This is a genomic window from Sphingomonas sorbitolis (genome assembly GCF_036663875.1).
In the GTDB taxonomy this organism is placed as follows: Bacteria; Pseudomonadota; Alphaproteobacteria; order Sphingomonadales; family Sphingomonadaceae; genus Sphingomonas.
On the sequence record NZ_JAXOJS010000005.1, the window covers coordinates 109,803 to 225,145 of the forward strand.

The following is a 115,343-nucleotide window of genomic DNA, read 5'->3' on the forward strand; positions in this document are numbered from 1 at the left end:
GTAACCCAGTCCAGACCTAGTTCCGCCCCGCCGCAAACAGGATCACCACCACGATCAGGATCGCCAGCGCCTGGAAGAAGATCCGCTGCTGCATCATCCGATTCGATTTCAGCGACGCGGCACTCGGCCCGCTGCCGTCGCGGACCTGCGCCGTGCCCTCCTGCAGGAACGACACGACGCCCCGCACCAGAGCCACGACGGTCGCGATCATCGCCGCGATCAGGAGGATGACGAGGAATGTGTTCATGGCCCGAGTGTAAGCGCGCACCGGCGGGGTAGCAATGGCGTACCCGATGCCGGGAAATGACCCATGTTGCCGGGAAGCGAGTTGCGGAACGCCGCGCAGCGGGCGCACATGGCGCATGCTCTATCTCGCGCTCAAAGCCCTGATTTCCGGTATCCTGATCGCCGCCGCATCGGAACTTGCCAAGCGCTATCCCGGCTTCGGTGCGCTCGTCGCATCGCTGCCGCTCGTGTCGGTGCTCGGCATGATCTGGCTCTGGCACGACAAACCCGATCCCCGAACAATGGCCGCGCACGCCGGCGCAACCTTCTGGTACGTGCTGCCCTCGCTACCGATGTTCCTGCTGATCCCCGCGCTGTTGCGACATGGTGTACCCTTCTGGATGTCGCTGGCGGCGGGCTGCGTACTGACGATCGCGCTGTACGCGGCAATGACGTGGGCAGCGCCGAGACTGGGGATCGAGCTGTAAAAAGCACCACCCCGGCGGAGGCCGGGGCCCAATTGGGAAAGCAGAGGTAACGGAGCGATGCGTTACGCCAGCACCGTCCCCCAATTGGGCCCCGGCCACCGCCGGGGTGGTACAACATTGGGGCCGCCGCACCTCCCCCTGTTTCCCCGCGAAGGCGGGGACCCAGTCTGGGCTCCCGCCTTCGCGGGAGAACAAGGAAATGCAGAGTGCGAGCCTTTATAAGGCGACCGTAGCCGAAGGATATTCGCACACCTAGCTCAGGTGTTCACCTGACAGTCGCGAGCCGATGCTCACCCCGCACCCGAGCCGCCAACACCGCCCCATCCTCCCCCGCCGCCCGCATCTCCGCCAACGACAACGCCCCATCGCGCTTAGCCAACCGCCGCCCCGCCGCATCCACCACCAGCGGATGATGATGATAGCGCGGCACCGTCAACCCCAGCAGCGCCTGCAACACCCGGTGCACGTGCGTCGCAGCAAACAAATCCACCCCGCGCACCACGTCCGTCACCCCCTGCGCGGCATCGTCGAGCGTCACCGCCAGATGATAGCTCGCCGGCGCATCCTTTCGCGCCAGCACGACATCCCCCTGCGCCAAAGGATCAGCCACGACCCACCCAGCCGCCGCGTCATGCCACGCCAGCGCGCCGACCTCCGCCACCGCCTTCGCCATATCCAGTCGCCAGCAACACGCCCCCGTCCGCGCCGCGATCTCCGCCGCCGACAGCCCCCGACAAATCCCCGGATAGACCGGCCCGACCTCCCCCTGCGGCGCAGAGGCACTCGCCGCGATCTCCGCCCGCGTACAGAAACACGGATACACGAGCGCGCGCGCCTTCAACCCTTCCATCGCCGCGTCGTACGTCGCCAGCCGCTCCGACTGAAACACGAGCTCGTCCCACCGCAACCCAAGCCACGCCAGATCCTCGAGAATCCCATCGACGAACTCCGGCCGACTCCGCGTCCCATCGATATCCTCGATCCGCAGCACGAACCGCCCGCCCCGCTCGCGCGCAAAGTCGTGCGCGCGGATCGCCGACGCCGCGTGGCCCAGATGCAGCCGCCCGGTCGGGCTCGGCGCGAACCGCGTCACGACACTCACCGCGCTTGACCGACCGCTACGCGCCGTGCTGTCATGCAGCCGTCATCGCCATCGTCCATAGGGCGCCATGCGAAGCCTGAGTGGGAGGAGCCGTGTTTCACCCCGATCTGATGCGTCATCCGGATGGTTGTCCGGCGCTTGTGCTCAATGCCGATTACACGCCGCTTTCCTACTATCCGCTCAGCGTCTGGCCGTGGCAAACCGCGGTCAAGGCTGTCTTCCTCGACCGCGTCGACATCGTCGCCACCTATGAACGCGAAGTCCGCAGCGCCAATTTCGCGCTGAAGCTGCCCTCGGTAATCGCGCTCAAGCAGTTCGTCCGACCGTCGCAATTTCCCGCCTTCACCCGTTTCAACCTGTTCCTGCGCGACAAGTTCACCTGCCAATATTGCGGCAAGCTGCGCGATCTCACCTTCGACCATGTCGTGCCGCGCGCGCAAGGCGGTCGTACCACGTGGGAGAACGTCGTCACCGCCTGCTCGCCCTGCAACCTCAAGAAAGGCGGCCGCACGCCGAAACAGGCGGCGATGCCGCTGCACATCGAGGCGATCCGGCCGACCAACTGGCATCTGCAGGAACACGGCCGCAGCTTCCCCCCCAACTACCTGCACGACACATGGCACGACTGGCTCTATTGGGACGTTGAACTGGAAGCGTAACGGCTTTCAAGACGACGGGAGATACTATGCAGGTGAAACTGGTGGCGGCGCTTGCCGCGACGGGACTTTTTGTGTCCGCGTGCGGCAATAAGGACGAGCAGCGCGCGCAGGCCGATGCCAACGCGGTAGGCTTCGTGCCCCCCTCGGTAACGTCGCGCCTAGATTTCGGCGCCAGCATGGAACGCCGTTTCCGCACGCTAGACCGCAACGCCGACGACCGCATAACCAAAGACGAACTCCCTGCACCGAACGCGCGCATCAAGGCGTTCGACCGTAACAAGGACGGCGTCATCACCGCGATCGAGTGGAGCGAAGGCACGCTAGCCTGGTTCGACAGGATGGACCTCAACCGAGACGGCACCGTCACCTCGGAAGAACGCGCGGAGTCGCGGAAGCGCTGAACGCCGGGCGGCATCCCTTGCGCCATCCTCAAATCCGGTCCCGCCCCGCCCGACACACATCCGTCACTCCAGCCCCAAATCCGTCACCCCAGCGAAAGCTGGGGTATCCCTCGTGGTTCGCGGCACCTTGCACACGCGGAGATCCCAGCTTTCGCTGGGATGACGGATACGGAGGTGCCAGCTCAGCACGGGCGCGCCGGGATGCCTGATAACAATAATATTATTTCGCCACACGCGTGCTATGCATTCGATTTCGCGCCTTACGTCACCCATTCGCGGTTGACCTGAACCCTGCCGCAGCGCAGCAAGCAACCATGGCTAGCCTCCCCGCAATCGCGAACAATTCCGACATCCGCTTCCTCGGCAAACTGCTCGGCGACGTCATCCGCGCCTATGGCGGCGAGCGTCTGTTCGCGGCCACCGAGACGATCCGCAAGGCGTCGGTCGAGCGCCACCGCGACGCTTCCGAAGGCAAGCCGGGCGACGATCGCGCGGTCGATCTCAGCCTCGAAAAACTGAGCCTCGACGAGACGCTCGACTTCGTCCGCGGCTTCATGCTCTTCTCGATGCTCGCCAATCTCGCCGAGGACCGCCAGGGCATCGCCGCGGAAGACGGCGCCGACCTCGCCTCCGCGATCGCCCAGCTCGAATCCGAAGGCATCGACCGCGCCCAGATCCGCACGCTGCTCGACCACGCGCTGATCGCCCCCGTCCTCACCGCGCACCCGACCGAAGTCCGCCGCAAGAGCATGATCGACCACCGCAACCGCATTGCCGAACTGATGGGCCTGCGCGATCTCGGCCGCGACACCACGCCGGATGGCGACAGCGTCGACGACGCGATCCTCCGCCAGATCGCGCTGCTCTGGCAAACCCGCGTCCTGCGCCGCGACCGCCTCTACGTCACCGACGAAGTCGACACCGCGCTCAGCTACCTGCGAGACGTGTTCCTTCCCACATTGCCCGCGCTCTACCAGCGCTGGGACCGCGCCCTCGGCGAACGCACGCCCAGCTTCCTGCGCCCCGGCAGCTGGATCGGCGGCGACCGCGACGGCAACCCCTATGTCACCGCCGACTCGCTCAAGACCGCGCTGGCGAAGGCGAGTGAGGCCGTGCTCGGCTACTACTGCGACGCGGTCCACGCACTCGGCGCCGAACTCTCGATCTCGACCGAGCACGCCCCCGCCGATGCCGCGGTGCAGGCGCTCGCCGACGCCAGTGGCGACGATGCCGCCAGCCGCAGCGACGAGCCCTATCGCCGTGCGCTCTCCGGCATCTACGCCCGGCTGTCCGCGACGCACGACGCGCTCACGGGGAAGCACGCCCCCCGCCCCGGCCGTCTCGTCGGCGAGCCCTATGCCAACCCTGCCGACTTCCGCGCCGACCTCGTCACGCTCGCGCATGGCCTTGGCATCGCGCTGAAGACCGGCGGCGCGCTCGGCCGGCTGATCCGCGCGGTCGAGACATTCGGCTTCCACCTCGCCACCTTGGACCTCCGCCAGAACAGCGCGGTCCACGAACGCGTCGTCGCCGAACTGCTGAAAGTCGCCGGCGTCGAGGACAATTACCTCGCGCTCGACGAGGACGCCCGCGTCGCGCTGCTCCGCCGCGAGCTTGCCAACGCCCGCCCCCTCACCTCGCGCTTCGCCGAATATTCCGAAGAAACCGCCGGCGAACTCGCGATCGTCCAGGCCGCCGCCGACGCGCAGGCCGCCTACGGCCCTGCCTGCATAACCAACTACATCGTCTCGATGGCGCAGTCGGTCAGCGACCTGCTCGAGGTGAACCTTCTCCTCAAGGAAGTCGGCCTCTACCGCCCCGGCGACACGCCGTCCGCAGCGATCATGGCCGTCCCCTTGTTCGAGACGATCGGCGATCTCGAAGCCGCCCCCGCCGTCATGACCGCCTGGTTCGCACTCCCCGAGATCGCGACGATCTCTAAGGCGCGCGGCCATCAGGAAGTGATGATCGGCTATTCGGACAGCAACAAGGACGGCGGGTACCTCACATCCACCTGGCAGCTCTCGAAAGCGTCGACCGCATTGAAGCCGGTGTTCGCGAAGGCCGGCGTCGGCATGCAGCTGTTCCACGGGCGCGGCGGCGCAGTCGGGCGTGGCGGCGGCTCGGCCTTCCGCGCGATCCGCGCGCAACCCCCGGGCACCGTCCAGGGCCGCATCCGCATCACCGAGCAGGGCGAAGTCATCGCCGCCAAATACGGTACGAGAGATGCCGCGATGACCAACCTGGAGGCGATCGCCTCGGCCACGCTGCTCGCAAGCCTCGAACCCGAACGCCTCTCCAACGCCGACAACGCCAGCTTCTCGGCGGCAATGGACACGCTCAGCGACACCGCGTTCCACAGCTACCGCGACCTGGTCTACGGTACGGAGGGCTTCCGCACCTTCTTCCGCCAGATGACCCCGATCGCCGAGATCGCCGGCCTCAAGATCGGCAGCCGCCCCGCCAGCCGCACCAAGTCCGACCGCATCGAAGACCTCCGCGCGATCCCCTGGGTATTCAGCTGGGCGCAGGCGCGCGTCATGCTCCCCGGCTGGTACGGGGTAGGCCGCGCGATCGCCGATTTCGAGGACAAGGCGCTGTTGAAGGACATGGCGCAAGGCTGGCCGCTCTTCGCCTCCGCGCTGGCGAACCTGGAGATGGTGCTAGCCAAGTCCGACATCGGCATCGCCGAACGCTATGCCGGGCTGGTCGAGGACGACAAGCTCCGCGAAATCTTCACCACGATCCGCGACGGCTGGCACCAGACCCACGACGGACTTCTCACGGTAACGGGCCAGTCCCGCCTGCTCGAAAAGCACCCCGCGCTGGACGCCTCGATCCGCCTCCGCCTCCCCTACATCGAGCCGCTAAACCTCCTCCAGATCGAACTCATAAAACGCCGCCGAGCAGGCGAGGACGACCCCCGCATCGGCGAAGGCATCCTCCTATCCATCAACGCCATCGCCACCGCCCTGAGAAACAGCGGCTAAAAACTCCCTCGCCCCTCCGGGGAGAGGGAAGGGGCCCGCCGCGCTTGCGGTGGGAAGGGAGAGGGGCGTTGGGATGAACGTCCCGAGCCTCACACCCCTCACCCTTCCGCTCCTGCGTCGCTCCCTCCCTCTCCCCGCAGGGGAGAGGGACCATCGTAAAACGGCGCAGCAACATCCTCGCGCACCCGCATCAACCGCCCGGTCCCCCGATCCAGCAAAGCCCAGGTCGTAACCGCCTCCAGCTTCACCCGCCCATCATCCCCGACAAACCGCACATGCCGATCGAACCGAGCCCCCTTAGGCGCCCCCTCGACCCAAGTCTCCCCGACAACCGTCTCCCCCGCGACAACACTCCCGCGGTAATCGATCTCATGCCGCGTCACGACCCACACATAGGCCAGCTTATGCTCGGCCGGCGCCACCGCCTCCCAATGCGCCGTCGCGATGGCCTGGATCCACTGCACCCAGACCACATTGTTCACATGCCCAAGCTCGTCGATATCCGCGTCCTGCGCCGTGATCGAGAGCGTGAACCGGCTCACCCCGCGACGCCCAGCTGCCACAGCACGAACGCGTGTTCCTCCGCACCCTCACGCAGCGATTCGAACCGCCCCGACTTGCCGCCATGCCCCGCGCCCATGTTGGTCTTGAGCAACAGCACATTGTCGTCGGTCTTCATCAACCGCAGCTTGGCCGCCCACTTCGCCGGCTCCCAATAGGTCACCCGAGGATCGTTCAGCCCGCCGCTGATGAACATCGGCGGATAAGCCTGCGCCTTGACGTTGTCGTACGGCGAATACGACTGGATCAGCTTGAACGCAGCCTCATCCTCGATCGGATTGCCCCACTCCGGCCACTCGCCCGGCGTCAGCGGCAGGGTCTCGTCCAGCATCGTGTTCAGCACGTCAACGAACGGCACGTCGGCGATCACCGCGCCCCAAAGCTCGGGATCGGAATTGACCACCGCCCCCATCAGCTCGCCGCCAGCGGACCGCCCCGCGATCGCGATCTTCCCCGCCGACGTCCACTGCGCGTCGACCAGCGCCTTCGCCACATCGACGAAATCGTTAAACGTGTTCGCGCGCTTCTCCAGCTTGCCATCCAGATACCATTGCTGACCCAGATCGTCGCCACCCCGGATATGCGCGATCGCATAGGCGAACCCGCGATCGAGCAGGCTCATCCGCCCCGTCGAGAAGCCCGGCGGGATCGCATAGCCGTACGCGCCATACGCATAGAGGAACAAAGGCGCCGACCCATCGCGCACGAACCCCGCCGGATACACGATCGAGACCGGGATCTCCGTCCCGTCCCGCGCAACGATCTTCAGCCGCTCGGTCGCGTATTTCGCGGCGTCATAGCCGCTCGGGATCTCCTGCACCTTGAGCATCGTCCGCTCGCCGGTATCGACGTCGTAGTCGTACACCGTCCCCGGCGTGACCATCGACTCATACCCAAGCCGCAGCACCGTCATGTCGTATTCGGGATTATCCCCCAGCCCCGCGACATAGCTCGCCTCTGGGAAGTCGATCCGCTTGCCCTCGGTCGGCGTCTCGTATCGGTGGATCGCGATCTGATCGAGACCGTCCTCGCGCCCATCGACCACGAAGAAGTCCTGATAACACTCCACGCCCGTCATATAGAAATGCGGCGAGGCCGGGATCAGCTCGCTCCATGCATCCGGCTCCTCAACCAGCGCAGTGCACAGCCGAAAATTCGGATCGACGTCGTTGGTATGGATGAACAGCGTCCCGTCATGCTCGTCCACATCATATTCGCGGCCCACCTTCCGAGCCGAAACGAGGATCGGCACCGCCAGAGGCTCATGCGCGGGCAGCAGGTACAGCTCGCTCGTCACATGATCGCTCGTCGCGATCACGATCCATTTCCGCGAACTCGTCTCGCCGACCCCGACGCGAAAGCCTTCGTCCTCCTCGTGGAACAGCACGACGTCCTCGGAGATCGGCGTCCCCAACCGGTGGAACCGCGCATTGTCGGTCCGCCACTGCTCGTTCGCCAGCCCGTACAGGAAGCCCGCATCGTCCGCGGTCCAGACGATCTCGCTGAGCATCCCCGGGATCACGTCGGGCAGGTGCTCGCCGGTATCCAGGTCCTTGACCCGAACCTCGAACCGCTCGCTCCCGTTATCGTCGATCGCATAGGCGAGATAGCGCCCGTCATTGCTGATCGAGAACGCCCCGAGCCGGAAATACTCGTGCCCCTCCGCCAGCGCCGGCTCGTCGAGCAACAACTCGTCGTCACCACCCGCGACCGGCTTGCGCCACCATTTCTTGTACTGCCCGCCGGTCTCGTACGCGGTCCAGTAGAGCCAGTCGCCATCCTTCTGCGGCACCGAGGATTCATCCTCCTTGATGCGCGCCTTCATCTCTTCGTAGATCGTGTCGACCAGCGCGGTATGCGGCGCCATCTGCTCTTCGAAATACACATTCTCGGCAGCGAGATACGCCAGCACATCGGCGTCATCGACCTCCGGATAGTTCGGATCCTTCAGCCACGCATAGGGATCCTCGATCGTCACGCCATGCGTGGTGAAGCTGTGCGAGCGCTGTTCGGCGATGGGGGGCGTGGTCATCCCGGTGTGTTAGCCGTGCGGAGGGTGGAAGCCAAACGCTGCGGCGTTGCAGGCGTGACGGCCGACCCAGCCAACACCACCCCGGCGAAGGCCGGGGCCCAATTGGAAAGGTTGCACTAACTGCGCGCAATCCTCCGTTATTGCCGTCCCCCAATTGGGCCCCGGCCTTCGCCGGGGTGGTACAAAACTTCGGTGGCGCCCCTAACTCTGTTTCCCCGCGAAGGCGGGGACCCAGTCTGGGCTCCCGCCTTCGCGGGAGAACAAGGGGGCCGTAAATGTGGTTCGTCAGCCCTGCGAGAAAGCCACCCGACGAAGCTCCCCCGCCCGCACCCGCTGTCCTACACATCAGCTTTCTGTCACAACCCCCGGCATGACCATGACCGCCAATCCGCGCCCATACCCATACCGTCGCGCCCGTCCCCCACGCCCACCAGGGGCAAGTATTGAAACCTCGCCAGCGTCTGCACTTTCTATACTTCACTTTTGACGAGAGACCGAACCGATGACCCCGACCGCCCGCTTAGCCGACCGCCTCGTGGCCCTCCGCGCCCAGCTAACCACCGATAATCTCGACGGTTTCGTCATCCCGCTCACCGATGAACACATGAGCGAATATGTCGGCGGCTATGCGCAGCGCCTCGGCTGGCTAACCGGCTTCGGCGGCTCGGCCGGCACCGCGGTCGTCCTCGCCGACCGCGCGGCGATCTTCATCGACGGCCGCTACACGATCCAGGTCCGCGAACAGGTCGACGGCGCGCAGTGGGACTATGCCGACGTCCCCCAGACCAGCCCCGCCGCCTGCCTCGCCAGGCACGCCCCCGAAGGCGGCCGGATCGGCTACGACCCGTGGCTCCACACCGGAATTTGGGTCGCGGAAGCCACCACAGCCCTGGCCGAACGTGACGTGACACTGGTAGCGGTAGACACCAACCCCATCGACGCGATCTGGACCGACCGCCCCGCCCCCTCCCCCGCCAAGCTGACCGTCCAGCCCGACCAGTTCACCGGCGCCTCCTCCGCCGAAAAGCGTGCCAAGATCGCCGACTGGCTCTCCGAACAGAACGCGGACGCGGTCGTCCTCACCGCACTCGACTCCATCGCCTGGGCGCTCAACATCCGCGGCGACGACGTCGACCACACCCCCGTAGCGCTATCCTACGCGATCGTCGGCGCGGACGGCACCACCGACCTGTTCGTCGCCCCAGACAAGCTCGACGACACCGTCCGTCAACATCTCGGCAACGCGGTCCGCCTCCACGACCGCGCCGCCTTCGCCGCGACCCTCGCCACCTATGCCGGCAAGCGCGTCGCCGCCGACCCTGAGCGAGCAGTCGCGGCGATCACGCAGGCACTCCAGGCCGGCGGCGCCAAGATCCTCCCCCTGCGCGACCCAGTCGTCCTCGCAAAAGCCATCAAGAACCCGGTCGAGATAAGCGGCCACCGTGCTGCCTCCGCCCGCGACGGCGCCGCACTCGCGCGCTTCCTCCGCTGGGTCGAAACCGAATGCGTGAAGGGCGGCCAGACCGAACTCAGCGCCGCCGCCAAGCTGCTCGCCTTCCGCGAACAGACCGGCGTCCTGAAGGACACCTCGTTCGACACGATCTCCGCCACCGGCCCGCACGGTGCGATCCCGCACTACCACGTCACGGAAGAATCGAGCGCGCCGATCGAACCCGGCCAGCTCTATTTGATCGATTCCGGCGGCCAGTACTCGGACGGCACCACCGACGTCACCCGCGTCATGCCGATCGGCGAACCGACCGAAGAGATGCGCGACCGTTTCACGCGTGTCCTCAAGGGCCATATCGGCATCGCCACCGCGGTTTTCCCCGACGGCACGATGGGCGGCCAGATCGACGCCTTCGCCCGCCGTCCGCTCTGGGAAGCCGGCCTCGATTTCGGCCACGGCACCGGCCACGGCGTCGGTGCGTATCTCGCGGTCCACGAAGGCCCGCAGCGGATCGCCGCGCCAAACTACCCCGGCGGCGCGGCGATGGAGCCGCTGCGCGCCGGCATGATGCTCTCGAACGAGCCCGGCTATTACAAGGCCGGCGAATACGGCATCCGCATCGAGAACCTCATCCTGATCGAACCGCGCGAGATCCCCGGCGCCGACCGCGCAATGCTCGGTTTCGAAACGCTCACCTTCTGCCCGATCGAACGCTCGCTGATCGAGCCGACGCTGCTGACCGCGGCAGAGCGCCAATGGGTCGACGATTATCACGCGCAGGTGCTGGCGGTCCTCACCCCGGAAATGACCGACGCGGAGGATCGCGCCTGGCTCACCGCCAAATGCGCACCCCTCAGCTAGACGGCTCGTCCTTGGTCGCAGGCGCGGCGCCAACGGCCCGCGCCTGCGCCTTCCGCCGCCGCAGATTCTCGCGCAGCGCAGCCGCCATGCGCTCGGCCTTCTCCGCCGCCCTCCGATCCCGATCGTCCATAAATATGCCCTACATTGCGGCGCGGTGCCTTGACAATCATCCCGCCCTCGTCTCTTAGCCCCACTCCGCCGGCAGCGATGCCGACGAGTGCTGCCGTAGCTCAGTGGTAGAGCGCATCCTTGGTAAGGCTGAGGTCGTGAGTTCAATCCTCACCGGCAGCACCAGTTTTTTGACTTCTCTCCCGCAGCGGGCGCCCAACGAGCACCCTGCGGAGAGAATCGTCACCCTATCACTCCATGCTCGTAAGTTCGGCATTTGGAGCCCGCCACCGGCAGAAATGCCGCTCGCGCGAGCGTTTTTAGCGTTCCTGGCTAACCCCGACCTTGTCGCCACGTAAGCACGGCACGCCTCCAGGGTAGGCCGCTCCGGTTTTATGTATCGGTTCGATGGCACGTGCTAGCATCTCCCGAAAGCTCTTGTGTTGCTCAAATGCAACACCATCTTTTGGCCAGATACCGAACCATCCCACAGGAATTCGTCATGAACATCGACAAATTCACCGACCGCGCGAAGGGCTTCCTGCAATCCGCACAGACCGTCGCGATCCGCATGAACCATCAGCGCATCGCCCCCGAGCATCTGTTGAAGGCGCTGCTGGAGGACGAGCAGGGCATGGCCGCCGGGCTGATCGCAGCGGCGGGCGGCGACGCCAAGCGCGCGACGTCGGAAACCGATCTCGCGCTCGCCAAGATTCCGGTCGTGTCGGGCTCGGGCGCGCAGACCACGCCGGGGATCGACAACGACGCGGTGCGCGTCCTCGACCAAGCCGAGCAGATCGCAAGCAAGGCGGGCGACAGTTTCGTTACCGTCGAGCGCCTGCTGGTCGCGCTCGCGCTCTCGCTCAACACCGCCGCGGGCAAGGCGTTGAAGGCCGGCGGCGTGACGCCCGAGGGGCTCAACACTGCGATCAACGCCGTCCGTCAGGGCCGCACCGCCGACACCGCTGGCGCCGAGGATCGCTATGATGCGCTCAAGAAGTTCGCGCGCGACCTCACCCAGGCGGCGCGCGACGGCAAGCTCGATCCCGTCATCGGCCGCGACGAAGAGATCCGTCGCACGATCCAGATTCTCGCGCGCCGCACGAAGAACAACCCGGCGCTGATCGGCGAACCCGGCGTCGGCAAGACCGCAATCGCCGAAGGGCTCGCCCTCCGGATCGCCAATGGCGACGTCCCCGATACGCTCAAGGATCGCCGGCTGATGTCGCTCGACCTCGGCTCGCTGATCGCGGGTGCCAAATATCGCGGCGAGTTCGAGGAGCGGCTGAAGGGCGTGCTCGACGAGGTGAAGGCCGCCGAGGGCGACATCATCCTGTTCATCGACGAGATGCACCAGCTGATCGGCGCGGGTAAATCCGAGGGCGCGATGGATGCGGGCAACCTGCTCAAGCCCGCGCTGGCGCGTGGCGAGCTGCACTGCGTCGGCGCCACCACGCTCGACGAGTACCGCAAATATGTCGAGAAGGACCCGGCGTTGCAGCGGCGGTTCCAGCCGGTGATGGTCGGCGAACCGACCGTCGAAGACACCATCTCGATCCTGCGCGGGCTGAAGGAGAAGTACGAACTCCATCACGGCGTGCGGATCACCGACGGCGCGATCGTCGCCGCCTCGACACTGTCGAACCGCTACATCACCGACCGATTCCTGCCCGACAAGGCGATCGACCTGATGGACGAGGCCGCGTCGCGAATCCGCATGGAGGTCGAGTCGAAGCCCGAGGCGATCGAAAATCTCGACCGTCGGATCATCCAGCTCAAGATCGAACGCGAAGCGTTGAAGCGCGAGACCGACGACGCGTCGGTCGACCGCCTCGACACGCTGGAAGGCGAACTCGTCAATCTGGAGGAGCAATCCGCAGAACTGACGACACGCTGGAAGGGCGAGAAGGACAAGATCAACGCCGAGGCGCGGGTCAAGGAACAGCTCGATGCCGCACGGCTCGAGCTGGAGCAGGCGCAGCGCTCGGGCGATCTCGCCAAGGCGGGCGAGCTTTCCTACGGTACGATCCCGGGGTTGCAGCGCCAGCTCGACGAGGCGGCAGGGGCGACCAAGGGCGCGATGCTGCGCGAGGAGGTAACCGCGGACGATATCGCCGGCGTGGTCAGCCGCTGGACCGGCATCCCGGTCGAGCGGATGCTGCAGGGCGAGCGCGACAAGCTGCTGGCGATGGAAGCGACGATCGGCAAGCGCGTGATCGGTCAGGCGCATGCCGTTAAGGCCGTCTCTACCGCAGTCAGGCGGGCGCGTGCGGGGTTGCAGGATCCGAACCGGCCCTTGGGCTCGTTCTTGTTCCTGGGGCCAACCGGCGTCGGCAAGACCGAGCTAACCAAGGCGCTCGCCGAGTTCCTGTTCGACGATCCCAGCGCGATGGTCCGCATCGACATGAGCGAGTTCATGGAGAAGCACGCGGTCGCGCGGCTGATCGGCGCGCCTCCGGGCTATGTCGGATACGAGGAAGGCGGCGTGCTGACCGAGGCGGTGCGCAGGCGTCCGTACCAGGTGATCCTGTTCGACGAGGTCGAGAAGGCCCACGGCGACGTGTTCAACGTGCTGTTGCAGGTGCTCGACGACGGGCGGCTGACCGACGGCCAGGGGCGCACGGTGGATTTCAGCAACACGCTGATCATCCTGACGTCGAACCTCGGCAGCCAGTACCTCGCGAACATGGCGGAGGGCGACGACGTATCGTCGGTCGAGCCGCAGGTGATGGAGATCGTCCGGTCGCACTTCCGACCCGAATTCCTCAACCGGCTCGACGAGGTGATCCTGTTCCACCGCCTCGGCCAGTCGCACATGGCACCGATCGTCGACATCCAGGTATCCCGCGTCGACAAACTGCTCGCCGACCGCAAGATCGTCCTCGACCTGACGGATGCGGCGAGAGCGTGGCTCGGACGGGTCGGCTATGATCCGGTGTACGGCGCGCGGCCGTTGAAGCGTGCGGTGCAGCGCTATCTGCAAGACCCGCTCGCCGACATGATCCTGCGCGGCGAGGTCAAGGACGGCTCGACCGTCAAGGTCGACGAAGGCGACGGCAAGCTGGTGCTCCAGGTCGCCTGATACGAAGAAGGGGGCGGCGTCCTGCGACGCCGCCCCCTTTCGATTGCCGCAACGCCCGGGTTTAGAAGCCGAACTTCACGCCGGCGCGGAACTGACGGCCATAGATGCCCTCGCCCGCCTGCACTGGGTTGTAGAGATAGGCGCCATACGTCGCCGGATCGATCGGCGGCAGATCGTTCAGGATATTCAGCACGTTGACGTAGAAGCTGAACTTGTCGGTTACCTTGACCGTGCCGACCATATCGACAGTGATGTAACCGTCGACGTTTGCGGGCAGATAATCGACCGCGAGGCCGCCATCGCCACGTACGCCGCCCTGGTCTTCTGCCGACAGGTTATATCCTGCAACATAGTTCACCGTGCCGCTGAGGCTGAACTCATCGCGGATATCGATCGTGTTGGTAACGTTCGCACGCCAGCGTGGCGTCCCCGAGCCCGCCGTCAGGTTGTAGTTGCCGAGCGTACCGACATACTTTTCCTTGCGACCGCCGGGGAACGTTGTGCTGAGATCGAGCAGGATGCTGCCCTCACCCGAGATCGTGTAGCGGATGTTGTCGTTGATATCGAACCGCGCGCTGCCGCCCATGTCGATGCCCTGCGAATGGATCGTGTTGGCATTGACCAACTGCGACTGCACCAGCCCGACCCGCGGCGTAGCGCCCTCGAAACCGACGCCAACGGCATCCGGCGTCACCGTGAACCCTTCGGGGATCGGCTGACCCGAATAATAAGCGGCCAGTGCATCGCCTGCGGTCAGCGAGGTAATCGCACCCGTCTTCTTGATGTCGAAGAAGTCGACCGTGAACGACACGTTACGGATCGGCTCGAACACGACGCCAGCCGTAAAGCTCCGCGACTTCTCGGGCTTCAGGTTTTGGCTGGCCAGGGTCGTCTGACCATAGCTGCCCTGACGAATATAGGTCGGGCACGAAGCGAACGTCGCCACGGTGCAACCATATTGCGCGAGATACCCGTCGCTGAACAACGTCGCGTTGTTGGTGACATAGCCAGTCGTCGGCAATGCATTGGCCTCGCCGAAGCTCGGGATGCGGAAACCGCGCGACCATGTACCGCGGATCGCAAGCTGGCGGATCGGCGTGAACTTGGCGCCGACCTTTGGCGAGAAGTTGCTCTGGCCCGACGAATAATGATCGTAGCGGCCCGATGCGTTGACCAGGAACTGATCGACGATCGGCAGCTGCAATTCGGTGAATGCCGAGGAAACCGTACGATTGCCGCTGGTGCCGAACGCGTTGATCGAGAAATATCGCTGCGTTGGCCCATTCGTATCGGCGTTCGCGGATGGTGCGTCGATTGCCTCGTAGAAAATCGACCCGCCGACGGCGAGCTGTGCAGCACCACCCGGAAGCGTGAACAGCTCCTTGGTGACCGATGCCTGCAACTGATACAGGTCCGAGCTGGAGTCGTTGATGTTGTCTGGCGTCAGATAGCTGCGCGTTGCCTGCGAGTTGAGCGCAGGGTTGACGAAATTGTAGCTGCCGTCGTTGATCACATCGAGCAGGTGCTGGACGAAGACATAGCCCTTCTGCGTGCGACGCAGATCGCTATGCATCGCGGTCGCATCGACCCGGTAGTTCCAGTCGCCGGCAATCGTACCCTTGATGCCTGCAGCCGCACGGTACACCCGGTTACGCGTCCCGTTGAAGGTGACGGTATCGGGCAGCGCGCCGATCAGCAGCGCGTTCTGGCCCTGCGCAGCAAAGGGGTTGTTCGGGTTGAGACTCCCGTTTGCCGCCGTGCAGGTCACAGTGCCGCGTGGGCAGACATAGACCGGCAGTGACAGGGGCGCGGAACCCGCAGCATATTGCGCCGCTGCCGAGGACGTCGAATATTGCGGGAAAAGGATACCTGCCGGGGCATTGCCGCGAATGACCGACGGGTCACCGCTATAGCTCGACGAGGATTGCTGGAAATTGACTTCCATATACGCTTCGGCGGCATCGCCGACCTTGGCGGTGAACCGCGCCGAACCACCGAAGCGCTCGATGTTCGGTGCCACTACGCCATATTGGTTGACCAGGTCCTGCTGGCAAACGACGTTTGCGACGGCAGCGTTATTGGCCTGCGCGCGGTCGGCGGCAGTCGTCGAATACGGCGTACCGTTGAGGCAGCCTGGGGTCAGCAGCTGGAATTGCGAGCCGCCGACCGCGGTTGCGCCGTTGGCCGGACGGACGAAGAAGTTCGCACCGGCGACCGAGCCGTTGTTCGGAAGCAAACCATCGGCGCCGATGCCGTTGACGATGTTGTTCGGTCCACCCGTACCAACGCCGCGCTGATCCGCCGAATTAAACGGAGATGCCAGATCGCGGTTGTAGACGGCTTCGCTGCGGAAATAGAAGCCGCTGATATACGCGTTATAGCCTTTCGCATCGAGATCACCGGTGCCCGCGGTCAGCGTCAGACGCTGGTTGGCAGCGACGCCACGCTGGCTGATGCCCGCTTCGGCGCGGCCGCTGATGCCATTGAACGAGCGCTTGGTGATGACGTTGACGACGCCTGCGATGGCGTCTGCACCATAGCTGGACGATGCACCGTCACGGAGAACCTCGACCCGCTCGACGATGTCGTCGGGGATCGTGTTCAGATCGACGAAGTTGCGCGTCGCGTCATCGGCGAGCGGATAATAGGCGGCGCGCAGGCCGTCGAACAGGACGAGCGTCGAGTTGGTCGACAGGCCACGCAACGATACCGCGGACGCACCACCGGCAAATGCGCCGTTCGCGGTGAACGAGTTGGTCAGCGCCGGACCGTTGTTCGATGCGAGCGACTGAATGGCGCCCTGCACGGTGTTGATGCCACGCGCGTCGAGGTTGGCAGTCGTCAGCGTCGTGACCGGCGATGGCGTAGCATTGTCGGTTTGGCGAAACAGGGATCCGGTAACGACGATGTCCTGACCATTCGACGCTTCGTCGGCTGGCGGCGTCTGCGGTGCTGGAGCAGCCGCTTGCGCGTCTGCGGCGGTCGTCGTGTCCTGGGCAAAGCCAGTCGCAGTAGACAGGACCAGCGCTAATGGCGTCACTGCAGCAAGCAGCAGTGTCTTTGACGTAAATCGTGTCGTGGTAATCAAGACTGAACCCCTTGCATTGCGCACCGACCGCCCTGACGATCGGCTGCGAAAACACCTCAACTGCTGCTTTGCAAGCGTGCCGAGGACATGGGTTAAGAATGCAGGTGGGCGCCCAGCGTGTAAAGACAGGCATGACGCATCGTTCATTTTTGGTTGCAACCAGTGTCAAAAATGACACGAAAGCTGCCTCTTTTTTTCCGCTCGGTAATAATAGCAATTTCGCGCGGTCGGAGTTGTAATAATGTAAGCCCGTCGTCTTACCCTATTTCGCCGGCCACCAGCAGCGGATCGAGTTTCGCGTCGTTCCAGCGCAGGCTCCAGTGGAGATGCGGACCGGTGGCGCGGCCGGTCATCCCGACCGCGCCGATCGGTTGCCCTTTTGTCACGTGATTGCCGGGTTTCACGTCGATGCGTGACAGGTGCAGGAACGCGCTGTTGAGGCCCATGCCGTGGTCGATCATCAGCAGATTGCCCTCCAGCGTGAACGGGTGATCTGCGGCCAGGATCACGACGCCATTGGCTGGCGCGCGCACGACCGTGCCCGTCTCGCGCGCGATGTCGATCCCCGAATGATAGGACCCCGCCTCGCCATTGCGGTAGATGCGTTGCGACCCGAACAGCGTCGAGATCCGACCCGTCACCGGCCACGCGAACGTCTGCCGCCATCCGTCGGACACTGCGGATCCTCGTCGTGCGGCCTTGATCTCGGCAAGTTCGCCAGGGCGGATGCGCGTGAATTCCGCTTCCGGAACGGGATATTTGGGCAGGGTGGACAGCCGCGAGATGTCCCAGCTTCGGGGTGCGATCGTCAGCGGCTGCTGGATCATGCGTCCGTCGGCAAGTGTCGCGCTCAGCATGGCCTGCGGGCCGGCGTCGCGGTCGAAGCCGGCGAGAAAGCGGCCGTCGGGGGCCAGCGCGATCGGCTTGCCGTTCAGCATGACGGTGCGCGTTCCGGCGGGGGCGGTCCCGAGGATCAGCCCGCCCTGGCTGAGCGTGCCGGTCCAGCGAAAGGGGCTCGCAGTTGCGGTAGTTGGCGGCGGCGCTTGCTGGGCGGGGGCGCTGGTCGCGGCCAGCAGGACGAGCACCACCGCCCGGATCATCGTGGCGCCATCGCTTCGCTGGCGGCGGCGGCGGTGGAATAGGCTTCCTGGCGCGCGACGCTCCAGTAGCGCAGGTCTTCGAGCGCGATACGGTGGCCGGTCGCGGCGCACGGCACGTGATCACCGGGGCTGAGCACGCGGAAACCGTTGGCCATATAGTGCAGCCGCGCGGCGCGGTCAGAGTTGGACATCAGCATTGCTAAAACTCTTCTTTACAGCAGGGTGGGCTGGCGCGGCGTCGCATCGGGCGCGGCCTTCGCCTTGGGAGCAGCATAGGTTTTGGCGGCGGGGCGCTCAAGGCCGGTGTCGGTGACCGCATCCACCACGCCGTCGCGGAAATGGAGCGTCAGCGTCACAGCATCGCGCGCCGACGTGGCGGACGCTAGCGTCTCGCCGCCGGGCCGCGCGGTGACGCGGGCATAGCCGCGGTCGAGGATCGCGTCGGGGTTGAGCGACTGGACGAGGCGCCACGTCGCATCGAGCTGCGCACGTTTCGCTTCGAGTTTGCGCTCCAGCGTGGCGGGACGGAGTGCGGCGCCGGAGCGGTCGAGACTGCCGCGCGCGAGGGTCAGGCGACGCTCCAGCCCGCGATCGAGGCGCTGGCCGAAATCGTCCGCGCGCTGGCGCTGCGGGCCTAGCAACTGGTCGCGCTTCGGGAGCAGGCGGGCGAGCGCATCGAGGCGTTCGCGACCACGCTCGACATGACGGCGCGCGCAGCGTTCGGTGCGGTTGCGGTGGCTGTCGATCGTCAGCCTCAGGTCGGCGAGCACGGGCACCGCGATCTCGGCGGCGGCGGTCGGCGTCGGCGCGCGGAGGTCGGCGGCGAAATCGCACAAGGTCGTGTCGGTCTCGTGCCCGACGGCGGAGATGATCGGGATCGTGCACCCGGCGACCGCGCGGACGACGATCTCCTCGTTGAACGACCACAGATCCTCGACCGAGCCGCCGCCGCGCGCGACGATGACGAGGTCGGGGCGCGGCACCGGGCCGCCGGGGACGATCGCGTCGAACCCGCGAACGGCGGCGGCGATCTCGGCGGCGGAGCCCTCGCCCTGCACCTTGACCGGCCAGACGATGACGTGCGTCGGGCAGCGATCCTCGAGCCGGTGGAGGATGTCGCGGATCACAGCGCCCGTCCCCGAGGTGACGACGCCGATGACCTTCGGCATGAACGGCAGCCGCTTTTTCTGCGTACCGTCGAACAACCCCTCGCCCGCCAGCTTCGCCTTCAGCTTCTCGAGCAGCGCCATCAAGGCGCCCGCGCCCGCCAGCTCCATCCGCTCGATGACGATCTGGTATTTCGAGCGGCTGGGATAGGTGGTGAGCTTGCCGGTCGCGATCACCTCGATGCCGTCCTGCGGGACGAAGGCGAGGCTCGACGCGTTGCCCTTCCAGATGACGCCGTCTATGACCGCCTGGTCGTCCTTGAGCGACATATAGCAGTGCCCCGACGCGACACGCTTCCAGCCCGAGATCTCGCCGCGCAGCCGGACATGGCCGAACTCGCCCTCGACCATCCGCTTCAGCTTGAACGCGAGTTCGCCGACCGACATGGCGAGTGCGTTGTCGCCGGCGACCGGCTCGGCTACCAGCCGCCCCATGTTTGCCACCATGTCGCTGGACAATTCATCGGAAAAGGGATCGGGCATGAACGTCCTGCTGCTGGGCTCGGGGGGGCGCGAACATGCGCTCGCGTGGAAGCTGGTGCAATCTCGCGGCCTCGATACGCTGTATGCCGCGCCGGGCAACCCCGGGATCGCACGGCTTGCGACGCTCGTGCCGCTGGATGCGACGGACCACGCCGCCGTCGTCGCGTTCGTGCGCGAGCATGAGGTCGGGCTGGTCGTGATCGGGCCCGAGGCGCCGCTCGTTGACGGGCTGGCCGATAGCTTGCGCGCCGCGGATATCCCTGTGTTCGGGCCGTCGAAGGCGGCGGCGCAACTGGAAGGGTCGAAGGGCTTCACCAAGGACCTGTGCCTTCGCGCAGGCATTCCGACCGCGGGCTATGTCCGTGTGAAAACGCGCGAAGAGGCGGATGCCGCACTCGCTCGCACCTTCTCGCTGCCGGTGGTCATCAAGGCGGACGGTCTCGCCGCGGGTAAGGGCGTCGTCATCGCGTTCAGCGCCGCCGAAGCCGATGCTGCGCTCGACGCGCTGTTCGCCGACGGAGAAGCCGAGGCGGTGATCGAGGAATTCCTCGAGGGCGAGGAGGCGAGCCTGTTCGTGCTGACCGACGGCGTCTCGCTAATGCCGTTCGGCTCCGCGCAGGATCACAAGCGCGTCGGCGAAGGCGATACCGGGCCGAACACCGGCGGGATGGGCGCTTACAGCCCGGCGCTCGTGCTGACGCCAGCGTTGGAGAAGCGCGCGCTCGACGAGATCGTCGCGCCGACGGTGGCGGCGATGGCGGCGGAGGGCGCTCCGTTCTCGGGCGTGCTGTACGCCGGGCTGATGCTGACGCCACAGGGCCCCAAACTGATCGAGTACAACGCGCGGTTCGGAGATCCCGAGACGCAGGTGCTGATGATGCGCTTCCAGGGTGACCTGTTGGCGACGATGCTGGCGACCGCCGAAGGGCGGCTCGGCGAAATGGCGGCGGCGAAGTTCAGCGACGAGACCGCGCTGACCGTGGTGATGGCGGCGGACGGCTATCCGGGTACGCCCAAGGCGGGCGGGTCGATCGTCGGACTGGATTCCGCGCGGGCGGCAGGCGGCACCGTGTTCCACGCAGGCACCCGGATCGAGGACGGCGGCCTGTTCGCATCTGGCGGTCGCGTGCTCGCGGTGACCGCGACCGGCGACGATGTCGCAACGGCACAGGCGAACGCCTACCGCGCGGTCGAGGCGATCGATTTCGCGGAAGGCTTCTACCGCCGCGATATCGGCTGGCGCGAGATCGCGCGCGGCGCGTAATCCAGTCCTGATCCTCCCCCGCCAGGGGGAGGTGGCTGGCGCTTGCCAGACGGTGGGGGAGGAAAGCGAAACCCCTGTTCCGTGACCTCCCCCTCCGCCACCTTCAGCGACACCTCCCCCTTGCGGGGGAGGATCGTCAGGTACGAGCCAGCCGATTTGATCTCGCCGCCCGCAGCGCGCGGCGCTACGGTATGGGAATGAACGAAACTTCCGCGACCTCCGCCTCGGGTCTCAGCCTGCTGCCCGACGGCATCGCCACGCTGACCGCGATCCACTTCACGATCATCGCCGTGGTGGCGATCCTCGTGGTGATCGGCCTGATCTGGGGCATCCGGGCCAAGCGCAGCCGCACGAAGGCAACGCACGACGTGATCGCCAACGCCAAGGAGGCCGGCGTTCCCCCCACGCCGATCGACGCTGAACCCGAAACGCGCACGGCCTCGCAGTCCCAGGTACAGGCGCAGAAGGTCGCCTCGGTTACGCCGCCCCAGGTCCAGCCCCCGGTCCAGCCCCAACCCGAGCGCACGCCCACGGTTCGTACTGCCCCTGCGCCGATCGCCGACACGCCGGACTCTGACGTTGCGCCAACACCCGATCGTTTGGCCGACGAGCCGATCGCCGCGGCTGCGCCGCTGGAGGCCAGCCCAGCAACCGAAATAGCGCCGCCGACACCCCTCGAACCCGCCCCGATCGCACCAGCATCCGCACCCATCGAGTCGACACAGCCGGCACCATCCTATGCGGACGACCCCGTCACGCAATTGAAGGGACTCGGCCCCAAGGTCGCCGCGCAGCTCGGCGCGCTCGGCGTTGCGACGATCGGCCAGATGGCGGCGCTGTCGGAGAGCGAAGCGCAGCGCATCGACGCGCAACTCGGCAACTTCACCGGACGGATGGGCCGCGATCGCTGGATCGAACAGGCGCGGCTACTCGCGGCGGGCGACAAGGCCGGGTTCGAGGCTGTGTTCGGCAAGCTGTGAGCCACGCGCTCGGACGCATGACAGTGCATCGAAGGTGTGCCGCGGGCCTGATCAGCTAACCGCGACCCTCGGCGGAAATGACGATTGGCTCTATGCTCCACGCGCGCCGACGGGCATGTCGGGCGCGCCGCATCTCGATGTAGGAGAGCGGCGGATAACAGGGCGATGAGTGCACATGCTGGTAACGATGAGCGCAATGCTGTTGACGGCTGCCCCCGTTCACGTGACGGCCGCGCCGATATCGTTACCCGGCGATGCGGCGAGTGCGGCGCTACCCGGCGCGATGCTGTCGCCTTTCGCGAGTGACTTCCCGGCGGCCGCGTCGATAGCGGTTTCGCCGCTTGCCCTGACCGCATCGCTTCCTGCGTTCGAGATCCTCCCCCAGGGGCTGCCGACGCAGGACATTCCGCCGGTCGGCCCCGCTCCGTTGGGGACCCCTGCCCAACGGACTAGCAACGACATTCCCAAGGACATCGTCGTCACAGGCCGCAAGGAGACCGCGGGAGATCCGCTGCGCGCGGTCAACGCCGAGTCGTTCGCGGTGACGCAGAAGGTCGATGACGCCGTGATCGGGCCGGTCGCGCGGACCTACAAGAACAACGTGCCGAGCCCGATCCGGCGCGGCATCCACAATTTCCTCTACAATCTGCGCGAGCCGATCGTCTTCCTGAACTTCCTGTTGCAGTTCAAGCCGGGCAAGGCGGCGGAGACGGTCGGGCGGTTCGCGATCAACACGACCATCGGCGTGGCGGGTGTGCTCGACATGGCCAAGCGCAAGCCGTTCCACCTGCCGCGACGCTCGAACGGGTTCGCCAACACGCTCGGCTATTACGGCGTCAAGAACGGCCCGTTCCTGTTCCTCCCGATCGTCGGGCCGACCACGATCCGCGACTTGTTGGGTGGCGCGGTCGATCGCCTGATCCTGCCGGTCGGCGTCGGTCATCCGTTCACCAGCACGTCGTACACGGTGCCGGCGGGTATCCTCGGCGCGCTCGATCACCGGTCCGAGTTCGACCAGACGTTGAAGGACCTGCACGACAATTCGCCCGATCCGTACGCGGCGACGCGGTCGTTCTACCTGAACCGGCGACAGGCGGAGATCGACCACCTCCACGGGAGGGTCGAGGGCGATCCTGCGGGCATGTCCGGGCCACCGCCGAGTGTCGTGCCGTTCGTGCCGAGTGACCTGGAGCCGGGGGCTAAGCCGGTTTCGGAAGTACCGGCGGAGAGTTCCAGCGCGCCTGCCGTTGGTGAACCCGGAGTTGCGGCTCCAGCCGTCGACGCAAAGGCCGAGGCCGAGGTTCACCCGTAAACGAGAGCGGAGGCTTACCATCCCCTTTCCGTTCGTGCTGAGCTGAGATCTGCCCGCGGACCAAGACCACGATATCGACCGCCCCCTCTCCGTTCGTGCTGAGTAGAGACCGAGTAGCTCCGTCAGGAGCGTATCGAGGGTTCGTATCGAAGCATGGGTTCCGAGCGCCCACCCATCCTTCGATACGCGGCTTCGACAAGCTCAGCAGCTACTCAGGACGAACGGAAGGGGATAAGTACGGTCTGCGAACCGAGCAGGCGGCGAGAAAACCATCAATCCGCCCCTCAGGTACCGTACTCCGTCACCACAAAAGCCCGTCACCCCAGCGTACGCTGGGGTCTCCCAATTGGGATCCGTCGCGCGCAAAACGGGAAGATCCCAGCTTTCGCTGGGATGACGGTTCTTAGGAAGTCTCGCCAGCCGGAGCGGAGCGGATCAGAAGTATCTGTACGCCGGTTTTGCATCTGAACTTCGCCCAAGCACCCACGCCCGGCGGAGTCCTCAGACCTCGCTCACCAGCAGCTTGTCGATGCGCCGTCCATCCAGATCGACGATCTCGAACTTCCAGCCCTGCTCGACAAAGCTCTCGCCCTCACCCGGCAGATGGCGGAACACCGACAGCGCCAACCCCGCAACGGTGGCGTAATCACGATCTTCAGGCAGGTCGATGCCGAGGCGATCGGCGAGCGAATCCGCCGCCATTGTCCCCGCCACCAGCAACGAGCCATCGTCACGCACGACGACCGAAGGCGCATCGTCCGGATCCGAGTCCGACTTGAACTCGCCGGCGATCGCCGCGAGCAGATCGGCCGGCGTGACGATCCCTTCGAAATGGCCGTATTCGTCGTGGATCAGCGCCATCGGCACTTCGGCTTCGCGCAGCGCGAGCAACGCGTCCATCGCATCGATCTGGTCGATCACCACCGGCGCCTTGCGCATCAACGCACGCAGGTCGATCGGTTCGCCGCGGAACAGCGCGGCGGCGATGTCGCGTGCCTGGACGACGCCCTTGACCGCGTCGATCGAACCTTCGCCCACCGGCAGCCGGGTGTGCTGCGACGCGAGCAGCGTCTCGCGGATCTCGTCGGGGCCCCAGTCGCAGTCTAGCCAGTCGATCTCGGTACGCGGCGTCATCACTTCGCGGACCGGGCGATCCGCGAGGCGAACGACGCCTGAGATGATCGAGCGTTCATGCTCCTCGATGATTCCCGATTTCGACGCCTCGGCGACGATCATGTGGAGTTCTTCGGCGGTGACGTGCTCTTCCGATTCACGGTTGAGGCGGAGCGCGCGGAATATCAGCGCGCTGGTCGAATCGAGTACCAGCACGATTGGCGCGGTGCCGATCGCGAGCCAGCGCATCACCGGCGCCATGAACGACGCGATCGCCTCGGGCGCCCGCAACGCGAACTGCTTGGGGACCAGCTCGCCGATGATCAGCGACGCATAGGTCGTCAGGCCGATGACGATCGCGAACCCGACGGTCTCGGCAGTCGAGGCGGACAGGCCCCAGGCCTGCAACCGCGCGGCTGTCGGCATACCGAGGCTGGAGCCGGAATAGGCGCCCGCCAGGATGCCGATCAGCGTGATGCCGATCTGGACGGTCGAGAGAAACTTGCCCGGGTCTGCCGCGAGCACAAGCGCGGCGCGCGCGCCCTTCTTGCCTTGGCGTGCCATCGCCTCGAGCCGCGCTTTGCGTGCAGAGACGATCGCGAGTTCGCTCATCGCGAACACGCCGTTCAACGCGACGAGCGCGAGGATGATCGCGACGTCGATCCAGGGGAAGGGGGGAAGCGGTGCCATTGGCTCGCCGCCTCTTTGCAGGACAACGGCCCGTCGCACAACCGTCCTTGCACATGCTCGACATTACGCCGCCAAGATGGTCAGGCTCGGTTCAGTGCGCAGGCGGAACAATCGTCGCGACACTGGGTTATCGGCCGTAACGGGCATAACGCCGTCCTCATCATGTCCCAGGGAGATTATCTATGAAAACCAAGATGTTCGCAGGCGCCGCACTCGCCGCACTGATCGCCACCAGCGGCTGCACCACCGATCCGGAGACCGGTCGCCAGACGATCTCGAAGACCGCGCTCGGCGGTATAGGTGGCGCGCTGGGCGGCTATCTGCTCGGCGACGTGGTCGGTGGACGGCATGACCGGACCGAGAAGCTGCTCGGCGCGGGCATCGGCGGTCTCGCGGGTGCGGGCATCGGCGCGTACATGGACAAGCAGGAGCGCGATCTGCGCGCGCGCACCGCGGGCACCGACGTGCAGGTCATCCGCCAGGGTGACGATCTGGTGCTCAACATCCCGTCGGGCATCACCTTCGCGTATGACAGCGCGAACGTGCAGCCGCAGTTCCAGCGCACGCTCGACCAGGTTGCCGACACGCTCGCACAGTACAACCAGACCTATGTCGACGTGTACGGCCACACCGATTCGACGGGCAGCGATGCGTACAACCAGACGCTGTCGGAGCGTCGTGCGCGCTCGGTCGCGGATTATCTGTCGGGGCACGGCGTGCAGGCTGCACGCATCGGTACGCGCGGCTATGGCAAGACGCAGCCGATCGCGTCGAACGATACCGATGCGGGTCGGGCGGCTAACCGTCGCGTCGAGGTGAAGATCGTGCCGATCTCGCAGAACGACATGCGCCAGTAAGGGGCTTTAGGGGGCTGCGGGCGCTGTTGGTCCGTCGCCCCGCCCCAACCATCGTCATCCCCGCGTAGGCGGGGATCCATATTCTCGGCGGTCAGCGGTTCTAGCCGATAGGCTAGCCAGTATGGGTCCCCGCATCCGCGGGGATGACGGGATGGTTAGAACAGCCGCCCACCGTTCGGGACCGGTCCGGTCGACGAAATCAGCACGACCTTCCCATCCGCATCGGGGAAGCCGAGCGTCAGGACTTCGGACATCATCGGGCCGATCTGGCGCGGCGGGAAGTTGACCACCGCGGCGACCTGCCGGCCGACCAAAGCCTCAGGCGTATAATGCTCGGTGATCTGCGCGGATGAGCGTTTCACGCCGATCTCCGCACCAAAATCGATCCGCAGCTTGATCGCAGGTTTGCGCGCTTCGGGGAAGGGCTCGGCCTCGACGATCGTGCCGACGCGGATGTCGACCTTCTCGAAGTCCGCGAACGTGATCACCTCAGAAATCGACATTGTCGTAGTGCGCCGGGGGTGAGATCAGCTCCATCCGTTCGGACAGCAGCGGGCGGAAGCTCGGGCGGCTCTTGAAGCCGCGATACCAGCGTGCGGTCTGGTCGTGGCCCTTCCAGTCGATCCCGCCGAGATAATCGGTCACCGAGATCTGCGCCGCCGCCGCGAGATCGGCGAGGCTCATCGTCGCGCCGCCGAGCCAGTTCCGGTGATCGAGCAGGTAGTCCATATAATCGAGATGCCCGACCGCGGCTTTCATCGCTTCACGGAGCCCCTTGGCGTCAGGCGCGGTGCGGTGGGCGAGGCGCTTGACCATGCGTTCGTGGAGCAGCGGTCCGGTCACGTCGCGGTAGAAATGCGTGTCGAACCACGTGACCAGCCGGCGGATCTCGGCGCGGTTGGTCGCGGTGCCGTTGATCATCGCCGCCTTCTCGACGGTTTCCTCGAAGAATTCGCAGATCGCCATCGAATCGATCAGCGGGGCGACGCCGCGCGACGCGTCGACCATCACCGGGGTCTGGCCGGCGGGGTTCATGTCCATGAACTCGTCGCGGCGATCCCAGGGCGATTCGCGGACGAGTTCGTAGCCGACCCCCTTCTCGCCCAGCAGCAGGCGCACCTTTCGCGAGAAGGGACACAGGGGGAATTGATAAAGCTGCCACATGCCATCCGTTTAGGCGGTGGGGGGCGGCTGTGTCACTAGCGCGGGTTGGGTGGCGTGGCGTTTGTGGCGATAAGATTTGTTCGCGCGGAGGCGCAGAGAGCGCGGAGGTGCAGAGAGCGCGGAGGTGCTCCCCTCGTCGCGAAGCACTCATTTCTGCAACGCGCCTTTGGGTGCAAGTGGCCCGTTTCGGGCGCCCCCCTCCGCGTCTCCGCGTCTCCGCGTGAACCCCTCTAACTTGCACCCCCCCGGCGAAGGCCGGGGCCCAATTGGGAGACATCGCTAACGGAGGTCCGCGTTCCGTTACTCCAACCTTTCCAATTGGGCCCCGGCCTTCGCCGGGGTGGTAGGCCTGAAGAGGCTATTCCGCCGCTACCAACTCGGCGCTGTCGTCGAGTGGGTGGCTCAGGCGGGTCAGCATTTCCTTGGGCACGATCTGCCAGAAATGCGGCGCGATCCGGTCCCAGTCCTCGAGCAGGCCCTTCGACCATTTGCTGTCGGTATGGTCCGCGTGATCGCGGACCAGGTCGAGCAGGACGTCGGCCCAGTGGAGCGACTTCACGCGGTCCCAGGTGATGTTCTCGGGATTGGCGCGCTTCGCGAACACGCCGTCGGGATCGTAGACGAACGCCATCCCGCCGGTCATCCCCGCGCCGAAGTTCGCGCCGACCTTGCCCAGCACCACCGCGATGCCGTTGGTCATGTATTCGCACCCGTTCGCGCCGCAGCCTTCGACGACCACGCTCGCACCCGAATTGCGCACCGCGAACCGCTCGCCCGCCTGCCCCGCCGCGAACAGCCGTCCGCTGGTCGCGCCGTAGAGCACGGTGTTGCCGATGATCGTGTTGTCCTGGCTCGCTAGCGGCGAACTCACCGCCGGGCGGACGATGATCGTGCCGCCCGAGAGGCCCTTCCCGACATAGTCGTTCGAATCGCCGAACACTTCGAGCGTGATCCCCTTACACAGGAACGCGCCGAGCGACTGGCCCGCAGACCCGCGCAAACGGATCGTCACGTGGTTGTCCGCCAGCGTCGACATCCCGAACTTCCGCGTGATCTCGCTCGACAGCCGCGTGCCGACCGCGCGGTGCGTGTTGCGCACCGAATAGGTCAGCTGCATCTTCTCGCCGCGCGAGAACACCGCGGACGCGTCCTTGATGATCTGCGCGTCGAGGCTGTCGGGCACCTCGTTGCGGAAGGTCGACAGGCTGAACCGACGCTGCGAATCGTCGGCATCGACCTTCGCCAGGATCGGGTTCAGATCGAGATCGTCGAGATGCTCCGCGCCGCGGCTGACCTGCCGGAGCAGTTCGGTGCGGCCGATCACGTCGTCGAGGCTCTTCACGCCCAGTCGCGCGAGGATGTCGCGGACTTCCTCGGCGATGAAGGTCATCAGGTTGATCACCTTCTCGGGCGTGCCGACGAACTTCTGGCGGAGCGCGTCGTTCTGCGTGCAGATGCCGACCGGGCACGTGTTCGAATGGCATTGCCGGACCATGATGCAGCCCATCGCGACCAGCGACAGCGTGCCGATCCCGAACTCTTCCGCGCCGAGGATCGCAGCGATGACGATGTCGCGACCAGTCTTGAGCCCGCCATCGGTGCGCAACCGCACGCGTCCGCGCAGGCCGTTGAGCGTCAGCACCTGGTTGACCTCCGACAGGCCCATTTCCCACGGCGTGCCGGCATATTTGATCGAGGTCTGTGGTGATGCGCCGGTGCCGCCGACGTGGCCGGCGATCAGGATCACGTCGGCATGCGCCTTCGCAACACCCGCCGCGACCGTGCCGATGCCCGCCGAGCTGACGAGCTTCACGCACACCCGGGCGCGCGGGTTGATCTGCTTCAGGTCGTAGATGAGCTGGGCGAGATCCTCGATCGAGTAGATGTCGTGGTGCGGCGGCGGCGAGATCAGCGTCACGCCGGGCGTCGCATGGCGCAGCTTGGCGATGAACTCGGTGACCTTGAAGCCGGGCAGCTGGCCGCCTTCGCCGGGCTTGGCGCCCTGTGCGACCTTGACCTCGATCTCCTCGCACGCGTTCAGATATTCCGCCGTCACGCCGAACCGGCCGGACGCGACCTGCTTGATCGACGAGTTGGCGTTATCGCCGTTCGCGTACGGCACGAAGCGCGACTTGTCCTCGCCGCCCTCGCCCGACACCGCCTTCGCGCCGATCCGGTTCATCGCGATTGCCAGCGTCTCGTGCGCCTCGGGTGACAGCGCGCCGAGCGACATGCCGGGGGTCACGAACCGCTTGCGGATCTCGGTGATCGCCTCGACCTGATCGACCGGCACGCCCTCCGCGGGGAAGTTGAACTGAAGCAGATCACGCAGATACACCGGCGGCAGATCGGACACGCCGCGCGAGAATTGCAGGTAGCTCGTATAGCTATCGGTCGCGACCGCGGTCTGGAGCAGGTGCATCAGCTGCGCGGAATAGGCGTGCGTCTCGCCGGTGTGGCGCTGGCGATAGAAGCCGCCGATCGGCAGCGTCGCCACGGCCGGATTGAATGCCGCTTCGTGGCGATCGGTCGCGTTGACGTGGAGCGACGCATAACCCTCGCCGCTGATCTTGGCGGGCATGCCGGGGAACAGGTCGTTGACCAGGCTCCGCGACAGGCCGACCGCCTCGAAATTATAGCCACCGCGGTACGACGAGATGACCGCGATGCCCATCTTCGACATGATCTTGAGCAGCCCCTCCTCGACCGCGACGCGGTGGCGGCGGAGGCATTCGGCGAGGTCGAGATCACCGAACAGCCCGCGCGACTGACGATCGACGATCGCGGCTTCGGCAAGATAGGCGTTCACGGTGGTCGCGCCGACACCGATCAGCACCGCATAATAATGCGTGTCGAGGCACTCGGCCGAGCGGACGTTGATCGACGCATAGGAGCGCAGGCCGCGGCGGACGAGGTGCGTGTGCACCGCGGCGACCGCGAGCACGCCGGCGATGCCGACGCGGTCTTCGCTGATCGCCTCGTCGGTGAGGAAGATCTCGCTCTTGCCCTGGCGGACGGCTTGTTCGGCCTCGTTGCGGATCCGCTGGATCGCCGCGCGGAGCTTCTCCGGACCGCCGCCGACGTCGAACGTGCAATCGATCTCCGCGACCGCGTTACCGAAATGCGCCTTCAACCGCGACCAATGCTCGCCCGTCAGCACCGGCGAATCGAGCACGAGGACGCGCTCGCGCTGGTCGCGCACGTCGAGGATGTTGGCGAGATTGCCGAACCGCGTCTTGAGCGACATCACGTGGCGCTCGCGCAGCGGATCGATCGGCGGGTTGGTGACCTGCGAGAAGTTCTGGCGGAAGAACTGGCTGATCAGCCGCGGCTTGTCCGAGATGACCGCGAGCGGCGTATCGTCGCCCATCGATCCGATCGCTTCCTTGGCGGACTCGACCATCGGCGACAGGATCAGCTCCATGTCCTCCATCGTCTGACCCGCGGCAACCTGGCGACGTGCGAGCTCGGCACGGTCGTAGCGCACCACCGCGTCCTCGACCGAGGGCAGGTCGGCGAGCGTGTGGAATTCGCCGATCATCGCGGCGTAATCCGCCTCACCCGAGATGCGATCCTTCACTTCGCGATCCTGGAGCAGGCGCCCTTCGTCGAGGTCGACCGCGATCATCTCGCCCGGCCCGAGCCGGCCCTTGGCGACGATCGTCGATTCGGGAACGACGACCATGCCGCTCTCGGAGCCGACGATCAGCAGGCCGTCCGAGGTCAGCGTGTAGCGGAGTGGACGCAGCGCGTTGCGGTCCATGCCCGCGACCGCCCAGCGGCCATCGGTCATCGCCAGCGCGGCGGGGCCGTCCCATGGTTCCATCACCGACGCGAGATACTGGTACATCGCAGTATGCTCGGGCGGCATGTCCGGGCTCGCGGCTTCGGGGACCAGCATCAGCTTGGCGGTCGGCGCATCGCGACCCGAGCGGCAGATCGCCTCGAACACCGCGTCGAGTGCGGCGGTGTCGGACGCGCCGGCGGGGATCACCGGCTTGATGTCCTCCGAATTGTCGCCGAACGCGAGGCTCGCCATGCGGATCTCGTGGCTGAGCATCCAGTTCTTGTTGCCGCGGATCGTGTTGATCTCGCCGTTATGCGCGAGGCAGCGGAACGGTTGCGCCAGCCACCATTGCGGGAAGGTGTTGGTCGAATAGCGTTGATGGAAGATCGCGACGCGGCTCTCGAAGCGCTGGTCGCACAGGTCGGGGTAGAACACCGACAGCGATTCGGCGAGGAACAGCCCCTTGTAGATGATCGAGCGGCACGACAGCGAACAGATGTAGAAACCCTGGATCTGCGCCGCGATGACGCGCTTCTCGATCCGCCGGCGAACCAGATACAGCGTCTTCTCGAACTCGGCGGCATCCTGCTCTTCGGGCAACGGGCCCGCGATCATGATCTGCTCGATCTCGGGGCGCGTCGCCTGCGCCTTCTGGCCGATCACCGACACGTCGACGGGCACCTGGCGCCAGCCATAGATGGTGTAGCCCGCCTCGATGATCGCGCTCTCGACGATCGTCCGGCAATCCTCTTGCGCGCCGAGATCGGTACGCGGGAGGAAGATCATGCCGACGGCCAGCCGGTTCGGGCGGACCTTGTGGCCCGAGGCAGCGACCGCATCGTCGAAGAAGCGCAGCGGCAGGTCGATGTGCAGGCCTGCGCCATCGCCGGTCTTGCCGTCCGCATCGACCGCGCCACGGTGCCACACCGCCTTCAACGCATCGACCGCCGACTGCACGACGCGCCGCGACGCGCGACCATCGGTGGCGGCGACGAGCCCGACGCCGCACGCATCGCCCTCGAACTCGGGGCGGTACATGCCTTCGGCGGCGAGGCGGGCGCGTTGATCGATCATCGGGGAACCCTGTTCGTTGCTCATGCCGCCACCTTCGCGTTCGCAGCCTTGGTCTTCAGCCATTTATGCATCGTCGCGGCGACGTCGCGACCGTCGCGGATCGCCCAGACGACGAGGCTCGCACCGCGGACGATGTCGCCCGCTGCGAACACGCCGTCGAGGCTGGTCATCAGCGTCTTGCCGTCGACCAGCACGGTGCCCCAGCGGCTGACACCCAGTTCGGGTGTCGCGAAGAGCGTCGGCAGGTCCTCGGCGTCGAAGCCGAGCGCCTTGATGACCAGATCGGCGTTCACCGAATAGTCGCCGGCGGGATCGGGCTCGGGCGCGCGGCGGCCGCTCGCATCGGGCGCGCCGAGGCGCATCTTCCGCACCTTGACGCTCGACACCGTATCGCCACCGTCGAAGCTCTGCGGGCCGGAGAGCCAGACGAACTCGACGCCCTCTTCCTCGGCGTTGGCGACTTCGCGCTGCGAGCCGGGCATGTTGGCGCGGTCGCGGCGATAGAGGCACTTCACCGACTTGGCGCCCTGGCGGATCGCGGTGCGGACGCAGTCCATCGCGGTGTCGCCACCGCCGATCACGACGACGTCCTTGCCCTCCGCATTGAGGCTGCCGTCGTCGAATGCGGGGACCGCGTCGCCGAAGCCCTTGCGGTTCGAGGCGACGAGGAAGTCGAGTGCTGCGACCACGCCGTTCGATCCGCCGCCGGGCAGGTCCATCGCGCGCGCCTTGTACACGCCGGTCGCGATCAGGATCGCGTCGTGGCGCTGGCGCAGTTCGTCGAGGCTCGAATCCTCGCCGACCGCGAAGCCTTCGTGGAAGACGATACCCGACGCCTTCAGCCGCTCGACGCGGCGCATGACGATCGGCTTTTCGAGCTTGAAGCCGGGGATGCCGTAGGTGAGCAACCCGCCGGCGCGGTCGTAGCGGTCATAGACGTGCACGTCATAGCCATGCCCGCGCAGATATTCCGCCGCGGTGAGACCTGCCGGCCCCGCGCCGATTACGCCGACCGACTGGCCGCGCGACTTACCGGGCACCAGCGGCTCGACCCAGCCATTCTCCCACGCGGTGTCGGTGATGAACTTCTCGACCGATCCGATCGTGACCGCGCCGTGGCCCGTGAATTCGATGACGCAATTGCCTTCGCACAGCCGGTCCTGCGGACAGATGCGCCCGCAGATCTCGGGCATGGTCGAGGTCGCGTTGCTCAGCTCATACGCCTCGCGCAACCGCCCCTCCGCGGTCAGCCTCAGCCAATCAGGGATATGGTTGTGCAGCGGGCAATGCACCGAACAATAGGGCACGCCGCACTGCGAACAGCGTCCGGCCTGCTCCTCGGCAGGCCCGACCGCATAGCGTTGTGCGATTTCGCGGAAATCGTCGGCCCGCTCGTCAGCGGTGCGCTTGTCAGGATAGGATTGCTCCCGGCCGACAAATTTGAGCATCGAATCGTTCGCCATGATAGCCTCCGACAGCGGCGTTATTGCGCGATCGGAGGCTTGTCACGACTAAAACAGCATTTAGGTAAGCTGTACTGCCCGATAAAACCTAATGATTACCAAATATCTCTGATAGCCATTATCAACAAGGCTTATTGATACCGTAGCGGACCTACTTGCTGAGCAACCAGATCAGCGCGGCCGACCCGGCGACGACGCGGTACAAGGCGAACGGCACGAACCCGTGCTTGGTGACGATCCCAACGAACCACTTCACCACCAGCAGCGCGACGACGAACGACACTGCGGCACCGATCGCGATCGCGCCCAGCCCGACGCCACCGCCACTCGCGATCGCATCACGGTTCTTCAGCAGTTCGAGCGCGCTCGCACCCAGCATCGTCGGGATTGCGAGGAAGAAGCTGAACTCCGCCGCGGTACGTCGCTCGACGCCCAGCGCCAGCGCACCGAGGATGGTCGCGCCCGACCGGCTGACGCCCGGGATCATCGCCAGGCACTGGAGGAAGCCGATGCCGATCACCGTCTTGAGCGGAATGCCCGCGACGCCGCTGATATCGCTGCGTGGCGCGAACCGCTCGACCGCGAGGATCGCGAAGCCACCGACGATCAGCGCGATCGCCACGACCTCGGCATTGCCGAGCAGCGCCTCGATGTATTTGTGCAGCGCGAGGCCGATCACCGCCGCCGGGATGAACGCGACCACCAGGTTGCGCAGGAACAGCCAGGATTTCGGCTCGCGGCGGATCAGCCCCATGCCGACCGCCCAGAACGTCCGCCAGTACAGCACGACGATGGCGAGGATCGCGCCGAGCTGGATCACGACGTTGAACACCTCCCAGCGCCCCGCATCATAGCCGAGTAGCCGCGTCGCGAGGATCAGGTGACCGGTCGACGAGACGGGCAGGAATTCGGTGATCCCCTCGACGATGCCGAGGAGGATGACAGTGAGAAGTTCGGTCAAGCGGGAGCTCCGGCGCGGTAGGTCAGGGCAATGTCATGAATAGCGTAGCACGCGCAGGATCAGGAGACAGGGACTTCCGCCCGCGTTTCGGCGCGCCGACCGAACCGTCCAGCCTTGCGAAAGCGCACCAGCCAGCCCGGCGCGACCGTCGACAGCGGCGTCGCCTCGATCCCGAACGCGGCGAGACCATTGGTACCGGTGACGACATTGTCGCTCTGCAGCATCGTCCACTGGTCCTTGGTGATCGGCGCGCCCGGCAGGAACCCCGCCTTGGCGATCAGCGCGCCGGCAAAGTCCGGCAGTTCGACGATCGAGGGATTGCGGCCGATCGTCTTGGCGATCCAGCGGATCAAATTGCCCATCGTGATGATGTCGGGCCCGCCGAGCTCGAGCGTCTTGCCGCCGAACGTCTCGGGATCGGACGCTGCCGCGACCACCGCGTCCGCCACGTTGCCGACGAACACCGGCTGGAACTTCGCGCCCGCCCGCAGCACCGGCACCACAGGCGCCTTGGCGATCATCCCGGCAAAGCGGTTCACGAACTGGTCTTCCTGGCCGAACACGATCGACGGCCGAAGGATCGTCGCGGTCGGGAACGCCGCGAGCACCGCCGCCTCGCCCTGTCCCTTCGACTTGCCGTATGCGGATGCGGACTCCGGATTTGCGCCGATCGCCGAGACATGCACCAGCGCACCAACGCCCGCCTTGGCCGCGGCCTCCGCTACTGTCTGCGCGCCGAGCGCCTGCACGCGCTGGAAATCGCCCGCCAGCACACCGACCAAGTTCACGACCACGTCCGAGCCGTGCACCGCATGCGCAATCGTATCGGGCTTGGTGACGTCGGCGCCGACGAACTGCGTCTGGCCGAGCCCGCCGAGCAGCTTCAGGAAGAACGCCTGCCGCGGATCGCGCTGCGCGATGCGGACGCGTGCGCCCGTCGCCAGCAGCGCCTGTGCGACATAGCGGCCGACGAAACCGCCACCCCCGATCAGCGTCACCAGTTTGTCGTTCATCGCGCGTCCGTCCACTTTGTTTTGCCTGCCAATCACGAATAACCCCTTGCCCCAGCAAGAGGCGTGTTGACAAGCATCGCGACCCTCCCCTAGAGGCGCCCTCCTACCCCGTGCCCGGATGGCGGAATTGGTAGACGCACCAGCTTCAGGTGCTGGCGATCGCAAGGTCGTGGAGGTTCGAGTCCTCTTCCGGGCACCATTTTCCAAATGCGTTTGGAAAATCTAGATGTCGCGCTTAGCGCACCGTTTTTGATTGGCTTAAGTCTGCGACCAGATGGAATCCGAGCGGTTCACGTGACACTGACTGAACTCTTGGCGCTATCAGGTCGACGCGGCCGCATGAGATCGCCGCGCACCAGCCCTGATCTGTCCGATCTGCACCTCGCGAACTACTGACACGGCGCGCCGGGACCTGTTCAATACGGATATGCCTATTCGGTAACTCCCGAAAAAGGCGCCACCGTTAATCTGCAGATGCTCGATTCCGCCGGCGTCAACCACACTCTTTACGTTGCGGGTTTACGTTGCCGGCGATACCGACCACATCAGAACGGCAGCCATCGGCTCTTGTGCGTAAGATTCATATACCCGACGTTCACGCCTGCGCGCCAGCCAACGCCTAGCCGGATCGGAATCAAGACGACGTTGCCGCGGCGAAGGTAGGTCGCAGCGAATCCCCCCACGAGATAGAGGCGCCCTTCGACCGCGGGAAACCGCTTGTAGAGCTCTTCCGTGTCATAAAGATTGTAGACGAGCACGAAGACTTTGTTGGCGTCGCCACCGACATCGAAGCCCACCGAAGGCCCGGTCCAATAGACCGGCTGCTGGCCCTCGACCTTGTGGCTCATGATACCCGAGCCGTACCGCACGCCGAGAATGAACGCTCCAGAGGCCTCGCGCCCGGCGATATAAGCGTTGGGCTGACCTTGGTCCTTCAGTATCTTTTCAAGCAGCCCACCAAGTCCGGCCGCCCCTTTGCCGAACACGCCTTCACCGGCCGCCAGCAGATCATCGCGCTCGTAGGTGTCGGCGGCCTGCATCGTCGCTTCGGCGCGCGTTTCCGGGGCCTGCTGGCTAGCAGGCGGGGGAGGCGTAGGAGTAGGACCTGCCTGAACAGGGGGCTCCACATAGGTCGGGCGCGACGGCTGCGTCGCCGCCTGGCCGCGTGATGGCGTGGAATATGCCTGCGCGGAAAGGTCGCCATCGATCGCCTGGTTTGGATCGATCGTGCGGACCTGCGCCGACACGGTGCCCCCACAGAGGGCCGCCGCTAAGGCGCCAAGGCCAAGCCAGAAGCTACGCATGTCGATCGATCCCCACACTATCAAGGCACCCTGCCAACGGTAGGTTAACCGACGCGTGCCTTGCCGTGCAATGAACGAGCGCCAAGTACGTGTCGAAATCGGGCGAAGTCGGGCCAATTCGGGATGAGCGACGCGTTTGTCGGCCACACCCACCAAACCAGCGGAATTCGCGCAAACCGCCATTACAGCCGTTGCTCAGTACGCCGACCCTCGCTATAGCCCCGCATCTGCTGCAGCCGGAGACGTGGGTGAGTGGCTGAAACCAGCGGTTTGCTAAACCGCCGTACCGGGTTTACTGGTACCGAGGGTTCGAATCCCTCCGTCTCCGCCACTTCTGTAATAAATTCTGCTTTTCCTTCGATAAGTCGCGCGGCGCGCCAAGGTGCCTATTGCTCCGCGGGCAGCATCAACCGTCAGCGAGTGATCCGCGTGACGTGGCCCATCTTACGCCCTGGCCGCGCGGTGCCCTTGCCATACAGATGCAGGTGGGCGCCGGACTCAGCCAGCAACGCTGCCCAGCGGTCCGCATCGTCGCCGATCAGGTTTTCCATCGTCGCCTCACGCCCCGTCAAGGTCGTCGCACCCAGCGGCAAGCCGCAGATCGCGCGGATGTGGTTTTCGAATTGCGAGCATTCGGCGCCTTCGATCGTCCAGTGGCCGGAATTGTGTACGCGGGGCGCCATCTCGTTGAACACCGGGCCGTCCGCACCGACGAAGAACTCGCACGCCAATATGCCAACATAGTCGAGTTCGGCGGCGATCCGCTGTGCCAGCGCTGCAGCTTCGTCGGCTTGGGCCAGCACGGCGGCGGGCGCGGGGACGGACGAGTGGCGGAGTATCGCGTCGCGGTGGACGTTGAGTGGCGAATCGTAGCGCGCGATGCTGCCGTCGAGGCCGCGGGCGATCAGGATCGAGAACTCGTGTTCGAACGGCACGAAAGCTTCCAGCACTGCCGGCCCGCCGATCGCGTCCCACGCGGCTTGCGCCGCGGCGGGCGTGTCGATCTTGACCTGACCCTTGCCGTCATAGCCGAAGCGCGCGGTCTTGAGGATGGCGGGGGTACCGATCGCCTTCAGGCCTGCCTGCAGGCTTTCGAGGCTGTCGACCGCAGCCCAAGGTGCCGGGCGGCCGCCGACGCTCTCCACGAAGCGTTTTTCGCCGATCCGCTCCTGAGCGACGCGGAGCGCGCGGGGGCTCGGGTGAACGGGGACGCGGTCTGCGAGCCATTCCACGGGCTCGACTGCGATATTCTCGAACTCGTAGGTGATGACGTCGCAGGCGTCGGCGAAGTCGGCCAGCACGATGCGGTTGTGATAGTCGGCGCGCGTCATGGTCGAGGCGGACTGTGCGGCGACGCTCTCCTGGTCGGGCGCGAGGACGTGCGTGTGATAGCCGAGCCGCGCCGCGGCGGTCGCGAGCATGCGGCCGAGCTGGCCTCCGCCGAGGATGCCGATGGTCGATCCGGGGGGAAGCGGCGTCATGTCAGCGTCTTTCAGGCTATCGTGCTCAGATGGGGTCGGTCGCGACGGCGTCGGTCTGTGCGGCGCGCCAGACTTTGAGGCGCTCGGCCAGCGCATCGTCGGACGTCGCGAGGATCGCGGCGGCGAGCAGGCCTGCGTTGATGGCGCCGGGCTTGCCGATCGCGAGTGTGCCGACCGGGATGCCGCCGGGCATCTGGACGATCGAGAGCAGGCTATCCATGCCCTTCAGCGCCTTCGATTCGACGGGGACGCCGAGCACCGGGAGGTGCGTCATCGAGGCGGCCATGCCGGGAAGGTGCGCCGCGCCGCCTGCGCCGGCGATCACCACCTTAAGGCCGCGATCGGCGGCGGTGGTCGCGTAGTCGTAGAGGCGTTGGGGCGTCCGGTGCGCGGAGACGACCTTGGTCTCGTAGGCGACGTCGAGCGCGTCGAGCGTCTCGGCGGCGTGGCGCATCGTCTCCCAATCGGAGGTGCTGCCCATGATGATGCCGACTAGAGCCATTTCCGTCCCCAGATCAAAGGAGCGCCGTGCCTAGCGATGGGCGGGCGCTAGGGCAATGTTTTGGTGGGTGGATGGTATGTGCCACGCAAAACTGCACCACCCCGGCGGAGGCCGGGGCCCAATTGGGAAACGGAGCTAACCGGTGGCAGCGCTCCGTTACTGCCACCTTTCCAATTGGGCCCCGGCCTTCGCCGGGGTGGTGCTACTTAAGGACGGCGTCAGCGCTCGCTGAGGTAGTAGCGGTCCGTCGCGTTCAGGTCGGCGTCGAGTTCGTAGACGATCGGCTGGCCGGTCGGGATCTCAAGGCTGGTGATCTCGTCGTCGGGGATGTTCGACAGGTGCTTGACCAGCGCGCGGAGCGAATTGCCGTGCGCGGAGATCAGGATGCGCTGGCCGTCCTTGAGCGCGGGGGCGATCCGCTCGTCCCAATAGGGGAGGACGCGGGCGATGGTGTCCTTGAGGCTTTCCGTCTTGGGGATGGCGATGCCGGCGTAGCGGCGGTCCCTGGACAGGTCGAACTTGCTGTCGTCCTCCAAGACCGGGGGCGGGACGTCGAAGCTGCGGCGCCAGATGTGGACCTGCGCGTCGCCGTGCTTGGCCGCGGTCTCCGCCTTGTCGAGGCCGGTGAGTCCGCCGTAGTGCCGCTCGTTCAGGCGCCAGTCCTTCTCGACCGGGAGCCAGAGCCGGCCCATCGCCTCCAGCGCGATGTTGAGCGTCTTGATCGCGCGGGTCTGAAGGCTGACGAAGGTCTGGTCGAAGTCGAGGCCCTTGGCGGCCATCAGCTCGCCTGCGGCCTTGGCCTCGGCCTCACCCTTGGCGGTCATGTCGACGTCCCACCAGCCGGTGAAGCGGTTCTCGAGGTTCCAGGTGGACTGGCCGTGGCGGATCAAGACTAGGGTCGGCATTCGGGCTCCTGGGATGGCGCGGGTTGGTATCAACAACTATCCGTCATCCTGACGAAAGTCAGGACCCAGGGTAACGGGACGTCGCCCATCTTGGCTCTGGGTCCTGACTTTCGTCAGGATGACGGCAGATACGGTATGCCGTGGGCGATCAGATTTCGTCGATCATGCCGGCGAGCGTCTCGAGCATCGCATGCGCGAGCTGTTTCGAGCGCTCGGGCGACCAGCCGAATTCGGGATCGGCGTTGGCGTCGTGATCCTTGAACGGCATCTCCAGCGTCATCGACACCGCGCCGAAGCGCTCGGCGAGCTGGTTGGTCGACATCGACAGGTTCGCCGAGCCCGGTGCGGACTTGGGATAGCCCTTCTCGGTCTGGAAATCGGGCGTGTGCGCCGCGAGCCGCCGGCCGTATTCGTAGAACTTGTCGCCGTGCGCGTCGGTCCAAGAGGGGATGCCTTCGAAACCGGCGATGAAGTTCGCGGGGATCGCCTCGTCGCCGTGGATGTCCATCGCGACGTCGACGCCGGTCAGGTCCATCGCGTTGCGGACGCACAGGACCTCGGGGCTCTTCTCAGGCGTCGGCGTGTGCCATTCGCGGTTGAGGTTCACGCCCACGGCATTGGTGCGCAGATGGCCCCGGCGCGTGCCGTCCGGGTTCATGTTGGGGACGACGTTGAAGGTCGCTTTCGCCAGCAGGTCCGCAGTGATCGGATCGGCCGGATCGGTCAGCCGCTCGAGCGCGCCTTCCATCCACCATTCGGTCATCGATTCGCCGGGATGCTGGCGTCCGTAGATCCAGACCTGCTTGGGCCCCGACCCGGTCGTGAAGCAATCGATCGCCTGACCGTCGAGCGACTGGCCGAGTTCACGGTGCGTGACGCCCGGCAACAACGCGGTGCGGGCCACCAGCGCCTCGTGCATCTCCATCGTGTACGGCGCGAAATAGGCGAACCAGGCGAGATCGGTGTCTGCGGTAAAGTCGAACTCCAGTACGCCATTTTCATAGCGCGTCTCGATCATCCGCCACGCTTGGCGATCGGTGCTGGCGCGCGTCTTGTAGCCCGGCCAGCCGAACGGATAGGCCGACTTGCCCGCATTGAGAATGCGGTAGGTCAGTTTCCGCCCGGCCGTGCCCGCCACCCGGAAATAGAACCATTGGAAAAAGTCGGACTGGAAATCGGTGACGATCTCCAGGTCGATTCGATCCCCGTCGATGGCGACAACACGGATGTTGCCGCCATCGAAGGCTGCGTTGATGGTAACGGGAGTAGCGGCGGGACTCATGGGCTTGTCGTTCATTTCACCTGAATAGTGCGGCCGGACTCGCCGGGGAACCCCATGAACAAGGCCTGCGCCAGCTTGGTGGCCTGGATATCGGTCCGTGCGTCCTCCTTGCGGGCGTCGGCGAACGACTGTGCGCGACCTTCCCAGACGGGCGACTGGTCCGCGGTGCGCTTGATAGTCACCGATAGCTCTGAGACGAGGATCGCGGTGCTGCCGCCGCCGCCGATCGGGAAGCCTACGCCGCCGCCAAGACCGACGCCGCCACCGCCACGACCGCCGCTAAAGCCGCCGCCGCCGAGGCCGATGCTGATCGGCGACCGCTTTGGTGGGCCAGCCTGGGTGGTGCGCGTGAAGCCGACGGTCGCGACCAGTAGCGGCTTAGCGCCCGGCGTCGGCACGCTGTAACCCGCCTTGAGCAACTCGCCCTGCACGGCGGCGGCGTAGGTCTTGAACTCGAGGCTGGCGGGGCCGCCGCCGGTGAGCGGCTGGACCGCGATCGTCCCGCGGTCGATCGGCTCGCCGAGATGATAGCGCAGCACCTCGGTCGGGGGCAGCGACGGGCCAGTCGCGCACGCGGTGAGGGATGCGCCTGCCAGCGCCAGGACCAGGATCGAACGTACCGCCATCGGGACTTCCTTAGAATGTTGCGCTATAGTAACGCTCTGACCAGCCGAGTGGGTTCCCGGATGGTCGTAGCGTGTCCGTTGCTTGACTTGGACACACCCCGCCATTAGGCGATCCCGTCTTTCCGCACACCTAGATTTGAAAAGAAGCGAATCGATCATGAAGATCCGCAATTCCCTGAAGTCGCTCAAGGATCGTCACCGCGATAACCGCGTGATCCGTCGTCGTGGCCGTACCTACGTTATCAACAAGACCAACCGTCGCTTCAAGGCACGCCAGGGCTAACCTCCTGGTTACCGCCGTCATTTTCGACGTCGGTCGTGTCCTTTACGACTGGGATCCGCGGATCCTGTACGAGCGCCTGATCGACGACGATCGGGCGCTCGACGCGTTCCTGCGCGACGTCGTGACGATCGACTGGCACTTCCAGCACGACGCTGGCCGCGACTTCGCCGACACCTCGGCGGAGCTGGCCGCGTTGCATCCGCAGCATGCCGAGCTGATCGCCGCCTGGGGGCCGCGATTCAACGAGAGCATCGGTGCGCGAATCGCTGGGATGCAAGAGATCGTCGAGGAGCTGGACGCGGCCGGCGTACCGCTGTTCGCGATCACGAACTTCAGCCACGAGTTCTGGCCACCCTTCCGCGCGCGTGAAGCGCATCTGTTCGACCGGTTCCGCGACGTGGTCGTGTCGGGCGAGGAGAAGATGGTGAAGCCGGATGCGGCGATCTATCGGCTGGCGCTGGAGCGATTCGGGTTGGCGGCGGCAGACGCGGTGTTTGTCGACGACAATGCGGCGAATGTGGCGGCGGCGCGAGCGCTCGGGATCGAATCGGTGATGTTTACGAACGCAGCAGATTTCCGTGCGCGATTGGTCGAGCTGGGGCTCCCGATCGCAGCGTAGCCCTATCGCCTACCCGAAGCTTGTTTCCCCGCAAAGGCGGGAACCCAGCCTGGGCTCCCGCCTTCGCGGGAGAACAAGGAGGGGATTACTGCCCTCGCCTCTTTGCAATCACCGATCGAGCGAAACCGACTGGCGCAAATTGGCGATCGCGGTCTCCTGATCCGCAACCGGCGGCTCCGGGGCCACGCCACCCTCGAAATCATCCGTTACCGTCACTGTCGTCCCTAGCGTCGTTACCCCGAACAATTGCTTCGCAAAGCCGAGTGGTACGCGGATGCACCCGTGCGACGCGGGGAAACCCGGATTCCGGCCCGCGTGGATCGCAATCCCGTCCCAGGTTAGCCGCTGCATGAACGGCATCGATGCGTCATCGTACAGGCTCGACTTATGGACCGCGTTCTTCTGCAGGATTGGATACGTGCCGAGCGGGGTATCCTTGCCATCCTTGCCGCTGGAGATCGTAGTCGCCGCAATCATCGTCGCGCCTCGATAGACGAACGCACGCTGCTCCAGCAGACTGATGACGATGCTGACCGGCTCGCTAGAGCCATTGTCCTTCCAGACGAATTGGTTCGGCGAGAGCTCGGTCGCGGCCTGCTCAATCGGCATCGCCGCGATCGCGGCGGCCGATGCGGCCCACACGGGTTGACCCGCGAACAGCGCGAACATCAACCCCATTGCCATAGCAGACTGCACGATCCTGCTCATCTCTTCGTAGCTCTCCGAGTCTCGATATTGCGTCCAACGCACGATTCTCCAGAACGTGCCGTCGCGCCGCTGAGTCGACGAAGCGACCCCAAGCCGGGGTAGTTCGAGGGAACGGACCCACAACCAGTGGAAATGGTTGCAGAATATTCACCGAAAATCTGCTATACGTTCGGTCACGGGAACTGGGGCAATTACGGGAAAATCGATGCACGACGAAGGTCTTGTGCGCGAACGACGCGCGCTTCTGAAGAACGGTTTGGTTTTGGCGGGGGCACTTGCGGTACCGGGGGCGGTATCCGCTACGCCACATCTTTCGCGGGCGCTGACCGCGCGCGATCTGAAGCCTATGACGCAGCCACCGCTGCCGCGGACCACGGTCGCGGTCACCTCGCCGCGGGTGGTCCGGCCCGATCTGCTGCGCCAGGCGATGGCGTCGCTGAGCCGTCACGGTAGCCGCATCCAGCATCACGACCGCATCGCGATCGCCGATTTCGCGGCACCGTCGGGCAAGCCGCGGTTCCACTTCATCGACCTCGCCAGCGGTCGCAGCACCTCGTTGCTGGTCGCGCACGGCAGCGGCTCCGACCCTGCGCATACCGGCTATCTCGAGCGCTTCTCGAACCGCTTCGGCTCGAACGCCTCGTCGGAGGGCGCGTTCGTCACCGACGACTATTACGTCGGCAAGCATGGCCGCTCGCAGCGCCTGATCGGGCTCGATCCAACCAACGACAACGCGCTCGATCGCGCCATCGTCGTCCATTCGGCGTGGTACGCGAACAAGGACATGATCGAGAGCCACGGCATGCTCGGTCGCAGCCAAGGCTGCTTCGCGGTCGGCGAGCGCGATCTCGACCAGGTGTTCGCACGGCTCGGTGCCGGCCGGATGATCTACGCGGCGAAGGTTTGAGCCGTCATCCCAGCGAAAGCTGGGATATGCCCGTTTGCAGGCGTCATCCACCTCGCGAGATACCCCAGCTTCCGCTGGGGTGACGGAATTGTGAGGCGACATCGCGCACCCCAGACCCGTCATCCCAGCGGACGCTAGGACATCTCGGTTTGGCGCGCGTCATCTGATATGTGAGATACCGCAGCTGTCGCGGGGGTGACGGGATTTTGAGGCGACATCGCGTACCCTAGACCCGTCATCCCAGCGGACGCTGGGATATTCCGATTTGACGGGCGTCATCCGTCTCGTGAAATACTCCCGCCTTCGCTGGGGTGACGGTGATGGGTGAAGTGGCAATTTCTCCGGCGGATATGTTCGTCGTTACCCCATCGCGCGGCGCGGCCCTGCCCCGCCACCTACCCAGCGGTCTGTGCCATTCGACTCTGCTCCATTCGCCGACGCGCGCGGCGTACGCCGCCGATAAATCCCGACCACAGCAGCGCCTCGAGCCCGGCATAGCCAAGCCCGAGATGATCGGGCCGCACCGCCAGCACGTCGCCCAGCCGCACCGTCCCCGCGCGCAACCCGGCGCGGCCAATGTCGCCCCAGCGTCGCGCCGTCTCCCAGCGAATCAGGCGGATATCGTGGGCCGAGCAGTCGTGCGTCGCGAGAAAATCCGCCTGGATCACGCTCAGCGCGCTCCCCAACGTTGCCAGCGCGGCGCGGTCAGGAACGGGGCGCTTGGCCATGCTATGCTGGACGATCAGACCTGCGACCCGCGCGGCGCGTTCGTCGAACAACCGCGCATAGCGTTCGGTCAGCACACGCACGGACGCCGCCTCCATGATGTCGACGAACCGCTTCGACACGCCGCCCGGATGGACGCGGTACAGCACCAGGGCCTCGTCCAGCCGCGCGATCGCGCCGAAATGCTGGATCCGCTGATACAGGTCGAAATCCTCGGCGTAGAGGAGTTCCGGTCGGGTCACAGGATCGAGCCGCCGGGCCACCTCGGTCCGCATCATCGTCGACGACCAGACCAGCGGATTCTCGATGCAGGTCAGCCACGCGACCAGCGCGGGCGTGGTGGTCGGTGCATAGCTGGACGGACCGACCACGCCTTCGGTCAACAACTCGGCGGCGGTGCCCAGCAATACCGTGTCCGGATGCGAGTCGAGATACGCCACCTGGCGCGCGAAGCGATCGGGGCGGCAGATATCGTCATGGTCGAGCGCGGCGATGTAGCGCCCACGCGCCTCCGCAAACCCACGATTGCGCGCCTTCACCGGGCCGCCGTTCTTTGCCATCACGACCAGTCGCACGCGCGGATCGGGCCAGGCTCGTATCACCTCGCGCGTGTCGTCGGCCGAGCAGTCGTCGACCACGATCACTTCGAAATCCCCGAACGTTTGCGCCGTCAGACTGGCGAGCGTCTCCTCGATCAACCCTGCACCGTTATACGCCGCCATGACGACGCTGATCACCGGTACGCCCGCGCGCGCATCGACGGTCGGATCCTGCCGAATGTCGCTCTGCATTCCCGTCGAACTCACGCTGCTGCCATTACCTTCGATGTCATCACCTGATCGACGATCATGAGGCCCACATCGTTCTGCCATAACCACAAGCCATTCGCCTGCCCCGAAAAACTACGTTCCCCACCGAGCGGCCCCCACGGCACGAACCCGGCAGCGAGCCCAAGCCCGTACAGTCCCGAAATCGGCGCTTCGTCGGCATCGACGATCCGGCAATGGCGATCGACCATTGGTTTGCCGTCATGCGCCGCCAACGATATCGGCAGGCCGTCGCGGTCGACGATCGGCAGTGCGATCGGTCGATAACCGAGCGCCGCGATCACCAGATCCGCCTGTTCGACGACTGCGCGCGCGTCTTCGTCGCCATCGCTATCGCCGGCTATGCGGTGCAACGTCACGCGGGGATCGGGCGCGCGACCGTCGATGCCGAGCATCCTCAACACCAGATCGCGCGCTTCAAGGCGAAATCCTGCAAGACGATAGACGAACCCCGACACCGGGCAGACGTCGTCGGGGCCGAAATCGGTGAACCCTTCGGCGTGCGCCGCTTCGATCGAATGGTAAAAGGGGCGCAGCGGACGGCGGTGCAGCAGCGTGATGGCCCCCGCCCCCAGCGGCAGCGCCGGCTGACTCTTAATCAGCAGCGCGATCGTCGTCAGCGCGCTGGTCGACCCGCCGATCACCGCGATCTTCGGGTTGCGCCTGCCGGTCAGGATATCGGCGACCTTCTCGAACCCGCCTACGGTCAGAACGTCGTCCGACTGGAGCAGCCGTCCGCTCGCAAGATCGACCAGGCTGGCCCCCGCAACGCGCTGCATCGCGAGCCGGTCGAGCGGCTGGTGACCGCCGGTCGCGACGACGACGTTGCGCGCAAGCTGGTCGAAGACGTGCCCGTCGGCCAGCCGGCGGACCTGTACGCTCCATATGCCGTCGCCGACCCGTTTCGCGCCCAGTGCCTCGTGCCCGGTCAGCATGGTGCCACCATTCTCGCGGACGATATCCGTCAAGCGATCGCCGGTCGCACGCAACAGCGGCCCGACCTCGGTCAGCGGTACGCCTAGCGCACCCTCATGCGCCGCGACCGCACGCCCGGCGGGGTGATCGACCAGCCGCGCGAGTTCGGGATGCACATTGTCGCGCACCGCGGTCAGGAAAGTCTGCGCGGTCGAATCGGAGGTGATCGCGTAGCGCCCAAGCCGCCCGCCACCGATCGCATTGCTGCGCTCGATCACCATCAGCCCCGACGCGGCCAGATCGGGTAGCAGGCCGCGCTTCGTCGCCGAGGTCAGCATCGCCGTCCCCGCAGGGCCACCGCCGACGACGATGACCGACGCGATCGCACCGCCGGGGCCGCGTACCGACGCCCGTCGGTCGAGCGGCTGGATGATCGCCGCGCACGCCGATGCCAGCGCGGTTGCCGCCCGCCGCGCATCGTCGACAGTCATCGCATCGGTAATCGGCAACGACAGCATCCGCCCCGCGATCCTGTCCGCAACCGGCGTCGGCTCGATCATCGCGGTCGCCTGAAACCACGGCTGTTCGCCGAGATGCGGGCTGAAATATCGACCGCAGCCAACGCCGTCCGCCTCGATGCTCTCGACGATCGCGTCGCGGTGGTGCGCGATATGCTCGGGGAGCAGGACAGGCATGAACTGCATCGCGCGGCGGCGGCCCGATACCGCCTGGAACTGGAAATCGGGCAGCGTCGCGCGGTAGGTATCGTCCAGTTCCGCACGATGCCCGGCAATCGCATCGATCTCGGCCAGCTTGGCCTGCGCGATGATCGCGGTGACCTCGGGCAGCTTGGCGTTGATCCCGGGCAGCGTCGCATTGCGGCTACCCTCGAAGCCGAAATTGCCCATCGACCGCAATGTCGCGATCAGGTCGACGTCGCCGCTGTGGATCAACCCGCCCTCCCCCACCGCGAACGTCTTGGTTGCATGCATCGAGTGCACGACGGCGAACGGCGCACGGGCGCCAAAGCCAACTCCCGCATCGTCGAGCGTGCCGAGCGACGAGGCCGCATCGACCACCACACCGACGCCGTAGCGCCGCTGGAAATGCACGTAGCGGTCGAGGTCGATCGCGTTGCCGAAGGTCGCATAGGGCACGACCACGCCGATCCGCTCACCGTGTCGCTGGAGCAGCCGCTCCTCTTCCAGCGCGCAGGCACCCCAATCGTCGGGATTGATATCGCAGACCAGCGGCGTCAGCCCGGCCCATGCTGCCGCCTGCGCGGTCGCGGCGAAGGTAAGCGCGGGCATCAGTGCCAGCGTGCCCTGTTTCGGGTTCAGACCGCCCGTCCGCATCCCCGACGCGTGGCGGATTGCGAGCATCAGCCCGAGCGTGGCGTTGCCGACCGCGAGGCATGCACCGTGGCCGCCGAACAGCTTTTCGGTCACCCCGGCCTCGAACGCGCGAACCTCCGGGCCGTTGTTGCTGAACACCCCCGATGCCTCGACCCGACGCAGCGCATCGAGGTGCTCGCTCAGCCGCGGCGGGTTCGGCGCGATCAGGGGGAGGCGTTTCATCGGCGATCCGGTCTGTTGTGCGACAGATCTATGACCCACCGCCTCCTAAGAACCAGTTACGCGAGCAAACGCCAATATATGCAAGATAGTCATTTCCTTACATCACCCCGGATCGCGTCCGGGGTGATGCAGGACTTTCAGCGTACCAGTGGCAAGCTGATATAGCTTTCATCGGGGCCCGCAACGGTGATCTTCTGCGTCGCCTTCACGTAATCCTTGGGCTGCGCGAAGAAGATGTTCGGGACAAAGGTCTGCGGGTTACGATCGTAGAGTGGGAACCAGCTCGACTGCACCTGCACCATGATCTTGTGCCCCGGCAGGAACACATGGTTGGTGGTCGGCAACGCGAACTTGTACTTGAGCGGTACGTTCGCCGCGATCGGCTTGGCGACGGCCAGATCCTCGCGGTAGCGCCCGCGGAAGATGTCCATCGCGATGGACAATTGATACCCCGCCATCGCCTTGTCACCGGGATAGACGTCTGGATACACGTCGATCAGCTTCACCACCCAGTCGCTGTCGGTGCCGCTGGTCGCCGCGGTCAGGTTCACTTCCGGAACGCCGGCGATCGTCGTCGGTGTGGTCAGCGCGTCGGTGGTGAAGGTCAGCACGTCGGGACGGCCGGAGACCGCGCGCTGATCGTCGACGAGCCACTGTTTCCAGGTCGATCCGCTCGCATAGGTCGGCAGCGTCGGGCGCACGCGGTAGCTGACGGGCGCGGCCGGGTCGGAGATATAGTCCGCCGTCGTCGCCGCGCCGCCGGTGGCCTGGAAGCCGAGCGCGCCGCCCGGCTTGAGGTAGAGCGGCGTGCCCGCCGTGGAAGCGGCTGGCCAGCTCTGGAGCTTCTGCCACTCGTTGCGGCCCGACTGGAACATCGTCACCGGCGCGACGTCCATCGCCGGCTGGTCGGTCTTCAGATAATGCGCGAGGAACGGCGCGAGCACGTGCCAGCGCCACCATTTGGCGGTGTCGGCATCCCATTTGATCGCACTCAGTGCGCTGCCGTCGCGCACCTCCTGGCCGTGATACCAAGGCCCCATCGACAGATAGACCATGTCGTTGGCGGTGTCCTTGGGCTCCAGCGCGCGATAGACCGCGGGTGCACCGTAGATGTCCTCCTGATCCCACAGGCCGCCGACGATCAGCGTCGGGACCTTTAGCGGCTGGCCGGCAAGCACGGTGTCCATCGCCTGCGTCGACCAGAACGAGTCATAGGCGGGATGCTGCGTGATCTTGCGCCAGAAGCCGAGCTGTTCGAGCCCCTGCGCCTTACCGATCGCACCCGCCGAGCCGCCCTTGAGGTAATAGTCGTAGTCGTCGGCGGTGTCGGTGATCCACGGCGTGCCCGCATCCTTGGTCGCTTCCTGGCCGAGGACGTAGGGCATCATACCCTCGCGGAACGCGCCGTTGTGAAACCAGTCGTCGCCGCGCCAGCCGTCGACCATCGGGTTCATCGGCACCGAGACCTTCAGCGCCGGATGCGGGTTGATCAGCGCCATCAGCGGCAGGAAGCCGTCATAGCTTATCCCGCTGATACCGACGCGCCCGTTCGATTCGGGGACGTGCTTCACCAGCCAGTCGATCGTGTCGTAGGTGTCGGTCGAATCGTCGGTCTTGGTCGGGTTCTGCGCCGTGCCGGCGCGCGCCGGGTTCATCATGTAGATGCCCTGTGATCCGTGCATCCCGCGGACGTCCTGGATCACGCGGATATAGCCCGCCGCGGCGATCACGTCGGCCGCGCCGTCGCCGTTCTGCAGAATTCCCGCATAGGTGCCGCTGTCGACCTTGGTTTGGCCGTCGGCATCATAGGGTGTGCGCGTCATCAGGATGCCCGCGTCCTTCGCGCCCTTGGGCACGATGATGACGGTGTGCAGCTTCACCCCGTCGCGCATCGGGATCTCGACGACTTTGCGAACGTAATCGTAGCCGACGTCGCGCGGTGCCATCTTGGCGGGGCGCTCGTCGTAATTCTGTGCGGTCGCGGGATTGGTTGTAGCGACGGCAAGCGTAGCAAGCGCGCAGGCTGTGAGCAGACGGGTCATCGATTTCATGTTCTTCTTCCTTCCCTCCCGGACCAAAAAAGAAAAAGGCTCGCCTTTCCGTGCGGAAATACGAGCCCCTCCCATAATGTAGCTCAGACCGCAGCGTGCCGCAGACCGTCGTCCCAGCGAAAGCTGGGGTCTTTCGCTTGGCGGGTGCCGGTGGCCTCTCTGCGAGATCCCAGCTTTCGCTGGGATGACGGTTGTGGGATTGGGGGCATCGCAGGGCGTAAGGCGGTCACGGTCGTCAGGCTTGACCGTTACGCGGTCCGCGTACCGGTCAGCGGGAAGCTGCCGAACGCGCCGGCTGCGACGCTGCCCTTGAGGACGTCATCCTCGACGGTCGCCTTGCAGTCGAGCGTCATTGGCATCGGCACGGTCATGCTCTGCTTCCAGGTGATCGTGTCGCCATCGACCTCGCCGGTGACATCCATGCCGCCCATCGCGCCCGACACCGCACCGGTGAAGGTGCTGCCGGCTCTGTTGACGGTCAGCGTCATCTTCTGGTCGCCCAACGGCGATTTGACCACGCAATCCCAGCTGCCATCGACGTTTGCCATTATTCTCTCTCCTGAAGCACCGCCCGGAACGCCCGGGCTCTGCAATTATTTGGCGCCGGCAACCGACGCCGCGGGGATGACCTCGACCGGCAAACCGATGCTGTCAAGCTGCGGTCGCACCGTCTTCGCATCGCCGACCACGACCCAGATCGTCTTCTTCGGATCGAGCGCCTGCTGGATCGCAGTGTTGAGTTGCGGCAGGTTAAGTCCCTGGTATCGCTGCGTGATCGTCGCGTAGTAATCGTCGGGCCGCTTCAGCAGGTCGTTCTGCTGCATTGCGCTGAGCACCGCGTCGGACGTCTCGAAATTGCCCGACAGCGAACGGATCGCGCCGTTGATCGCACGGTCGAACTCGACCTGCGTCATCGGCTCCTTGCCGAGGAACGCGCCGATGTCGCCGCGCAGTGCCGCGATCGAGGGGCCGGTCTGGTCCGCCTGCACCGGCGCCGACAGGACATAGGGCGCGGCCTGCTCGTTCTGCTGGAAGCGCCCCGACACGCCGTACGACCAATGCCTGGTCTCGCGCAGGTCCATGTTGACGCGACCGAGGAAGCTGCCGCCGAGCGCATCGTTTGCGGTCGCGATCGGCAGCAGGTCCTGCGTGCCCTTGAGCCCGGTCGGCACGCCGGCGACGATCAGCGACTGCGGGCTGTCCGGCCGGTCGATCAACACGATCTTCGGCGCGGACGGCGTTACGGTCGCAGGAAAAGCCTTCACGCCGGGCGCGCCGGTGGGACGCCACGACCCGAACCGCGCATCGAGCGCCGCCTTCACCTCGGCGAGCGGACGATCGCTAACGACGAAGATCTTCGCCTTGTCGGGCCGCAGCCACGCCTGCTGGAACGCGACCAGATCGGCACGCGTCAGCGCCGCCACCGCCTTCGGATCGCCGCTGCCCTGCGCCTTGGCATAGGGCGAGGTCGGCCCGAGCAGCTTCGGCAGCACGCGCGTCGCCAACCCCTGCGGGCTGGTCAGCTCCTGTGCGATCTGCGCCAATTGCTGGTTCTTGACGCGCGCGACCTCGGCATCGGCGAACGCCGGATTCTGCGCAATGTCCGCGAACAGGTCGACCGCCGGCGCCATGTTCGCACTCGGCACCTGGAGCGACAGGAAGGTCCGATCGTTCGATGCGCCCGAACCGATATCCGCACCCAGACGCTCCTTGGCTTCCGCCAGCGCGAGCGAATCACGCGTCGCGGTGCCCTCGTCCATCATCGACAGCGTCAGCTTCTGCGTGCCGAGCTTGGTGGGCACGTCGGCCGCGACGCCGGCATCAAAGCTCAGCACCGCCTGCGTCACCGGCACCGCGTCGCGCTGCGCGTAGACCAGCTCGATACCGTTGCTCAGACGGGTGCGCTCGACCTTCGGGAAGCTCAGGCCCGCCACTTTACCGACCGCCGGCAAGGCGCCACGCGTGCCCTTTGGCGGCGCTTCGGGCGCGGGCACCACATCGGCCTTGGGCGGCACGACCGCATTGGCATAGGCATCGCGCGCGCCGGGCACGACGGTCAGCGAATAGGCGGGACGCGACAGCCACTTCGCCGCCGCCGCGCGCACGCTAGCGGGCGTCTCGGCCGCGAGCTGGAGCAGCTGTTTCTTGTAGAAGCCGGGATCGTTCGAATACAGCGCGCCTTCGGCAAGAGTCACCGCCTTGCCGCCGAACCCGCCGACCGATTCAAGCCCCTCCATCTTGCGCGCCGCCGTCGTTGTCGCGACGCGGCTGACCTCGTCGGCGGCCGGGCCGTTCTTGAGGAAGTCCGCGAGGATCTCGTCGATCCTCTTGGTCACCAGCGCAGGGTCGACGCCCTCGCGGACGATCGCCTGGATCTCGAACATGCCGAGCTGGCTGAAGCTGCTGTTCTCGGCGGAAATCCGCGTGACCAGCTTCTCCTTCTTGACCAGCGCGGTATCGAACCGGCTGCTGGCGAGACCGCCGAGGACGCCCGCCGCGACGTCCAGCGCGGTGCCGTCCTTGTCGTTCAGGCCGGGTACCACCCAGTTGCGGCTGATCATCACCGCGGCGACGCGGTCCTTGATCGTCTCGCTGACCGGCGCGGGCAGGGTCGGGATCGGCGCGGGCGGGACGATGCTCTCGGGGCCCTTGGGGATGCCGCCGAAATACTTCTCCGCGAGCCGCTTGGCGGTCGCCGCATCGACGTCGCCGGCGAGCACTAGTACCGCGTTGTTCGGGCCGTAATGATCCTTGAACCAGTCCTTCACGGTCTGCAGCGACGCCGCATCGAGATCCGCCATCGAGCCGATCGTGGTGTGGCCGTAAGGGTGATCCACCGAGAACAGCCCTTCGGTGATCTTGTACTGGGTCAGGCCGTAGGGCTGGTTGTCGCCCTGGCGCTTTTCGTTCTGGACGACGCCGCGCTGCTCGTCGAGCACGCCCTGCGTGATCGCGCCGGTCAGATAACCCATCCGGTCGGATTCGAGGAACAGCGCGCGGTCGAGCGCCGCGGTCGGCACCGTCTCGAAATAATTGGTGCGATCGAAATAGGTGGTGCCGTTGAAGTCGGTGGCGCCGACCTGTTTCAACGGCTCGAAGAAATCGCCGGGTGCGTTCTCGGAGCCGTTGAACATCAGATGCTCGAACAGATGCGCGAAGCCGGTCTTGCCCTTCGGCTCGAACTTCGACCCGACGTTATACCAGACGCTGACCGCCACGACGGGCGCCTTGCGATCGGTATGGACGACAACGCGCAGGCCGTTCTTCAGCGTGAACTGCTGGTACGGAATATCAACCGACTTGACCAAATCGGCGACCGGAGCAGGGCGCGCTGCGGGCGTCTGCTGCTGCTGCGCCTGTGCGGCGGGAACCAGGAAGGCCGCGAGCGATACGCCGGCCAGAACGGTAAATTTCGACATCATGTGCAAGCGCCACCCCGGTTCGTCTGTTACAGGCAACATACGCACGCCGATCCCGACGGCAACAAGGATCGCGAAATCAATCGGTAACGGGCCGATCGGGTAGCTCCGCAGCAACCGCTTCGCTATCCAGCGGCATGAGCGAAGCGCCATCGAGCAGAACACAGCGCCTGAAGCGCGTCCTCACCCGGCGTAGCGGCCTCGCGGTGGGAACAGCCACCACTATCGTGTCGCACTACCCTGTTTCGACTGTCGCGATCGTACCACACAGGCGCGACAGATGATCCGCCCCGAGATTTCGGCGCGTCAGATCGGCATGCAGGATCAGCCGCTCGCGATCATCGATGGTTTTCATCCTGATCCCGATGCGCTGCGTACCCATGCCGCCACGCATGCGTTCGAGCAGGGTCGCAACCATTATCCCGGGCTGCGCGCGCCGCTGCCGGCGGGTTATCTGGCTGCGATCCGACCCGCGCTGACGGCGGTGTTGTCAGGAATATTCTATCACAATGCCGGGTTCGCGACGATCGACGCGAGCTATGCGATGGTGACCATACCGGCCGATCGACTCACGCTGGCGCAGCAGCTGCCGCATGTCGATGCGGTCGATCCTGGTCGCATCGCGCTGGTGCACTATCTCAGTCCCGAACGGCGCGACGGAACTGCATTCTATCGACACCGTGCGACGGGTACCGAAACGGTCGATGCCGCGCACGCACCGGACTATTTTGCGCGCCTCAACGCCGAGCTGGCGCGCGACGGCCTGCCCGAGCCATCCTATATCGCCGGCTCGACCCCCTTGTTCGAGCAGATCGCGCAGGTCGAGGCTCGCTATAACCGGGCCGTGATCTATCGCAGCGCATCGCTGCACAGTGGCGTGATCGCACCGGACACCGTGCTGAGCGAGGATCCGCTGCAAGGACGCCTGACGATCACTGCGTTCCTGTTGCTCGACTAAAGCGGGGTCGCCGGACGCCACTCGGCGCCGGGCGGATCACCTGCGTGTTCGACGCGACGCGCCACCGCTTCATCGCGACGTGCCACCGGAATAGCGCCGTTTAAGTCGACTTTAGCATATTTTACGGCAGAGGACTGTCATCCGTGCACTGTGCGGCGATCCTGGTCGGCGATTCCTTGTCGGCGCCCCGGTTCGACGACCTCCTCGACTACCCCTTCAACCATCAAGGCAGCGCGCGTGTTTCTACGGGACGATCAGCGGTATGAACTGGCCGGCGTCGCGGTGACGCGGGGCCCTGTCTTGCGCATGCCGTCATCGGCAACACTGACGCCGCGCGAGTCGCCCGTCGACATTTTGCGCGGTGCGGCAACACGGATCGACTGGGTTCCGGACCTGGGCGCGCGGATCGGCAGCCTCGACTGGTGGCGCGGGTTGGCGACGTGCACGGCATTGTGCGCAGCAAGCTGGGCGTTGTCGCCGGGGATCAAACCGCTGGTCGGTGCGGTGCCGCCACCGCTTGCCGGCGCGGAATGGGACGAGGCCCGCGCACAGGGCATTACCGCGATCGGTCAGGGGGCAGCGACCGGCCGGCGAATGGCCGCCAACGACCTTGTCGCACCGCTTGCCGAGGTCCCCGAACGGCCGACGGTCGAGCTCTCTGCGACACTCGGCCAGGGCGACCGGCTCGATCGCGTCCTGATGCGCGCGGGGGTCGGTCGTCCCGATGCCGATGCCGCCGCCGCCTTGGTCGCGCAGGCGGTACCCCTCGACGACATCGCCGCGGGAACACGCATCGCGCTGACGCTTGGTCGACGCCCTGATCGCACCGTTACCCGACCGCTCGAAGCGCTCGACTTCCGCGCCCGGTTCGATCTGGGGCTGGCCCTGGCGCGCACCGCGACGGGACTGGCGATGCACCGCAAGCCGATAGCGATCGACGCGACGCCACTGCGGATCCAGGGGCTCGTCGGATCGAGCCTGTACCGATCGATGCGCGCCGCCGGGGTGCCGGCAAAGGCGGTCGAATCGTACATCAAGGCTATTGCGACTCGTGTATCGATCGGTCGCGACGTCGACCCGGCGGACAGTTTCGACCTGATAATCCAGCGCCAGCGCGCTGCGACCGGGGAGACGCGGATCGGCGACCTGCTGTTCGCCGGGATCGATCAGGGGCGACACAAGGTGCAACTCGTCCGCTTCGGGCCGGGCGGCGCCGATGCCGACGCCGACGCCGGTGGCGAGGGTGATGCCGGCGCCCCGCCGCGGACCGATGGCTGGTTCGACGCGAACGGCCAGACCGAGCGGCGCGCCGTGTCCGGCTTGCCCGTATCGGGGCGCATCACCTCGAACTTCGGCTTGCGAATGCATCCGCTGCTGGGCTTCACCCGCATGCACAAGGGCCTCGACATCGGCGCGCCCTATGGTGCGCCGATCCATGCCATGACCGACGGCATCGTCGCGTTCGCGGGACGGACCGGCGGCTATGGTAACTTCGTAAAGCTGATGCATGGCGGCGGCACGGCAAGCGGCTATGGTCATATGAGCCGGATCGCAGTGTCGTCAGGCACACGCGTGCGGCAGGGACAAGTCATCGGCTATGTCGGATCGACGGGCATGTCGACCGGGCCGCATCTCCATTGGGAGGTATGGAAAAACGGCGCCGCGATCAATCCGCGCAGCGTGTCGTTCGCCAGCGTCGCGCAACTGTCGGGCGCAAGCCTGCGCGCGTTCCGGGCGAAGGTGGCGGCGCTGCTAGCGGTGCGGACGGGGACCTGACGGCAACCCGTCAATCCTACCCCGCCAGAGGAGATGCCGCCGACAGTGGCGGAGGGGCGGATACGAAACACGGGGTCGTGCTTGCCACCCCCTCCGTCTGCCACGCGCCAGCCATCTCCCCCTGGCGGGGGAGTATCCGCAAATCGCGCCTAAGCTTTGCCCGCCATCTTCGCCTTGAGATCCGCGAACGCGTTGGCGGGGCGAAACTCGTCCTCGCTGATCACCCCCGCTGCCGCCAGCGCCGCCGCCGCATTGGGTCCGCGCGGGAACGGATCGATCGCCAGTGCCAGCGTGTCGGCCGCCGCTTCGCCCAGATCGATCGCGCCCCCCTCGATCGCCACCGTGTCGAGCGCATCGTCGGACAGTTCGACCTCGTCGCCTTCCGCCACCAGCTGTTCCACGAACAGCAGCGCGACCGGTTCGTCGATCCTGGTATCAAGCGGCTCGTCGGTAACCGAGCACGCCTGCACCGCAGCCCCGGTGACGCGCCCCTTCACGACGATGCCGCTGTCGGTCCGCTTGATCCCGAACCGTGCCTCGAGTCGCGCGATCGATACCATCGCGAAGCGCTTCGCCAGCGCGGCACGCTCGTCCTCGTTGGCGACGATCTCGACGATCCGCTCACGCTCGCCGATCGTGTCGAGGCGTTCGGGGCGGCTGAATTCAGCCTTGTTCATACCAGGCGTCACGGTAGCTCTCCTGCGAGCAGTTTCATCATTGGCGTATTTTCTAGCGCGGCATGAAACGCCATCAGCGACGTCCGCACATGCGCCAGCGCGGCATCGGCCGGCGCCACCCCTCGATATAGGTTTCGCAGCAGCGCTGGCGTAATATCTCCAGCCGCCAGTCCATCACGGTATGCGCCGAGTCGACCGCCGAGCATGCTCATCATCTTGCCGATATGCTTGCCGACGATGATGTCGCCGATCCCGATTTCACGCAATTGGCCGTCCATGTCGTCGACAAAGCGTTCGGCAAGGCGCGCCGCGGGCTCGCCACCGGCGGGTTCCGCCTCGAGCCGTAGCATGACGACCGCAAGCAGAGTCGCGATCATGTCGAACCGGCCGTCGACGGTGTCCGGCACCGCACCGTCCCGATACCAATGCTCGGCACGCGCCCGCGTCACGACCGCGGTATACAGCGGCAGCGCTTCGTCCGGCTTCTCGCCGAGCAGTCTTCCCAACCAGCTCAATCCGTCGTCCTTCGCCCATCGACCGCGCACCGACTTGTTTGCCCGCGCATCCTCGCATATCGAGGCGATCGGCGGCCGATGCAATCGCATCGCAACCGTCACGTGTTTTCGCGTGCCCCGGTTGGGAGTTTATATGAGCGTGTTTTCCGCCCGTACGGGTCTCGCCGCCGCGCTTGCGGTCGTTACGCTTGCCAGCGCGGGCTGCACCCAGTTGCGCTCGCATCAGGGGTATGTCGTCGACACCGACCTGGTCAACTCGGTCCAGCCCGGCGTGGATAACCGTCAGTCGGTGCTCCAGACGCTCGGCAAGCCGACGCTCGCGGGTCAGTTCGACCAGGGAGATTGGTATTATCTCGCACGCGACAGCCGCAACCTGGCGTTCCGCAATCCGCGGCCCAACGCGCAGATCACGCTGCAGATCAGCTTCGACCAGAAGGGGACCGTCACCGCGATCCGTCGCGGCGGGCTCGATCAGGTTGCCTCGGTCAAGCCGTACGGCAAGACCACGCCGACGCTGGGTCGCGAACGCGGCTTCTTCCAGGATCTGTTCGGAAACATCGGTACGGTCGGCGCCGCGGGTGCCGGCGGCGGCGGTGGCAATGGCGGCAACACCGGCGGCGGTGGGCGCGATCGTCCGTAATCAAGGCTGAGTCCCACCGGTTTGGCCGTACCGCCTGCTACGCATCGGTACGGCCGGGCCGGGAGTGGATCGGCGCCGATCCCGAAAGGGGGGTGGGATCGCGGACGTAACGCCTCGCGATGACGATGGTTCGCAGGCCCCGCCCAAACCTGCATATTTTTGGTGACTCAGCGCCATCACTTGCGCCGCGGAGACCGCCAAACATCCGTTTCGGATCGGACTGAATCCGAAACGGACATATGCTGCTGTACCTCGTCGTCGGGGGTACGCCATGCTCGAGTCGTTCTGGATCATCGACGGCTTGGCGCGGGAAAGTTTGCTGTTTGCCGGAGTCGGGCTTTTTCTTGGCGGCATCGACGACCTGCTGGTCGATCTCGTTTTCATCGTCCGTCGGATCCGGCATGGCGCGCGTCCCCGGCTGACGCTCGCGACTCTGCCGCCGCCACGATGCATCGGCGCGATCGCAGTGTTCGTAGCGGCATGGGACGAGGTGTCGGTAATCGGCGGCATGTTGTCGACCGCGCTGGATCGCTATCGCCATGACGATTACCGGATCTATGTCGGTGTCTATCCGAATGATCGGGGCACGATCGATGCCGTTGCCGCGATCGCCGAGCATGATGCCCGCGTCAGGATCGTGATCGGGCCGCGCGACGGTCCCACGACCAAGGCGGATTGCCTCAATACGGTGTGGCATGCGCTCGGCCGCGACGATGCCCGTGAGCACCGGCATACCAAGGCGATCGTGCTGCACGACGCCGAGGATGTCGTGCATCCGCAGGAACTGCGTGTCTTCGATTGCCTGATCGATCGGTACGATGTCGTGCAATTGCCGGTCCTCCCGCTCGTCCATCACGGTGCTCGGCTGGTGTCGGGACACTATGCCGACGAGTTTGCCGAGTCGCACGCGAAGCAGATCGTCGTCAGGACCGCTTTGGGGGCGGGAATGCCGCTAGCCGGCACCGGCTGCGCGATCGCACCCGACATGCTTGCCAGGATCGCGTTCGCGCGCGGCGGCAATCCGTTCGACGCGACCAGTCTAACCGAGGATTATGAACTTGGCTTGCGGCTGGCGGAGCTTGGCGCGCGCTGTATCTTTGCGCGGGTAGCAGCGGACGATGTCGGTGCAGTCGTCGCCGTGCGCGCCTATTTCCCCGGTACGATCCGCGAGTCGGTCCGCCAGAAAACACGGTGGATGAACGGCATCGCGCTAGCCGGTTGGGATCGGACCGGCTGGGCGAGGCCCCGCGCCTTTGCCGACCACTGGATGCGGATGCGTGATCGGCGGGCACCGCTCGCCGTCGTCATTCTCGCGGTCGCCTATGTCGGGATGCTGGCTTGGGCATTGTCGATGGCGGCGCATCACTTTGCGGGCCAGGCAATGCCAGCGCTCGACCGGTCCCATCCGATCGCGCTCTGGCTGTTCATCGCCAACGCCGTCCTGCTGGCGTGGCGGCTGGGATCACGGATGGTGTTTACGGGTCGCAGCTACGGCGTTGGCGAAGCCTTTTGGGCGCTTCCCCGCTTCATCGTCGGCAACTGCGTCTCGTTGCTCGTCGCGCCCTGCGCGGTGGCGCGCTACATCGCCATGCTGCGGGGCGCAGCGCCGGTGTGGGACAAGACCCGTCATGAATTTCCCGACGCCCCCGCAGCGTCGATCAGCGCATGCCACGGGTTCGGACCGAGCGTTCCAGCACCGGGATGACCGGCGGGCGGCCGTTGCGATTCCTTGCGCTGACGCTGGGTGGCTGGGTGTTGGTCAGGATTGCGGTACTGTTGTCTGAGATCGAGCCCCGTCAACCCTTGCCCATCCGCCCAACCTTAACGAAGATACTGGTACCGCCCGCCGCCGCGACGGTATTTCCCGCCGCCGCGACGGTATTTCCCGCCGCCGCCGTATTCCCCGGTCCGCGCCAGATCGCATTCGTCATCCCGCCGTTGAGCGATACCGTCGTGACGCCCGCCCCGCCCGCCATCGTTTTCCGGGCAAAACCGCGCAAGGATGTCGCGCTGCCCCCCAGGGTATCCGGCGCGCCGGAAACCTGGTCGCTGGACCACATCGCCGCCCAGTCTTTCGGGCAGCAACCTCCCGGCCGAACCGACGCACCGCCTTTCCTGTTAGCGCCGTTCGTGGTTCGCGGCGCGAGTCGGCTGAACGGTAGTGCATGGCTGCTGGTACGCGGGGGCCCGGCCGGTACCGTCTCCGGCGGCCAGCTCGGCGCTTCGCAGGCGGGGCTGCGGATAACCTACGCGATCGACGCTGCCCGCCGGTTCGCACTGTCGGCCCGGGTCGCCGCCCCGCTCGAGGGCCGCGGACGCGAAGCCGCGGTTGGAATCGAGTGGCAACCGACGAGGATGCCGATCCGCCTGATCGTCGAGCACCGTTTCGTTCTCGATGGTGGCCGCAACGGACCGACGATCGGCGTGCTCGGCGGCTATGGTCCTGCCGATATCGTCCCCGGTGTCCGTCTTGAAACATACGGGCAGGCCGGTGCGATCGCCCGCGACGGGCTCCAGACGTTCGTCGATGCCTCGGCTCGGCTGACCCATCCGCTCGGCACCGTCGCGACGGCCCGTCTCGATATCGGCATCGGCACATGGGCGAGCGCGCAACGGGCTGCCGAACGTTTCGACATCGGACCATCGGTCGTCGCCACGCTGCCGATCGCGCATAAATCGCTCCGCCTGACGCTCGACTGGCGCGAGCGGATCGCGGGCGGCGCGCGTCCCGGCTCGGGACCGGCGCTGTCGATCGGCAGCGACTTCTGATCCCGTGTCCAAACACCGGGATCGGTGCTCAGTCCAGCCTAGCCCCGCGCGCGCAATCCGGTGTAACGCTGCTAACGTGGATCTGTATCTCCCCGTCGCCAACCTGTCGGTCAACGCGCTGGTCATCATCCTGCTCGGCGGGGGCGTCGGGCTGTTGTCGGGCATGTTCGGGGTGGGTGGCGGGTTCCTGACGACGCCGCTGCTGATCGTCTACGGCATCCCGCCGACCGTCGCCGCCGCCTCGTCCGCAAGCCAGGTGACCGGCGCGAGCGTGTCCGGCGTGTTCGCGCATTTTCGGCGCAAGGGCGTCGATACCAAGATGGGCGGGGTGCTGGTCGCAGGCGGTATCCTCGGTTCATTCTTCGGTGCGTGGCTGTTCCGGCTGCTCCAGCAAAGCGGGCAGATCGATACGGTGATCGCGATCGTCTACGTTCTCATGCTCGGCTCGATCGGCGGCCTGATGGCGAAGGAGTCGATTGGCACGATCGGGCGGGCGCGCACCGGGCGTCCGCCCAAGGCGCGCAAACGCCGCCATCACCCGCTCGTCGCCGCGCTGCCGCTCCGCACGCGGTTCTACGCCTCGGGGCTCTACATCTCACCGCTTGCGCCGCTGTTGCTCGGCTTCTTCACCGGCATCCTTACCATTCTCCTCGGGATCGGCGGCGGCTTCATCCTCGTGCCCGCGATGATCTACCTGCTCGGCATGGCGACCTCCGTCGTGGTCGGCACCTCCTTGTTTCAGACGCTGTTCGTGACCGCGGTCGCGACGATGGTCCATGCGACGACCACCAAAGCGGTCGACATCGTCCTCGCCGGGCTGTTGCTGCTCGGCTCAGTGGTCGGCGCACAGATCGGCGCGCGGTTTGCGAGCAAGTTCCGCCCCGAATATCTCCGCCTCGCGCTTGCGGTGATGGTGCTGCTGGTCGGCGCGCGCATCCTGCTCGGGCTGGTCTGGCGGCCCGAGGAGATCTTCTCGGTCACGCTGTCTTGAGAAAGTGGCCAATTCTGGCGTTCGCGCCGCTGCTGATGGCGCAGGCGAAGCCCGTGCTCGTCCCGGACGTATCGCAGCGCAATATCGAGATCGCCTACAGCTTCACCGGCGCAGAACTCCTCCTGTTCGGGGCGATTCTCTATCCCGGTGGCCGCCTGCCAACCGGCGAGCAACCGACCGACGTCGTCGTCGTCGTGAAGGGGCCGACCCAGTCGATCCTGATGCGCGAGAAGGAGAAGGTCGCCGGAATCTGGGTCAACGCGTCAAGGCTGCGCTACCGGTCCGCACCGAGCTTCTACGCGATCGCCTCATCCAAGCCGATCGACCGCCTCGTCGATGACCGGACGCGCGCGATCTACGAACTTGGGCTCGACAGCCTGCAATTGTCGCCCGCCTCCAGCGCCCCCGCCGATACGCAGGACCGCTTCCAGAAGGGCCTCGTCGACCTGAAACGACGTGCCGGCCTCTATTACGAGGCGCCACGGGCGGTCGAGATCACCGACGGCGTGCTATACCGGGCGCGCGTCTCGATCCCGGCGCGCGTACCGGTCGGCCGCTTCACCGCGGAGACGTTCCTGATCCGCGACGGACGCGTGCTGGCAGCCGCCGTGCGCGACATCGACATCCGCAAATCCGGCTTCGAACGCTTCGTCGCTCGCGCCGCGGATCGCTCGTCGGTCGTCTATGGTCTGGTCGCGGTTGCCCTCTCGGTCTTTCTTGGTTGGGCGGCGGGCTGGATCGCGCGAAGGGTTTAGCGTTCCTTCACCATCCTCACCGGATGTTTACGGTCTTGCGTGCAAGACATTGGGTAAATGACTGGGGATCTTGCCAGAATGAGTGAAATGCCGGGACCCGATGCCTTCCTGCGCGCGCCATCGCCGACCAGTGGTTCCGTCGGCATGGTACCGCCTGCCCCGATCGGCGTCGTCTTCGCGATCGCTGGATCGAGCAGCCGTGTGTTGCTCGACCGCGCGTCGATCGGTGCGCTGTGCGACGATCGCGACCCCGTTGTCGCGGCCGCAGGTCAGGTCGGCGGTCAGGTGAAGATGCGCGTTGGCACGACGTGGCTGGTCGCCAACATCCGGTCGCTCAAGCTCGAAGACAATGCCGGCACCTGCATCGCCGCCGACATCGACTTTCTCGGTGAGGGCGACGAGGAACGCCTGACCGGCAAGCTCTATCGGTTCCGTCGCGGTGTGACGCGGTATCCGATGCCCGGCGCCGAGGTGTACCCGATCACCACGTCGGACCTGCAACAGGTCTATGCCGCCGAGGATCGCGCCAACATCACCGTCGGCACGGTGTATCCGACCAGCGACATCCCCGCCGCGCTCTATGTCGACGCGATGCTCGGCAAGCATTTCGCGCTTGTCGGATCGACCGGTACCGGCAAGTCGACCAGTGCCGCCTTGATCCTCCACCGAATCTGCGAACTCGCGCCGCAGGGCCATATCGTGATGATCGATCCGCATGGCGAATATGCGGCTGCGTTCAAATCGAACGGTGCGCTGTACGACGTCTCGAATTTGCAAATGCCCTATTGGCTGATGAACTTCGAGGAGCATTGCGAGGTTTTCCTCACCAGCAGCGGGTCCGCGCGGCAGTTCGATGCGGACATCCTCGCCAAATGCCTGCTCGCCGCCAAAGCCAAGAGCCGTCTCGGTCAGGAGATCGCCAAGCTGACGGTCGATGCGCCCATTCCCTATCTGCTCAGCGACCTGACGACGATCATCAGCGCTGAAATGGGCAAGATGGACCGCGCCGGCGACACCGCGCCGTATCTACGCCTGAAAACCAAGATCGACGAGATCAAGGCGGACCCGCGCTATGGCTTCATGTTCTCGGGGATGCTCGTCGCGGACACGATGGCGAGTTTCCTAAGCCGGATCTTCCGCCTGCCCGGCGACGGCAAGCCGATCTCGATCATCGACGTCTCGGGTGTGCCGTCGGACATCACGTCCGTGGTGGTCGCGGTCCTTGCGCGGATGACGTTCGACTTTGCGATCTGGTCGCGCAACGAACCGCAGCGCCCGATCCTGCTCGTCTGCGAAGAGGCGCATCGCTACATCCCCGCCGGCCAGGAGACGAGCAGTGCGGTCGGTCGCATCCTCGGCCGGATCGCGAAGGAAGGCCGTAAGTACGGCGTGTCGCTCGGCCTCATCACGCAGCGCCCGTCGGATCTGGCGGAAGGCGTGCTGTCGCAGTGCGGCACGATCATCGCGATGCGCCTCAACAACGACCGCGATCAGGCGTTCGTCCGCGCGGCGATGCCCGAAGGCGCGCGCGGCTTCCTGGATTCGATTCCGGCGTTGCGCAATCGCGAGTGCATCATCTGCGGCGAAGGCGTGACGATCCCGATCCGCGTGAGCTTCGACGGGCTTGAGGAATCAAAACGTCCGGCGTCGGGCGACCCACTCTTTTCCGAACTCTGGCGCGACGTCGGCGGTGAAGACCAGATCATCGGCAGGACGATTCAGCGCTGGCGGGCACAAGGCAAATAGACCGCCGGTTTCAGCCCCGCGTGGTCAATCCGCGTCGGGGCCTAAAGTCGGATCGAGATCGCGGGGGCGAATGAAGCGGGTCAGGCGGGCGGTGGCCGTCGTGATATCCGCCCAATCCCCTTCAAACTGGAGCTCGGCGATGCTGGCGGTCGGATATTTGTCCTCGACCGCATCGCGCAGCGGGTCGGCCCCGTCCGCCACCAGCATCAGGACGAGATCTTCCAACCCCGGATTATGCCCGATCAATAGCGCGCTCTCGGCTTCGGCCGGAAAGCCGTGCACCACGTCGAGCAACGTCGCTGCCGACGCAAGATACACGCGACGGTCCAGCGTCGGCGCGATCGTCCGACCATAGCCCGATTCGATCTGCTCCAGCGTTTCCGACACGCGCACCGCGGGCGAGGCAATCGCATGATCGAACGCCAATCCCAGTGATCGCATATGCCGACCGACCATCGCCGCGGCGCGCTTACCCTTGGCGTTGAGCGGGCGGTCGAAATCGCGCGCAACCGGATCGTCCCAGCCGGACTTGGCGTGGCGCAACAGCGTCAACGTCTTCATGGCAATCCTCAAGCGGGTTGGCGGCTTTCATGCCCTACCGGGGCCCGTGAGGAAAGCCGGCTCGCGACTCGGGCCACCGCTTCTTCGAGCGTGACGCGGGCGATCGGCACGCCCGGCGGGAACGCACTGAGCAGCCGCGACGGCATTGCCGCGGACAGCATCACGAACACGCCCGAATCGTCGGCGCGGCGGATCAACCGGCCGAATGCTTGCGCGAGCCGCGCGCGGACGAGCCGGTCGTCATACGCCGAGCCTCCACCGGCCAGGCGCCGCGCCGCGTGCAGCACCGAGGGTTTCGCCCACGGGACGCCCTCCATCACCACGAGTCGCAGCGACTCACCGGGCACGTCGACGCCGTCTCGGAGTGCATCGGTGCCGAGCAGGCTCGCGCCCGGATCATCGCGAAAAATATCGACCAAGGTACCGGTATCGATAGGATCGACATGTTGCGCGTGGAGCGGCAGGCCTTCGCGCGCGAGTCGATCGGCGATGCGGCCATGCACGCCGCGCAACCGTCGGATAGCGGTGAACAGCCCGAGCGTCCCGCCGCGGCTGGCGACGATCAGTTGCGCATAGGCGTTGGCCAGCGCGCCGATGTCGCCGCGCTTCACGTCGGTGACGATTAGGACTTCGGCCTGACGCGTGTAATCGAACGGGCTCTTCGCCTCGAACCGGGCGGCGGGGCGGAGCAGATGCGGGGCGCCGGTGCGGGCTTCGGCCACCTCCCAATCGCCGCCGCCGGTCAGCGTTGCAGAGGTAACCAGTGCACCATGCGCCGGTTTCAACACGATCTCGGCGAAGGGTCGCGTCGGGTCGAGCCAGTGGCGATGCAGCCCGATATCGAATTCGCGGCCTTCGATGCGGTCGACCGCAAGCCAATCGACGAAATCGCCATCGACCGGTCCCCCGACGCGCGCGAGCAGCGACAGCCACGACGCCACCGTCTCCGCCCGCCAGCCTATCGAGGCGATTGCGCCTTCGACTCGTGCGCGGGCGGGCGCGTCCATCCAGTCGGGCGCTTCGGCGAGCACGGCTTCAAGCCGGCGGCCGAGCGTTACGAGCGGGCGGACGAGTGCGTCGAGCGCGGCGGCGGCAGGCGCCGCGGCCTCGATCAGCGTCGCGTCGGGTTCGGCCAGTTCGGTCTCCAGGCCGTACCCCGCGTCGCCCGGTTGCTCGGCTCGCGCGTAGGTAAGCCCGCGGACGGCGGCGAGCAGCGTTTCGATCGGCCCGAACGGGGCGCCTTCGCCGAGGCGTTGCAGCCAGCCGTCGGACGCCAGCGCTCCCGCCGCGGTCACCGCATCGCTGATCGCCCGCGCGCCCTGTTCGTCATAGCTGGCGAGATCGGACAGGCGTGCGGCAAGCCCCCGCCGCCGCCCGCGACCGCTCGATTCGGGGCCAAGGATCCAGCGGCGCAGTTCGATCGTCTCCGCACCGGTCAACGCGGTCGCGAACATCGAATCGGCGGCGTCGAAGATGTGATGCCCCTCGTCGAACACGTAGCGCGTCGGCCGGGTGGCGAGTTCGCGCCCCCTTGCCGCGTTGACCATCACCAGTGCGTGGTTGGCGATGACGATGTCGGCGTCGGACGAGGCGCGAGCGGCGCGCTCGATGAAGCATTTCCGGTAGTGCGGGCAGCCGGCATAGACGCACTCGCCGCGCCGGTCGGTCAGTGCAGTTGAACCATTGCGGCGAAACAGCGTCGGCAGCCAGCCGGGCAGGTCGCCGCCGACCATGTCGCCGTCCGCGCTGTACGCCGCCCAGCGCGCGACGAGGTGTGCGAGGATCGCCGCGCGGCCCGCGAACCCGCCTTGCAGCGCGTCCTCGAGGTTGAGCAGGCAGAGGTAATTCTCGCGGCCTTTGCGCGTGACGACCTTGGCTTTGCGGATCGCGGCGTCGGGATAAAGCCGCGCGGTTTCCTGCCCCAACTGCCGTTGCAGCGTCTTGGTGTAGGTCGAGATCCACACCGCGCCGCCCGCCTTTTCCGCCCAGAGCGATGCAGGAGCGAGATAGCCGAGCGTCTTGCCGATCCCGGTCCCCGCCTCGGCAAGGACGAGGTTCGGCGTGTCGCGCATCGCGCGCGGCGCGAACGCGGCGGTGGCTGCGCCGGCATAGGCGCGCTGGCCGGGGCGTTCCTCGGCACCGTGGCCGGTAAGGTCGACGAGCCGCGCCTCCGCATCGCCCGGCTCGATCGTGACCGTGCGCGGGGCGGGTCGCGGCGCGTGCTCCTCCCATTCGGGGAGCGACGAGAACAGCCAGCGTTCGTTGACCGCGGGTTTCTTCAGCCGCTCGGCGACGACCGGCGCCCACGGCCAGCGCAACCGGAACAGCGATTGCGCCGCGGTCCAGGCACCTTCGCGCTCGGGCCAGTCGCCATCGGTGAGCGCCAGCATCGCTTCGGCAGCGCGCAGCAGGAACGGCGCGACCGCGGCATCCTCGCTCGGCACATCGAGCCCGGTAACCCGCGCGATCCCCTTCGGCGTCGGCACCGCGAACTGCGCCGGGCGAAGGAAGGCATAGAGTTCGAGCAGATCGAGCCCCGACAGATCGGGATACCCGAGTCGCTGCCCGACCAGCGGCGCGTTGAGCATGACGACCGGCGTGTCGGCGGCGATCCGAATCGCCTCGCCCCGCCCGATCGGACGCGCACCCTCGACGTTCGCGATCCAGATGCCGGCGTGGCTGGCGTGGAGGGCGGGATAGCGAAGCACTCCGCAACCTTGCTGCAACGAGAACGAAAGGGCAACCTTTTGTGGAAGGGGATATGATCAGCGGTGCGCAGGACCCCGATCAGGGATGCCCCGCCCCCGCCCGTCATCCCAGCGAAAGCCGGGATATTCATGGGGCGAGTGCTGCGATACCCACGGGGATATCCCAGCTTTTGCTGGGATGACGGGAGGGGCATCGATACGCGAACTTATCGAAATTCGCCGTTACGCAACCGGTACGGTTCACATGCGTTGCGCACTTATCGATACTGGCCTTTACCTACATCAACAGGGACGATCATCATGCGGAAGTTTCTCATGGCGCTGAGCGCGCTCTCGCTCGCAATCCCGGCCGCCGCCGTGATCCCTACGGGCAAGGCCGAAGCACGCTCGAAGCGCGAATATCGCGGCCATGACCGCCGTTACCGCGCCAAGCGTTGCCGTCATTCGAGCGGCACGACTGGCCTGGTTGCAGGCGGCGTCGGTGGCGCAGTGCTCGGCAATGCGGTCGGCGGCGGGCTGCTCGGCACGCTGGCCGGCGGCGCAGCAGGTGCGCTCGGTGGCCGTGCGGTCGACCGGACGATCACTGCGAAGGATCGTTGCCGCTGATAGGCATGCGGCGGTGGGGGTGACGGATCGGAGTGCACGCGCTAGTCGCGATGTATCATGACCGACGAACTCCGCACCGCCGCCCTCGAGTCCAAAGCCTGGCCGTACGAGGAGGCACGCAAACTCCTTAAGCGGTATCCGAACGGCAAGTCGGGCGATCCGGTGCTGTTCGAGACGGGCTACGGACCGTCGGGCCTGCCACACATCGGCACGTTCAACGAAGTCCTCCGCACGACCATGGTGCGCAACGCCTTCCACGCGCTGAGCGATACGCCGACGCGGCTGATCGCGTTCTCGGACGATATGGACGGCCTGCGCAAAGTGCCGGACAACGTCCCCAACGGCGACATGCTGCGCGAGCATCTCGGCAAGCCGCTGACGCAGATCCCCGATCCGTTCGGCACGCATTCCAGCTTTGCCGCACACAACAACGCGATCCTGCGCGAATTTCTCGACCGCTATGGCTTCGACTACGAGTTCGCGTCGTCGACCGAATATTACACATCCGGGCGTTTCGACGAGGCGCTCAAGGGTGTGCTTCGCCACTTCCAGGGCATCCAGGACGTGATGCTCCCGACGCTGCGGGCCGAGCGTCGCGCGACCTATTCGCCGGTGCTGCCGATCTCGCCGACCAGCGGCATCGTGCTGCAAGTGCCGATCGAGGTGATCGATGCCGACGCAGGCCTGATCGCATTCGAAGACGACGGCCAACGGATCGAGCAGAGCGTGCTCGGCGGCAAGGCCAAGCTGCAGTGGAAGGTCGACTGGGCGATGCGCTGGGTTGCGCTCGGCGTCGATTACGAGATGGCGGGCAAGGACCTGATCGATTCGGTGACGCAGTCGTCGAAGATCGCGTGCGTGCTCGGCGGGCGCCCGCCCGAAGGCTTCAACTACGAGATGTTCCTCGACGAGAATGGCGAGAAGATCTCGAAGTCGAAGGGCAACGGGCTCAGCCTCGAGCAGTGGCTGACCTATGGCCCCGAGGAATCACTGGCGTTCTACGCGTATCGCGAGCCGAAAAAGGCGAAGTCGTTGCACATGGGCGTCATCCCGCGCGCGGTGGACGACTATTGGCAGTTCCGCGGCAATTATGCGGGCCAGGACCTGAAGCAGAAGCTCGGCAATCCGGTGCATCACATCCACGACGGCAAGCTGCCGACGGGCGAGCTGCCGGTGACGTTCGGATTGTTGCTCAACCTCGTCGGCGTGATGGGCGACGCGAGCAAGGAGCAGGTCTGGGGCTATCTGGCCAATTATGTGCCCGATGCATCGGCGGAAAAATATCCCGAGCTCGACCGTCTGATCGGCTATGCGCTGGCCTATAGCCGCGATTTCGTCGCGCCGACGCTGAAGCGCCGTGCCCCCGAGGGTGTCGAGGTCGCGGCGCTGGAGCGGCTGGACGCGGAACTGGCCGCGTTGCCCGCGGAGGCGAGCGCGGAGGATATCCAGAACATCGTCTACGAGATCGGCAAGACCGGCGGGTTCGACAACCTCCGCGACTGGTTCAAGGCGCTGTACGAGACGTTGCTCGGGTCCGAGCAGGGGCCGCGGATGGGCAGCTTCATCGCCTTGTACGGCGTCGCGAACTCACGGAAACTGATCGCGGAAGCGTTGGCTCGGTAAGGCTGCTCTGGCAGACAGATCCACCCCGGCGGAGGCCGGGCCAATTGGGATACGCGCCTAACGGAGCGCAACGTGTCGTTACTCTGACCTTTCCAATTGGGCCCCGGCCTTCGCCGGGGTGGTGTTTGAGGCATCCGATCTCGCGCGCCGGCTAGACGAAAGCAGTGGAACATATTAGCAACAAGCCCGCCTCCTCCGATTCGGAATCCGGCATGTTTCATCGACCGATCGCCCGTCATCGCCTGTTCTTCGCGATCCGCCCACCACTGCCGCTTGCGCGCCAGATTACTGCCGCAGCGGTGTGGTTCGAAACGGACGGAGACAAGCTGCGCCCCGAGCATCTCCATGTCACGATCGACATCCTCGACGACCATGACCGCGTCTCGACCGCGCTGGAACGCGATCTGAAGGCGATTGGCGACGCAGTCGAAGCCGCGCCGTTCGCGCTTCAGTTCGACACCGCGGTCGGCAGCGAACGCTCCATCGCGCTGCGTTCGCGCCACAAGAACGCCTCACTAGCCGCACTGCATCAGCGGATCGCAGTAGCACGCGAGTCGGCGGGGCTGTCCCAGCGCAAAGGCTATCAGTTCAGCCCGCACATGACGCTCGGCTACCGCGACGGCGCGCCGTTCACGCAAACCATCGCGCCGATCGGCTGGGCCGCGGACGCATTCGTACTGGTCCACAGCCATGTCGGCCGGACGCGCCACGATGTGATCGGCCGCTGGCTGCTGAACGGCGACGACGATCGGCAACTGACGCTGTTCTAAGCGCTCGAATTTGCCGAACGCGCGCGACCCGGTAGGACCCATAGGGCGATCGGTCGGTTCTTCCCCCGTGACCGCTCACCAAGGAGCAACGATGCGACTGTTCTTCGACGAGTCCCAGCGGACCCACGCACCAGTCTGGGAACTGCACAACGGCGCATTCACGGCCTATGCGGAGGCTCCCGCGCGCGTCGATGCGATCCTGCGCGCGCTCGGTCCGGTCGAGGCGCCGGAAGATCGCGGCGAGGCGCCGATCCTAGCCGTCCACCCCGCGCCATACGTCGCGTTCCTAAAGGACGCGGCGCGACTGTGGCGCGAGGCTGGACGAGACGGCGACGCGATCCCCTACACCTTCCCGATCCGTGGTCGCCGGCCGCTCGACCTCACCCGCATCGACGCGCTCATCGGCGCGCATAGCTTCGACGCGACCACGCCGATCACCCCGCAGACCTGGGCCGCCTCCTATGGCAGCGCCCAGTCCGCGCTCGCCGCGACGCATGCGGTCCTCGATGGCGACCGCGCGGCGTTCGCGCTCTGCCGCCCGCCCGGCCATCATGCCGGCGCGGATTATTGCGGCGGATATTGCCACCTCAACACCGCCGCGATCGCCGCACAGGCCGCGCGCGACGCCGGTGTCGCGCGCGTCGCGATCCTCGATATCGACTATCACCACGGCAACGGCACGCAGGATATCTTCTACACGAGAGGCGACGTGTTCTACGCCTCGGTCCATGCCGATCCGAAGACCGACTATCCCTTTTACTGGGGCCACGCAGAGGAAACCGGCGAAGCCAACGGACTTGGTACGACGCTGAACCTGCCCCTCCCGCAAGGCACGCAAATCGACGCGTTCCGGGCCGCGCAGACCACAGCGCTCGACGCGATCGCCGCGTTCGATCCCGGCCTGCTCGTCGTCAGCTTCGGCGCGGACACGTGGGAGGGCGATCCGATCTCGCATTTCAAGCTGACCACGCCCGACTACGCAGTGCTGGCCGCTGACATCGCGGCTCGCGAGTGGCCGACCGTCATCGTCATGGAGGGCGGATACGCAGTCGACGCGCTTGGCCACAACGTCGCGAGTTTCCTGCGTGGCTTCTGAAGCGCCGATTGCGCTCAGGACGCCCGCCTACCGCCGGCTCACGCTGGCCATGCTGTTCGCGGGGTTCTCGACCTTCTCGCTGCTGTATTCGGTGCAGCCATTGCTGCCGCTTTTCGCCGCGCAGTTTGGGCTGACCGCGGAGGGCGCGTCGCTCGCGGTGTCATTAGCGACCGGGCCCTTGGCGATCGGCATCCTGTTTGCCGGGTTCGTGTCCGACCGCGTCGGCCGGCGTCCGCTGATGATCGCGGCGATGTTCGCGGCGGGGGCGCTGACGCTGGCGGCGGCGGTCGTGCCGGGGTGGAGCGGGTTGCTCGTGTTGCGCTTCCTGACTGGTGTTGCGCTCGCAGGCGTGCCGGCGGTGGCGATGGCCTATGTCGCAGAGGAGGTTGATGCGGGCTCGGTCGGTGCGGCGATGGGGCTGTATATCGCGGGCAGCGCGCTCGGCGGGATGGCCGGGCGGCTGGTCGTGAGCATCGTCGCCGATCTCGAAGGCTGGCGCTGGGCGCTGGCCGCGGTCGGCATCGCCGGCCTCGCGATGGCCGAGGCGTTTCGCCGGCTCGCGCCACCCTCGCGCAATTTCACGCCGAGCGTGGGACGGCCGGGGGCGCTGCTGCGGAGTGCCGGATCGCTGTTCACCGATCGCGCAATGCCGCTGCTCTATCTCGAGGCGTTCCTGCTGATGGGCGTGTTCGTCACAATCTATAATTACGCAGGCTTCCGGTTGATGAGCCCGCCCTACGGCCTCAGCCAGGCGGCGGTCGGCGGCGTGTTCCTGCTCTACGTGCTGGGCTCGGTGAGTTCGGCGAAGTTCGGGACGCTCGCCGGACGACTCGGGCGACGGAAGGTCTTCTGGATCCCCGTCGTTCTGCTGATCGTCGGCGTCGCGCTGACCGCGATGACGCCGCTCGTGCTGGTGATCGCGGGGATCGCGGTCGTGACGGTCGGCTTCTTCGGCGCGCATTCGATCGCAAGCGCCTGGGTCGGCAGGCGCGCGCAGGGTTCGCGCGGGCAGGCGGCGGCGTTCTATCTTTTCTTCTATTATATGGGGTCGAGCGTACTGGGATCGGCCGGCGGCTTCGCCTGGACGCATGCCGGATGGCCGGGGGTGACGGCGTTCTGTTTGCTGCTCGGCGTGGCGGCGTTGGTGATCGGGCTGGTGCTGCGGACGGTGCCGCCGCTGATGGTGGAGCCTCCTGTGCCGCAGCGGATGCCGGATCCGTGACATCCCTCCATCCGTCATCCCGACCATTCCGTCATCCCAGCGAAAGCTGGGATATCATCATTTGACCCACGTCATCTGATACGGAGGAATACCCCGGCTTTCGCTGGGGTGACGGGATCTGGCGGGTTTGGTCGAAACTCGAGCAACGAGCACTCGCCCCTTCTACCGCGACGCCACGTCCGTCGCGTCGACCGGCGGCATACCCACCATTCCCTTCGCGACCGCTTCGACCCGCTCCATGACGCGGAGGACGTTGCCGCCGGACAGTTTCGCCAGATCGCCGTCGCTCCAGCCCCGCCGCGCCAGTTCCGCGAACAGCAGCGGGTAGCCGTCGACGCCCTTCATCGCGATCGGCCCGGTCCCTTGGATCCCGTCGAAGTCGCCGCCGATCCCGACATGATCGTGACCCGCGATCTTCGCGATATGCTCGACATGATCGGCGACCGTCGCGGCAGTGACCTGAGGCTCGGGATGCGCGGCGTCCCACGCCACCAGCGGCGCTGGCGATTTGGCGCCATAGACCCCTGCCGGCACGCCGACCGACTTCGCATAGGCCGAGCGCGCGACGTCCCAGGCGCGCCATTCGGCCGACAGGAACGACGGGTAGAAGTTCACCATCACCACGCCGCCGTTCGCGCCGATCGCCCGCAATAGAATGTCGGGAATGTTGCGCGGCGCGTCGGCGATCGCGCGCGCGCTGGAGTGCGAGGCGATCACCGGCGCCTTGGTCGCGGCCAAGGCCGCGGCCATCGTCGCGTCCGAGACGTGGCTGACGTCGACGATCATCCCGATCCGGTTCATCTCCGCGACCACCTGCCGCCCGAAATCGCTGAGCCCGTTGGCGCGCGGTGCGTCGGTCGAGCTGTCCGCCCAATTCAGGCTCTTGCCGTGCGTCAGCGTCATGTACGCGACGCCAAGCGCGCGATACTGACGCAGCACCGACAGCCGCCCGTCGATCTGGTGCCCGCCCTCGACGCCGATCAGCGACGCGATGCGCCCCGCCTTCTCGATCCGTCGGATATCCGCGGCAGTGGTGGCGAGTTCGAACGTCGCCGGGTTCGCGGCGACGAAACGGCGGACGATGTCGATCTCCTCCAGCGTCATCGTGACCGGGGCGGGCGCATCGGCGGGGATGTAGACCGACCAGAACTGACCGCCGACATGACCTTTGCGCAGACGAGGAATGTCGGTCTGCAACGGGTTCGGCAGCCGTGCGGTGTCGACCGAAAGATCGACCGCCTCGACCTTCGCGTCGTGCAGATCGCGGATCTCCCAGGCGAGGTCGTTATGCCCGTCGATCACCGGACTCCGCTCCAGCACGCGCTCGACGCGGCGCGATAGGGCAGCCTCGGGGCTAGCCTGCGCGGCCATCAGCAGGAATGCGGCGATCATGTCTTGGTCCCCAATAGCGTCCGCTCCATCCTGAAGGAGGTGTTCGCGTGCGACAAGCCGGCTAAGGCGCTCGCCGAACGTGAGAAGAGGGGCGGCATTGCAGACGATAACGGCCGGACCGGCGGCCAAGACGGATCGCCGCCTATCCACCGCGATAGCGATCGCGCGGCTGACCGGGATCATGGGGATCGTCTATGTCCACGCCTGGACCGGGCGGACCGCGGAAGAGCTGGCGGCGGTCGCGTTCAGTTGGCAGGCGGTTCTCCGTACCGTGCTGAGCGAGATGTTCGGGCGCAGCGCGGTGCCGCTGCTCGGCATGATCTCGGGCTGGCTGGTGGTCTCGACCGCGACGCGCCGAAGTTACGGCCCGTTCCTGCTCGGCAAGGCGCGGACGATCCTGCTCCCGATGGTCCTGTGGAATGCGATCGCGATTGTGCTGGTCGGGGCGGCGGCAACGTTCGGCGACCTGAAAGCGCCGACGCCGTCGAGTCTCGGCTGGACGCTGAACGAACTCGTGCCGCTCGTCCACGCCAACGACATCAACGTGCAGATGCCGTTCTTACGCGATCTTTTCGTGTGCATGATGCTCGCCCCGCTGCTGGTGCGGGCGTCGAGCGCGTGGCTTGCTGCGGTGGCGCTGGTGGTGGCCGTTTGGAGCGTCTCGGCGATGCACATCCCGCTACTTCTCCGGCCGCAGATCCTGCTGTTCTTCACCGCTGGGATCGCCGCGCGGCGGTTCGGTCTGGCGGAGCGCGTGGCGGGCTGGCCGGTTGCGGTGTGTGCGCTGCCATTCGTGGTGCTGATCGCGCCGAGGCTCTGGACCGCGTTGCTCGGGAACGTCTTTTTCGATGCGCATCCGCATGCGATGGCGGCGTTCGACATAGTGTTTCGATTGGCGTCGGCCGTGCTGTTCTGGCGGTTGGCTTGGGCGCTGGCGGGGAGTGGCGTCGCGGATCGGTTGCGGGCGGCGGAGCGCTACGGGTTTCTCGCGTTCTGCGATCATCTGGTGCTGTTGTGGTTGTTCGGGCCGGTGATCGGTCTGGCGACCGGCGCGTTGGGAGCAGGGCTGTATCCGGCGTATCTGCTGGTACAGCCGTTGCTGGTGCTTGGGGTTACGGTCGTTCTGGGGCGGGGGTTGATGACGGTTTCGCCGGTAGTCGCGCGGGTGCTGAGTGGGGGACGGCTGGGGCGGTAGGCTTCAGTTACTGCGTGACGGGGGACCGAGCTGGTTCACCCATTCCTGGTTGTGGACGACGGTCGAGCGGACCGGGCGGCCGGCGGCGTCGAGCCAGGGACGGTAGCGGAAGCGCAGTTCGATCAGGCGGCAGGTGGTCGCGTCGAGCACGCCGTTTCCGCTGGAGCGCGTGACCATGCAGTGCGTGACTTGGCCGTCGGTTTCGACGGTGTAGCGCACGCCGACGATCCCGCCCGCACCGATCACCGCCTCGGCATTGGGGAAATCCTTGTTCTTGAAGCGGCCCTTGAGGAGGCGGGGCGGTGTCTCGTCGCCGCCGTCGCCGTCGCCGGAGCGGCCGCTACCCGTGCCGTTCCCCTCACCACCCGCGCCTGTACCCGGTCCGGGGACTGGCGCGGCGCCGGTCGTGGCGTCGCTGCCAGGGCCGGGTTTTAGAGCAGCGATGACCGGCGGTGGCGGGACGATCGGCGGGATGATCGGTTTGGGGACGACGAGTTCGGTCGCCTTCGAGCGCAGGTTCGCAGGGGACGCTGCGCCTTCGGGGCGATGGCTTTTCGCGGGGCGGGGGACGATCTTTTCGGGCGGCGGCGGTGGTGGCGTGGGACCGACGGCGAAGGTTTTCGGTGCGTCGGGGATTGCGCCGGGGATGCTCACGCCGAGACCCAGGACCAGTGCATAGCCGATGACGGCGCAGAGTAGCGCCGCGCTAGCCGCGGATATCAGGCGGTCGCGCGGGTTCGAGTGGGCGCCGTACATGCTGGGTAATTGGGGAGGCGTGTGGGAGGCGGCAACTGGCTGGCGGCGGGAACCATCACGATCAGAAAGTCCGCCCTTCCGGGGTTCGTTGGTAGGCGGCAGGGTATAGACTTCGACTGGCGCGCTTGGTTTTCGACGCAGAGCCTGCCAATCTCACAAGCACCTCCCCGGCGAAGGCCGGGGTCCAGGTGGAAAGGTTGCTGTAACGAAGCGCTACGCTCCATGAGCGACGTCGCCCAACTGGGCCCCGGCCTCCGCCGGGGTAGTGCTTGCTTGGGTGCGAATAGACCTCATTTGTCGCGTATCGGTTCGGCGTTGGCAGACCTGTACGCTCGGCAGACACTAGAACGGGCGGCGCGACCAAGTCACACCGCCCGTTCTTGGCACGCGCCGCGGGAGTAAATCCCGCGTCGTCGGTCGGCGCTTGAGCGCCGCCGGCCGGGCTTGCTGTTGCGCTAGGCTTCGCCTTGCGCATCGGCATTCGCCTACAGCTTCGCCGTCAACTCCGGCACGATCTTGAACAGATCGCCGACCAAGCCGATGTCCGCGACCTGGAAGATCGGCGCGTCCTCGTCCTTGTTGATCGCGATGATGACCTTCGAGTCCTTCATCCCCGCGAGATGCTGGATCGCGCCCGAGATGCCGACCGCGACATACACTTCCGGGGCGACGATCTTGCCGGTCTGGCCGACCTGATAGTCGTTCGGCGCATAGCCGGCGTCCACGGCAGCGCGCGAGGCACCGACGCCGGCACCGAGCTTGTCCGCCAGCGGATCGATCATCGCATGGAACTGGTCGCTCGAGGCCAGCGCACGGCCGCCCGAGACGATAATCTTCGCGCTGGTCAGCTCGGGACGCTCGTTCTTGGCGATCTCCGAGCCGGCGAAGGTCGAGAGGCCCTTGTCGCCGGTCGATGCGACCGCCTCGATCTCGCCCGAACCACCCTCGGTCGCGGCCTTGGCGAACGCCGTACCGCGGACCGTGATGACCTTCTTCGCGTCGGTCGACTGGACCGTTGCGATCGCGTTGCCGGCGTAGATCGGGCGCGTGAACGTGTCTTCGCTCTCGACCGACAGAATGTCGCTGATCTGCATGAGGTCGAGCAATGCAGCCACGCGGGGCGCGATGTTCTTGCCGTGCGTGGTCGACGGCGCGACGAACGCATCGTGGGTGGCCATCAACTCGACGATCAGCGGCGCGACGTTCTCGGCGAGCGCATGCGCGAATGCAGCGTCGTCGGCGACGTGCACTTTGCCAACGCCAGCGATCTTCGCGGCCGCGGCAGCGACGCCGTCGACGCCCTGGCCGACGACCAGCAGATGGACTTCACCGAGCTGCGAGGCGGCCGTGACCGCCGACAGCGTGGCATCCTTGACGGCCTGACCGTCATGTTCGACCCAGACGAGCGTCTTCACTTGGCGACTCCCATTTCCTTGAGCTTGCCGACCAGCGCGTCTACATCGGCGACCTTGATCCCGGCCGAGCGCTTGGCGGGCTCGACGACCTTCAGCGTGGTCAGGCGCGGCGTCACGTCGACGCCGAAATCGGCCGGCGTCTTCTGCGCCATCGGCTTCGACTTCGCCTTCATGATGTTCGGCAGCGACGCGTAACGCGGCTCGTTGAGGCGCAGATCGGTGGTGATGATCGCGGGCAGCTTGAGCGTGTCCGTCTCCGCACCGCCATCGACTTCGCGCGTCACGTTGACCGAACCGTCGGCGATCTCGACCTTCGACGCGAACGTGCCCTGGCCCCAGTTCAGGAGGCCGGCGAGCATCTGTCCGGTCTGGTTGTTGTCGTCGTCGATCGCCTGCTTGCCGAGGATGACGAGGTCGGGCTTCTCTTCCTCGACGATCTTGGCGAGGATCTTCGCGACGCCGAGCGGCTCGACCTTGGTCTCGCTGACGACGAGGATCGCACGATCGGCACCCATTGCGAGCGCGGTCCGCAACGTTTCCTGGCTCTTCTGCTCGCCGATCGAGACGACGACGATCTCGGTCACGCCCTTGTCCTTGAGGCGGATGGCCTCTTCGACCGCGATCTCGTCGAACGGGTTCATGCTCATCTTGACGTTCGCCAGATCGACGCCCGTTCCGTCCGCCTTCACGCGGGGCTTCACGTTGTAGTCAAGCACGCGCTTGACCGGCACCAGCACCTTCATCGGGATTCCTTCCAAGGTGGATATAGTTCGTTCGCTGACGGCGTTACCCGGCGGCGTTGGCGCGACAGATGGCTGTTTTACGTCGTTTTCGCAAGTGCGGTATGGAAACATCACCATGCCGTAGCGTCACGCCGATCCACCTGTCCGACCAGTCGTGATACCAACGAAAAAGGGCCCGGACGTTTCCGTCCAGGCCCCAATTTCGCACAATCAGTATGCAGTTGGTAGCGTTAGGCCGCGACCTTCTGCACCTCTGCGACAATCTTCTTGGCTGCATCGCCAAGGTCGTTCGCCGGGACGATCGCGAGGCCGGAGTTCGCGAGGATCTCCTTGCCCTTCTCGACATTCGTGCCCTCGAGGCGGACGACCAGGGGCACCGAGAGGTTCACTTCCTTCGCTGCGGCGACGATGCCATCGGCGATGATGTCGCACTTCATGATGCCGCCGAAGATGTTGACCAGGATGCCCTTCACGTTCGGATCCGCGAGGATGATCTTGAACGCCGCCGTCACCTTCTCCTTGTTGGCGCCGCCGCCGACGTCGAGGAAGTTGGCCGGGAACATGCCGTTGAGCTTGATGATGTCCATCGTCGCCATCGCCAGACCGGCGCCGTTGACCATGCAGCCGATGTCGCCATCGAGCTTGATGTAGGCGAGGTCGTACTTCGACGCCTCGAGCTCGGCGGGATCTTCCTCGGTCTCGTCGCGCAGTTCGAGCAGGTCCTTGTGGCGGAACAGCGCGTTGCCGTCGAACGCGACCTTCGCGTCGAGCACCATCAGCTTGCCGTCGTTCGTCACCGCGAGCGGGTTGATCTCGATCTGCTCGGCATCGGTGCCCATGAACGCGTCATACAGCTTCGACGCGGTGTTCGCGGCCTGCTTGGCGAGATCGTCGGTGAGCTTCAGCGCGGCAGCGACGGCGCGGCCGTGGTGCGGCATGAAGCCTGTCGCCTGGTCGATGTCGATCGACTGGATCTTCTCGGGCGTGTCGTGCGCGACTGCCTCGATGTCCATGCCGCCTTCGGTCGAGACTACCATCATCACCCGGCCGGTGGTGCGGTTGAGCGTCAGCGCGAGGTAGAATTCCTTGTCGATGTCGACGCCGTCGGTGACGTACAGGCGGTTGACCTGCTTGCCCGCATCACCCGTCTGGATGGTGACGAGCGTATTGCCGAGCATGTCGGTCGCCGCCGCGCGAACCTCGTCCTCGGTCTTAGCGAGGCGGACGCCGCCCTTGGCATCGGGACCCAGTTCGACGAACTTGCCCTTGCCGCGGCCGCCGGCGTGGATCTGCGCCTTGACGACATAGAGCGGTCCGGGAAGCTTCTTCGAGGCCTCGACAGCCTCCTCGACGGTCAGTGCCGCGAAACCGGCAGGCACGGGGACGCCGAACTTGGCCAGCAGTTCCTTGGCCTGGTATTCATGGATGTTCATCGGGAAGGCTCCACGCAATTTTTAGGAAACTCGGGAATTGGTTGGGCGTAAAGCACAGGGCGGCCAGCAAATCCACCCTTAAGGCATATGCACTTGCGTCTCGTTCTCAATAGACGCGTATCGGGCTGAGTTGATCTGGTTTTCTTGGGACAATTCGCCTTTCGCCGTCGCGCCTTACCGCCCCTATATGCAGGGCATGGCGATCTGGCTCGGCATCCTGCTGTTCCTCGGACCGTGATCGGCATGGAGGCGTTCGCCTATGCCGCGCACCGCTGGGCGATGCATGGCTTCGGCTGGTTCCTGCATGAAAGCCACCACCGTGCGCGCCATGGCAATTGGGAATTGAACGACCTCTACGCGGCGATCTTCGCGGTGCCGTCGTTCGTGCTGCTGCTCGGCGGCGTGCAGCTCGGCTGGTGGCCGGGGTTCGCGTGGATCGGCGCGGGAATCGCGGCCTATGGCGCGATCTATTTCGGGTTCCATGACGTGATCGTGCACCAGCGCATTCCGACCCGGTATCTGCCCAAGTCGAAATACATGAAGCGGATCGTCCAGGCGCACCGGCTCCACCACGTCGTCGAGACGAAGGAGGGCAATGTCAGCTTCGGCTTTCTGGTTGCACCCAAGCCCGAGGATCTGAAGGCCGAACTCAAGCGGCGATCGCGTGCGGGGATTCGCGCGCCGGCCCGGTCACGGGCGGCTGCATCCCAAGCTGCCGAATCGTAGGGCGTTTGGAGAATAGTAACCACTTGGGGAGCAGTGTCCCGGACATGACACAGCCCGTCCCCATCCCTCCCGCCGAACCGAAGGGCGAGGAACTCCGCCAGGCGCTACGCAAGGCCGTCAAGATGCGCGCGCACCTGCGCGATCGGGGCCAGACGCGATTCGAAATCGAGGTGACCGACCTGTCGCTTTCGGGATTTCGCGCGGAGACTAGCTTTACGTTGTGGCCGGGGACCGTGGTGTGGCTGACCCTGCCGGGTCTGGCGGCGCTGGAGGCGGTGGTCGCGTGGCGTGACAAGTTCAAATATGGCTGCGCATTCGCCAAGCCGCTGCACCCTGCGGTGTTCGATCACATCGTTGCGCTGAGCCAGCGATAGGACGCTAGCTTGTTCTCCTGCGAACGCAGGAGCCCAGGATTACTCCGCCCCGGCTTTGGTTACCCTGAATTCCGCGTCCGCAGGAAAACAGCTAGGGACGTCGGCAAAGCCGTCGTCGGTCGGTTCGGTGTTCCCGAACCGCCGGCCGATCCGGACGCTGCTCGCTATCGAGCACCGGCGCGGACATTGCCGCGCCTGCGTCCGTCTTCAGTCGAACAAACTCGACACGCTCGTCTCGTCCGCGATCCGCTTGATCGCCTCGCCGAGCAGCGGCGCGATCTGGAGATGGCGGATTTTGCCATGCGCGCCCTTGATGACGTCGTGGTTGCCGATCGAGTCGGTGATTACCAATTCGCGCAGCTCCGAGCCTTCGACTCGCGCCACCGCACCGCCCGACAGCACGCCGTGCGTGACATAAGCGACCACGTCCTCGGCACCCGCTTCCTTTAGCGCCGCCGCCGCGTTGCACAGCGTCCCCGCCGAATCGACGATATCGTCGATCAGGATGCAGAAGCGCCCCTCGACCTCGCCGATGATGTTCATCACCTCCGACTCGCCCGCGCGCTCGCGGCGCTTGTCGACGATCGCGAGCGGCGCGTTGTCGAGCCGCTTGGCGAGCACACGCGCACGCACCACGCCGCCGACGTCGGGCGACACGACCATCAGATTCTTGCCCTTGAACCGCGCGAGGATGTCCGCCGACATCACCGGCGCCGCGTAGAGATTGTCGGTCGGGATATCGAAGAACCCCTGGATCTGGCCGGCATGCAGGTCGACCGACAGGACGCGGTTGGCACCGGCGACGGTGATCAGGTTGGCAACCAGCTTGGCCGAGATCGGCGTGCGCGGACCCGGCTTCCGGTCCTGCCTCGCGTACCCCATGTACGGGATAACCGCGGTAATTCGCCGCGCCGACGCACGCTTGAGCGCGTCGATCATGATCAGCAATTCCATGAGGTTGTCGTTGGCGGGATAGCCGGTGGACTGGATCACGAACACGTCCTCGCCGCGGACATTCTCGTTGATCTCGACGAACACCTCCTCGTCCGCGAACCGCCGCACGCTGACGTCGGTCAGCGGAATCTCGAGATAGGCGGAGATTTCCTGCGCCAGCGGCAGGTTCGAATTGCCGGTCATCAGTTTCATGAAGCTATTTCCCGCTCGATATTCCGCAACCCTTAGGCGCAGCTTCCCGTTGGTGGAAGGGTTTGCCCGTCGCCGCGCCGCTCCGTACAGCAGCCACATGACCGTAATCACCCGTTTCGCTCCCTCGCCCACCGGCCGGCTGCACGTCGGCAACATCCGCACCGCCCTCCACAACTGGATGTTCGCGCGGGCCAATGGCGGGAAGTTCGTGCTCAGGATCGACGACACCGATCCCGAACGCAGCGAAGAGCGCTTCGTCGACGCGATCCGCGCCGATCTCGACTGGCTCGGGATGACGCCCGACGCGGAGGAGCGGCAGTCGGCGCGGTTCGCGCTGTACGAGGCGCGGTTCGCGGCGCTGGTCGCGAGCGGACAAGTGTATCCGGCATACGAGACGACGCAGGAGCTCGACCTGAAGCGGAAGATCCAGGCCGGGCGCGGATTGCCGCCGATCTACGATCGCGCTGCGTTGGCGTTGACCGAAGAGGCCCGCGCTAAGCTGGAAGCGGATGGGGTGAAGCCGCACTGGCGGTTCAAGCTCGATCACGACTCGGCGATCGCGTGGGACGATCTGATCCGCGGCGCGGCGCATTTCGAGGCGAAGACGATGAGCGATCCGGTCATCCGGCGTGCCGACGGGTCGTGGCTGTATATGCTGCCATCGGCGATCGACGATGCCGAGATGGGCGTGACGCACGTCGTGCGCGGCGAGGATCACGTGTCGAACACCGCTCTCCAGTTGCAGATGTTCGCAGCGCTCGGAGTCACGCCCCCACGGTTTGCACATGAGGCGTTGCTGACGGGAGCGGAGGGCAAGCTGTCGAAGCGGCTTGGCTCGCTCGGCGTCGATCATTTCCGCGAGGTCGGGATCGAACCGCAGGCGGTGCGCGCGCTGCTGGCGCGGATCGGGACGAGCGACCCGGTCGAGCCGATCGCCGACGCCGCGCCGCTGATCGCGGGCTTCGACTTTGCGCGGTTCGGGCGCGCGCCAGCGCGGTTCGACGAGGCGGAATTGTCGGCGCTGAACGCGCGGATTTTACACGCGCTGCCGTTCGAAGCGGTGGCTGAGCGGTTGCCCGAGGGGATGAATGTGGCGGCCTGGGAGGCGGTGCGGCCGAACCTCGTGACGCTGGCGGATGCGGCGGATTGGTGGAGGGTGATCGAGGGACCGATCGTGGTCGAGGGCGACGTGGAGGCCGAGTATCTCGATCAGGCGCTGACAGCGGCGGGGGAGATCGATTGGTCGAGCGACCCTTGGCACGCGCTGACTGCGCGGCTGAAGGCGGAGACCGAGCGGAAGGGCAAGGCGCTGTTCCTGCCGTTGCGCCGTGCGCTGACCGGGCGCGATCATGGGCCGGACATGGCGGCCTTGCTGCCGTTGATCGGGCGCGAGCGGGCTTTGGAGCGACTCGCAGCGCGGTGATCTCGCGGTCACCGACAAAGTTCGACCCGTAAAAAGCATGTTCTCCCGCGAAGGCGGGAGTCCAGTCTGGGCTCCCGCCTTCGCGGGAGAACAAGAAGGGGCGGGCCGGCGGTCGATCCGAGCGAATCGGATCATCCCTCGTCGCGATAGGGAAGCCCCACCCCTTCCCAAGCACCACCCCGGCGAAGGCCGGGGCCCAGTTGGAAAGGTCGCAGTAACGAAGCGCCGGCTTCAGTTAGCAACGTCCCCCAACTGGGCCCCGGCCTCCGCCGGGGTGGTGGATGTATCGACGATAGGTGCTGCCCAACTGGCCGAGCCCGCACGTCAGACCTGTCCGTCGTGTCCGTCGTGTCCGTCGTGTCGCGGACGTCACTGGCGCCGATCAGACGCCGATTCGAAAGCACCCGCCTCGCCCCCCCAACCCCCTTGCCTCTGAAATGTAATGATGTACCATCCCAAACGGCGGTACCTATCTCGCCGCCATCCTCAAGGAGAATCAGGGGAGACGGACCATGTACGCGGATCGACCAAACCGGACGGGCGGATTCAATCCCGGGAGCCTCGGCGTCGCGCTGGCTATCAACTGCGCGGTGATCGGAGCCTTGTTCTTCGCGGCGCCTAACGTGCTGCCGTTCGTGCCCGACAAACCGCTCATAACCTATGTGCCGTACACTCCGCCGCCGCCACCCGAACCGGTGCCGCTCGCCGACTCGCTGATCCGCCAGCAACCGCGTCCCGCCCCACGTCCTGATGCGCCGATCACAATAGTGCAGATACCGCAAACCGACGGCTTCACGGTCGCCCCCGATCCGCTCCCCTACACGCCGCCGATCGGCATCGAAGGCACCGGAACAGGCACCGTGGCGGTCGATCCGCCAAAGCCCGCACCGGTGTTCGTCCAGCCCGGCATCGACCCACGCTACGCCGCCGACTTTCAGCCGAGCTATCCGTCCGAAGAACGCCGCGCCGAACGCGAGGGCCGCGTCGTATTGCGCGTACTGGTCGGCACCGATGGCCGCGTGAAACAGGTCGAGCGGATCAGCGCGACCACCGACGCCTTCTACCGCGCGACGCTCGACCGGGCACTGGCGAAGTGGCGGTTCAAGCCGGCGACCCGCGACGGCGTTCCGGTCGAGGCATGGCGATCGATGGCGCTGACGTTTGTCCTCCAGAACTAAAGCTTAAGGGGCGCGGGGCTGGCCTAGCCGGCTCCGTCCCCCTATCTTGGCGCGCATGGGCTTTTTCAGTCGCTTCACGCCGATCGTCGCCTATCGCGACCTGCGGCTTTTCGTCAGCCAGCGCCGGCCGTACGAACTCATCTTTCTCGTGGCCGCGCTCGGCGTCACCAGCTTCCTGATCTACGCGTTCATGAAGGATTCGTACGTCGAGAAGGAATATCGCCCGAAGATCATCTATGTCGAGCAATGGCCCGCGGATCGCACCGACGCGCAGATCGTCGCGCAGCAAAAGATCGACGCGCCGATCAAGGCCAAGGCGCTCGCCGAGCAGAAGGCCCGCGAGGATGCGCAGCGCGCCTCGTTCAAGCGACTCGACGACAAGCTCAAGGCGATGGGAATCTGACCGACTCGCGCTGGATGGGGGCTGCACTGGCGCTCGCCGAGCGCGGTCGCGGCAGGACGGCGCCCAACCCCAATGTCGGCTGCGTGATCGCGCGCGACGGGCGCGTCGTTGGACGCGGCTGGACGCAGCCGGGTGGTCGTCCGCATGCCGAGGCAATGGCGCTGGCCGAGGCCGGTGCGAAAGCACAGGGGGCCACGGCTTACGTCACGCTCGAGCCCTGCGCGCATCAATCGTCACGCGGGACGGCCTGCAGCGAGCTTCTGATCGAGGCTGGCGTTGCGCGCGTTGTCGCAGCGCTTGAGGATCTCGACGCTCGAACGTCCGGCCAGGGGTTCGCGCGGCTTCAAGCGGCAGGCATCATCGTCACGCGCGGCATTCGCTCGGACGAGGCCCGCCGTTCGATGGCCGGCTTCCTGACGCGGCAGGCGCTTGGCCGCCCCCATGTCACCCTGAAGCTCGCCACATCGCTCGACGGCTGTATCGCGATGGCGGACGGATCGAGTCGCTGGATCACCGGCCCGGAGGCGCGGGCGCACGCGCATCTCGAGCGGAGTCGGCACGAAGCGATTCTCGTCGGGCGCGGCACGTACGAGGCCGACGCACCGCGACTCGACGTGCGATTGCCAGGCTTGAAAGAGCGCGCGCCGAAGCGCGTACTCCTGTCGACCAAGCTTACCGTTTCCCCCTCCCCTTCCCCCCGTCATTCCAGCGAAAGCTGGAATATCCCCGTTGCCGGCCACGACGGAGCCTCACGGGGAGACCCCAGCTTTCGCTGGGGTGACGGAATTGGGGCGGGTGACAAAATAACGATTGCAGACGGAATGATCGTGGAGCGAGGAGTTGGAGCAGATGGCCACGCAAATTGGACCGTCATCCCCTCCCCTTCCGACATCGCCACCCTCCCCAATACCGACCACATCCTCGTCGAAGGCGGCGCGGCCGTAGCGTCGGCGTTCCTGTCCGCGGACTTGGTCGACCGTATCCTCCTCTACCGTGCACCGATCCTGATCGGCGGCGGGAAGCACGCACTCCGCGACATCGGCCTCACCGACCTGACCGAAGCGCATGGTCGCTGGGCGATCGTCGATGCGCGGCAACTTGGCATGGACCGGCTCGAGGTCTACGAGCGCGAACGAAACGAGGCATAATGTTCACCGGAATCGTCACCGACATCGGCACCGTTACGCGAGTGGAGTCGCCAGGCGACACGCGCGTCGTCATCGCGACCGCCTATGATACCGCCACCGTCGATCTCGGCGCGTCGATCTCCTGCTCGGGCGTCTGCCTGACTGTCGTCGATAAAGGCCCCAGCTGGTTCGCGGTCGACGTCTCCGGCGAGACGATCAGCCGCACCGCCGAGGACCAGTGGACCGAAGGCCGGAAGTTCAACCTCGAACGCGCGATGAAGCTCGGCGACGAACTCGGCGGTCACATCGTCACGGGGCATGTCGACGGCCTCGGCACCGTCGTCGCGGTCAGTGAGGAAGGCGGCTCGCACCGCGTCACGATCCGTGCCGGCGCCGACATCGCGCCGTTCATCGCGCCCAAGGGTTCGGTCACCGTCGACGGCGTCTCGCTCACCGTGAACACCGTTCAGGACATCGATGGAGAGGTCGAGTTCGGCCTCAACATCATCCCGCATACCTGGAGCGTCACCACGCTCGGGACGATCCACGTGGAACAGTCGGTCAACATCGAGATCGACGTCCTCGCCCGCTATCTCCAACGCATGGAACATTACCGTGTCAAAGCCAGCTGAACTCGCCCGTCTGAAGCACGGTTATCTTTCCAGCCCCGAAGAGATCATCGACGAAGCGCGTAACGGCCGGATGTTCATCCTGGTCGATGACGAGGACCGCGAGAACGAGGGCGACCTCGTCATCCCCGCGCAGATGGCGACCCCTGAGAAGATCAACTTCATGGCCAAATACGGCCGCGGCCTGATATGCCTCGCGCTCACCAGGGAGCGGACCGAGGAACTTGGGCTCGAGCTGATGAGCCGCAACAACGGCACCCGGCACGAGACCGCGTTCACCGTATCGATCGAGGCGCTCGAAGGCGTCACCACCGGCATCTCCGCAGCCGATCGCGCGCGCACCATCGCAGTCGCGGTCGATGCGACCAAGGGCAAGCCGGACATCGTCACCCCCGGCCACGTCTTCCCGCTGGTCGCGCGCGACGGCGGCGTGCTCGTGCGCGCCGGTCATACCGAAGCGGCGGTCGACGTCGCACGGCTCGCCGGGCTCAACCCCTCGGGCGTGATCTGCGAGATCATGAACGAGGACGGCACGATGGCGCGGATGGACGACCTCGTCACCTTTGCGCAGTTCCACAACGTCAAGATCGGCACGATCCGCGATCTGATCGCCTATCGCCGCCGCCACGATCACCTCGTCGAGAAGCGCGCGGAGGCGAAGTTTACCTCCGAATGGGGCGGCGACTGGAGCGCGCTGACGTTCTGGAACAAGGCGACCGGCACCGAGCAGGTCGCGCTGGTCAAGGGCAAGATCGACCCCGCCAAGCCGACGCTGGTCCGCATGCACGCGCTGTCGCCGTTTGCGGACATCTTCGGCGAATCGGGCGATCGCGGTCGCATCCTCGCACGCTCGATGCAGATGATCGCGGACGAGGGCGCCGGCGTGATCGTCGTCATCAACCGCCCGCGCAGCAACACCTTCACCTCGGCGGTGATGAAGAAGGCGGGCGCGGAGATCACCCCGGACATGGAGGAACTGCGCGACTACGGCGTCGGCGCGATGATCCTGACCGAGCTCGGCGTCCACGACATGGTGCTGATCACCAACACGCATCACACGCTGGTCGGCCTCGACGGCTATGGCCTGTCGATCGTCGGCGAGCGCCCGATCGCGTCCCTGAACACGGAAAAGAGCAACTGATGGCGCATCTCCTCATCGTCGAAGCCCGGTTCTACGATCACCTCAACGACCTGCTCGTCGAGGGTGCGAAGGCCGCGATCGAAGCCGCCGGCCACACGCACGAGACGATCACCGTGCCCGGCGCGCTCGAAGTTCCCGGAGCGATCGCGCTGGCAGCCGAGAGTGAAACGTTCGACGCCTATGTCGCGCTTGGCGTCGTGATCCGCGGCGAGACCTATCATTTCGAGATCGTCGCGGGCGAGAGCGCACGCGGGATCATGCAGCTGACGATGGACGGCCTGCCCATCGGCAACGGCATCCTGACCACCGAGAACGAGGCGCAGGCTCTCACGCGCGCAAAGCCCACCGAAGGCGACAAGGGCGGCGGCGCAGCCAAGGCCGCGCTGGCGATGCTGGCGCTGAAGGACCGCTTCCTCGCGTGAGACATGCGTGGGTGAGGTGATCAACCTGCGGCTTGCACGGAAGCAGCGGGCTCGGGCCGATGCCGCGGTGCGCGCGAACCAGAACCGGCGGGTGTTTGGACGGACGACCGCGGAGAAGGCAGCGGAAGCGGCTGTGAAGGCTCGGATGGACAGGACGCTGGATGATGCAAAGCTAGAAAGCCCCGCACCCGACAAACCTCCGGAATAACCTCAACGTCACCCTTCCCCTGACTAAGGATGAGCGTGGTACTCAGCGTTGTCCCTCGTAATTCTCTTCGCGAACGCCGCGTCTGCGATCCTCCCCCGCCAGGGGGAGGATCGTTTGAGTGGCGTCGTGCGGCACGATGCCCTTCCTTGTTCTCCCGCGAAGGCGGGAGCCCAGTCTGGATCCCCGCCTTCGCGGGGAAACAAATCCTAGAATAGCGCCCGACAGCCACACTCTCCACTCCTCTCCACAGGAACGTCGCGACCGCCGCGCCGTTATGCCCCCGTAACAAAGGGGCCATCATGATTTCGGATGCGAATGCGACGCTGCTCGCCAAGCTCGGCTTTGCCGCGCGCGGGGTGGTGTACATCCTTGTCGGCTGGTTCGCGGTCGATGCAGCGCTGCACGGCGGCGAGATTGCCGACAACCAAGGCGCGATCGGGTCGATGGCAGGCGGGCCGCTCGGCCCCGTACTGCTGGCGATCGTCGCGGCGGGGCTGCTCGGCTACGCGATCTGGCGGCTGACCGAAGCCGCAGCGAACCCGGAGCAGATCACCCGCGATGCCAAGGGAAGTCTCAGGCGGATCGGCCATGTTGTCAGCGGCATCGCGCACTTGATACTCGCCTGGACTGCGACCCGGCTCGCACTCGATCTGGGCAAGGGCAAGATCGCCGTCTCGCCCGGCGACGAGAGTGCGCGCGACTGGACCGCGTTGTTGCTCGACCAGCCCGCCGGACGCCTCCTGGTCGGCGCGGTCGCGATCGGGATCCTCGTCGCCGCATTCCAGCAGGCGCAGAAGGCGTGGCGCGGCGACTTCATCCACGACCTGCGCGGCGATGCCCCTGCCCCCGGCTATGTCTGCACGATGGGCCGGATCGGCTACGGCGCGCGCGCGCTCGTGTTCCTGATCGTTGCCGGGCTGTTCGCCCTTGCGGCGTGGACCGCGCACGCCAGCGACGCAGGCGGGGTGGCTGAAGCACTGGAACGGCTGCAATCACAACCGGGCGGCAAATGGCTGCTCATGCTGACCGGGATCGGGCTGGCGCTGTTCGGCGCATACAGCTTGGTCGAGGCGCGCTTTCGCCGGCTTCACGTCGACCTGCCGGGCACCGACTAAACCGAACGACAGCATATCGTTAAGATGCGGCGCTTAACGAAGATCAGTATGTACACGATCGCCTTCGACGTTCCGACCAAGACGCTCACCATCGTCACCGAGGGGTTCTGGTCGCTCGCGACGACCGCGGCGTTCTCCGCCGAACTACTGGCGCGGGGTACGGCTGCCCGCCTGTATCACGGCCGGTTCGTCGTGCTCGCCGACCTGCGCAAGGCGGCGATCCAGCCGTTGAAGGTGGTCGATGCGCTCGAAGCGATGATGCCCAAGGCGCTCAAGGTGACGTCCGCGCCGATCGCGGCAGTGGTGGCGTCGCATTTGGCCAAGCTCCAGACCGAACGCTATCTGAAAGCCGAGAACTGCCGGACCTTCCTCGACATCGACGAGGCAAAGGCCTGGCTTGCGGGTGATAGCCACGCCGCCTAACGGGCTTCAGTCCTGCGGTGCGGTCTCGAGCAACGCCGCCTCGACCTCTTCGATCGTGATGCCGAATGCGCCGGCAAGCCCCGACAAGGACGCGCCACGATCGGCGAGCGTGCGGATTCTGGCAGTATCTACGATCGTCTTGTAGCTGCGCGTGTCGCGGTCGGTCTTTGACTCCGCGCCACTACGCGCGAGCGCGCCCGAACGGCGGCGTTTGGAGATCTTCAGCGCCTCGACGTCGTTGGTCGGCGGCGCATCGAGCCGCGCTTTGATCCGCTGATCCTCCTCGATCCGCCGGCTTTCGCGGGCGCGTTCGCGCTCCTGGGACTGGAGGTCACGTTGTGCGGCACGCGATTCGGATCGCTGTTCGGACGCGGCAAGCCGCTCCTTCGCGCGCTGCTCGCGGCCGTTGGCACGCTCCTCCGCGCGCTTTGCGGCACGGTCGGCGGTGCCGGGCATGAGCGGCCCCGTTCCCCTGCCGCCGCTCGGCCAGCCGTCGCTCATTACACATCCTGTCGTCACCGGTGCGCCGTACGACGCGGAGGCGCGCTGCTAGGCGATGGTGGCGCGGGTGACTAGGGGGTCGTCCCTCACGATCCTCCCCCGCCAGGGGGATGTGTCGCCGAAGGTGACGGAGGGGGAGGACACGGAACGACGGTTTGCGCGGGCCTCCCCCTCCGTCAGGCTGGCGCCTGCCACCTCCCCCTTGCGGGGGAGGATCGAGCGTCGCCCGTCGTCAGGCGTTCGCAGTCTCGAGCGCGGGGTAGTCGATATAGCCCTCGGGACCCTGGCTGTACCACGTCTTCGCATCGTCCTTTGCGAGCGGCGCGCCGGTGCGCAAACGCTCGGGCAAGTCGGGGTTCGCGATGAACGGACGACCGAAGCTGATCGCATCGGCATCACCCGTGTCGAGCTCAGCCTGCGCCTTTTCCAGCGTATCGTAATCCGAGTTCACGATCAGCACGCCCTTGAACACTTTCCGGATCGCCGGGCTGAGCTTTGGCACATCGGTCTTGCCGAACGTGCCGTCGGGGCCGGGCTCGCGCAGTTCGAGGAACGCGATGCCGAGGTCGGATAGCGCCTTGGCGGCGGCGGTGAACAGCGGCTCGGGGTTGCTGTCGTCGACACCCTGCGAATCACCGTTCGGCGACAGGCGGACGCTGGTGCGGTCAGCTCCTGCGACCGAGATCACGCGCTCGGCGACTTCGCGGAGCAGGCGAACGCGGTTCTCGATCGAGCCGCCATATTCGTCGGTGCGGAAATTGGCGTTGTCGCGCAGGAACTGGTCGATCAGATAGCCATTCGCCGCGTGGATCTGCACGCCGTCAAAGCCGGCCGCGAGTGCGTTCCTGGTCGCCAGCTCGTAGTCGGCCAGCAGGCGCGGGATCTCGTTGGTCTCGAGCGGACGCGCGACCTCGAAATCCTTCTTGCCCTCGAACGTGTGCGCCTGGCCTTCGGTCGCGGTTGCCGACGACGACACGGGCTGCGTCTCGTACACCGACGAATGGCCCTGGCGACCCATGTGCCATAGCTGCGCGACGATCCGGCCGCCAGCGGCGTGGACCGAGTCGGTGACGGGCTTCCACGCGGCGACCTGCGCGTCGGTCCACAGACCCGGCGCGAACGGCCAGCCGAGGCCTTCGCGGCTGATGCCGGTGGCTTCCGAGATGATCAGGCCGGCGCTCGCCCGCTGCGTATAATACTCGACCATCATGTCGGTCGGAACGGCATCCTTGTCGGCACGCCCACGCGTGAGCGGCGCCATGATGATGCGGTTCGGCGCGTCGACGGCGCCAAGGGTAATCGGATCGAATAGGCTAGGCATGGAAGCTCCTTATTGGCCTGACGGGGGGAAGATAGGAGGCTACAGCGCGGCATGCATCGCCCCGACCCGCAAAGATTATCTAGCGCGCCCGATACGCCGCGCGGTTTGACGACGGAGGCGAACAGTGTCGCTGCGCCGGGCCTGATCGCGTTCGCGGCGCTGGTGGTGGCGAACGTCGCACTCGCATTCGGGCCGTGGTTCGTCCGCGCGACCGAGGTCGGACCGGTGGCGGCGGGGTTCTGGCGGCTGACGCTCGCGGTGCCGTTCCTGGTCGTCCTCGCGGTCCAGCAGGGCGCGCGACCCAGGCGGCTCGGGTGGAAATTATGGGCCGGGCTGCTCGCGGGCGGGGTTTGCTTCGCGGCCGATCTCGGTACCTGGCACCTCGGGATCCTGCGGACGACGCTCGCCAACGCGACGCTGTTCGGCAACGTCGCGACGCTGATCTTTCCGATCTACGGCTTCCTGATCGTACGAAGCTGGCCGACGCGGACGCAAGGGTTCGCGCTGGCGCTGGCGGCGGCAGGCGGCGCATTGCTGCTCGGGCGGTCGTACCAGCTCGATGCGAAGAACCTCGCGGGCGATCTGTTCTGCCTGCTCGCGGGGCTGCTCTACACCGTCTATTTCATCCTGATGGCGCGCGCCCGGGCGACGCTCGCCCCGGTTTCCGCGCTGACCTTGTCGACGCTGGCGGGGATCGTGCCGCTGCTGGTGTTCGCGCTGGCGATGGGCGAACGCGTGCTGCCGACGCACTGGGGGCCGCTGATCGGGCTCGCTTTGTGCAGCCAGGTGCTCGGCCAGGGGCTGATGATCTATGCGCTCGGCCGTTTCACGCCGCTGGTGATCGGGATCGCGCTGCTGATCCAGCCGGTGGTGGCGGGGCTGGTCGGCTGGCTGGTGTATGGCGAGCGGCTCGGGACGGCGGATCTGGTCGGCGTCGTGATGGTCGCGGTCGCGCTGGTGCTCGTGCGTCAGGGCCCTCCCCCCGCATTACCTCTTGAAGACGCGCTTGATACGCCTGATTTTGGACGGCAGGAGACGGTATGACCCAGGACCTTACGCTCGACGAAATCCGCGCCCTGCTGGCGCCCGGCATCGCCGCCAACGCGGCGTTCGACGGCTGGAGCGACGCCGCGCGCGACATGGCTGCGCAGGCCGAGGGGATCGACACCGACATCGCCGCGCTCGCGTTCAAGGACGGCCCGGTCGACATGATCGACGCGTGGTTCGCGCATATCGACGGCGTCATGCTCGCCGCAGTGCCGCCCGAGCGGTTGGCGGTCATGAAGGTACGCGAGAAGATCACCGCGCTGGTCGAGGCGCGGCTCGACGCAACGTCGATCGATCGCGAATCGCTGCGGCGCGCGCTGGCGATCCTCGCGCTTCCGCAGAATCTTGCGAAGGCTACGCGGCTCGGCTGGCGGACGGTTGACACGATCTGGCGTGCAGCCGGCGATGTCGCGACGGACTATAATTATTACACCAAGCGGACGATCCTGCTCGGCGTGTATGCGTCGACGATCACGGTGTTTCTCGACGACGAGAGCGAGGGCCTCGCTGAAACGCGGGCGTTCCTCGGTCGCCGGATCAATGGGATCATGCAGTTCGAGAAGGCCAAGGCCGGGTTCCTCAAGCGTACCGAACACGGTTTCAGCCTGTCGCGATTCGTTGGCCGCCTGCGCTATCCGACTGCCTGAAGCCACCAATACTTGGCTAAGTGTCTCTGTATCCTAACTTTCATCCGGATGCCGAGACGTCGAGGCGGTCGTAACCCACGACGGTTAGGGCTTCCCTTCCCCGGACGTTACTGATAATCAGTCGCATCATGGACACTCGCCCCGATCGTTCCGTCAGCCTCGAAACGCTGCCTCGCAAGCAGCATGGCATCGTTGCCGCGATCGAATGGGCGCGACTTGCCGATCCCGAGGCGCGTCGCCTCCGCGAACTAGGCTTCGACGAGGGTGTCGATGTCGAGGTCCTCCACCGCGCGACTCTGGGCCAAGGTCCGATCGCCTGCCGCATCGGCCGGATGACGGTTGCGCTCCGCCGTGCGGTTGCCGGCGCGATCCACGTGTCGCCGACGCCTGCCGCGGCTGAATAATCCCATAAAATGAATGCAGCACCGCTGGTTGCGCTGGTCGGCAATCCCAATGCCGGCAAGAGCGCGCTGTTCAACGCGCTCACGGGTGCGCGCCAGAAGGTCGGCAATTATCCCGGCGTCACGGTCGAGCGGAAGGTCGGGCGGCTGATGCTCGACGACGGCCGGCCGATCGAGCTGGTCGACCTCCCCGGCGCGTACAGCCTCGAACCGTCTTCCCCCGACGAGCGGGTAACGCGCGACGTCGTCACCGGCACGCAGGATGGCGAACGCCTCCCTGATGCGCTGGTCGTCGTCGTCGATGCCGCCAATCTCGACAACCATCTCCGCTTCACGCTCCAACTGATCGCGCTCGGCCTGCCGGTCGTGGTCGCGCTCAACATGGTCGATCTTGCCGAGCGCGACGGGCTGAAGCTCGACCCCAAGGTTCTCGAACGCGAACTCGGCGTGCCGGTGATCCCGACGGTCGCGGTGCGCAAGCGTGGCCTTGACGAGTTGAAGGCGGCCTTGTCCGGGATCGTCGTCAACGGCCCGATGCGCCTGCGCAAATCCGACGGCAGCGTCCAGGACGACATCGTCACGCTCCAGCGCCGCGCGCGCCAGATCGCGACGTCGGCGACCGTATCCGAGACGCAGGTCCGCCGCTGGACGCACATGCTCGACGCGGTCGCGCTGCACCCGGTCGCCGGGCCGATCCTGCTGCTCGCGATCATGTTCCTGATGTTCCAGGCGGTGTTCAGTTGGGCGCAGCCGTTCATGGACGCGATCGATGCGGGCTTCACCGCGTTGCAGGGCTTCCTGACCGCCGAAATGCCCGATTCGCTGCTCCGCTCGCTATTGGTCGACGGCGTGATCAAAGGCGTCGGCGCGGTGATCGTGTTCCTGCCGCAGATCCTGATCCTGTTCCTCTTCATCCTCGTCCTCGAAGCCAGCGGCTACATGGTCCGCGCGGCGTTCCTGATGGACCGGGTGATGGCGAGCGTCGGGCTCTCCGGCCGCGCGTTCATTCCGCTGCTGTCGAGTTTCGCCTGCGCGATTCCGGGCATCATGGCGACGCGGACGATCGACGACGAGAAGGACCGGCTGACCACGATCCTGATCGCGCCCCTGATGACGTGCTCGGCGCGCCTGCCGGTCTACACGCTGATCATCGGCGCGTTCATTCCTAACACGCAGGTGCTGCCGTTCGTCGGGTTGCAGGGGCTGGTGATGCTTGGCCTGTACGTGATGGGCATCGTCGGCGCGTTCGTCGCCGCGCTGGTGCTGCGCCAGACGGTGACCAAGGGCGTGTCGTCGGGCTTCATGATGGAGATGCCGAAATACCAGTGGCCGCAGTGGCGCGACGTCGGCATCGGCCTGTGGAGCCGCGCGCAGATCTTCCTGAAGCGCGCTGGCGGGATCATCTTGACCTCGACGATCATCCTGTGGGTGCTGCTGAGCTTCCCCAAGCCGCCCGAGCAGCCCGCCGGTGCGCCGAAGATCTCGGCGGTCGATTATTCGGTCGCCGGGCGCATCGCCAACGGGATCGCGCCGGTGTTCGCACCGATCGGGTTCAACCGTGATATCGTCCTCGCGCTGATTCCGGCGATGGCCGCGCGCGAAGTCGCCGTCGCGGCGATCGGCACCGTCTACGCGATCGACGATCCCGACAGCAACCAGGGCGGCAAGGCGATGGTCGAGAACCTGCGCGGCCGCTGGAGCCTGCCGACCGCACTCGCCTTCCTGATGTGGTTCGTGTTCGCGCCGCAGTGCATTTCGACGATCGCCGTCACGCGTCGCGAGACAAATGGGTGGAAATGGCCGGCGTTCATGGTTGGCTATTTGTTCGCCGCCGCCTACATCATGGCTGGCATTACATACTGGCTGGCGGTGTTCGCCGGCCTCTGAGGGGCATCATGGCAGGCAGCGTCAACAAGGTCATCATCGTCGGCAATCTGGGTCGCGACCCGGAGAGTAAGGCGTTCCAGAACGGCGGCAAGGTCGTCAATCTGCGCATCGCGACATCCGAGTCCTGGAAGGACAAGATGTCGGGCGAGCGCAAGGAAAAGACCGAATGGCATTCGGTCGCGATCTTCAACGAAGGTCTCGCGAACGTCGCCGAAAAGTACCTCCGCAAGGGCTCGAAGGTCTATATCGAAGGCGCGCTCCAGACCCGGAAGTGGCAGGACGCGCAGGGCCAGGACAAATATTCGACCGAGATCGTGCTGCAGGGCTTCAACAGCGTGCTGACGATGCTCGACGGCCCGAACGGTGGTGCAGGCGGTGGTGCAGGCGGCGGGGGTGGTAGCCGCGGCGGTGGCGACGACTGGGCCGGCGGCGGTGGCGGCAACGACTTCGGCGGTGGTTCGTCGGGTGGTGGCGGTGGTTACGGCGGCGGCGGCGGTCGTGGCGGCAGCGCGCCTTCGGGTGGCGGTAGCGGTGGCGGCGGGGCACGCGGTGGCAGCTTCGGCCAGACCGGCGGCTTCTCCGACGATCTCGACGACGACGTGCCGTTCTAAGCTCGATGACGACGCTGTATTCCGTTCCCAAGACCGCCACGTTCGACGAGGCTGAGCGCTCCCGCGTGATCTCGGCCTACGACGTTGCCGGCGCGCGCGCGAAAGGCCAGTTGGACGACATCGTGTCGTTCGCGGCCGAATTGTGCGACGCACCGGTCGCGTTGCTGAGCCTGGTCGAGGAGGAATATCAGCGGTTCCTCTCGCGCACCGGCACCGATCTCGAACAGACGCCGCGCAGCATGTCGTTTTGTGCGCACGCGATGCACCATCACGAAGTCATGGAGGTGGCCGACGCGCGCACGGACCCGCGCTTTACCGACAATGCGCTGGTGACGGGCGAACCCTATGTGCGTTTCTATGCCGGTGCGCCGCTGGTCTCGAGCGAAGGCGTACCACTCGGTGCGCTGTGCGTGCTGGCGCCCGATCCGCGCGAGGGGCTAACCCGGTTCCAGCGCGACGGCCTGACCCTGCTCGCCAAGGCGGCGATGGGGCGGCTCGACGATCGCCGCACCGCGCGCGAACAGGCGTTTGCCGAAGCCGAGGCGCGGCGGACGCTCGAGGCGAGCGACCTGCGGTTCCGGACACTCGCCGACACCATGCCGCAGATGGTGTGGTCGACGCTCCCCGACGGCTTCCACGACTATTTCAACGCGCGCTGGTACGAATTTACCGGCACGCCCGTCGGGACAACCGACGGCGAAGGCTGGAACGACATGTTCCACCCCGACGATCAGGACCGCGCCTGGGCCGTCTGGCGCCAGTCGCTCGACACCGGCGAGCCGTACAACATCGAATACCGACTCCGGCATTTCGACGGCACCTACCGCTGGGTGCTCGGCCGAGCACTACCGGTGCGCGACGAAAACGGCGCGATCCAGCGCTGGTTCGGTACCTGCACGGACATCCACGAACAGAAGCTGGCCTACGAAGAACGCGAGATCATCAGCCAGGAGCTGAGTCACCGCATCAAGAACATCTTCGCGGTGATCGCCGGCCTGATCGCCTTCGCCGCACGCGGCAAACCCGAATGTGCCGGGATCGCGACCGACCTGCGCCACCGCATTACCGCGCTGGGCCGCGCGCACGACTTCGTCCGGCCCCACAGCGCGAACTCGCGACCATCGGCGGCGCAGAACAGCCTTCATGGGTTGTTGCAGGAGCTGTTCGAGCCGTATCAACGCGTCGACGGCATGCGCGTGATCGTATCGGGCGACGACGTGACGATCGACGATCGATCGGCTACGCCACTCGCGCTGCTGTTCCACGAGCTGGCGACCAACGCGACCAAATATGGCGGGCTCGCGACCGAAATGGGCACCGTGCAGATCATCGTGGCGGCGATCGGCGACACGGTGACGCTGACATGGAGCGAGGAAGGTGGCCCGGCCGTGATCGAACCGACCACACCTTCGGGTTTTGGTACGCAGCTCATCGAAATGAGCGCAGTGCGTCAGCTCGGCGGCAAGATCGAGCGCACATGGAATAGCGCGGGCCTGACCGTGGCCGTGGATATCCCGAAAGCCGCCTTCAGCCGTTAACGAATGCGGATGATATCGTCGTGGATGACCGGTTGCTCGTCACAGGCGAGCGCGGCGGCCGCCAGGATTGCTGCGTCGCTGAACGGTTTGCGGATGTAGCCAAGGCATTCCGCATCGCCGATCTGAGCGGGATTGGCGGTGACGAACACGACTTTGACGCCGTACTCGGCTGCCATCCGCTTGGCGATTTCGGGTCCGGTCGGTCCGTCACGCAGGTTGATGTCGACAAAGGCAAAACTGCAACCCGGCGCGGCCGCGATCGCGCTCTCGCGATCAGCCGCGATCCCCGCCACGCCGTATCCGGCATCAGTGAGGATTCTCTCGAGGTCGAGTGCGACGAAAATCTCGTCTTCGACAATGAGGGCGGTCTTGGTCATCGGCGTGTTAACCGGTCGCCGACCGATCGGTTCCGCGCCGATACTGATCGCCATCAATATCGGGCGACATAGTGTTACATTTATCGCGGCGCCGTTACCGCCGCCCTTAACGCCGCAGCAGGAAGACTGCGTGCTCGGCGAGCAGATTGGCAGCGCCCGCGCCGGTCCGCTTGTCACCCGACAGGAACCAAGCGTCCTCGACGATGATCCCACGCGCTTTCACGAAGGCGCGGAAATCGTCGATCGTGACGTGGTGGATGTTGGGCGTGTCGTACCAGCTTTCGGGCAATTGCCGCGTCACCGGCATGCGGCCACCCCACAGCAACGACAGCCGCACGCGCCAATGCGCGAAATTGGGGAAGCTGACGAACGCGCGGCGGCCGATCCGGAGCAGGTGGTCGAGCACGAGATCGGGCGCGCGCGCGGTCTGCAGCGTCTGGCTGAGGATCGCGTAGTCGAAGCTCGCGTCGGGATAGCCCGCAAGATCGATATCCGCATCGCCCTGGATCACCGACAGCCCGCGCGCGACCGCGGAGGCGACATTGTGCGCGTCGATCTCCAGTCCGCGCGCGTCGACCTCGCGCGTGTCGCGCAGCGCCGCCATCAGCGCGCCGTCGCCACAGCCGATATCGAGCACGCGGCTGCCCTGCGCGACGTTCTCGGCGATGACGGCAAGGTCGGTTCTGAGCGTCATGGTGCGGTCCGTAGCTGCTCGGCGAGGCCAGGGGCGAGCCGTTCCATGTAGCGATCGGCGCGGACCAGCGGGTGGAAGCCGAGCCCCGCATAGACGCCGTGCGCGTCGGCAGTGACGAGGCCAATCCTCCGCAGTCCTGCGAACGAGGGGTGATCAAGGAACCAGCTGACCATCCGCCGCCCCAACCCCTGCCCGCGCACGGACTCCTCGACCCAAACGTCGGCGAGCCACGCGAATGTCGCGTGATCGGTGATCATCCGAGCGAACCCGACTTGCGTTTCGCCCTGATACGCACCGAGGCAATGCGAGCCGGCGATCGCGCGTTCGACCAGGTCGCGCTCGATCCCCGGCGACCAATAGCTGCTCGCCAGCCAGCCATGGACGCGGTCGACCTGCAGCTTGTCCACGTCGTCGGACAGGATGATCGTCATCGCCCTGCCCTCAGAAAACCATCGACGACCCGGTTGAGATCGGGCGCCTCCAGCAGGAACGCATCATGGCCGTACGGGCTCGACAGTTCGACGAAGCTGACCGGTGCGCCGGCCGCGTTGAGCGCCTGGACGATCGCGCGCGACTCGGCGGTCGGGTAGAGCCAGTCGGTGTCGAAACTGACGAGGCAGAACCGCGATTTGGTCGCGCGGAAGGCGTTGGCGAGCAGCCCGCCATGCTCCTCCGCCAGATCGAAATAATCCATCGCCCGCGTGATGTAGAGATACGAGTTCGCGTCGAACCGGTCAGTGAAGGCGAGGCCCTGGTGCCGCAGATAGCTCTCGACCTGAAAATCCGCGTCGAACCCGAATGATTTCGCATCGCGTGCTTGCAGCCGACGCCCGAATTTCTCGGTCAGCCCGGCTTCGGACAGATAGGTGATGTGCGCTGCCATCCGCGCCACCGCAAGCCCGGCGGTCGGCGCGTCGTCGTCGTGATACTCGCCCCCGCGCCAGTTCGGATCGGCCATCACCGCCTGCCGGCCGACCTCGTGAAACGCGATGTTCTGCGCGGTATGCCGTGCGGTCGCGGCGATCACGACGCACGCCTTCACGCGGTCGGGGAAGGTCGCGGGCCAGCTCAGCGCCTGCATCCCACCCATCGATCCGCCGACCACTGCGTGGAGCACGCCGATGCCGAGATGGTCGAGCAGCATCGCCTGCGCGCGTACCATGTCGCGAATCGTGATGACCGGGAACCCCATCGCCCAGGGCCGCCCGGTCGCCGGATTGATCGTCGCGGGGCCCGACGAGCCCATGCAGCTGCCCAGCACGTTCGCGCAGACGACGAAATGTCGCGCGGGATCGATCGGCTTGCCCTCGCCGACCATGCGGGTCCACCAGCCGGGCTTGCCGGTGCGGGGGTGATGCGAGGCGACGTGCTGGTCGCCAGTCAGCGCGTGGCAGATCAGGATGGCGTTCGAGGCATCGGCGTTGAGCGTACCGTAGGTCTCGTAGGCGATATCGACCGGCGACAGCAGCACGCCGCCATCGAGCCGCAGCGGCCCCGGCAACGTGACGCGCCGCGCGAGGCCGAAGCGCTGGTCGGTGTCGTGGCCGGTCCCGGGGTCGATGGCAGGCGTGTCGAGCATGCCGCGCGCTACCATAAGCGCCCGCGAACATGCCAGCGTTGCGTCCTCAATCCTCCCCCGCAAGGGGGAGGTGGCTGGCCCTTTCCAGACGGAGGGGGAGGACAGGAACACAGCTGTTGCGTCGCCCTCCCCCTCCGTCGCTTCGCGCCACCTCTCCCTTGCGGGGGAGGATAAGTCAGTCCGACGATCCGTTCGCCTACACCACGCACAAACATTGCCACCGCGGCACCGTGCCCGCTATGTCCCGCGACCATGACAAACATCATGCCCGCACCCGCGCCGAAGCCCTGGATCATGGGAATCGCGCCGTACACGCCCGGTCGCTCGACGACCGATGATGGCCGCACGGTGATCAAGCTGTCGTCGAACGAAAACCCGCTCGGCACCAGCCCCGCCGCGAAGGCCGCGTTCGATGCCGCCGACCGGACGCTGGAACGCTATCCGGACGCGGGCGCGACCGCGCTGCGCGAGGCACTGGCGGCGCATTACGATCTAGATCCAGCACGTGTGATCTACGGTACCGGTTCCGACGAGATCCTGCATCTGGTCGCGGGCGCCTATGCGGGCCCCGGCGACGAGATCATCCACGTCCGCTACGGCTTCGCGGTGTACGAGATCGCCACGCGCCGGGTAGGGGCGGAACCGGTGATCGTCGACGACCGCGACTATGCCACCGACGTCGACGCGATCCTCGCCGCCATCACCGAGCGAACGCGCGTCGTTTTCGTCGCGAACCCGAACAACCCGACCGGCACGTTCACGCCGCGTGCGGAAATCGCACGGTTGCATGCGGGGCTGCCGAAGTCGGTGCTGCTGGTGCTCGACCAAGCCTATGCCGAATATCTGTCGCCAGAGGAGGACGATGCCGGTCTCGCGCTGGCGATGACCGAGGCGAACGTGCTCGTCACGCGGACCTTCTCGAAGATCCACGGGCTGGCCGCCGAGCGGATCGGCTGGGGCTATGCCTGCGCGCCGATCATCGACGCGATGCACCGCATCCGCGCACCGTTCAACGTAACCACCGCAGGCCAGGCCGCCGCGGTCGCCGCGATCGGCGACACCGCTTTCGTCGACGCGACGCGCGCACATAACGACACGTGGCGCGGCTGGTTCGTCGAGCAGATCGGGCAGATGGGCAATGCGGGCTTGCGCTGCGTGCCGTCGAAGGCCAACTTCGTGCTGGTGCTGTTCGAGGGCACGCTGACCGCCGACGCCGCGTATCACGGGCTGATGGACGCGGGGTACATCGTCCGCTGGCTGCCGGGCCAGGGCCTGCCCAACGCGCTGCGCATCACGATCGGTACCGAGGCGGAAACGCGCGGCGTCACCGCGGCGCTGCGTGCGTTGGTCGAAGCCGCCTGATGCTGCCGTTCGCGCGCGTCACGATCATCGGGCTGGGACTGATCGGCTCGTCGGTCGCGCGCGCGGTGCAGGCGACGATGCCGACGGTCCGCGTCACCGGCTACGACGCCGACGCGAGCGTGCGCGAAACGGCGGACCGGCTGCAGTTCTGTGACGACGTTGCAGACTCGGCCGGCGCCGCGGTGATCGACGCCGACCTCGTGATCCTGTGCGTCCCCGTCGGCATCATGGGCGACGTCGCGCGCGAGTTCGCGGCCGAGCTCCCCGCCGATGCGGTCGTCAGCGACGTCGGCAGCTGCAAGGCCGAGATCGTCCGAGCGCTGACCGAGGCGCTGCCGAACGCGACCGTCATCCCCGCGCACCCGGTGGCGGGCACCGAGCGCTCAGGCCCCGAGGCGGGCTTCGCGACGTTGTTCCGCCACCGCTGGTGCATCGTCACGCCCCCCGAAGGCGCCGACCCGGTCGCGGTCGAACGCGTCTCGGAGTTCTGGCGGCGGCTCGGCGCGCAGGTCGAGACGATGGCGCCCGAGCACCACGACCGCGTCCTCGCCGTCACCAGCCATCTGCCGCATCTGATCGCCTACACGATCGTCGGCACCGCCGGCGACCTGGAGGAAGTGACCCAGTCCGAGGTCATCAAATATTCCGCCGGCGGCTTTCGCGACTTCACGCGTATCGCAGCGTCGGACCCGACGATGTGGCGCGACATCTTTCTCAACAACCGCGAGGCGGTGCTGGAGATGTTGCAGCGCTTCTCGGAGGATTTGAGCCATCTCCAGCGCGCGATCCGCTGGGGTGATGGCGATGCGTTGTTCGACCTGTTCACGCGGACACGGGCGATCCGGCGGAGTATCGTGGAGCAGGGCCAAGACGACGACGTCCAGGATTTCGGGCGTACGCACGGCTGAAGGGGTGCTTGCGCTTACCCGAGCGTAACTACCCCGGCGGAGGCCGGGGCCCAATTGGGTAGGCCGGAGTAAAGACGCGCAACGCACATTCGCGATGTCCCCCTATTGGGCCCCGGCCTTCGCCGGGGTGGTGAACTGTTGGGGGTAGCCTTCCGACCCTAATCCAGCGCGTTCATCGCCGCATGCACTCGCTGCTCCGCTTCCTCCCGCGGCAAGCCCGGCGGTACCACCTCGCCGAACCGGAAGGTGATCACGCCAGGCAACTTCGGGCCCTTTCTCGGCCATACCAGCCCGCTGTCGCACGCGATCGGCACCGTCGGCATTTTCAACGCACGGTACAGCCCGGCAAACCCTGGCTTGAGCGGCGGATGCTCGCCCGGTGATACGCGCGTTCCTTCGGGAAAGATCAGGATCGAGCGGCCGGTCGCCTTCGCCGCGGTCGCCTCGCGCATCATGCTGCGCATCGCCGTCGCCGACGCCTCACGGTCGACGACGATCGCGCCATAACGCCGCGCCGCCCAGCCCCAGGCCGGGATATCCGCCAGTTCGCGCTTCAGCACGATCGCAGGGCCATCAAGCAACGCCTGCAATTCGAGCGTCTCGAACATCGCCTGATGCTTGCACGCATAGAAGGCCGGCTCGGCCGGGCGCGTCCCCTCGATCCGGATATGCACGCCGAGAATCCACCGCGCGCACCAGCGATGGAAGCGCGTCCAGATCGTCGAATGCACGATCACGGCCCGCGATCCGAACAGCGCCGAGATCGGCACGGTCACCACGATCGGTACCGAGATCGTGTAGAAAACGAGCATGAACGCCCAGTTACGCAGCCAGATCATCCGCCATATCCAATCCACAACGCGATCCGGCGAAGGATCAACTTGTTATATTCGTTGACCAAGGTCCCGAGTCGCGGCGTACCCGGCACGCCATCGCCGAGAATCACGACATTCTTGTCGAGCGCCGCCGACAGCTCCATCCGTGCCCGCGCCACATGCCAGTCCGACGTCACCAGCCGCACCGACCGGTATTTGTGCACGCGCACCCACTGCGCGGTCTCCTCGGCATTCGACCGCGTATCGACCGCATCCGCGCCCAGATCGATACAGCACGCGAACAAAGCTGGCGACGTCCGGTATTCGAGTGCGAGATCGATCGGCCGCACCCCCGGCGCGACACCCGTCACGAGCATCCGCTTCGCCTGGTGATCGCGCAGCAGCGCGATGCCGCGGTCGATCCGCCCTGCTCCGCCGGTCGGCACGACGATCGCATCCGAGGTGAACCCGTTCAGCGGCTTGGGCAGCATCAGCATGAACAGCGCGAAGCCGAACGCCCAGGCGAGCGCCACGATGCCGAACAGCCGGACGATCACAGGATGTGCCTCAGCGCGCGGACGATCGTGACGCGGGCGGCGAGCGTGGCGAGGATGACGAACGCGACGGGCAACAGCGCGAGCACCACCCAGTCGACCCCACTAAGCGTCACCCCGCCGAGCAGATCCGAGCCGAGCCCGTGCAACCGGATACCGATGAACGCGATCACCAGCAGCGCGGCGACGCCACCACCGATGCCACCGATCGTCGCATCGAGCGCGATCCGCCGCTGGAACAGCCGCGCGACCTGGAGATCGGTCGAGCCGAGCATGTGCATCACCGCGATCGTGGCGCGATGCGTCTGGAGCCCCGCACGGGCGGCGAGCACCACCACCGCGGCGGTCGCGCTCGCCATCAGCAGGACCAGCGCCAGCGCGAGGAGCGTCAACGTGCGCATCACGTCGTTGACCGGCGACATCCAGCTTTCGTGCCGGTCGACGCGGACACTGGGATTCAGACGCCGAACCGTAGCCGCAACGCGCGACGCGGCGGCCTCGTCATGGTCGGCAAGGTCGACGTCGATCATCGCCGGCACGGGCAATTGCGGATCGGCGCCGTCGGAGCCAAGCCAGGGTTGCAGCAACCGTGTTAGCTCCGCGCGATCGACCGGCGTCGCCGTCGCCACCGCCGGCATCGTCCGCAAGGCAGCAAGGACACGGGCAGCGGCAACGTCACGCCGCACCGGATCGCCATCGACGACCTGCACCGTCAACCGCCCCGCCAACTGTCGATCGAGCAACCGTGCCGCGCCCGCGGTCGCAAGCCCCAGTGCGGCGGCGAGCATCGTCAGGAACAGCATGATCGCCATCACCCACGTCATCGCACGCAGACCGCCCGCTTCATCGAGCACGCGGCGCTCTGCCGAAGACCGCGCTTTGGTCGCCCGACTCATGAATCGGGCCGCGTCGGCGGATAGCGGAGCGCGCCCGTCGGATCGAGCAACCGCCCACGATCGAGCCGCATCATCTGCGCGCCCGGTATCCGCCCCAGCAGATGGAAGTCATGCGTCGCGACGACGACCGTCGTCCCCAGCTTGTTGAGCGATTCGAACAAATGCAGCAGTCGCTCGGCCATGTCGGGATCGACGTTGCCGGTCGGTTCGTCCGCAACCAGGATCTCGGGGCGCGCAATCACCGCGCGCGCGATCGCGACACGCTGTTGCTCGCCGCCCGACAATGTCGCCGGTCGTGCATCCGCCCGGTCGCCGAGTCCTACCCAGGTGAGCATCTCACGCACCGGTTGCTCGATATCCGCCTCGGGCATCCCGGCGACCCGCAACGGCAGCGCGATATTGTCCCAGGTCGACAGATGCGGGACGAGCCGGAAATCCTGGAACACCACGCCGATCCGTCGCCGAAACCCGGGCAGCCGGTCGCGCGACAACACCACCGCGTCCTCGCCGAACAGCCGGATGACGCCGCGCGTCGGCCGTTGCGCGAGATACAGGAGTTTCAGCAACGAGGTCTTGCCGGCACCGCTCGCGCCGGTGAGAAAATAGAACGCACCACTGCGCAGCGTGAAGCTGAGGTCGGACAGCGTCTCGGGGCCCGCGTCCGGCCCCGAGCCGTATCGCAGCCCGACATTTTCGAATTGGACGATATTCGCCATGACGTGGTTGCGCCCGCTCTCGCCCGCTTGATGCCCGTGCCAATGCCCGTATTGGCGCTTTCGCATGAAAGCGCGCGCCGCTTCAAGCTTGCCACATAGACGGGCAGCGTGCTTATTCGGAACATGAACGGTTGCGCTCCGGCGGCCGCTGGTGAAGCGTCTCCATGATCCTCCAATGTCCCGAGTGCAGCACGCGCTATCTGGTCCCCGACAGCGCGATCGGCGGCGATGGACGCACCGTGCGCTGCGCCAATTGTCGACATAGTTGGTTCCAGGCGCCCGCACCGGTGATCGAGGATGCGCTGGAAATCCCGGTCGCGACGCCGGTCGCGCCCGTGCCGCCGCCGCTCGCGCCGCTGATGCGGACGCCGGACCCGGTCGAGAGGTTCACACCGTTTGCCGCTGCGCCCCCGACCCCGACCCAGATCGCGCCGGAACCAGCCTTTGCGCCTCCCGAATTCATCGTCCCGGATTATACGTCGGTCGCCGAGCAGCCCCCATATACGCCGCCGCTGAAACCTCGGCGCAATACGGCCCGGTGGTGGACCGTCGCCGCGGTCCTAGCCGGGCTGTTGATGATGATCGCGGTCGGATCGATCGTCTATCTCGGCGCGCCGGGCGTGGTGGCCAAACTGGGATTCGGGCTTGGCAGCGCAGAGACGCCGTTGCGGCTGCGTGACAATCCGATCGAGCGACGCGAGCTGGAGAACGGCTCGGAGCTGTTCGCGGTCAGCGGCCAGGTGACCAACCCGTCGGACCAGCGCCAGCGCGTCCCCGACATCCGCGCCGAACTCCGCGATGCGCAGGGACGGCTGGTGTATAGCTGGACGATCACGCCGCAGCAGCGGACGCTGGCACCGGGCGGTGCCGTCGATTTCAACTCGGCGACGCTGAACGTGCCGCCCAACTCGAAGCGGCTCGAACTGAGCTTCGCGGGTGAGGCGACGCGTTAGCTTTACGATCCCCCCCGTCAGGGGAGGATCACGTCAGCCCTCCCCGTCAGGGGAAGATCGAATCAGCGCCGCAATCGTCGGCTTACGATCCAGAAGCGGCCGCCGTGCAGGATCGCGGCGGTCAGCATGCCAAGGCCAGAGGCGTAGACCAGCGCCATCGGGCCGACACCGGCGTGCACCATCCACCAACCCGCGCCGCCGGTGACGACGAAATACGCGACGATGCTGTTCACGCCCGTGACGACCTGATCGCCGAGCGACCGGAGCGCGTAGACCAGCACCACTTGCGCGCCGTCGAACAGGATGAACGGCGCCCACACCGGTAGCATCGCCAGCGCGACGGTATGCGTGGCGAGGTCGGCCGGAAACGCCGCGACGATCGGCCCGCGCGCAACGATCAGGACGATGCCGCACAGGCCGAGCGCGAGCATCGACAGCCCGGTCGCGATCAGCGCGCGGGAGATGCCCGCTCTGGGATCCCCCTCACCCACCGCATTGCCCACGCGGACACCGCAGGCCGACCCAAGCCCAAGTGCCAACCCGAACGTTACGTTGTGAACCGAGAACACGATCTGGAACGCATGCGCGACATCGTCGCCGAACTGCGTCGACAGCGCGATCAGGATCGAGAAGCCGGCAAGCTCAAGCCCGGACGCGACGGCGGGGACGATTCCGAACACCGCGAGTGCGGCAATCCCGGCCGGCACACCGCGCCATGCCGCAGGGTCGATTCGCCGAACTCCGCGCTCCTTCGCGCGCGGCAGGGTCAACGCCGCCGCGATCATCCCGACCGCCCCCAGCCCCGACGCGATCGCGGTCGCCGTCGCCGCCCCGACCGCGCCCATCGCCGGCAGCCCGAGATGACCGCCCGACATCGCCCAGGCGAGCACAGCGTTGAGCGGCAGGATCGATAAATTCACGACCGCGACACGGCGCGGTCGGCTGACGCCCTCTAGGAAAAAGCTGGCGGCGACGATCATCAGCTGCGGCGGATAGGTGAACGCCATCACCCGCACGACCCGCCCGGCCGGCTCGACCAGCGCAGGCGCGACACCGATCCCGGCGAGCATCGCGTCCGCGAAGACGAACATGACGACTCCTACGACGAGCCCGAGCAGTAACCCCAACACCAGCCCTTCGCGGAGCACCTGCCCGGTACGCGGCAGATCCTCCGCCCCATCGGCACGTGCGGTATGCACGAGGACGCCCGACAACCACGCAAGCCCGGTGACGATCGCGATGAACGTCAGCGAGCGGCTCGCGCCGAGCGCCGCCACCTCGTGCGCGCCGACCAGCCCGACGACGATCACGTCGGTGACGTGCAGGATCGTCCAATTGAGGCTGGTCAGCATCACCGGCCACGCCAGCGCGAGCACGCGCCGCGTTTCGGCTCTGGTATCGGTCGAAAAAAGGAAGCGGGGCATCGTTTGCGGTACCGGACGAACGGTTTTTCGCAAAGGCCGTTGCGTAGCGTTCAAACCCTTGCTAGTGGCGCTCGCCTACCAGATGCCGGGTCCGCCCGGTGATGTTTCATGGGCGGCCATGGCGGAACTGGTAGACGCGCAACGTTGAGGTCGTTGTGGGCGAAAGCCCGTGGAAGTTCGAGTCTTCTTGGCCGCACCATTTTTTTCTGACGAGAGTAAATACCCCCTTCGAGGGCCCCCCTTGCTGCGCGTGTGCGTTGGCTTGCTTGGAGGAATTTGCATGAGTTCGATCGACGACACGATCATCAATACGCCCGAGGGCCCGATGACGTTTGCGCAGTGGAAAAAGAAGAACCCGGTCCAGCTGCCCTCGCGCCGAACCAAGGGGAAAAAGCTCCCGAACAAGGTGAAGCTGACCACCGACGAGAAATAGGCCGGCAACATTCCCCTCCCGCAAGCGGGAGAGGAGAAAGTCAGTGCCGCTCGTCCGAACTCCACGACCCCTGCTTCGCCCGGATCATCCGCGCCTGAAACTTCACCCGTTGCCAGAACGTCGCATCGTCAAGCCGCCATTGGCGAATCGCCTGCGTCGCCAGCGTCTCGATCAACGCCTCACTCGTCGCTGCGTCCTGCATCGCGAATGCTCGTGCGAGATCCTCGACGCACGGACCATGATCGGTAAAGTCGCGCGGCAGCGGCATTGGGACGGGTTGGTTCGGCATCGGCATCGGTCTCTCTCCCTGTATTATCCCCGCCCGCCGAACAGCGCGCGCGTTGCGCCACCGATCGTCGCTTGGTCGAATTTCAGCCGCATCGTCACGTACGGCCCCTGCCGCGTGTAGCGGTCGTCCTCGAAATCGCGGTCGCGGTAGCCCGACACGTTATAGCCTGCGGTGATCCACGTGTTCTGCGCAGGCGACACGCCGACCGACGGACCACCGCTCCACGACCAGGCGCCGCGCGACCAGGCATGCTGCGCCGATCCGCTCACGCCGATATCGAACCGCGTACCGATATCCTGGCGCAGCTCGAACCCGGTGACGTCGATATACCCGTCATAGGTGTCGTCGGCGAACCGTCCCGCGACGTATTTCGCGCCGTAATACAGCGTCGCCTCGGTGCCGTGGCCGAGCCCTTCCGGACCGGTGCGATAGTTCACCGCGAGGTTGTTGATGATCCGCGACGTCACCTGATCGCCGCCGCCATAGGCGGGTACGCCAAGGGCATTGGAGTCGGTGAACCCCGCATCCGCGCTCTCATGCCGCAGCTCGAGTCGTTCGAGCACCGACCAGCGGCTGTCGAGCGGGCGGAACGCAAGCGCCAGATCGGCGGTGGCATAGGTCGCGACCGCGCCGCTCTTGTCGGTAATCGTGTACGCCTTGATGCTCGACGCCAGCGTCTTGCCCTGTCCAAGCGTGCGCAGGAAGTTGGTGGTGATCCCCCAGCGATCGCCGCTGTCGGCATTGCGGTATTCGAGCCGCCCGTTCACCGACCAGCGTGCCTGGCGGTAGGTCGCGCCGAGCGTCATCGCGGCGTAATCGCCGTTTGTCTGGTCCTGCCCGACATAACCGCCCGAGGTGACTGGCTGGAACGCATTGACCACCGCACCGTCGGGAATCTTGCCGTTCAGCGTGTTGCTGGCATCGAGCGTGCCGTCGACGGTCCAGTGCTTGCCGAGCGGCACCGACTGGCTGAGGCCATATTGCGCATAAGTCCGCGCGCCGTTCTCGCCGATCGCCTGCTGGTTAAGCGTGCTCATCAGCTTGGCGCCGGTCCAGGGCGCGACGTCGACGCCGAACTGCTTGGTATGCGCGACATAGCCGTCGCCATTGGCGATCTCATACCCGCCGATCAGGCGGATGCCGGGCTTGATCCGGTAGGCGAGCTGAATCTGGTGGCGCACCGGGAAGTCGATGCTGTCGCTGTCGCCGCCGGGTGCAAACTGCGTCTGCCCGGTCACCGTCAGCTTGTCGCCGAACAGCGCCTGGCTGCCGCCGAGCGTGAGCAACCGGCTGTCGCGGTCTTTGCCGTCGACGCCGCGATCCGCCGCATACTGGCCGCCGACGAAGATCGTGCCCGTGTTGCGGCGATATTCGAGGCGGACGTCCGCGGCGGTCCGCGTCCCCGCGCTGTCGAGCTGCTGCTGGTGCCAGGCGACCCCCGTCAGGCTGATGCGGTCGGTCAGCCGCAGACGACCATCGAGCCCGAATTTGCGCGTACCCGCTTCGACAAGGTTCTGCTGGCCAACGCCGAACGCGGTATCCTGCTGACGTGCATAAGCGAGCAGGTCGAGCTTCGTCCCATGATGATCGACCTCGGCGAGATAGGCGAGCCCCTGCCCCAGCCCCTGCCGCCCGCCCTTGGCGATCTCACCGCGCAGTTCGGTGGTGGCGGTCACGCGCGCCTTGATATCGGCGCCGAGCACGGTGGCCTTGCCGACGGTCTCGTCGCGGATGACCGCGACGCCGACCTCGACCCGGCCATCGGCCAGCTTGGTCGCGACGCGCCCAGCGGCCGCGAGCTTCGACGACTTGCCGCCCTCGACCTCGTAATCCGCGACGATGAAGATCGGGTTCAAATTGCCGTCGCGGCTGAGGATCGGCTGGCGGAAGCGGACCGTGCCCATCGACGTATCGATGTCGTAGTCGATGTGGCGGGTCAGTTCGGTGCTCGAGACGATCAGCTCGGAGCGGAAGCGGTCGCGCGTCTCGAGCCGCAATTTGTCGCTGTTCGGGACGATGTTGCGCCCCGACAGCCGGTATGGCCCGCTCAGGCCGTTGCCCTGGATCTCGTCGCGCGAATACAGCGTGTCGGTGTTCGCCGCGAACCCGGTCGCGCGCACCCGCTTGCCCTCGTACGCCGCCTTCACGCCGTTGAGCGTACGGCTGTAGCGGGTCAGCTGCGCGTCGGTGAAACCGGTCTCGAAATCGCCAAACAGCGCATAGAATTCGCGACGCTCGAGCCGCAGGTACAGCTTGCGGCGGGTCGCCGCGTCATAGCCCTGGCGCGAACCGTCGCCATAGACGGTGTAGTAGCGGTCGGGGTCGATCGTGCCGAGCAGGCCGCGGTCGGGATCGTATTTGCGATCGCTGTCATAGGCGATCGTCGCCAGCCATGAGCCCTTGACGCGACCCTTGGCGTAGAAAGCGAGCTGGCCGTCGGTGACGACGCTGTTGCGCTGCGACCGCGGCAGGCCCGATTGGCGCTTGCTGAGCATGTCGTAGCCAAGCGAGCCTGCGCCGAACCCGACCACGACCCAGTCCTTGGCGGACGCTGCGAGCCAGGCGCGAACCTCGTTGGCGTGGACGACCTTATCCTCGGTCAGCGAGACGACGACGTGAACCGCGCCGGCCTGCGTGGTCGGCTGGAGAGCGATGAAGGCCAACCCGTCGTCACCGACCACCTGCGCGGTGGTGGACGAGCGTTCGCGGCCGGCAAGCTGGCGCCCCTGTTCGAGCTCGGCCTCGACCGCGGCGGTATAGGGCTGGTCGACGGTGAACGGGACAAGCGTGCCGGCGCGGACCGGGCGACCGGTCTTGTCGGTGACGCGGATCGCGATCAGCGGGCGGGTCAGGCCATCGGCGACGAGCCGGCTGCTGGCCGCGTCGAAAACCGCGCGGACGCCGGGGCCGGAATAATACACGACGCGCTGGAGGGTCTTCACGACGCTGCCATCGGCGGCAAGAATGCGCGCATCGAGGCGATTGTCGCCGTCGATCAACGGGATACCGGTCCAGCGGGACACTGCGATATCGGTGCCATCGCGTGTGTCGGTACCGTCGAACGCGAGGGGCTCGACCTGCTTGCCGTTGATCGTGAGCGCGACGCGCTGGCCCGGCATGTGTTTGATGACCGCACGGATGATCGGCGCGCGCGGGTTGTGGTCGGCGGTCGGGAACAGCCAGTCGATGCCGGCCGCCTGTTCGCCCGTCAGCCAGTCGCGGCTCCCCGCAGCGATGGCGGCATCCGCGACCGCGACGGGAAGGCCGGCATCCGCCACCTTGGCCTTGCCGGTCGGCTTCAGCTGGAAGTCGACGCGCTTCAGCAACCCGCCCCCACCATCATTGGCGCCCTCGACGAAGCGCGAGATCGGGCTGTTCGCCTGGCGCGTGTCGATATCGCAGGCGACCGGCGCGTGCGTCGCGGGGATGCTCGCCGTGTCGATCTGGACGACGTGACGCCCAGCGCGGACGCCCTCGAAATGATATAGCCCGTCGCGGTCGGTGGCGACGAACGTGCCGTCCTCCATCAGCAGGCGAATGCCGGGCACGCCCTTGCGTTTGTCGACCGGATCGCCGCAATTCCCCTCCGTGACGCGGCCGATGATCGTCATCGCGTCGGTGAACAGCAGCGGGCGCAGACGCACGGAAGCCGCGGCTTCGTTGCTGGTAATGGTACCCTGACCGGCGACGCGCGCGCGATTGAGTGCTTCGCCGGTCGGGGCGCCCGGTGCGATGCTGACAACGTATTTCAGTTCGGTCGAGGCACCGGCGGCGAGCACCGGGATGACGAAATCGAGGTTGCGGCCATCGCTCGACACGGTCGGCTCGTCCCCGCCGCGCGCGGAATTACGTTCGTAGCGCAGGCCGCGGGGCAGCGTGTCGGCGACATGGAGCCCGCGGGCCGGGACAGAGTCACGGTTGGTGATCCGCAGCAGATACTGGACGAAATCGCCCGGCGACGCCTCGCGCACGGAGGCGACTTTGGTCAGCAGCAGCGTGCCCGCGCCGGGGCTGTCCAGAGGGATGTCGGCGGAGAAGGGCTCGGGCGTCGACAGCGTCAGCGATCCACCAAAACTCGTGTCGTTGAGGATGAACGGCCTGCCCTGCGGGTCCTTGAGCGCGGCCAGCGTGGCGCGGTCGACGGTGGAGGGCGCGGTATAGGTACCGGGCGGCGCGACCTTGATGAAATAGCGCCCCGGCGCGGTCAGCGGGAAGCGATAGCGCCCGGTCTCGCCAGGATACATGCGGCCGCCGGCGTCGGTGACCGCGTCGCCGGTGACGACGGTGGAAGGATAGCGGCTGACCCCGTCGTCGCCGAACACGGTCGCGGGCTGGCCTGTCTCGTCGACCAGCGACACGGTCGTGCCGTCGATCAGCGCGCCGGTCCGCGAATCGAAGGTGTAGCCGGCCGGGTCGATCAGCAGCGCCGCCATCGAAGCGAGGCTGTAGCCGTCCTCCGAAAAGCTGAGCTTAATCGTCGCGCCGCGCTGGTTGCGAATGTCGCACGCGGCGAGTTCGGGATGCTTGCCGGTTGCGCTGGCGGGGATGCCGCCGGCGAAGATCCCGCTGTCGACGGCGGTTTCGGTCAAGGTCAGCGTCGTGTGGATCGTGCCGACGTCGACATCGATGACCGACGTCTCGCGCAGGTCGGGATCGTGGTTGCCGGCCTGGTTGTCGAGCACCAGGATCATGTCCGCGTAGATGTCGACCGCGGCGACCCAGGGCGATGCGGCATAGGTCGCAGCGTCGATCGGCGACGGCGTGAACAGGAGCGATGGCGCGGTCTGGCACTTGGCACCGGTCAGCTCGTAATTCGGCGGCGGCAGGCGAAAGGTGAGCGTCGTCGGACGCTTGGCGCGGTTCACGTCGAGCGCGACCGTATTGGACGGGATCGCACGCACGCCAGAGTCGCTGGCCGCATCGTCGAACGACAGCGTCGCGGTATTCTGGATACGCGTCTGGGCGCTTGCCGGCAGGATACCGATGACAAGCCCGATCAGCGTCAGGAATAAAGCGCACAGGCGCAAGAGGCGGCGGAAGCTGGGCATCAAGGGTCCGCTCCCGGCACGCGTCCTTCACGCGCGCCGGGATCGGTCGGTCCTTTCGGGTGCGAGGGTGTGGGCTTAGTTGATCGTCACGCGGAACGTCGCTGCGACCGATGTCCCGCCGAGCAGGACCGGGATCGTCGCATTCACCGTCTTCGTGTTCGTGTTGAACGAGCCGGTATAGTTGAGCACCGGCACGGTCACCGATCCATCGTCCGCCAACGGTATACCGCCGACGATCCCCGTCAGCAGGCACGTATTCCCGAGCGCGATCGCACCGATCGAGAGCGAGTTCGTGACATAGGTGGTGTTGGCCGGGATGACGTCGGTGAGCACGACGTTGGACGCCGGCGTGCCGACCGTGCCGTTGTTGACGATCAAGCAATATTGCACGACCGCGCCCGGGATAGCTTTTGGCGAAAGGGCAAGGTTGACCGGATCGTTCAGCACCAGTTGCGACTTGGCGACGCTCAAAGCGACATTGCGCGTGGTGATCTCGTAGCCCAGCGACGCGCGGCCCTGCCCGTTCAGCGCAACGTCGCCGCCGAGGCCATCGGAGTCGTTGTCGGCAAAGACCACATCGACGACAGCATCGTCGTTCGGGGCGACGCTGGCCGCCAGCGGCAAGCCCTGCGCGGCTGCATCACCACCCGCCGCGACCTGTGCGATCAGCGTGATGCCGGCAAGCGCGTTAGCCTGGTTGTTGGGAATGTCGGCGACGATGAAGACGACCGCCGACTGATCGGCACCGAGCTCGTTGATGTAGGTCACGGTATCGGTCCCGGCGTCATAGGTGCCGTTGCCGTTCGAATCGACGTAGATGTGGATATTGGTCACGTCGAAATTGTCGCCGGTGAACAGGTTCGTGATCGGCGTCTGGCTCGACGACAACAGGAAATCCTGCGTGCCGTTGGTGTTGTTGGTGACCTTGAACGTCGTAACCGCCGCGGTCTGGCCGATCGCCACCTGTGTGTTGTTCGGCTGGTTCGCGATCACGGTCAGGTTGACCTTGCGGTCGACCACGAAGCTCGTCGTGTTCGACGTCGCCGACTGCTGGACGCCGTTGACCGAGTAGCT

Annotated in this window: 100 protein-coding genes, 4 tRNA genes and 1 pseudogene (1 of these 105 only partly in view); 53 read left to right on the forward strand and 52 right to left on the reverse strand. The window is 66.1% G+C overall.

The window, feature by feature from the left end; genetic code table 11:
- Positions 1-16: 16 nt before the first annotated feature.
- Positions 17-247 (reverse strand): twin transmembrane helix small protein, encoded by a 231-nt coding sequence (locus U1763_RS15415; RefSeq protein WP_132735390.1) that lies wholly within the window; start codon positions 245-247, stop codon positions 17-19.
- A gap of 115 nt (positions 248-362) precedes the next feature.
- Between U1763_RS15415 and U1763_RS15420 the strand changes: the two genes are divergently transcribed.
- Positions 363-713 carry a DUF3147 family protein gene (locus U1763_RS15420; RefSeq protein ID WP_332755898.1) on the forward strand — a complete coding sequence of 117 codons (351 nt, stop codon included), beginning with the start codon at positions 363-365 and terminating at the stop codon, positions 711-713.
- A gap of 265 nt (positions 714-978) precedes the next feature.
- Here U1763_RS15420 and gluQRS read toward each other — a convergent pair whose 3' ends face one another.
- A complete protein-coding gene (gluQRS, locus tag U1763_RS15425; RefSeq protein WP_332755899.1) occupies positions 979-1,815 on the reverse strand; it encodes a tRNA glutamyl-Q(34) synthetase GluQRS in 837 nt (278 codons plus the stop codon).
- Between the two features lie 92 nt (positions 1,816-1,907).
- On the opposite strand from gluQRS, the gene U1763_RS15430 reads away from it, so the two are divergent.
- From U1763_RS15430 to ppc, 3 genes are all read left to right on the forward strand, one after another.
- The gene (locus tag U1763_RS15430; protein WP_128453801.1) at positions 1,908-2,474 is read left to right on the forward strand and encodes an HNH endonuclease; all 567 of its coding nucleotides are present in this window, start codon (positions 1,908-1,910) and stop codon (positions 2,472-2,474) included.
- Positions 2,475-2,500: 26 nt separating this feature from the next.
- Entirely contained in the window at positions 2,501-2,875 is a 375-nt protein-coding gene (locus U1763_RS15435) for an EF-hand domain-containing protein (RefSeq protein ID WP_277984115.1), read from the forward strand.
- A gap of 314 nt (positions 2,876-3,189) precedes the next feature.
- Positions 3,190-5,865, forward strand: a complete 2,676-nt coding sequence (ppc, locus tag U1763_RS15440) for a phosphoenolpyruvate carboxylase (protein WP_332755900.1) — start codon at positions 3,190-3,192, stop codon at positions 5,863-5,865.
- 98 nt (positions 5,866-5,963) lie between these two features.
- Here ppc and U1763_RS15445 read toward each other — a convergent pair whose 3' ends face one another.
- Both U1763_RS15445 and U1763_RS15450 read right to left on the reverse strand, forming a co-directional pair.
- Positions 5,964-6,407: an acyl-CoA thioesterase gene (locus U1763_RS15445; RefSeq protein ID WP_332755901.1), complete on the reverse strand. Its 444-nt coding sequence runs from the start codon at positions 6,405-6,407 to the stop codon at positions 5,964-5,966.
- A complete protein-coding gene (locus tag U1763_RS15450; RefSeq protein WP_332755902.1) occupies positions 6,404-8,458 on the reverse strand; it encodes a S9 family peptidase in 2,055 nt (684 codons plus the stop codon). The genes U1763_RS15445 and U1763_RS15450 overlap by 4 nt, the downstream gene beginning before the upstream one ends.
- 502 nt (positions 8,459-8,960) lie before the next feature.
- Here U1763_RS15450 and U1763_RS15455 point away from each other — a divergent pair.
- Positions 8,961-10,769 carry an aminopeptidase P family protein gene (locus U1763_RS15455; RefSeq protein ID WP_332755903.1) on the forward strand — a complete coding sequence of 603 codons (1,809 nt, stop codon included), beginning with the start codon at positions 8,961-8,963 and terminating at the stop codon, positions 10,767-10,769.
- Here the strand turns inward: U1763_RS15455 and U1763_RS15460 are convergent.
- Positions 10,762-10,899: a hypothetical protein gene (locus U1763_RS15460; protein WP_332755904.1), complete on the reverse strand. Its 138-nt coding sequence runs from the start codon at positions 10,897-10,899 to the stop codon at positions 10,762-10,764. The genes U1763_RS15455 and U1763_RS15460 overlap by 8 nt on opposite strands.
- Positions 10,900-10,988: 89 nt before the next feature.
- Here U1763_RS15460 and U1763_RS15465 point away from each other — a divergent pair.
- Positions 10,989-11,063, forward strand: a tRNA-Thr gene (locus tag U1763_RS15465).
- 316 nt (positions 11,064-11,379) lie between these two features.
- The gene (gene clpB / locus U1763_RS15470) at positions 11,380-13,959 is read left to right on the forward strand and encodes an ATP-dependent chaperone ClpB (protein WP_332755905.1); all 2,580 of its coding nucleotides are present in this window, start codon (positions 11,380-11,382) and stop codon (positions 13,957-13,959) included.
- A 61-nt stretch (positions 13,960-14,020) separates the two neighbouring features.
- Here the strand turns inward: clpB and U1763_RS15475 are convergent, their stop codons facing one another.
- The 4 genes from U1763_RS15475 to xseA all read right to left on the reverse strand — a co-directional run bounded on the left by U1763_RS15475 (position 14,021) and on the right by xseA (position 19,796).
- A complete protein-coding gene (locus U1763_RS15475) occupies positions 14,021-16,999 on the reverse strand; it encodes a TonB-dependent receptor domain-containing protein (RefSeq protein WP_332755906.1) in 2,979 nt (992 codons plus the stop codon).
- A gap of 305 nt (positions 17,000-17,304) precedes the next feature.
- Positions 17,305-18,147: a M23 family metallopeptidase gene (locus U1763_RS15480; RefSeq protein ID WP_332755907.1), complete on the reverse strand. Its 843-nt coding sequence runs from the start codon at positions 18,145-18,147 to the stop codon at positions 17,305-17,307.
- Positions 18,144-18,344, reverse strand: coding sequence for a DUF2093 domain-containing protein (locus tag U1763_RS15485; RefSeq protein ID WP_132897415.1), 201 nt, complete (start codon positions 18,342-18,344; stop codon positions 18,144-18,146). Before U1763_RS15485 ends, U1763_RS15480 begins: the two co-directional genes overlap by 4 nt.
- 15 nt (positions 18,345-18,359) lie before the next feature.
- Positions 18,360-19,796: an exodeoxyribonuclease VII large subunit gene (gene xseA, locus U1763_RS15490; protein WP_443026929.1), complete on the reverse strand. Its 1,437-nt coding sequence runs from the start codon at positions 19,794-19,796 to the stop codon at positions 18,360-18,362.
- On the opposite strand from xseA, the gene purD reads away from it, so the two are divergent.
- The 3 genes from purD (at position 19,795) to U1763_RS15505 (ending at position 23,352) form a co-directional block, all read left to right on the forward strand.
- Positions 19,795-21,060, forward strand: a complete 1,266-nt coding sequence (gene purD, locus U1763_RS15495) for a phosphoribosylamine--glycine ligase (protein WP_332755908.1) — start codon at positions 19,795-19,797, stop codon at positions 21,058-21,060. The two genes, xseA and purD, sit on opposite strands and share 2 nt — an antisense overlap.
- A 197-nt stretch (positions 21,061-21,257) precedes the next feature.
- Positions 21,258-22,040 (forward strand): helix-hairpin-helix domain-containing protein, encoded by a 783-nt coding sequence (locus U1763_RS15500; protein WP_332755909.1) that lies wholly within the window; start codon positions 21,258-21,260, stop codon positions 22,038-22,040.
- Positions 22,041-22,215: 175 nt separating this feature from the next.
- Positions 22,216-23,352 carry an MlaA family lipoprotein gene (locus U1763_RS15505; RefSeq protein WP_332755910.1) on the forward strand — a complete coding sequence of 379 codons (1,137 nt, stop codon included), beginning with the start codon at positions 22,216-22,218 and terminating at the stop codon, positions 23,350-23,352.
- Positions 23,353-23,853: 501 nt separating this feature from the next.
- Here U1763_RS15505 and U1763_RS15510 read toward each other — a convergent pair.
- Positions 23,854-25,155 carry a hemolysin family protein gene (locus U1763_RS15510; protein WP_332755911.1) on the reverse strand — a complete coding sequence of 434 codons (1,302 nt, stop codon included), beginning with the start codon at positions 25,153-25,155 and terminating at the stop codon, positions 23,854-23,856.
- A 182-nt stretch (positions 25,156-25,337) separates the two neighbouring features.
- Between U1763_RS15510 and U1763_RS15515 the strand changes: the two genes are divergently transcribed.
- The gene (locus U1763_RS15515; protein ID WP_060526237.1) at positions 25,338-26,012 is read left to right on the forward strand and encodes a YiaD family glycine zipper/OmpA-like lipoprotein; all 675 of its coding nucleotides are present in this window, start codon (positions 25,338-25,340) and stop codon (positions 26,010-26,012) included.
- A 155-nt stretch (positions 26,013-26,167) separates the two neighbouring features.
- Here U1763_RS15515 and U1763_RS15520 read toward each other — a convergent pair whose 3' ends face one another.
- The 6 genes from U1763_RS15520 to U1763_RS15545 all read right to left on the reverse strand — a co-directional run bounded on the left by U1763_RS15520 (position 26,168) and on the right by U1763_RS15545 (position 35,474).
- Complete coding sequence (locus tag U1763_RS15520; RefSeq protein ID WP_332755912.1) at positions 26,168-26,515, reverse strand: tRNA-binding protein; 348 nt, start codon at positions 26,513-26,515, stop codon at positions 26,168-26,170.
- The gene (locus tag U1763_RS15525; protein WP_056054264.1) at positions 26,502-27,176 is read right to left on the reverse strand and encodes a glutathione S-transferase family protein; all 675 of its coding nucleotides are present in this window, start codon (positions 27,174-27,176) and stop codon (positions 26,502-26,504) included. Before U1763_RS15525 ends, U1763_RS15520 begins: the two co-directional genes overlap by 14 nt.
- A 358-nt stretch (positions 27,177-27,534) precedes the next feature.
- Positions 27,535-32,037, reverse strand: a complete 4,503-nt coding sequence (gene gltB, locus U1763_RS15530; protein WP_332756240.1) for a glutamate synthase large subunit — start codon at positions 32,035-32,037, stop codon at positions 27,535-27,537.
- Positions 32,038-32,057: 20 nt separating this feature from the next.
- Positions 32,058-33,500, reverse strand: coding sequence for an NAD(P)-dependent oxidoreductase (locus tag U1763_RS15535; RefSeq protein WP_332755913.1), 1,443 nt, complete (start codon positions 33,498-33,500; stop codon positions 32,058-32,060).
- A 151-nt stretch (positions 33,501-33,651) separates the two neighbouring features.
- Positions 33,652-34,461 (reverse strand): undecaprenyl-diphosphate phosphatase, encoded by an 810-nt coding sequence (locus U1763_RS15540; protein ID WP_332755914.1) that lies wholly within the window; start codon positions 34,459-34,461, stop codon positions 33,652-33,654.
- A 59-nt stretch (positions 34,462-34,520) separates the two neighbouring features.
- Complete coding sequence (locus U1763_RS15545; protein WP_332755915.1) at positions 34,521-35,474, reverse strand: complex I NDUFA9 subunit family protein; 954 nt, start codon at positions 35,472-35,474, stop codon at positions 34,521-34,523.
- A 112-nt stretch (positions 35,475-35,586) separates the two neighbouring features.
- On the opposite strand from U1763_RS15545, the gene U1763_RS15550 reads away from it, so the two are divergent.
- Positions 35,587-35,673, forward strand: a tRNA-Leu gene (locus U1763_RS15550).
- Between the two features lie 346 nt (positions 35,674-36,019).
- On the opposite strand, the gene U1763_RS15555 is transcribed toward U1763_RS15550, so the two are convergent.
- Positions 36,020-36,778, reverse strand: a complete 759-nt coding sequence (locus tag U1763_RS15555; RefSeq protein WP_132897557.1) for a DUF1134 domain-containing protein — start codon at positions 36,776-36,778, stop codon at positions 36,020-36,022.
- 238 nt (positions 36,779-37,016) lie between these two features.
- On the opposite strand from U1763_RS15555, the gene U1763_RS15560 reads away from it, so the two are divergent.
- Positions 37,017-37,109: transfer RNA gene (locus U1763_RS15560), tRNA-Ser, on the forward strand.
- A gap of 82 nt (positions 37,110-37,191) precedes the next feature.
- On the opposite strand, the gene U1763_RS15565 is transcribed toward U1763_RS15560, so the two are convergent.
- From U1763_RS15565 to U1763_RS15585, 5 genes are all read right to left on the reverse strand, one after another.
- On the reverse strand, positions 37,192-38,259 hold the full coding sequence (locus U1763_RS15565) for a 5-(carboxyamino)imidazole ribonucleotide synthase (protein WP_332755916.1): 1,068 nt from the start codon (positions 38,257-38,259) through the stop codon (positions 37,192-37,194).
- Positions 38,260-38,284: 25 nt separating this feature from the next.
- A complete protein-coding gene (gene purE / locus U1763_RS15570; protein WP_132897407.1) occupies positions 38,285-38,761 on the reverse strand; it encodes a 5-(carboxyamino)imidazole ribonucleotide mutase in 477 nt (158 codons plus the stop codon).
- 218 nt (positions 38,762-38,979) lie between these two features.
- The gene (gpmA, locus tag U1763_RS15575) at positions 38,980-39,666 is read right to left on the reverse strand and encodes a 2,3-diphosphoglycerate-dependent phosphoglycerate mutase (protein WP_132897406.1); all 687 of its coding nucleotides are present in this window, start codon (positions 39,664-39,666) and stop codon (positions 38,980-38,982) included.
- 148 nt (positions 39,667-39,814) lie between these two features.
- Positions 39,815-40,963 (reverse strand): M14 family metallopeptidase, encoded by a 1,149-nt coding sequence (locus tag U1763_RS15580; protein ID WP_332755917.1) that lies wholly within the window; start codon positions 40,961-40,963, stop codon positions 39,815-39,817.
- Positions 40,960-41,574 carry a DUF4136 domain-containing protein gene (locus U1763_RS15585; protein ID WP_132735076.1) on the reverse strand — a complete coding sequence of 205 codons (615 nt, stop codon included), beginning with the start codon at positions 41,572-41,574 and terminating at the stop codon, positions 40,960-40,962. The genes U1763_RS15580 and U1763_RS15585 overlap by 4 nt, the downstream gene beginning before the upstream one ends.
- Positions 41,575-41,731: 157 nt before the next feature.
- On the opposite strand from U1763_RS15585, the gene ykgO reads away from it, so the two are divergent.
- A complete protein-coding gene (gene ykgO, locus U1763_RS15590; protein WP_003046794.1) occupies positions 41,732-41,857 on the forward strand; it encodes a type B 50S ribosomal protein L36 in 126 nt (41 codons plus the stop codon).
- Positions 41,858-41,861: 4 nt separating this feature from the next.
- Positions 41,862-42,476 carry an HAD-IA family hydrolase gene (locus U1763_RS15595; protein WP_332756241.1) on the forward strand — a complete coding sequence of 205 codons (615 nt, stop codon included), beginning with the start codon at positions 41,862-41,864 and terminating at the stop codon, positions 42,474-42,476.
- 108 nt (positions 42,477-42,584) lie between these two features.
- Here U1763_RS15595 and U1763_RS15600 read toward each other — a convergent pair whose 3' ends face one another.
- The gene (locus U1763_RS15600; RefSeq protein ID WP_332755918.1) at positions 42,585-43,184 is read right to left on the reverse strand and encodes a L,D-transpeptidase family protein; all 600 of its coding nucleotides are present in this window, start codon (positions 43,182-43,184) and stop codon (positions 42,585-42,587) included.
- Between the two features lie 205 nt (positions 43,185-43,389).
- Here U1763_RS15600 and U1763_RS15605 point away from each other — a divergent pair, with 205 nt between their 5' ends.
- A complete protein-coding gene (locus tag U1763_RS15605; RefSeq protein ID WP_132735072.1) occupies positions 43,390-44,091 on the forward strand; it encodes a murein L,D-transpeptidase catalytic domain family protein in 702 nt (233 codons plus the stop codon).
- Positions 44,092-44,486: 395 nt separating this feature from the next.
- Here U1763_RS15605 and U1763_RS15610 read toward each other — a convergent pair whose 3' ends face one another.
- The 5 genes from U1763_RS15610 to U1763_RS15630 all read right to left on the reverse strand — a co-directional run bounded on the left by U1763_RS15610 (position 44,487) and on the right by U1763_RS15630 (position 53,606).
- Positions 44,487-45,623: a glycosyltransferase family 2 protein gene (locus U1763_RS15610; protein ID WP_332755919.1), complete on the reverse strand. Its 1,137-nt coding sequence runs from the start codon at positions 45,621-45,623 to the stop codon at positions 44,487-44,489.
- Complete coding sequence (locus U1763_RS15615; RefSeq protein WP_332755920.1) at positions 45,620-48,136, reverse strand: DegT/DnrJ/EryC1/StrS family aminotransferase; 2,517 nt, start codon at positions 48,134-48,136, stop codon at positions 45,620-45,622. Before U1763_RS15615 ends, U1763_RS15610 begins: the two co-directional genes overlap by 4 nt.
- A 137-nt stretch (positions 48,137-48,273) precedes the next feature.
- Positions 48,274-50,187, reverse strand: coding sequence for a CocE/NonD family hydrolase (locus U1763_RS15620; RefSeq protein ID WP_332755921.1), 1,914 nt, complete (start codon positions 50,185-50,187; stop codon positions 48,274-48,276).
- A 248-nt stretch (positions 50,188-50,435) separates the two neighbouring features.
- Positions 50,436-50,735, reverse strand: coding sequence for a hypothetical protein (locus U1763_RS15625; RefSeq protein WP_332755922.1), 300 nt, complete (start codon positions 50,733-50,735; stop codon positions 50,436-50,438).
- A 45-nt stretch (positions 50,736-50,780) separates the two neighbouring features.
- Complete coding sequence (locus tag U1763_RS15630) at positions 50,781-53,606, reverse strand: M16 family metallopeptidase (protein ID WP_332756242.1); 2,826 nt, start codon at positions 53,604-53,606, stop codon at positions 50,781-50,783.
- 280 nt (positions 53,607-53,886) lie between these two features.
- On the opposite strand from U1763_RS15630, the gene U1763_RS15635 reads away from it, so the two are divergent.
- Positions 53,887-54,564, forward strand: a complete 678-nt coding sequence (locus tag U1763_RS15635) for a DUF6445 family protein (RefSeq protein ID WP_332755923.1) — start codon at positions 53,887-53,889, stop codon at positions 54,562-54,564.
- Between the two features lie 237 nt (positions 54,565-54,801).
- Positions 54,802-56,340 (forward strand): peptidoglycan DD-metalloendopeptidase family protein, encoded by a 1,539-nt coding sequence (locus U1763_RS15640; RefSeq protein WP_332755924.1) that lies wholly within the window; start codon positions 54,802-54,804, stop codon positions 56,338-56,340.
- Between the two features lie 149 nt (positions 56,341-56,489).
- Here the strand turns inward: U1763_RS15640 and U1763_RS15645 are convergent, their stop codons facing one another.
- Together U1763_RS15645 and U1763_RS15650 are read right to left on the reverse strand one after the other, a co-directional pair.
- Positions 56,490-57,017, reverse strand: coding sequence for a DUF177 domain-containing protein (locus U1763_RS15645; protein WP_132735376.1), 528 nt, complete (start codon positions 57,015-57,017; stop codon positions 56,490-56,492).
- Between the two features lie 8 nt (positions 57,018-57,025).
- Positions 57,026-57,532 (reverse strand): ubiquinol-cytochrome C chaperone family protein, encoded by a 507-nt coding sequence (locus tag U1763_RS15650; RefSeq protein WP_243643200.1) that lies wholly within the window; start codon positions 57,530-57,532, stop codon positions 57,026-57,028.
- A gap of 133 nt (positions 57,533-57,665) precedes the next feature.
- On the opposite strand from U1763_RS15650, the gene U1763_RS15655 reads away from it, so the two are divergent.
- The 6 genes from U1763_RS15655 to U1763_RS15680 all read left to right on the forward strand — a co-directional run bounded on the left by U1763_RS15655 (position 57,666) and on the right by U1763_RS15680 (position 64,433).
- The gene (locus U1763_RS15655) at positions 57,666-58,172 is read left to right on the forward strand and encodes an outer membrane protein assembly factor BamE (RefSeq protein ID WP_132735062.1); all 507 of its coding nucleotides are present in this window, start codon (positions 57,666-57,668) and stop codon (positions 58,170-58,172) included.
- Positions 58,173-58,443: 271 nt separating this feature from the next.
- Positions 58,444-59,877 carry a glycosyl transferase family protein gene (locus U1763_RS15660; protein ID WP_132735060.1) on the forward strand — a complete coding sequence of 478 codons (1,434 nt, stop codon included), beginning with the start codon at positions 58,444-58,446 and terminating at the stop codon, positions 59,875-59,877.
- A gap of 98 nt (positions 59,878-59,975) precedes the next feature.
- Entirely contained in the window at positions 59,976-60,941 is a 966-nt protein-coding gene (locus U1763_RS15665) for a hypothetical protein (RefSeq protein WP_332755925.1), read from the forward strand.
- A gap of 76 nt (positions 60,942-61,017) precedes the next feature.
- Complete coding sequence (locus U1763_RS15670; protein WP_132735058.1) at positions 61,018-61,932, forward strand: sulfite exporter TauE/SafE family protein; 915 nt, start codon at positions 61,018-61,020, stop codon at positions 61,930-61,932.
- 35 nt (positions 61,933-61,967) lie between these two features.
- The gene (locus U1763_RS15675; RefSeq protein WP_207894105.1) at positions 61,968-62,687 is read left to right on the forward strand and encodes a TIGR02186 family protein; all 720 of its coding nucleotides are present in this window, start codon (positions 61,968-61,970) and stop codon (positions 62,685-62,687) included.
- A gap of 78 nt (positions 62,688-62,765) precedes the next feature.
- On the forward strand, positions 62,766-64,433 hold the full coding sequence (locus U1763_RS15680) for an ATP-binding protein (RefSeq protein WP_132735054.1): 1,668 nt from the start codon (positions 62,766-62,768) through the stop codon (positions 64,431-64,433).
- Positions 64,434-64,457: 24 nt separating this feature from the next.
- Here U1763_RS15680 and U1763_RS15685 read toward each other — a convergent pair whose 3' ends face one another.
- The gene (locus U1763_RS15685) at positions 64,458-64,994 is read right to left on the reverse strand and encodes a SixA phosphatase family protein (protein ID WP_277984071.1); all 537 of its coding nucleotides are present in this window, start codon (positions 64,992-64,994) and stop codon (positions 64,458-64,460) included.
- A gap of 8 nt (positions 64,995-65,002) precedes the next feature.
- Positions 65,003-67,702: an ATP-dependent DNA helicase gene (locus U1763_RS15690; protein ID WP_332755926.1), complete on the reverse strand. Its 2,700-nt coding sequence runs from the start codon at positions 67,700-67,702 to the stop codon at positions 65,003-65,005.
- A gap of 300 nt (positions 67,703-68,002) precedes the next feature.
- Between U1763_RS15690 and U1763_RS15695 the strand changes: the two genes are divergently transcribed.
- From U1763_RS15695 to U1763_RS15715, 5 genes are all read left to right on the forward strand, one after another.
- Entirely contained in the window at positions 68,003-68,308 is a 306-nt protein-coding gene (locus U1763_RS15695; RefSeq protein ID WP_056053958.1) for a hypothetical protein, read from the forward strand.
- 57 nt (positions 68,309-68,365) lie between these two features.
- Positions 68,366-69,931, forward strand: coding sequence for a lysine--tRNA ligase (locus U1763_RS15700; protein ID WP_332755927.1), 1,566 nt, complete (start codon positions 68,366-68,368; stop codon positions 69,929-69,931).
- Between the two features lie 212 nt (positions 69,932-70,143).
- Entirely contained in the window at positions 70,144-70,701 is a 558-nt protein-coding gene (locus U1763_RS15705) for a 2'-5' RNA ligase family protein (RefSeq protein WP_332755928.1), read from the forward strand.
- Between the two features lie 91 nt (positions 70,702-70,792).
- Positions 70,793-71,797 carry a histone deacetylase family protein gene (locus tag U1763_RS15710; protein ID WP_332755929.1) on the forward strand — a complete coding sequence of 335 codons (1,005 nt, stop codon included), beginning with the start codon at positions 70,793-70,795 and terminating at the stop codon, positions 71,795-71,797.
- The gene (locus U1763_RS15715; protein ID WP_332755930.1) at positions 71,787-73,019 is read left to right on the forward strand and encodes an MFS transporter; all 1,233 of its coding nucleotides are present in this window, start codon (positions 71,787-71,789) and stop codon (positions 73,017-73,019) included. The genes U1763_RS15710 and U1763_RS15715 overlap by 11 nt, the downstream gene beginning before the upstream one ends.
- Positions 73,020-73,181: 162 nt before the next feature.
- Here the strand turns inward: U1763_RS15715 and U1763_RS15720 are convergent, their stop codons facing one another.
- The gene (locus U1763_RS15720) at positions 73,182-74,411 is read right to left on the reverse strand and encodes a dipeptidase (protein WP_332755931.1); all 1,230 of its coding nucleotides are present in this window, start codon (positions 74,409-74,411) and stop codon (positions 73,182-73,184) included.
- 97 nt (positions 74,412-74,508) lie between these two features.
- On the opposite strand from U1763_RS15720, the gene U1763_RS15725 reads away from it, so the two are divergent.
- A complete protein-coding gene (locus U1763_RS15725) occupies positions 74,509-75,606 on the forward strand; it encodes an acyltransferase family protein (protein WP_332755932.1) in 1,098 nt (365 codons plus the stop codon).
- Positions 75,607-75,609: 3 nt separating this feature from the next.
- Here U1763_RS15725 and U1763_RS15730 read toward each other — a convergent pair whose 3' ends face one another.
- From U1763_RS15730 to sucC, 4 genes are all read right to left on the reverse strand, one after another.
- On the reverse strand, positions 75,610-76,362 hold the full coding sequence (locus U1763_RS15730) for an energy transducer TonB (RefSeq protein WP_332755933.1): 753 nt from the start codon (positions 76,360-76,362) through the stop codon (positions 75,610-75,612).
- A gap of 485 nt (positions 76,363-76,847) precedes the next feature.
- Positions 76,848-77,777: an electron transfer flavoprotein subunit alpha/FixB family protein gene (locus U1763_RS15735; protein ID WP_332755934.1), complete on the reverse strand. Its 930-nt coding sequence runs from the start codon at positions 77,775-77,777 to the stop codon at positions 76,848-76,850.
- On the reverse strand, positions 77,774-78,520 hold the full coding sequence (locus tag U1763_RS15740) for an electron transfer flavoprotein subunit beta/FixA family protein (RefSeq protein ID WP_056064107.1): 747 nt from the start codon (positions 78,518-78,520) through the stop codon (positions 77,774-77,776). Before U1763_RS15740 ends, U1763_RS15735 begins: the two co-directional genes overlap by 4 nt.
- A gap of 230 nt (positions 78,521-78,750) precedes the next feature.
- The gene (sucC, locus tag U1763_RS15745) at positions 78,751-79,953 is read right to left on the reverse strand and encodes an ADP-forming succinate--CoA ligase subunit beta (protein ID WP_332755935.1); all 1,203 of its coding nucleotides are present in this window, start codon (positions 79,951-79,953) and stop codon (positions 78,751-78,753) included.
- Between the two features lie 196 nt (positions 79,954-80,149).
- On the opposite strand from sucC, the pseudogene U1763_RS15750 reads away from it, so the two are divergent.
- Positions 80,150-80,679 (forward strand): annotated as a pseudogene (locus U1763_RS15750) (sterol desaturase family protein).
- 44 nt (positions 80,680-80,723) lie between these two features.
- Complete coding sequence (locus U1763_RS15755) at positions 80,724-81,053, forward strand: PilZ domain-containing protein (RefSeq protein WP_055874768.1); 330 nt, start codon at positions 80,724-80,726, stop codon at positions 81,051-81,053.
- Positions 81,054-81,260: 207 nt separating this feature from the next.
- Here U1763_RS15755 and U1763_RS15760 read toward each other — a convergent pair whose 3' ends face one another.
- A complete protein-coding gene (locus tag U1763_RS15760) occupies positions 81,261-82,199 on the reverse strand; it encodes a ribose-phosphate pyrophosphokinase (protein ID WP_132735034.1) in 939 nt (312 codons plus the stop codon).
- A 97-nt stretch (positions 82,200-82,296) separates the two neighbouring features.
- Here U1763_RS15760 and gltX point away from each other — a divergent pair, with 97 nt between their 5' ends.
- The 10 genes from gltX to U1763_RS15810 all read left to right on the forward strand — a co-directional run bounded on the left by gltX (position 82,297) and on the right by U1763_RS15810 (position 90,268).
- A complete protein-coding gene (gltX, locus tag U1763_RS15765) occupies positions 82,297-83,622 on the forward strand; it encodes a glutamate--tRNA ligase (protein ID WP_332755936.1) in 1,326 nt (441 codons plus the stop codon).
- Positions 83,623-84,134: 512 nt separating this feature from the next.
- Positions 84,135-84,800 (forward strand): TonB family protein, encoded by a 666-nt coding sequence (locus U1763_RS15770; RefSeq protein WP_332755937.1) that lies wholly within the window; start codon positions 84,135-84,137, stop codon positions 84,798-84,800.
- 55 nt (positions 84,801-84,855) lie between these two features.
- Complete coding sequence (locus U1763_RS15775; RefSeq protein ID WP_332755938.1) at positions 84,856-85,203, forward strand: hypothetical protein; 348 nt, start codon at positions 84,856-84,858, stop codon at positions 85,201-85,203.
- A gap of 14 nt (positions 85,204-85,217) precedes the next feature.
- A complete protein-coding gene (ribD, locus tag U1763_RS15780) occupies positions 85,218-86,351 on the forward strand; it encodes a bifunctional diaminohydroxyphosphoribosylaminopyrimidine deaminase/5-amino-6-(5-phosphoribosylamino)uracil reductase RibD (RefSeq protein WP_332755939.1) in 1,134 nt (377 codons plus the stop codon).
- Positions 86,351-86,962: a riboflavin synthase gene (locus U1763_RS15785; protein WP_332755940.1), complete on the forward strand. Its 612-nt coding sequence runs from the start codon at positions 86,351-86,353 to the stop codon at positions 86,960-86,962. The genes ribD and U1763_RS15785 overlap by 1 nt, the downstream gene beginning before the upstream one ends.
- The gene (ribB, locus tag U1763_RS15790) at positions 86,946-88,100 is read left to right on the forward strand and encodes a 3,4-dihydroxy-2-butanone-4-phosphate synthase (protein WP_332755941.1); all 1,155 of its coding nucleotides are present in this window, start codon (positions 86,946-86,948) and stop codon (positions 88,098-88,100) included. The genes U1763_RS15785 and ribB overlap by 17 nt, the downstream gene beginning before the upstream one ends.
- Positions 88,100-88,522: a 6,7-dimethyl-8-ribityllumazine synthase gene (gene ribH / locus U1763_RS15795; protein WP_332755942.1), complete on the forward strand. Its 423-nt coding sequence runs from the start codon at positions 88,100-88,102 to the stop codon at positions 88,520-88,522. Before ribB ends, ribH begins: the two co-directional genes overlap by 1 nt.
- Before the next feature lie 16 nt (positions 88,523-88,538).
- The gene (locus tag U1763_RS15800; RefSeq protein WP_332756243.1) at positions 88,539-88,730 is read left to right on the forward strand and encodes a DUF4169 family protein; all 192 of its coding nucleotides are present in this window, start codon (positions 88,539-88,541) and stop codon (positions 88,728-88,730) included.
- 299 nt (positions 88,731-89,029) lie between these two features.
- A complete protein-coding gene (locus U1763_RS15805; protein ID WP_132735017.1) occupies positions 89,030-89,845 on the forward strand; it encodes a DUF1206 domain-containing protein in 816 nt (271 codons plus the stop codon).
- Positions 89,846-89,893: 48 nt separating this feature from the next.
- Positions 89,894-90,268 carry a hypothetical protein gene (locus U1763_RS15810; RefSeq protein ID WP_132735015.1) on the forward strand — a complete coding sequence of 125 codons (375 nt, stop codon included), beginning with the start codon at positions 89,894-89,896 and terminating at the stop codon, positions 90,266-90,268.
- A gap of 6 nt (positions 90,269-90,274) precedes the next feature.
- Here the strand turns inward: U1763_RS15810 and U1763_RS15815 are convergent, their stop codons facing one another.
- Together U1763_RS15815 and U1763_RS15820 are read right to left on the reverse strand one after the other, a co-directional pair.
- A complete protein-coding gene (locus U1763_RS15815) occupies positions 90,275-90,769 on the reverse strand; it encodes a hypothetical protein (protein WP_332755943.1) in 495 nt (164 codons plus the stop codon).
- 232 nt (positions 90,770-91,001) lie between these two features.
- Positions 91,002-92,090, reverse strand: coding sequence for an alkene reductase (locus tag U1763_RS15820; RefSeq protein ID WP_332755944.1), 1,089 nt, complete (start codon positions 92,088-92,090; stop codon positions 91,002-91,004).
- 51 nt (positions 92,091-92,141) lie between these two features.
- Here U1763_RS15820 and U1763_RS15825 point away from each other — a divergent pair, with 51 nt between their 5' ends.
- From U1763_RS15825 to U1763_RS15850, 6 genes are all read left to right on the forward strand, one after another.
- Positions 92,142-93,134 carry a DMT family transporter gene (locus U1763_RS15825; RefSeq protein ID WP_332755945.1) on the forward strand — a complete coding sequence of 331 codons (993 nt, stop codon included), beginning with the start codon at positions 92,142-92,144 and terminating at the stop codon, positions 93,132-93,134.
- Complete coding sequence (locus U1763_RS15830) at positions 93,131-93,784, forward strand: COQ9 family protein (protein WP_332755946.1); 654 nt, start codon at positions 93,131-93,133, stop codon at positions 93,782-93,784. The genes U1763_RS15825 and U1763_RS15830 overlap by 4 nt, the downstream gene beginning before the upstream one ends.
- Before the next feature lie 128 nt (positions 93,785-93,912).
- Positions 93,913-94,188 carry a FeoA family protein gene (locus tag U1763_RS15835; protein WP_332755947.1) on the forward strand — a complete coding sequence of 92 codons (276 nt, stop codon included), beginning with the start codon at positions 93,913-93,915 and terminating at the stop codon, positions 94,186-94,188.
- Positions 94,189-94,197: 9 nt separating this feature from the next.
- Positions 94,198-96,072 (forward strand): ferrous iron transporter B, encoded by a 1,875-nt coding sequence (feoB, locus tag U1763_RS15840; RefSeq protein ID WP_332755948.1) that lies wholly within the window; start codon positions 94,198-94,200, stop codon positions 96,070-96,072.
- 8 nt (positions 96,073-96,080) lie between these two features.
- Positions 96,081-96,683 (forward strand): single-stranded DNA-binding protein, encoded by a 603-nt coding sequence (ssb, locus tag U1763_RS15845; RefSeq protein WP_332755949.1) that lies wholly within the window; start codon positions 96,081-96,083, stop codon positions 96,681-96,683.
- A 5-nt stretch (positions 96,684-96,688) separates the two neighbouring features.
- On the forward strand, positions 96,689-98,221 hold the full coding sequence (locus tag U1763_RS15850) for a sensor histidine kinase (protein ID WP_332755950.1): 1,533 nt from the start codon (positions 96,689-96,691) through the stop codon (positions 98,219-98,221).
- Here the strand turns inward: U1763_RS15850 and U1763_RS15855 are convergent.
- The 4 genes from U1763_RS15855 to metX form a co-directional block, all read right to left on the reverse strand.
- Positions 98,218-98,598: a response regulator gene (locus U1763_RS15855; protein WP_332755951.1), complete on the reverse strand. Its 381-nt coding sequence runs from the start codon at positions 98,596-98,598 to the stop codon at positions 98,218-98,220. The two genes, U1763_RS15850 and U1763_RS15855, sit on opposite strands and share 4 nt — an antisense overlap.
- A 106-nt stretch (positions 98,599-98,704) precedes the next feature.
- The gene (gene metW / locus U1763_RS15860) at positions 98,705-99,292 is read right to left on the reverse strand and encodes a methionine biosynthesis protein MetW (protein ID WP_132897370.1); all 588 of its coding nucleotides are present in this window, start codon (positions 99,290-99,292) and stop codon (positions 98,705-98,707) included.
- Positions 99,289-99,723, reverse strand: a complete 435-nt coding sequence (locus tag U1763_RS15865; RefSeq protein ID WP_332755952.1) for a GNAT family N-acetyltransferase — start codon at positions 99,721-99,723, stop codon at positions 99,289-99,291. Before U1763_RS15865 ends, metW begins: the two co-directional genes overlap by 4 nt.
- Complete coding sequence (gene metX / locus U1763_RS15870; protein ID WP_332755953.1) at positions 99,720-100,871, reverse strand: homoserine O-acetyltransferase MetX; 1,152 nt, start codon at positions 100,869-100,871, stop codon at positions 99,720-99,722. Before metX ends, U1763_RS15865 begins: the two co-directional genes overlap by 4 nt.
- Positions 100,872-101,135: 264 nt before the next feature.
- Between metX and hisC the strand changes: the two genes are divergently transcribed.
- Together hisC and U1763_RS15880 are read left to right on the forward strand one after the other, a co-directional pair.
- On the forward strand, positions 101,136-102,233 hold the full coding sequence (hisC, locus tag U1763_RS15875) for a histidinol-phosphate transaminase (RefSeq protein WP_332756244.1): 1,098 nt from the start codon (positions 101,136-101,138) through the stop codon (positions 102,231-102,233).
- Positions 102,233-103,141: a prephenate/arogenate dehydrogenase family protein gene (locus U1763_RS15880; RefSeq protein WP_332755954.1), complete on the forward strand. Its 909-nt coding sequence runs from the start codon at positions 102,233-102,235 to the stop codon at positions 103,139-103,141. The genes hisC and U1763_RS15880 overlap by 1 nt, the downstream gene beginning before the upstream one ends.
- A 158-nt stretch (positions 103,142-103,299) precedes the next feature.
- On the opposite strand, the gene U1763_RS15885 is transcribed toward U1763_RS15880, so the two are convergent.
- From U1763_RS15885 to ftsE, 4 genes are read right to left on the reverse strand one after another with little or no spacing between them, the layout of a single operon-like run.
- Positions 103,300-103,980, reverse strand: a complete 681-nt coding sequence (locus U1763_RS15885; RefSeq protein ID WP_332755955.1) for a lysophospholipid acyltransferase family protein — start codon at positions 103,978-103,980, stop codon at positions 103,300-103,302.
- Positions 103,977-104,513, reverse strand: a complete 537-nt coding sequence (locus U1763_RS15890; protein ID WP_332755956.1) for a YdcF family protein — start codon at positions 104,511-104,513, stop codon at positions 103,977-103,979. The genes U1763_RS15885 and U1763_RS15890 overlap by 4 nt, the downstream gene beginning before the upstream one ends.
- Positions 104,510-105,406, reverse strand: a complete 897-nt coding sequence (locus U1763_RS15895) for a cell division protein FtsX (RefSeq protein ID WP_332755957.1) — start codon at positions 105,404-105,406, stop codon at positions 104,510-104,512. The genes U1763_RS15890 and U1763_RS15895 overlap by 4 nt, the downstream gene beginning before the upstream one ends.
- Positions 105,403-106,122, reverse strand: a complete 720-nt coding sequence (gene ftsE, locus U1763_RS15900) for a cell division ATP-binding protein FtsE (RefSeq protein ID WP_332756245.1) — start codon at positions 106,120-106,122, stop codon at positions 105,403-105,405. Before ftsE ends, U1763_RS15895 begins: the two co-directional genes overlap by 4 nt.
- Positions 106,123-106,286: 164 nt before the next feature.
- Here ftsE and U1763_RS15905 point away from each other — a divergent pair, with 164 nt between their 5' ends.
- Positions 106,287-107,075: a DUF3426 domain-containing protein gene (locus U1763_RS15905; protein WP_332755958.1), complete on the forward strand. Its 789-nt coding sequence runs from the start codon at positions 106,287-106,289 to the stop codon at positions 107,073-107,075.
- A 62-nt stretch (positions 107,076-107,137) separates the two neighbouring features.
- Here the strand turns inward: U1763_RS15905 and U1763_RS15910 are convergent, their stop codons facing one another.
- The gene (locus U1763_RS15910) at positions 107,138-108,499 is read right to left on the reverse strand and encodes an MATE family efflux transporter (protein ID WP_332755959.1); all 1,362 of its coding nucleotides are present in this window, start codon (positions 108,497-108,499) and stop codon (positions 107,138-107,140) included.
- A gap of 112 nt (positions 108,500-108,611) precedes the next feature.
- On the opposite strand from U1763_RS15910, the gene U1763_RS15915 reads away from it, so the two are divergent.
- Both U1763_RS15915 and U1763_RS15920 read left to right on the forward strand, forming a co-directional pair.
- Positions 108,612-108,698 (forward strand) — tRNA-Leu (locus U1763_RS15915).
- A gap of 81 nt (positions 108,699-108,779) precedes the next feature.
- Complete coding sequence (locus tag U1763_RS15920) at positions 108,780-108,932, forward strand: hypothetical protein (protein WP_332755960.1); 153 nt, start codon at positions 108,780-108,782, stop codon at positions 108,930-108,932.
- 40 nt (positions 108,933-108,972) lie between these two features.
- Here U1763_RS15920 and U1763_RS15925 read toward each other — a convergent pair whose 3' ends face one another.
- The 3 genes from U1763_RS15925 to U1763_RS15935 form a co-directional block, all read right to left on the reverse strand.
- The gene (locus U1763_RS15925; RefSeq protein WP_332755961.1) at positions 108,973-109,227 is read right to left on the reverse strand and encodes a hypothetical protein; all 255 of its coding nucleotides are present in this window, start codon (positions 109,225-109,227) and stop codon (positions 108,973-108,975) included.
- A gap of 17 nt (positions 109,228-109,244) precedes the next feature.
- Positions 109,245-114,269 (reverse strand): hypothetical protein, encoded by a 5,025-nt coding sequence (locus tag U1763_RS15930; protein ID WP_332755962.1) that lies wholly within the window; start codon positions 114,267-114,269, stop codon positions 109,245-109,247.
- A gap of 75 nt (positions 114,270-114,344) precedes the next feature.
- A protein-coding gene (locus U1763_RS15935; protein WP_332755963.1) for a hypothetical protein crosses the window boundary here: on the reverse strand, positions 114,345-115,343 show its 3' portion. 147 nt of this gene lie beyond the right edge of the window; only the last 999 of its 1,146 coding nucleotides appear in the window; its start codon lies beyond the right edge, outside the window; it ends in the stop codon at positions 114,345-114,347.

Bases quoted from the DNA above. Each gene is read 5' to 3' on its own strand.
- U1763_RS15545 (WP_332755915.1), bottom strand. From the start codon at position 35,474: ATGAACGACAAACTGGTGACGCTGATCGGGGGTGGCGGTTTCGTCGGC.
- U1763_RS15605 (WP_132735072.1), top strand. From the start codon at position 43,390: ATGCACGACGAAGGTCTTGTGCGCGAACGACGCGCGCTTCTGAAGAAC.
- U1763_RS15565 (WP_332755916.1), bottom strand. From the start codon at position 38,259: ATGACGCCGCTTCCCCCCGGATCGACCATCGGCATCCTCGGCGGAGGC.
- U1763_RS15730 (WP_332755933.1), bottom strand. From the start codon at position 76,362: ATGTACGGCGCCCACTCGAACCCGCGCGACCGCCTGATATCCGCGGCT.
- U1763_RS15930 (WP_332755962.1), bottom strand. From the start codon at position 114,269: ATGCCCAGCTTCCGCCGCCTCTTGCGCCTGTGCGCTTTATTCCTGACG.
- feoB (WP_332755948.1), top strand. From the start codon at position 94,198: ATGAATGCAGCACCGCTGGTTGCGCTGGTCGGCAATCCCAATGCCGGC.
- U1763_RS15770 (WP_332755937.1), top strand. From the start codon at position 84,135: ATGTACGCGGATCGACCAAACCGGACGGGCGGATTCAATCCCGGGAGC.
- U1763_RS15700 (WP_332755927.1), top strand. From the start codon at position 68,366: ATGACCGACGAACTCCGCACCGCCGCCCTCGAGTCCAAAGCCTGGCCG.
- gpmA (WP_132897406.1), bottom strand. From the start codon at position 39,666: ATGCCGACCCTAGTCTTGATCCGCCACGGCCAGTCCACCTGGAACCTC.
- purE (WP_132897407.1), bottom strand. From the start codon at position 38,761: ATGGCTCTAGTCGGCATCATCATGGGCAGCACCTCCGATTGGGAGACG.
- U1763_RS15740 (WP_056064107.1), bottom strand. From the start codon at position 78,520: ATGAAGGTGCTGGTGCCGGTCAAGCGCGTGCTTGACTACAACGTGAAG.
- gltB (WP_332756240.1), bottom strand. From the start codon at position 32,037: ATGATCGATCAACGCGCCCGCCTCGCCGCCGAAGGCATGTACCGCCCC.
- U1763_RS15645 (WP_132735376.1), bottom strand. From the start codon at position 57,017: ATGAACAAGGCTGAATTCAGCCGCCCCGAACGCCTCGACACGATCGGC.
- U1763_RS15850 (WP_332755950.1), top strand. From the start codon at position 96,689: ATGACGACGCTGTATTCCGTTCCCAAGACCGCCACGTTCGACGAGGCT.
- ftsE (WP_332756245.1), bottom strand. From the start codon at position 106,122: ATGGCGAATATCGTCCAATTCGAAAATGTCGGGCTGCGATACGGCTCG.
- U1763_RS15455 (WP_332755903.1), top strand. From the start codon at position 8,961: ATGACCCCGACCGCCCGCTTAGCCGACCGCCTCGTGGCCCTCCGCGCC.
- purD (WP_332755908.1), top strand. From the start codon at position 19,795: ATGAACGTCCTGCTGCTGGGCTCGGGGGGGCGCGAACATGCGCTCGCG.
- U1763_RS15885 (WP_332755955.1), bottom strand. From the start codon at position 103,980: ATGATCTGGCTGCGTAACTGGGCGTTCATGCTCGTTTTCTACACGATC.
- U1763_RS15865 (WP_332755952.1), bottom strand. From the start codon at position 99,723: ATGACGATCATCCTGTCCGACGACGTGGACAAGCTGCAGGTCGACCGC.
- U1763_RS15635 (WP_332755923.1), top strand. From the start codon at position 53,887: ATGATCCGCCCCGAGATTTCGGCGCGTCAGATCGGCATGCAGGATCAG.
- U1763_RS15910 (WP_332755959.1), bottom strand. From the start codon at position 108,499: ATGCCCCGCTTCCTTTTTTCGACCGATACCAGAGCCGAAACGCGGCGC.
- U1763_RS15460 (WP_332755904.1), bottom strand. From the start codon at position 10,899: ATGGACGATCGGGATCGGAGGGCGGCGGAGAAGGCCGAGCGCATGGCG.
- U1763_RS15450 (WP_332755902.1), bottom strand. From the start codon at position 8,458: ATGACCACGCCCCCCATCGCCGAACAGCGCTCGCACAGCTTCACCACG.
- U1763_RS15420 (WP_332755898.1), top strand. From the start codon at position 363: ATGCTCTATCTCGCGCTCAAAGCCCTGATTTCCGGTATCCTGATCGCC.
- U1763_RS15695 (WP_056053958.1), top strand. From the start codon at position 68,003: ATGCGGAAGTTTCTCATGGCGCTGAGCGCGCTCTCGCTCGCAATCCCG.
- ssb (WP_332755949.1), top strand. From the start codon at position 96,081: ATGGCAGGCAGCGTCAACAAGGTCATCATCGTCGGCAATCTGGGTCGC.
- U1763_RS15520 (WP_332755912.1), bottom strand. From the start codon at position 26,515: ATGTCGATTTCTGAGGTGATCACGTTCGCGGACTTCGAGAAGGTCGAC.
- U1763_RS15810 (WP_132735015.1), top strand. From the start codon at position 89,894: ATGTACACGATCGCCTTCGACGTTCCGACCAAGACGCTCACCATCGTC.
- metX (WP_332755953.1), bottom strand. From the start codon at position 100,871: ATGCTCGACACGCCTGCCATCGACCCCGGGACCGGCCACGACACCGAC.
- U1763_RS15925 (WP_332755961.1), bottom strand. From the start codon at position 109,227: ATGCCGATGCCGAACCAACCCGTCCCAATGCCGCTGCCGCGCGACTTT.
- U1763_RS15880 (WP_332755954.1), top strand. From the start codon at position 102,233: ATGCTGCCGTTCGCGCGCGTCACGATCATCGGGCTGGGACTGATCGGC.
- U1763_RS15525 (WP_056054264.1), bottom strand. From the start codon at position 27,176: ATGTGGCAGCTTTATCAATTCCCCCTGTGTCCCTTCTCGCGAAAGGTG.
- U1763_RS15500 (WP_332755909.1), top strand. From the start codon at position 21,258: ATGAACGAAACTTCCGCGACCTCCGCCTCGGGTCTCAGCCTGCTGCCC.
- U1763_RS15415 (WP_132735390.1), bottom strand. From the start codon at position 247: ATGAACACATTCCTCGTCATCCTCCTGATCGCGGCGATGATCGCGACC.
- hisC (WP_332756244.1), top strand. From the start codon at position 101,136: ATGCCCGCACCCGCGCCGAAGCCCTGGATCATGGGAATCGCGCCGTAC.
- metW (WP_132897370.1), bottom strand. From the start codon at position 99,292: ATGACGCTCAGAACCGACCTTGCCGTCATCGCCGAGAACGTCGCGCAG.
- U1763_RS15705 (WP_332755928.1), top strand. From the start codon at position 70,144: ATGTTTCATCGACCGATCGCCCGTCATCGCCTGTTCTTCGCGATCCGC.
- U1763_RS15485 (WP_132897415.1), bottom strand. From the start codon at position 18,344: ATGCTGATGTCCAACTCTGACCGCGCCGCGCGGCTGCACTATATGGCC.
- U1763_RS15655 (WP_132735062.1), top strand. From the start codon at position 57,666: ATGAGCGTGTTTTCCGCCCGTACGGGTCTCGCCGCCGCGCTTGCGGTC.
- U1763_RS15905 (WP_332755958.1), top strand. From the start codon at position 106,287: ATGATCCTCCAATGTCCCGAGTGCAGCACGCGCTATCTGGTCCCCGAC.
- U1763_RS15830 (WP_332755946.1), top strand. From the start codon at position 93,131: ATGACCCAGGACCTTACGCTCGACGAAATCCGCGCCCTGCTGGCGCCC.
- U1763_RS15535 (WP_332755913.1), bottom strand. From the start codon at position 33,500: ATGGCGAACGATTCGATGCTCAAATTTGTCGGCCGGGAGCAATCCTAT.
- U1763_RS15620 (WP_332755921.1), bottom strand. From the start codon at position 50,187: ATGAAATCGATGACCCGTCTGCTCACAGCCTGCGCGCTTGCTACGCTT.
- U1763_RS15805 (WP_132735017.1), top strand. From the start codon at position 89,030: ATGATTTCGGATGCGAATGCGACGCTGCTCGCCAAGCTCGGCTTTGCC.
- ykgO (WP_003046794.1), top strand. From the start codon at position 41,732: ATGAAGATCCGCAATTCCCTGAAGTCGCTCAAGGATCGTCACCGCGAT.
- U1763_RS15920 (WP_332755960.1), top strand. From the start codon at position 108,780: ATGAGTTCGATCGACGACACGATCATCAATACGCCCGAGGGCCCGATG.
- clpB (WP_332755905.1), top strand. From the start codon at position 11,380: ATGAACATCGACAAATTCACCGACCGCGCGAAGGGCTTCCTGCAATCC.
- U1763_RS15685 (WP_277984071.1), bottom strand. From the start codon at position 64,994: ATGAAGACGTTGACGCTGTTGCGCCACGCCAAGTCCGGCTGGGACGAT.
- ribH (WP_332755942.1), top strand. From the start codon at position 88,100: ATGGCGCATCTCCTCATCGTCGAAGCCCGGTTCTACGATCACCTCAAC.
- U1763_RS15585 (WP_132735076.1), bottom strand. From the start codon at position 41,574: ATGGCGGTACGTTCGATCCTGGTCCTGGCGCTGGCAGGCGCATCCCTC.
- gltX (WP_332755936.1), top strand. From the start codon at position 82,297: ATGACCGTAATCACCCGTTTCGCTCCCTCGCCCACCGGCCGGCTGCAC.
- U1763_RS15580 (WP_332755917.1), bottom strand. From the start codon at position 40,963: ATGAACGACAAGCCCATGAGTCCCGCCGCTACTCCCGTTACCATCAAC.
- U1763_RS15835 (WP_332755947.1), top strand. From the start codon at position 93,913: ATGGACACTCGCCCCGATCGTTCCGTCAGCCTCGAAACGCTGCCTCGC.
- U1763_RS15510 (WP_332755911.1), bottom strand. From the start codon at position 25,155: ATGGCACCGCTTCCCCCCTTCCCCTGGATCGACGTCGCGATCATCCTC.
- U1763_RS15785 (WP_332755940.1), top strand. From the start codon at position 86,351: ATGTTCACCGGAATCGTCACCGACATCGGCACCGTTACGCGAGTGGAG.
- U1763_RS15855 (WP_332755951.1), bottom strand. From the start codon at position 98,598: ATGACCAAGACCGCCCTCATTGTCGAAGACGAGATTTTCGTCGCACTC.
- U1763_RS15480 (WP_332755907.1), bottom strand. From the start codon at position 18,147: ATGATCCGGGCGGTGGTGCTCGTCCTGCTGGCCGCGACCAGCGCCCCC.
- U1763_RS15435 (WP_277984115.1), top strand. From the start codon at position 2,501: ATGCAGGTGAAACTGGTGGCGGCGCTTGCCGCGACGGGACTTTTTGTG.
- U1763_RS15825 (WP_332755945.1), top strand. From the start codon at position 92,142: ATGCATCGCCCCGACCCGCAAAGATTATCTAGCGCGCCCGATACGCCG.
- sucC (WP_332755935.1), bottom strand. From the start codon at position 79,953: ATGAACATCCATGAATACCAGGCCAAGGAACTGCTGGCCAAGTTCGGC.
- xseA (WP_443026929.1), bottom strand. From the start codon at position 19,796: ATGCCCGATCCCTTTTCCGATGAATTGTCCAGCGACATGGTGGCAAAC.
- U1763_RS15895 (WP_332755957.1), bottom strand. From the start codon at position 105,406: ATGAGTCGGGCGACCAAAGCGCGGTCTTCGGCAGAGCGCCGCGTGCTC.
- ppc (WP_332755900.1), top strand. From the start codon at position 3,190: ATGGCTAGCCTCCCCGCAATCGCGAACAATTCCGACATCCGCTTCCTC.
- U1763_RS15630 (WP_332756242.1), bottom strand. From the start codon at position 53,606: ATGTCGAAATTTACCGTTCTGGCCGGCGTATCGCTCGCGGCCTTCCTG.
- U1763_RS15755 (WP_055874768.1), top strand. From the start codon at position 80,724: ATGACACAGCCCGTCCCCATCCCTCCCGCCGAACCGAAGGGCGAGGAA.
- U1763_RS15505 (WP_332755910.1), top strand. From the start codon at position 22,216: ATGCTGGTAACGATGAGCGCAATGCTGTTGACGGCTGCCCCCGTTCAC.
- U1763_RS15600 (WP_332755918.1), bottom strand. From the start codon at position 43,184: ATGAGCAGGATCGTGCAGTCTGCTATGGCAATGGGGTTGATGTTCGCG.
- U1763_RS15815 (WP_332755943.1), bottom strand. From the start codon at position 90,769: ATGAGCGACGGCTGGCCGAGCGGCGGCAGGGGAACGGGGCCGCTCATG.
- U1763_RS15720 (WP_332755931.1), bottom strand. From the start codon at position 74,411: ATGATCGCCGCATTCCTGCTGATGGCCGCGCAGGCTAGCCCCGAGGCT.
- U1763_RS15625 (WP_332755922.1), bottom strand. From the start codon at position 50,735: ATGGCAAACGTCGATGGCAGCTGGGATTGCGTGGTCAAATCGCCGTTG.
- U1763_RS15515 (WP_060526237.1), top strand. From the start codon at position 25,338: ATGAAAACCAAGATGTTCGCAGGCGCCGCACTCGCCGCACTGATCGCC.
- U1763_RS15680 (WP_132735054.1), top strand. From the start codon at position 62,766: ATGAGTGAAATGCCGGGACCCGATGCCTTCCTGCGCGCGCCATCGCCG.
- U1763_RS15760 (WP_132735034.1), bottom strand. From the start codon at position 82,199: ATGAAACTGATGACCGGCAATTCGAACCTGCCGCTGGCGCAGGAAATC.
- U1763_RS15775 (WP_332755938.1), top strand. From the start codon at position 84,856: ATGGGCTTTTTCAGTCGCTTCACGCCGATCGTCGCCTATCGCGACCTG.
- U1763_RS15820 (WP_332755944.1), bottom strand. From the start codon at position 92,090: ATGCCTAGCCTATTCGATCCGATTACCCTTGGCGCCGTCGACGCGCCG.
- U1763_RS15615 (WP_332755920.1), bottom strand. From the start codon at position 48,136: ATGAAACGCCTCCCCCTGATCGCGCCGAACCCGCCGCGGCTGAGCGAG.
- U1763_RS15710 (WP_332755929.1), top strand. From the start codon at position 70,793: ATGCGACTGTTCTTCGACGAGTCCCAGCGGACCCACGCACCAGTCTGG.
- U1763_RS15675 (WP_207894105.1), top strand. From the start codon at position 61,968: ATGGCGCAGGCGAAGCCCGTGCTCGTCCCGGACGTATCGCAGCGCAAT.
- U1763_RS15660 (WP_132735060.1), top strand. From the start codon at position 58,444: ATGCTCGAGTCGTTCTGGATCATCGACGGCTTGGCGCGGGAAAGTTTG.
- U1763_RS15555 (WP_132897557.1), bottom strand. From the start codon at position 36,778: ATGCGTAGCTTCTGGCTTGGCCTTGGCGCCTTAGCGGCGGCCCTCTGT.
- ribD (WP_332755939.1), top strand. From the start codon at position 85,218: ATGGGGGCTGCACTGGCGCTCGCCGAGCGCGGTCGCGGCAGGACGGCG.